Below are 107,165 nucleotides of genomic sequence, written 5' to 3'. Positions count from 1 at the left end.
TCAGAGGCAGCGGCGGGGCCGGCGGCCCGGGCGGTGCGCCCGGCGCTGGCGGCACCGCGTCTGCGACCGGCAACGGCAGCGTGGAGCACGACGGTACGGCCGGTGAGGCCGGGCCGGACGGCCAGCCGGGGGCGGCCGGACCGACCAGCACCACTCCCTGACCCGCCTCGGAGTAAAAGTGCCCGCACGCTTCGGCGTGCGGGCACTTTACGTTGTGGTGTTCGTCCGGCGCTGAACAGTGCGGGGCTAGAAGCGGCCACCGCCGCCGAAGAAGCCGCCGCCACCGGAGGAACCGCCGAACGAGGTCGGACTCCAGCCGCCCCCGCCACCGCCGAAGCCACCACCGAAGCCGCCGCCCATCCGGCCGCCGCTGAGGATGTTGCCGATGATGATGCCGCCGAGCATGGCGCCGGTGTCGTTGCCACCGCCGGGTCCGCCGTAGCGGCCGTAATACTCCCGTTGCGCAGCTTGCACGTCCGCCTTGGCCAACGACTGCGCCGCGGCGGCCAGCGTGGCCGCGCCGTTGGCCTGGCTGATGGCGCCGGCGACGTCGGTGCCGCGCATGTCCTGCGCGGCGTCGAGCCGTCGTCGGGCCTCGGCGAGCCGGGTACGCGCCTCCGGGCCGACGCTGCCGCGGCGGGTGTCGATGTAATCCGAGACCGCGCGGATCCGCGACGACGCGGTGAACAGCGCCTGTTCCAGGGTTCGGGCCATTCGCTCGGCGGCCGCGCGTTCCTCGGCCACGGTGTCCAGCAGGGCGTCCAGGTCTGAGTCGGCCTTGGTCAACGCGGTGAACGCCCCCAGCGGGTCACCGGTGGCCCGAGCGGCGGCGACGGCCTTGACCGCGGTGTCGCGGGCTGCGGTCAGCTGGGCGCGGTGTGCGCCCGCCCCGCGCCGCAGTTGCGTGTTGGCCTGCTCGATACCGGTCTCGGCGTCGGCGATGGCTGCCGGCAGCGTGGCCACCGCGTGGCGGATGTCGCGCGCGGCGTTGTCCACCGCGTCGAGCAGGGCCCGGCCCTGACCCAGCCCCGACTCGGCGGCCCGTACCACGTCGACCAGTTCGCTCTGCCCGCCGGTCACCGGGTGCTCGGCCAGCCCGCGCGCCCGGGTCATGTTGCGTTCGGCGAAGGCCACCCGGTCCTGCGCGGTCTTGACGTTGCCGGCCACCGAACTGAGTGCCGTGGCGTCGAATTCGCGGTGCAACTCCACCAGATGCTGCTCGGAGGCCGGGATGCGCCCGGTCAGCTCGACGAGCTGCCGGGTCAGATCGTCGAGGCGCGCCGGTGCGTTGAGGACCAGGTCGCGCAACTGCTCGAACGACGCGCGCTGGGTCTCCAATTCCCGGTCGGCCTTCGAGGCGGTGACGATGACCCCGGTCAGCAGGTCGCGCTGCTGGGCCGGTGTCTCGGGAATGTCGTCGTCGAGTTGCTGTCGCACCGTGAAGGCGTGCTCCATGGCGGACTTGGCACTCGCGACCGCCTGCGCGAACGGCCGGGTGCGGTCCTCGCCGAACTCCTCGACCGCCAGCTGCAACTCGTTGCTGCTGGTGCGGACCGCGTTGTCGACCTGGACCACCTTCTCTCGCGACAGCGCATCCAGGGCGAACACCGGCACATCGGCCAGCGCATTCGGATCGGTCGCATCGACCCGCCGGGCCGCGGCGAGCGCCGCGTTGTGCCGGCGGCGCCGCAGGTGACGTGCTACCAGCAGCACCGCCACGCCGGCGGCGGCTACCGCGCCCAGCGCGATCAGGATCGGCAGCCAACTCACCTCCGCCGGCGCTGCCGCGGCGTCCAGCCCGCTGGCGGCGAGGGTGGCCGCCCCCGCCCAATCGCCCCGGTGCAGGGCCGGCTCGATCTGGTTGCGCCGCAGTGCATCAACCTTGCCGCTACTGATTTCCGAGATGCCGCTGGACACCAAGAACGCGTAGCTGCGGTCGGCGGTGGCGACCGCCAGCATGGCGTCATTGCTGCCCAGGTCGCTGAGCCGGGCCGTGCTGCGGCCCCAGTCGTCGGCGGTCTGCCCGGAGAAAACGTCGACGTAGACCACCCACAGCCGGATGTGCCGGTCGGCGTAAAGCTTGTCGAGCGCGGCCTGCACTCCGGCGCGATCGGAGGGCGCGAGCACCCCGGCGCTGTCGGTGATCGAGCTGGGCAGCCGCAGCGGGGGTTGCGCCGCGGCGCCCGGCGCCACCAGCAGCACCGCGGCCAGAATCGCCAGGGCGGCGCTGATCAGGCGAGTGATTCGCATGCTCGCCAATGTATATGCGTTCGGCGGCTGACCGCCGGAATCCTGCGGCCGGTACCGCCGGTGCGCACCGGGTCAAAATAGACTGGCGGCGGTGGCCATCAACGAGTACGACAACTACGGCGCGCACGACCGCGACCGCCTGGTGGGGGAGTCGTCGAAGACGGCCGGCCTGCCCGGGACCGGCGGTCAGCACCGCACCGACTTCGCCCGCGACCGGGCCCGGGTGCTGCACAGTGCCGCCCTGCGCCGGCTGGCCGACAAGACCCAGGTCGTCGGCCCCCGCGACGGCGACACCCCGCGCACCCGGCTGACCCACTCGCTGGAGGTGGCGCAGATCGGGCGGGGGATGGCGATCGGGCTGGGCTGCGATCCCGACCTGGTCGACCTGGCCGGGCTGGCCCACGACATCGGACACCCGCCGTACGGGCACAACGGCGAGCAGGCGCTCAACGAAATCGCTTCGCCGTGCGGCGGATTCGAAGGCAACGCGCAGAATTTCCGCCTCCTGACCAGTCTGGAACCCAAGGTTGTGGGGCCGCGCGGGGCAAGCGCAGGACTGAATCTGACCAGGGCGGCGCTGGACGCGGTCACCAAATATCCGTGGCCCCGGCTATCGGGAACCGGCCCGGCCCGGACCAAGTTCGGGTTCTACGACGAGGACCGAGCCGCCGCCGAATGGATGCGTCGGGGAGCGCCGGAGGGCCGGGTCTGCCTGGAAGCGCAGATCATGGACTGGGCCGACGACGTCGCCTACTCGGTGCACGATGTCGAAGACGGTGTCGTCGCGGGCCGTATCGACCTGCGGGTGCTCGCCGATGCCTCGACGGTGGCCGAACTGGCGCGCCTCGGCGATCCCGACGGGGTCCACGATCTGGCGGCGGCCGCTCAGCGACTCACCGAACTGCCGGTGGTGGCCGCCGTCGCGGCCTACGACGCGACCCTGTCGGCATCGGTGGCGCTGAAGCGCCTGACCAGCGAACTGGTCGGCCGGTTCGCGTCCGCGGCGATCACCGCCACCCATGCCGTTGCCGGCCGTCGGCCGCTGAGTCGCTACGAGGCCGACCTGGAAGTGCCGGAACTGGTGCGGGCCGAGGTCGCCGTGCTGAAAACCCTTGCGGTCCAGTTCATTATGTCCGAAGATCAGCACCGCAAGATTCAGGCCGCTCAACGTGAGCGGGTGCACGCGGTGGCCGAGCGGCTGCTCGTCGGGGCACCGGAGACCCTGGATCCGATCTTCGTCCCGGCGTTCGCCGCCGCAGCAGATGACGGCGCGCGGCTGCGAATTGTCATCGACCAGATCGCGTCGTTCACCGAGGGCCGGCTGGAGCGCCTCGCCGAGTGACTCAGCCGAGCTTGGTGACCTTGTCCATCATCGCCTGCACGGCCTGGATGCTGCTGGTCTGAGGATCGCCGGAGCCGGTGGCGTTCTCGGTGCCGGTGAACGCGATCAGCACCCCGACGATGCAGTTGCCGCGTACGCCGATGGCGCGGGTGTCCGGGGCCTTGGGGCTCTTGTCGAGCACGATGGAGGCCGCCAGCACGTCATCGGTGACCCGGACGTCGGTGATGTGCATTTCAGTGCCCTGCAGGTGCGGTTGCCCGCCCGAATTCGAGTCGGCGTTGACCGGACGTCCATCGCAGCGTTTCCACTGCTCGGTGAACTCGGCGAACAGCGCTTGGGCGTCCGCCGCGGTGGGCAGCGCGACCACGGCCTCCTTGACGAACATCACCTGGGTGGTGAGCGGCTTATAGCCGTCCCGGTTGGGTTCGGAGTCGATCCAGGTCTCGCGTGCGTAGCTCTGTACGTCGGCCGAGGCGTAGACGCTCTTGGGTGCGACGTCCACGACGCCGACGCATTCGTCCGGCGCCGACGAGTCCTCCATCGCTTCCAGGCCGCCGTAGGCCGGCGGGCCGGTGACGGTGGTGAAGGGCTGATCGAGCATCTTCGACAGCTCGGCGCCGTCGAGCAGAACCTGCTTGACGGTTTCGCCGGTGATGCCGGCGGCGCCGCGCGACCGGTCGGGCAGGCCCATCCAGGTCACCACACCCAGCAGAGTCAGGGCGACGGCTGCGAGCACGAGCAGGAGCCGAGGTCGTCTGGATTTCGCCCCCGGTGACTGCTCGGACTGACTCATGCGCACTCCCTGACGTCGACGTTGACGAACCGAGCTTAAAACATGGCGGCTTGAGACTCCCTGTGCGCTCTAGACTGGCCCGGTGCCCGGCCGTATCTCCGATCGCGACATCGCCGCCATCCGCGAACGTGTCCGCATCGAGGACGTCGTCGGCGATTATGTGCAGCTCAGACGCGCCGGGGCCGACTCGCTCAAGGGGCTGTGCCCGTTTCACAACGAGAAGTCGCCGTCGTTTCACGTCCGGCCCAACCACGGCCTGTTCCACTGCTTCGGTTGCGGGGAAGGCGGCGACGTCTACGCCTTCGTGCAGAAGATCGAGCACGCCAGTTTCGTCGAGGCGGTCGAGTTGCTGGCCGACCGGGTCGGGCACACCATCACCTACACCGGGGCATCGGCCACCAATATCCAGCGCGAGCGCGGCGGCCGCAGCCGGCTGATCGCGGCCAACGCGGCGGCAGCCGAGTTCTACGCCGCGGCGCTGGGCTCCGCCGAAGCCGCACCGGCGCGCAAATACCTGACCGAACGCAACTTCGACGCCGCCGCCGCGCAGCGGTTCGGCTGCGGGTTCGCCCCGTCCGGCTGGGACAGCTTGACGAAACACCTGCTGCGCAAGGGCTTCGAGTTCAAGGAGTTGGAAGCCGCGGGCCTGTCCCGGGAGGGGCGGCGCGGTCCGATGGACCGCTTCCACCGCCGGCTGCTGTGGCCGATCCGGTCCTCGGCGGGGGAGGTGATCGGGTTCGGGGCCCGCCGGTTGTTCGACGACGACCCGATGGAGGCCAAGTACGTCAACACCCCCGAAACCACGCTCTACAAGAAGTCCAACGTGCTGTTCGGTCTGGACCTGGCCAAGCGCGACATCGCCCGCGGGCACCAGGCGATTGTGGTCGAGGGCTACACCGACGTGATGGCGATGCACCTGGCCGGGGTGACCACCGCGGTCGCGTCGTGCGGAACCGCCTTCGGCGACGAGCACCTGGCGATGCTGCGCCGACTGATGATGGACGACAAGTTCTTTCGGGGTGAGTTGATCTACGTCTTCGACGGCGACGCGGCCGGACGAAAGGCCGCGCTCAAAGCTCTAGACGGCGAGCAGCAGCTGGCCGGACAGTCGTTCGTCGCGGTGGCCGCCGACGGCATGGACCCGTGCGACCTGCGTCTGGCACACGGCGACGAGGCGCTGCGCGATCTGGTGGCACGACGAACTCCGTTGTTCGAGTTCGCAGTTCGCACCGCGCTGGCCGAAATGGACCTGGACAACGCCGAAGGCCGGGTCGCGGCGTTGCGCCGCTGTGTGCCGATGGTCGCCCAGATCAAGGACGGCACGCTGCGCGACGAATACGCGCGCCAGCTGGCCGGCTGGGTGGGTTGGGATGACGTCGGGCAGGTGATCGGCCGGGTGCGCGCCGCGGCCAAGAAGGAGGCCAAGAATCCGCGGGGCGGCGCCACCCGGGTGTCCGCCGCCACCGCGGCCCCGCAAGCGCCGGTGGCGCGGCCCAATCCGACCGATCCGACGCTGTGGCCGCAGCGCGAGGCTCTCAAGGCAGCACTGCAGTTTCCGGCGCTGGCCGGGCCGGTGTTCGACAGTCTGACGGTGGAGAGTTTCACCCATCCCGGCTACGCGGCGGTGCGCTCGGCGATCGACTCGGCCGGGGGGACCGGCGGCACCGCCGCCGCGGCCGCCGGTGCGCAGTGGATCGAAACGGTGCGGGAGCAGACCACCTCGCCGCTGACCGTCGGGCTCATCCACGAGTTGAGCGTGGAGGCCATCCGCGTCGACGAGGACAAGGTGCCGCGCTATGTCGGCGGGGTGCTGGCCCGGCTGCAGGAGGTATGGGTGGGCCGGCAGATCGCCGAGGTCAAATCCAAACTGCAGCGCATGTCACCGGTGGACAACAGCGACGAATACCACGCGCTCTTCGGCGACCTGGTCGCGATGGAGGCCTATCGGCGCAGCCTGCTGGAGCAGGCCAGCGGCGATGAGGTGACCGCCTGATCGCAAGCTAGAGATCGGGCGCAGCGGGTCAGGCGTGGTTGGCACCGCCTGATCGCAAGCTAGAGGTCGGGTTCGTCCGGGTCTTGCGGCCGTACCACCGTGGTGCCGTCCTCGAGTTCGGTCAGCGTCACCATCGTCGGCTCGGGATGGATCCGGTTGGCGATGCTGCGCCGTCCCTTGTCGATCACCGCTTTGGCCATCGGGCTGCTGGTGAGCGCGTGGTAGGTGCCGACGATCTGCTCGTAGCGTCGGCGGCCGGCCTTGGTGCCCATGACGTAGCCGACGCCCATCACGACGACGTACCCGATCAATGCTGCTCCCTACATCGTGCGGTGCTTCCATCCTGCCCCATCTGCCGGTGGGGCAATTCGCTGCGACCCCCGTGAGACGGTGGTGCTGTCGGGATGCGCTAGAGTCGTGCACGTCCACGCGACAGCAGTCCCCTGTAGCTCAATTGGCAGAGCATTCGGCTGTTAACCGGAGGGTTGGTGGTTCGAGTCCACCCGGGGGAGCCACGTTTGACCGGCGTCAGTCCAGCCTGGGAATCACCGAAGGACCGGACTGCTGAGGCTGCGCCGGCGGCGCGAACATCTGCTGCTGTTGCTGCTGCTGAGTTCCCTGCTGCTGCTTGGCGGCGCGGGCCTGAGCGATCGCGTTGACCAGCGGGCTGGCGGCCATCAATTCGCGGCGCTCTTCCTCGCTCAGCTCGTAGATCGCCCACGCGCCCCATGCGGCCGGGCGCACATACAGGGTGACCTGTTGGCGGCCGTTGTTGAAGACGGCGGGCACCGCCACCGCCCGATCGGCGGCGGCGTAGGTTGCCATCTCTTCGGTGATCCGCTCGATGTCAGCGGATTCCTGCAGCTCATAGGTCGGCGACTGGCCACCCTTGGTCGGGGTGGCGTTCAGCGCGAGGAACCACGCCATGAGTGATACTCCTTCGTTCGAGCGTCGATGCCGACAGCCTATAGACGACGGCCCGCCGGATGCACCGGCGGCTAGTCCAAGTGTTCCGGGTGCAGCATCTCGGCGTAGCGCAGCTGTTCGGGGATGCCGAATCCGTCGACCAGGGTTTGGGCGTGCGGCCGCAACTTCCGGCACCGGTCATTGATGGCGCGGGTGACAGCCTTGGCCCGATCGGTGGACAGATACCGGTGCTCGATGTACCACGCCTTGTCGTCCTCGATGACGCTCAGTGCGTACAGGTCGCACACCAGCTCCAGCAGCTCCTTGGCTTCGGGGTCCGGGCACGAGTCGATGCCGGCGACGAACGCCTCCAGCACCACCCGGTCGATGTGGGCGGCGGCCGCGTGCAGCACGTGGTCCTGAACGGCGTTGAAGGCGTCGAAGTCGCTCATCTCCTCGGACTTCGCTCGCAACCGGCGTGCCACCGACGTCAGCAGGTATTCCTCGCGGTCCTCGAACATGTGCACCTGGGTGCCCCGGTTGAACAGGCTGCCCTCTTCTTCGCTGTCCTGGCGGGCGTCGATGATCCGCTGGATGATCGTCTCTGCCGCAGTGCGTTTGAGCACCCGCTCGCCGACGGTCTCGGCGGCGAACCGCACCCAGTCGACCGGGCTCATGCCGGCGATGTCGTCGGCGTAGGCGGTCAGCAGTTGCTTGGCCACCAGCTGGGTCAGCACGTGGTTGTCGCCCTCGAAGGTGGTGAACACGTCGGTGTCGGCGCGCAACGCGATGAGCCGGTTCTCGGCCATGTAGCCGGCGCCCCCGCAGGCTTCCCGCGCCTCCTGGATCGCCCGGGACGCGTGCCAGGTGTTGGCGGCTTTCAGCCCGGCTGCCCGCGCCTCGAGCTCACGCTGCTCTTCGGCGTCGGGGTCGTCGGCGGTCTGCAGGTCATGGCAGGCGCTGACCAGCTCGTTCTGGGCGAACTGCAGCGCATAGGACCGGGCGATCAGCGGGAACAGCCGGCGCTGATGCGCCAGGTAGTCCATGATCAGCACCTCGTGTTCGGTCCCGTCCTCGCTGGGCGCCGCGAACTGCCTGCGCTGCAACGCATATCGGGTGGCGATGTCCAGGGCGACGCGAGCGGCCGCCCCCGCGCTGCCGCCCACCGAGACCCGTCCCCGGATCAGGGTGCCGATCATGGTGAAGAACCGCCGGCCGTCGCTCTCGATCGACGACCGGTAGCTGCCGTCGGGCTCGACGTCGGCGTACCTGTTCAACAGGTTCTCCCGCGGCACCCGGACGTGATCGAAGACGATGCGGCCGTTGTCCACTCCGGGCAGACCGCCCTTGTAGTGGCAGTCCGAGGTGGTGACGCCGGGCAGGTCGTTGCCGTCGGCGTCCCGGATCGGCACCAGGAAACAGTGCACGCCATGGCTTTTACCGTCCGTGATCAGTTGGGCGAAAACCGCTGCGATAGTGGCGGTTTCGGCAGCACCACCGATGTAGTCCTTGCGTGCGGGACCGGTCGCGGAGTCGATGACGAACTCGCCCGTCTCCGGCTCGTAGGTGGCGGTGGTCTCCAGCGCCTGCACGTCACTGCCGTGGCCGGTCTCGGTCATCGCGAAGCAGCCGAGCAGCTCGAGGTCGATGATCTTCTGGACGTAGGCCTGGTGGTGGCGCTCGGTGCCCAGGTTTTCCACGGCGCCGCCGAACAGTCCCCACTGCACTCCGGCTTTGACCATCAGGGACAGATCCGACATCGCCAGCATCTCGATCATGCTGACCGCCGCTCCCACGTCACCGGTTCCGCCGTGCTCCTTGCGGAAGCTGTCGGCGGCCACGCCGGTGCTGGCCATGATCTTGAGCTGTTCGGCGACCTTGGCACGGGCGATCACCGTGTTGGGGGTGTAGTGCGGACGGAACTTCTCATCGGAGAGGGTGGCCCGAACCCGGTTCTTCGCCGCACGCCAGCGGCCGTCCAAGGTGTCGCGCAGAGCTTCGGAAGTGGTCACTCCTGCACCGTATCCGCGCGGGACGACCGGCAAACCGGGTTTACATTACGGGTGTGCGCTCGAAGCTGGCCCGGCTGCCGTTGCTGGCGTTGCTACTGGTCGCCGGCTGCGCACCGTGCCAGGCTCCGGCGGTTCCGGCACTGGAGTACCTGGGGCAGCTGCAACTGCCGCCGAACAGCACCTTCGCGGGCACCACGGTCGGCGGCCTGTCCGGAATCAGTTATGACCCCGGCCGGGACTGCTATTACGTGATCAGCGATGACCGGTCGGCCAGCGGGCCGGCCCGGTTCTACACGGTGCGGCTGTCGGTGTCGGAGCGAGGCGTCGACGAGGCGACGGTCACCGCCGTCCACCCACTGCTGGACGAGAGCGGGCGGGCTTTCGGCCCGCTGGACCTCGACCATTCGCCGCCGGTGGTGCCGCCCGACCCGGAAGGTATCGCGTTCGACAGCGGCCGGCAGCGGCTCTACTGGTCGTCGGAGGGTGAGCGGCTCACCGGGGCCCCGCCCGGCCCGACGCCGCTGGCCGACCCCTGGGTCAGAATCGCCGGGCTCGACGGCGGCTACCTCGGGCGGTTCGCCATACCGCCGCAGCTGGCCATGTCCGCGCAGCGCACCGGGCCGCGCCGCAACACGACACTCGAGGGCCTCACCGTCACCGCCGATGGCCGCCTACTGTTCGCCGCGATGGAGGGACCCGGCTACGCCGACGGCGCCCTGCCGGATCAGGCTGGCGGCGCGCTGACCCGCATCACCGCCTATCGCCTGGATGCAGACGGAAAGCCACGAGTTCCGGTGGCCCAGTACGCCTACCCGCTGGAGCCGGCGACCGCGCCCGCCGAAACCAACGGCCTCACCGACCTGGTGGCGCTGTCGGACACCGCCTTCCTGGTGATCGAGCGGGCGTTCAGCACCCGCCCGACGGTGCGGCTGTATCGCGCCGAGATCGCCGGCGCCACCGACGTGCTGCGGGTGCCGGCACTGGCCGGACACCCCGTGACCCCGATGACCAAGACTTTGCTGGCCGACCTGTCCGCGACGCCGGGCCTGGACCCGCTGGACAACATCGAGGGGATCACGCTGGGGCCCCGACTGCCCGACGGCCGGCAAGCGGTGGTGCTGGTCAGCGACGACAACTTCTCGCCGCGGCAGGTGACACAGTTCGTGGTGTTTGCGATGGCCGCGCGATGACTTCACACCACAGGGCCTGCGCAGACCGAATACACCCGGCCGCAGCGTATTTGATATTTTTCGAATGCCGCACGGTGCAAATGATGAATCGGAGTATCGAAAACAGTCACTTTCAACAATGCTTTGATAGCGTTAGCACAATGCGGTACGAGTGCCGGCCAGTGACGAGGCTGAGATCGCGCGTTGGCTGAACCCACAGACCGGCGCGCCGATGCTACGCGCCAGCAGATCATCCGCGCCGCTGCGCACCAGTTCGCCCAGCGGCCCTATCACGACGTCGGCCTCGACGACATCCTCGCGGACGCGGAATTGACCAAGGGCGCGATGTATTTTCATTTCCGCTCCAAGCATGCGCTGGCCCTGGCCGTCATCGACGAACAACTGGCCCGGGCCGGGGCGGCCATACAGGCGCTGGTCGACCGGAAGCTCTCCGGCCTGGAGACCCTGATCGACGTCGGCTACCTGATGGCGATCGAAGATATCTGCCGGGACACCGCGCGCGCGGTGCTGCATCTGTTGCCGGTGGTCGGCCGCGCCGAGGGCCTGCAGACCACGGTGCTCAACAACGCGGTCCAAGCACTGAGCGTGGTGGCCGAACGGGCGATCGCCGAAGGCGACGTCGTCGACAGCGATCCGCAAGACGTCGCCCGAGTGTTGTTGACGCTGTACCTCGGCCTGCGCCAAGCCGGTAACCTCGACGAGCCCGAGCAGTTCCTGCGCCAGATCGAGCAGGCCATGACCGTCGTGCTTCCCGGTATGGTGCCCGCCGACCGGCTCGACTACTTCCTCCAGTTCCTCCGGCGGCGCACGGCGCTGGCGATCAGAACCACGTCGGCCAATTCCCCCCTGGCCGGCGACCGGGTGGGCTGATGGCGCGTCAGGTTCGATCCGAGGCGACTCGGCGGAAACTGCTCGATGCCGCGATCGATGTGTTCAGCGAGGTCGGCTACGTCGCGGCCGGACGCACCGCGATCATCGACCGGGCCGGAGTGACCAAAGGTGCTCTCTACCATCACTTCGACTCGATGGAAGCGCTGGTGGTCGCCATCATCGAGGGCGGATTCGCCACCATGCTCAACACCTTCCGGAGCATGTGCCAGCCGTCGGCGCCGGCGCTGGAGGGCATGATCCACGGCATGTTCGCCGTCACCGCGATGTTGGCCACCGACAAGGAGGCGCGCGCAGCGGGCCATCTGATCTTCGCACTGTCCGAATCCAACGACCTCGGTGATGAGGTCGCCGGAGAATGGGCGGCCGCGGTGGCCGCGCAGACCGCCCGCGCAATCGCCGAGGGCGATCTGCGCGAGGGCATCGACCCCGCACGGGCCGCCAAGTCGATCACCGGGGCCATGCTCGGCACCTGGCTGCTGTCGCGCCCCGGCGACAGTGTCGCGCGGCTGACCGGGATGTGGGAGATGCTGCTTCCGGCGATCGTGGCCGCGGACTCGCTGTCGTACTTCGAGCAATTTTTGGCCCGCGAGGCGCTGCGGTACCAGGACAGTCCCGGCCTGGACGGTGGCGGCGACTCAGCCGTCGACCGCTGAGGCGCTACCGCTCATCGAGCCACAGCTGCTCGGTCAGGTCTTGGAACGTCGCGAGCGCAACCCGGTCGTCGGCACGTTCGAGGGCTGACTTGCTCATCAACGCCCGCACCGTCGAACCATCTCGATGTTCAAGGGAGACAACGAGGTTGGCCAACGAGTGCATCACAGCCAAGGCTGATTCCTCAGCGGGCGGGACTTCACCGAAGATCTGCCTGAACTCCAGGGCCAGCACCTCCTCCTGGGTGTAGCCCAGCATGTCGGCGAAACCGGTGTTGGCGAACAAGATGGTGCCGTCGTCGACAATCGCGAGCACCGGCACCGGGATCCGTTCGAGTACGACCAGGGCCGGCAACTGTCGCAAAGTCTCCATCGGGGCCTGAGGGGTTTGCGGGTTCCGCCGTCGCTCCATGCCTCTGATTATGACGGGCGGGGCCCGCCAGGCGGGCGTCCTTCCCGCTGCCGGAGAGTCGGCCGGTGCGGACGACGGCGTCGGCGTCCGATAATTGCCAACTTGCAGTCTCATTTGAGTTGGACATCATCCAAAAGGTATGTACTATCTCCAGTTATGCGAGGAACTGGTTTGCACGGCACGGGCGCGCGGCAGCGTGCGCTGGAGCCGGCATCGGTGCGTTCCTCCCACAGCTTCGCCCGGGGCACCTCGAGGGGTCCGCACCGCCGATTGCCGCCGCACGCCGAGCCGCGTTGGTGCACCGCACCGACTGCTGCGCTCGCCGGCAGGCAGCCGGGGGTGCGGTTGTGTGCCACGTTCTACCGGGCGTTGTTCTTGTCAGATCACCAGGGCCTGGCTGTCGGCTAGGAAGGGCATCGCCATCCAGCGCGACGCCAGCATCGCTTCGGCGGCGGGGCCCGGCACCGGGCGGGAGAACAGGAATCCCTGCGCCCGGTGACACCCGTGCCGCATCAAGGTGAGTGCGGCCGCGGAGGTTTCCACGCCCTCGGCGACCACCTGTAGGCCGAATGCCTCGGCAAGCGCGATGATCGCCCGGACGATCGCGAGATCGCCGGGGTTGACGCCCAGTTCACGCACGAACACGGTGTCGATCTTGAGCGTGTCGACCGGCAGATCCTTCAGATGCGACAGCACGGCATAGCCGGTTCCGAAGTCGTCGATGGCGATCTGCACCCCGGCTTCGCGCAGCTCTGCCAGGGTGCGCCGGGTGCTCTCGATGTTCTGTACCACCGCGCGCTCGGTGATCTCCAGGCACAGCGACCCCGGCCGTAGGCCGAACTCGTCGACGGTCTCCACCACGTTCTGCACGAAGCCCCGCGCGGCCAACTGCACCGGGGACACGTTGACCCGCAGGGTGGCGTTGGTCCGGACGCCGTTGGCCTGCCATGAGCTGAATTCCGCGCACGCACTGCGCATGACCCACCGGCCCAGATCGTCAGCCAGGTTCGCGGATTCGGCGATGCTGATGAACGAGCCGGGCAGCAGCAGCCCACGGGTCGGATGCCGCCAGCGCACCAGCGCTTCCACCGCCACGATCGCGCCACTCCACAGGTCGACCTCGGGCTGGTAGTACAGCAGCAGTGACTCATCGTCGATCTTGCCCTGCAGGTGCAGTTCGATGTCCTTGCGGAACAAACTCTTCAGCGACATGTCGTCGGTGGAGCTGACGGTCTGGTTGCCGCCGCCGCGTTTGGCCGCCAGCACCGCCTCGTCGGCGCGGTGCAGCAATCCCGCGGCGGTGTCCTCGCCGGGCAGCCCCACCGTCACACCCACGCTGACCGTGCTGGTGACGGTGTGGCCCTGGATCTCCACCTTGTCGCGCAAGGCGCCCTGCAGCCGATCGGCGAAGGTCTCCGCACTGGCCATCGACATCGGCCAGTCCGGGATGACGACGAACTCGTCGCCACCGATGCGGGCCGTCATGGTCCGGTTGCCGGCATAGACCCGGAGCCGGCGGGCGAAGTCCTGGATGAACCAGTCGCCGGCGGAGTGCCCGAGGTAGTCGTTGATCGGCTTGAGCCGGTCGAGGTCGATGTAGAAGACGCCGACCGGGCCCGGGTTGCCCTCGACGAGCCGATCGGAGAGGTGCGCGACCAGCGCGCGGCGGTTGTGCAGACCGGTCAGGTCGTCGTGGTCGGCCAGGTAGCGCAGCCGCTCCTCGGCGACGACTCGGGCCTGCAACTGCGCGAACAGCGACGCGATCGCCTCGATGGTGTTGAGCTCCTCCGGGCGCCACTTGGGCCGGCGGAACTTGACCAGGTAGAGCATGCCGGTGGTCACCGGCCCGGAGATCAGCGGCGCGGTGGCCACCGACAGTGACTCGATGGCGTGCTCCATCGCCATCTGGCGTACATAGCCGGACTCGGCCGGCTCCGGTCGGATCACGGCGACCCGCTTGCCGTGCGCGCAGGTGGTGAAGACCGGGTCGGCGGTGGTGAACGAGACGACGGCCAGGGGATCGGGGTCCGGCCGGGCGGTGCGCGGTGGCCATTCGGCGACCAGCTTGGACGCCCTGATCTCGTGGTCGTTGTGGCGCAGGAACCCGGCGTCGACGTTGAGCTGCTCGACCAGCGTCTGCAACACCCGCTCGCTGACCGCCGGCGCCGTGGATGGTGTGGTGGCCATCAGCTGGGCGGCGATCGAGGTGACCAACGCCAATCTATCCGCCACGATGTCCTTCCCCCGAAGACCGCCAGCCCAGTGCGGGAGCCGCCGGAGGCCTGGAATCGCTTCGGGCCGATGCCGCACTGAGCATATTCGACAAACCGCTCAGGCTGGAAACTTCCGAGCCGAATTCCCGCTGGTCCGCCTGCTAGCGGTCCGGCCGTGCCGCAGCGGTCTCGGCCAGGAAGCGGTGCAGCACCTCAACCGCGTCGGCAAGCGTGCGGCGGTCATCGGCCGGCAGGCGGTCCAGCTCCGGGTCGATCGCCGCGGCCCTGTCCCGTCGAACCTGGTCCAGGGTCTGCACCCCTTTGTCGGTGATCCGGATCAGTACCGCGCGGGCGTCCTGCGGGTCGGGCGTGCGGGTGGTCAGGCCGGCGTCCTCGAGCCGGCGCACCTGGGTGGTCATGGTCGGCTGCGAGCAGTGGTCGACCATGGCCAACTCGGAGATACGGGCCTCGTCGAGATCCTCGATGGTCGACAGCAGGCGGGCCTGCGCTCCGGGTATCGGCAGGGCGACCCGTTGGGTGGCCAGCCGGTTGAGTCGGGCGACGACGCTGAGCAGGTCGGCGCCCAGGCTGGCGTGGGCGGGGGCGGCGGCGGCCATCGCGCGAGTATTGCACAGCAGTGGAAGAAAGTTGAGGAACTCGGTCGTCGTCGCCTTTCCGGACCTGTCCGGCCCGGCTGGCAGAATCGACGGGTGACGAAGACCGGCCAGGGCCCCATCCGCTTCCGGGGCCGGTCTATGCAACCCGTCGAGATCGCCCACGCCGCGGTGATGGCGGCGCTGTGCGCGGCGACGGCGATCATCGCGGTCGTGGTGCCCTTCGCCGCCGGATTGGCGCTGCTCGGCACGGTGCCGATGGGCTTGCTGGCCTACCGCTACCGGATCCGGGTGCTGATCGCGGCCACGGTGGCTGCCGCGACCATCGCGTTTCTGATCGCCGGCATGGGCGGGTTCATGACGGTGGTCAACTGCGCCTACATCGGCGGGCTGACCGGAACCATCAAACGCCACCGCCGCGGTCTGCCGACCGTGATCGCGGCCTCGGCAGTGGCCGGGGCCATCTTCGGCGCCGGCGTGGTGGCGGCGTTGACCGTCCTGTCGCGGCTGCGGCACCTGATCTTCGATGCGATCACCGCCAACGTGAACGGCGTCGCGGCCGCCATGGCCAAGGTGCCGCTGCCGGAATTCCAGCAAGCTGCCGCCGACCTCACCGGATTCCTCGGGGTGCTGCTGCGCTACTGGCACTGGCTGCTGCTGGCGCAGACGACCGTCAGCATCATGATCGTCTCGCTGCTGGGCTGGTGGGCATTGTCGCGGGTGCTCGACCGGCTGCGCGGGGTGCCCGACGTGCACAAACTGGACCTGCCCGCCGAGAGTGGCCCGGTCGCGCCGGTGCCGGTGCGGCTGGACCAGGTGCGGTTCCGCTACCCCCAGACCGACCACGACGCCCTGGGACCGGTCAGCCTGGAGGTACGCCCGGGCGAGCACGTCGCGGTCACCGGCGCCAACGGGTCGGGCAAGACCACCCTGATGCTGCTGCTGGCCGGGCGTGCTCCCACCGCGGGCAGCGTCGAGCGCCCCGGCGCGGTGGGCCTGGGCGCCCCCGGCGGCACCGCCGTCGTCATGCAGCACCCGGAGAGCCAGGTGCTGGGCACCCGCGTCGCCGACGACGTGGTGTGGGGCCTGCCGTCGGGCACCACCACCGGCATCGAGCGACTGCTGGAGGAGGTCGGCCTGTCCGGTTTCGCCGAGCGGGACACCGGCGGTCTGTCCGGCGGTGAGTTGCAGCGCCTGGCTGTAGCCGCGGCCCTGGCCCGCGAACCCGCCCTGCTGATCGCCGACGAGGTCACCAGCATGGTCGACCCGCAGGGGCGCGAGGTACTGCTCGGAGTGCTCTCGGGGCTTTCTGAGCGACACAGCACCGCACTGGTGCACATCACCCACTACAACGATGAGGTCGGCAGCGCCGACCGGACCATCGATCTGTCCGGCTCGGCGGACAACACCGCCATGGTGGAGACGGCCGACGTGCCCACTCCGCCGTCCGCCGGCCGATCCGGCCCGCCGGTGCTGGAACTGGCCGGCGTCGGACATGAATATGGCAGCGGCACCCCGTGGGCCAAGACCGCACTGCGCGACATCAGCTTCACCGTCGACGAGGGCGACGGGTTGCTGATCCACGGTGGCAACGGCTCCGGCAAGTCGACGCTGGCCTGGATCATGGCCGGCCTGACGACGCCGACCGCGGGCAGTTGCCTGCTGGGCGGGCGGCCCGCCGACGAACAGGTGGGGGCGGTCGCCTTGTCGTTCCAGGCGGCTCGGCTGCAGCTGATGCGCAGCCACGTCGGGCTGGAGGTGGCTTCGGCGGCCGGCTTCTCCCCGCACGACCGCGCCCGGATCGACGGCGCGCTGGCGGCGGTCGGCCTGGATGCGGCGCTGGCGGGCCGGCGCATCGACCAACTCAGCGGTGGTCAGATGCGCCGGCTGGTGCTGGCGGGCTTGCTGGCCCGCTCGCCGCGGGCCCTGATCCTCGACGAACCGCTCGCCGGTCTGGACGCGTCCAGCCGGGACGGGCTGCTGCGGCTGTTGGAGGATCTGCGGCGCGAGACCGGCCTGACCGTGGTGGTCATCTCCCATGACTTCGCCGGCCTGGAGAAGTTGTGCCCCAGGACCCTGCACCTGCAGGACGGCGTGCTGGTGCCGGCGCAGGCGGGTGCGGCATGACGCGCCGCAACGCGCGCCCGGTGGTGCTGCTGCGCCCGGTGCCCGGCGACTCCGCCGTGCACCGCTTGTGGGCCGGGACCAAACTGCTTGTTGTCTTCGGCATCTCGGTGCTGCTGACCTTCTACCCCGGCTGGGGGCCGATCGGCGCGGTGGCGCTGCTGGTGTTCACCGCGGCCCGGGTCGCCCACATTCCGCGGGGCGCGCTGCCGTCGGTGCCACGCTGGCTGTGGGTGCTGCTGGTGGTCGGCGGTGCCACCGCGGCCATGGCCGGCGGCGAACCGGCCGGGTTGGGCGGCCTGCTGTACTTCCTGCGGATCACCGCCCTGTCGATCGTGCTGCTGGGGCTGGGCGCGATGGTGTCATGGACCACCAATGTCGCCGAAATCGCGCCTGCAGTAACCACTCTCGGCCGGCCTCTGCGGCTGCTGCGAATCCCGGTGGACGAGTGGGCCGTTGCCCTGGCCCTGGCGTTGCGCGCGTTTCCGATGCTGATCGATGAATTCCGGGTGCTCTACGCCGCCCGCGGGTTGCGGCCCAAGATCCGGCCGAGTACCCGCCGGGAGCGCCGCCGCCGCTGGGCGCGGGAGGCGATCGACCTGATCACCGCGGCCATCACGGTCACGCTGCGCCGTGCCGACGAGATGGGGGATGCGATCACCGCCCGCGGTGGCGTGGGCCAGATTTCGGCGTCGCCGGCGCGGCCGCGGCTCGGTGATGCGTGGGCGTTGGTATTGGTCGTCGTGATTTGCGGGGCGGGGTTGGCGCTCGAGCTGACGGTGCTGTCGAGCAGGGGATAGGTGTGCGCGGCCCTGCTCGTGCCTTCCGTCCCGCTTCTCAACCTCGGCGTGGTTGGGGTGGTTGCTACCGGCGCGCTGCCGCGTTGGCGGCGTCTTGCGCTTTGCGCAAGGTGGTGGCGACGTCGGTGCGGCCCAGGAACATCTCGTCGAAATAGGGTTTGATCGCCTGGTTGCCGGCCGGAAACCCCGCGAATCCACCGGGAGCCGTAATACGTGGCCCGGCCAGCACCGCGAAGAACGGGGTGACGTCGACGCCGCGGTGCGCCCAGTAGTCGAAGTAGACCTGCTGCGCGCTCGGCACGGCGGGGATCGCGGCCCCATGGCGGCCCAGGTATTGGTTGCCTTCGCGACTGCCGAGCCAGGCCAACACTTTTCGCACCGCCTCGGGGTGCGCTGAAGCGGCGTTTCCGGCGGCGGCGATACCGTTGGTGACACTGACCCGACCGGCCGGGCCGACCGGCAGCATCGCCACCCCCCACCGGAACGCGGCCTGCTCGGCCACGGCCGCCAGGTTGTAGGTGCCGGACTGGAACAGCGCCATCTTCCCGGCCAGGAACTGGTTGCGGGAGAAGTCGCCGTTGGTGTTGGTGTCCGAGGCCGGCGGTGCCACGTGGTCGTCGTTGATCAGTCGCACCAAGTAGTCGAATGCGGCCACCGCCGCGGGGTTATCGAAAGCGAACTCGTCGTCGCGCTGGAACACCCCGCCGGCCGAGCCGAGGTAGTTCAGGTAGATGCCCTGCGGATCGTTGGCGGCGTTGTAGCCCCACTGCCGGATCCGGCGCTCGTCGAACCCCGCAGTGCCCGCACTGCGCCCGGCGGCATCGCGGGTGAGTTCGGCCAGAAGCGGTCGCAGCGTGTCGTTGCCGCCGTGCGGATCCCAGCGCAGGTGCGCCAACCGGGCGGGATCGACTCCGGCGGCGGCCAGCAGATCCGCGTTGTAGTACACCGCGATACCGGCGTCGGTGAGCTGGGGTACTCCCCACAGCGTTCCGTGGCGGGTGAACTGGCGGACCACCGACGGCTCCCAATCCGAGCCGGCGGCATCGATGTGCATCAGCCGGCCGCTGTCGGCGTACCCGGCCAGGTAGGCGTCGGAGAGCCAGAAGATGTCGTCTGCGCCGCCGCCGGCCACGTCGGTGCGCAGCGTGTCGAAGTAGCTGGCGTAGGACACGACGTTGGCGCGCACCTCGATGTCGGAGTGGGCGCGGTTGAACGCGGCGAACGACTGTCGGTAGGCGGTCGCGACCTGTTCGTCCCACAGTCGCACCGTCACCACCGTCTTGGCGCCGGCCGAGCGAGTCGCGGCGTGATCGAGCAGAACCTCCGACGCGCCGAACAGTGCGGCCACGGCGATGACCGCGGCCGCGAAGAGGGTGGAGAACCGCGGGCGGTTCATTTGATCCCCGTGACGACGATCGAGGCCACGATCCGGCGCTGGAACACCACGAACAACACGATCAGCGGGACCATCGCCACCGTCGTCGCCGCCATCACCAGCGTCCACTGCGCGTTGTAGCGGGACTGCAGGGCGGCCGTCGCGACCGTGAGCACCCGCCACTTGTCGCCGCTGGTGATCACCAACGGCCACATGAAGTTGTTCCACTGCGAGACCACGGTGATCAACCCCAGCGTGACCAGAATCGGCCGGCTGGCCGGCATCATCACGTGCACGATGACGTCGAGAGTGTTCGCGCCGTCGAGACGCGCAGCGTTGACCAAATCGTCGGGAACAGCGCGAAAGTACTGGCGCAGCAGAAAGATCGCGTACGGGGACCCGAATACGAACGGCAACACCAACGCCCAGAAGGTGTTGCGTAGACCCAGTTGCGCCATCATCAGATACAGCGGCACCACCGTCACGGTGGCCGGCACCATCAGGGTGGCCACATACACCCAGAACAGCTTGTCGCGGCCCGGGAAGTCCAGCCGCGCGAATGCGTAGGCGGCCAGCACCGAGAAACTCAGTTGGCCCAGCACGATCACCGCGGTCATCAGCGTGGTGACCGCGGCCGCCCGGCCGAATCCGGCACCGCCGAGGTCACGAAAGTTGTCCAGAGTCGGCGGGTCGGGCCAGGACAGCGGGGTGCCGGTGGCGAACTGACGTGCCGGGGTGAACGACGTCAACAGCGTCAGTGCAAACGGCGCCAAGGTGATCAACGCGCCGAGCGTCAGCAGCGCGTAGACGCCGGCGTTACGTGAGGTCATAGCTGACCCGCCGCCCGAACGACAGTTGCTGCACCACCGTGACACCGACCAGCACGGCGAACAGCACCAGTGCCATCACCGCCGCGCGCCCGATCGCTGCCGCCCCGAATGCCTCGTCGTAGATGCGGTGTGCGATCAGATCGGTGCGGCCGGACGGTCCGCCCCCGGTCAGCGCGTAGACGGTGTCAAACACCTGGGCCGCGCTGACCACGCCGGTGACCAGCACGAAAAACATGGTGGGCCGCAGCATCGGCAACGTGACCCTCCAGAACCGCTGCCAGCCGTTGGCCCCGTCGATGCGGGCCGCCGCCAGCACCTGGGCGGGAATGGCCAGGATCCCGGCCAAAAAGAACAGCGCGACGTAGCCGACGTTGGTCCACACCACCACCGCCGAGGTCACCGGCAGCGCCAATCCGGGATCGGTCAGCCATTCGATGCGATGCCCCAGCACGGTGCTCACCGCGCCGTCGGTGGGGCTCAGAATCCAGCGCCATAGCACCGCGATCGCCAAAGGTGCGCAGATCCACGGCAGCACGTAGACGGTACGGAAAATTCCGCTGCCGGGTAGCTCGCGGGCCAACAACACCGCCACCCCCAGGCCCAGCAGGGTCTGCGCGGGAACGACGATCGCGACGAAAAGCACCGTCACCACAAGCGAATTTCCGAACACCGGATCGGTCAGCACCGTTCGCCAGTTCTCGGCGCCCACATAGCTGATCGGCCCCAACAGATCCCAGCGGTGCAGGCTCAGCCACACCACCACCAAAATCGGCAGCAGCAGGAACGCCACCACGCCGAACAGGCTGGGGGCCAGCAGCGCGTAGCCCAGGGCGGTGGAGCGGCGCGGCGAGTCTGCCATGCAGGTATTAAAACCGCTCGTTACCGTGGACCGGTGACATCGAACCGGGAGATCGACGCCGATTTTCTGGCCCTGCCCCGCCACGAGCTGGCCGATGCCGCCCTGTCGGCGGCTCGAAGGGCCGGTGCCGAGCACGCCGACCTGCGGATTCACCGTATCGCCACCGAGATCGTCCGGCTGCGCGACGGCGAGCTGGAGACCGCCGTCGTCAACCGCGAGCTCGGGTTGGCGGTCCGGGTGATCGTCGACGGCACCTGGGGCTTCGCCTCGCATGCCGAGCTGGCCCCCGGCGTCGCCGCTGACACCGCATGCCGTGCCGTGCAGGTGGCCAGGACGCTGGCCGCCCTCAACGGCGAGCGTGTCGAGCTGGCCGCCGAGCCGGTGTACCGCGACGCCAGCTGGGTGTCGGACTATGCGATCGACCCGTTCGAGGTGCCGACCGCGGACAAGATCGACGTGCTGGAGGACTACTCGGGCCGACTGCTGGCTTCCGATGGGGTGAACCACGTGACGGCCGCGCTGACCGCGGTCAAGGAGCAGAGTTTCTACGCCGACACGTTCGGGTCGACGATCACCCAGCAGCGGGTGCGGGTGATGCCGGTCTGTGAGGCGGTCACCGTCGGGCCGGACGGTTTCGATTCCATGCGCACGCTGGCGCCGCCGACCGCGCGGGGCTGGGAGGCGGTGGCCGGCGACGAGGTGTGGGACTGGTCGGATGAGCTGGCGCAGCTGCCGGTGCTGCTGGCCGAGAAGATGAAAGCGTCCAGCGTGACGGCCGGGCCGACCGACCTGGTGATCGACCCGACCAACTTGTGGCTGACCATTCACGAATCGATCGGGCACGCAACCGAGTACGACCGGGCGATCGGGTATGAGGCGGCCTACGCCGGCACCTCGTTCGCCACCCCGGACAAGCTCGGCACGTTGCGCTACGGGTCGCCGGTGATGAACGTGACCGCCGACCGCACCGTGCCCTATGGTCTGGCCAGCATCGGCTACGACGACGAGGGTGTGGCCGCCCAGAGCTGGGATCTGGTGCGCGACGGGCGATTCGTGGGTTATCAGCTGGACCGGGTGTTCGCGCCGCGGCTTGGTCAGGCCAGATCCAACGGATGCTCCTATGCCGACTCTCCGCACCACGTCCCGATTCAGCGGATGGCCAACGTGTCGCTGCAGCCGGGAGACGAGGACCTGTCGACTGCTGATCTGATCGCCCGGGTCAACGACGGGGTCTACATCGTCGGAGATCGATCGTGGTCGATTGATATGCAGCGCTATAACTTTCAGTTCACCGGGCAACGGTTCTTCCGGATCCGCAATGGCCGGCTCGACGGGCAGCTGCGCGACGTCGCCTATCAGGCCACCACCACCGATTTCTGGAACGCGATGGAGGCTGTCGGCGGCGCCTCGACGTGGCGGCTGGGCGGGGCGTTCAACTGCGGCAAAGCCCAGCCCGGTCAGGTGGCCGCAGTCAGCCACGGCTGCCCGTCGGCACTGTTCCGGGGGATCAACGTGCTCAACACACGGGCCGAGGGGGGCAGGGGATGATTCCGGCGCAGCAGGTGATCGACCTTGCCCTGAAGGCCGCCGGCAGCGGTCGGCACGCCGGCACCGAAACCGAGACCATCGTGCTGGTCACCGACCGCGCCGAGGCTTCGCTGCGCTGGGCGGGCAACTCGATGACCACCAACGGGGTGTCCAACAGCCGGACCACCACGGTGGTCACGATCGCCCGCGACGACGAGGGGCCCCGGGCCGGATCGCTGTGCTCGGCGGAGGTGGATCCCGCGCTGATCCCCGAGCTGGTGGCGGCATCCGCGGAGGCCGCCGCGGGCGCGCCGGAAGCCCGCGACGCCGCAGAGCTGGTGGGTGGCACCGGCGTGCCGGACGATTGGGATGCCGAGGTGCCGGGAACCGGCGCCGAGGTCTTCGCCGGGCTGGCGGCGTCGTTGAGCCGGGGTTTTCGCGGTACCGACCAGTTGTACGGCTTCGCCCGGCATGAGATGGCGACGACGTTTTTGGCGTCCTCGACCGGGCTGCGGCGCCGCTTCACCCAACCCACCGGGACGGTGGAGATCAATGCCAAACGCGCTCGCGCCAGCGCCTGGGCCGGAGTGAGCACGCCGTATTTCGTTGATGTGCCGACCGATTCGCTGCTCGAGCAGCTGTCGACGAGGCTGGGGTGGGCGGCGCGCACCGTCGAACTGCCGGCCGGGCGGTACGAGACGTTGATGCCGCCGTCCACGGTGGCCGACATGATGATCTATCTGGGCTGGACGATGAGTGGCCGCGGCGCCCAGGAGGGCCGCACCGCGCTGTCGGCGCCGGGGGGCGGCACCCGAGTGGGGGAGCGACTCACCGATCTGCCGCTGACGCTGTACTCCGACCCGCACGCGTTCGAACTCGAGTGCGCGCCGTTCGTGGCGACCGGCACCTCGTCGGAGACGGCGTCGGTGTTCGACAACGGGCTGGACATCGGCTGCGTGGACTGGATCCGCGGCGGGGTGATCAACGCGCTGGCCTACCCGCGAGCGGCCGCCGCGGAATTCGGTGCCCCGGTCGCTCTACCCGCCGACAACCTGCTGATGACGGGCGGGTCGGCCAGCATGGACGAGATGATCGCCTCCACCGAGCGCGGTCTGCTGCTGACCACGCTGTGGTACATCCGCGAGGTCGACCCGACCACGCTGTTGCTGACCGGGCTGACCCGTGATGGCGTCTACCTGGTCGAGGACGGCCAGGTGAGCGCCGCGGTGAACAACTTCCGGTTCAACGAGAGCCCACTGGACCTGCTGCGCCGGGCCAGCCAGGCCGGAATCGCCGAGCCGACGCTGCCGCGGGAGTGGGGCGACTGGGCGACCCGGGCGGTGATGCCCTCGCTCCGCATCCCCGATTTCAACATGTCGTCGGTCAGTCAGGCGCAGTGAGTTCGTCGAACCGCGCGAGCGCGGCGTCGAGGCCTGACGCGTCGAACAGTTCAGAACGATTGACCAGGATGCCGTCGACGGTCAGTACGTTGATATCTCGCCACTCGGCATCGAATCCTCCTTGCGAAATGCCCTGCGCCACATGGGTGACAACCGCACCGGCATCGCTGAGCCGATGCACCGCTGCGATGTAGATCCTGGTGTCAGGCGAGTCATCCCAGGCGGCCTCGATGTACGGGATCATGTCACCGGAGGCGAAAGCAGCCCCGCGACGGTGGTCAATGCTCACCCAGTCCGGCGTTGTCGCGGCGAGATCGCGCCGATTGAACCCGTCATACCCGCCGGTGATCAGCGACCACGTCTGCGCGTGCGCGGCCGCTTCGCCGGCGAGGTAACGGGCATCGAGTTCGGCGAGGGCGGCTTCGATGTCGTCGGGGTCGAAGCTCACGGTGTGCTGCATAAGGCCGGCGGTGTCGACTTCCATGAGATGAAGCAGCTCGACGGCGATCGTTCCATTGGGATCACCCACGTCGCGATAACTGTCGCGGGTCAGCGAGAGCCGAGAGCCGCGGACGGCGATGGGCTCGATCTCCAACCGCCAGGTGCTCGGGACCGTCTTCAACGTGGCGTCGATGACCTTCCTCCGCTCAGGGCCGTCGAGGATGGATTGCAGGCCTTTGCGGCGGTCCTCGTAATGCCCATCGTCGTTGGCAAGCGCGAAGATCGCGTCCCCGTCGCGGCGGTTGAACGCTTCGGCAATGAGGACGCAGTTGCGGGTGGCTGCGTTCTCCAGCGCCGGCCTCGATCGACTGAGCTCATCGAACCGAGCGAGCGCGGCATCGACGTCCGTCTCGTCGAAGATCTCTACGCGGCAGAGCAACTCGCCGTCGACCGTGCCCAGGATGATTTCTCGCCATTGGGCCTCGAAGCCCTGTTGCGAGGTGCCATGCGCGGCTGCAGTGAGGACGATTCCGAGGCTGCTCAGCCGATGCACGACGGCGATGCAGACATTGAAGTCCCGGGTGTCCTCCCACAAGTCGTTCATGTAGGCGGCCATGTCGCCGGTCGCGAATGCTGCTCCGCGTCGGTGGTCGATGTTGACCCAGTCTGGTGTCAGCTCGGGTAGTTCATGTCTGTTGATCGCGGCGAAGGCTTCGGTGACGACCGACCAGGTGTGCGCGTAGGCCGCCGCTTCGCCGGCGACGTAACGGCTGTCGAGTTCCTCGAAGGCGGAGTCCATGTCATCGACATCGAACGCCAGTTGCGCTGTGATCCGATCGTTGGCGTCGACCTCGGCGAGGATGAGCATGTCGCTGCTGAACTGTCCGTATTGCAGATTTCGGTTCGGCGAGCAGACGTGAGTGAGGGCGAGACGCTCACCGCGGGTCGCGACGACGCTCAGCGGCATGGGCGCCGCGTCGGCCAGGGCGCGCAGGTTTTCGGTCACGGCATCGCGACCGCTCCAGAACCCGGAACTCGTCACGCGACGGCGATCGTCGACGACGGAATCTTCGGTCAGGGTTTCGGCCAGATCCGTCCAGGCGCCGGCTCGGAAATGCGCAAGGTTTCTGTCATGTACCCGGCTTGCGGTGTTCTCCAGCTGTTTTGGCTGCGGATGCAGCTCCGTGAATCGCGCGAGGGCGTCGTCGAGGTCGGCCTCGTCGAACAGTTCGCAGCGGGTGATCCGGTCGCCCTCGACAATAAGAACTTGAATCATGCGCCACTCGACCTCGGCGCCTTCGAGCGAGGTCCCGTGCGAGTAATGGGTGATGACCGCCCCCAAGTCGCTGAGTCGATGCACCGTTTCGATCTGAATCCTGAACTGCGGAGTGAGATCCCAGAAGGAGCGGAGGGCTGCGGCCAGGTCGCTGGACGCGAACGGCGAACCGCGACGGTGGTCGACGTTGACCCAGTCCACCGCGGGCAATTCATACCGATTGAATGAAGCACAGATGTCTGTGATCACCGACCAGGTGTGTGCGTGGGCGGCAGCTTCGCCGGCGAGGTAGCGGGCATCGAGTTCGGCGAACGCCACGTCGATCTCGTCGAGATCGAGCATGAGCGCCGACTCGATCCGCTGGTTGGCGTCGAGCTCTACGAGACCGAGCACGTCGGTGCGGAATGCCTCGGGCCGCTGGTCATGGCCCGAGAAACGGTAACGACTCAGCACGAGGCGTCCTCCGCGGGTGGCTATGGGCGTGGAGGTTACGTTCTGAACGCCGACATCCGCGGTCGCCCGCCAGTCGGCGATGACGACGTCTCTACCGCACCGGACGCCGACGCCCACCAGTCGACGACGATCGTCGGTGGACGAGTCGTCGGCCAATAACTCCGCCATTGCATCCCAGTCCCGGACCGCGAAACTCGCGCCGAAGCGCTCGGCCACGTGACTTGCCGTGTTGCCCAGCCGTTTCGGCGCTTGCAGCTCGTCGAAGCGGGCCAGGGCCGAGGCGAGGTCGGCCTCGTCGAAGAATTCACCGCGGCTGATCAGGTCGGCCTTGAAGGTCAGAAGGTGGATGTAGCGCCACTCCGCGGCGAATCCCTCTTGCGAGGTCCCGTGACCCTTGGCTGTGATGACCGTTCCGGACGCACTCAGCCGGTGGACCGACTCGATGTAAACCTTGACGTCCGGTGTGACGTTCCATGACGCTTGGATGTACGGAATCATCTCGCCGGCCGGAAATCCGAGCCCGCGACGGTGGTCGATGTTCACCCAATCTGGCGCCAACGGCGATATCTGGTGCTGGTTGAATGCCGTATAGGCCTGGGTGGTGAGGGACCATGTGCGCAAATAGGCGGCCGCCTCGCCGGCGAGGTAGCGCGCGTCAAGCTCTTCGATGGCGGCGGTGATGTCATCGGCATCGAAACTGACGCGGGCCACTCCCCGGCCGTCGGCGCCTACCTCGACCACATCGAGAAAATCGGTGTTGAATGCCTCGTAGCCCTCAGTCCGAGCACGACTCAGGACGAGGCGATCGCCGCGGGTCGCAATGGCTTCTGATGTGAAGGTCTTGACGAAATCGACGAGCCCCGAGTATTCGGCTATCACGGCATCCGGGCCCTGTCGGAGGCCGGCATTGACTGTCCGGCGGCGGTCCTCGGTCGAAACGTTGTCGGCCAACATGTCGGCTATGGCGCGCCAGTCGCGGGCCGCGAAGCACACCTTGAATCGCTCGTACAGTTGGCTGGCAGAATTTTCCGGTCGGCGTGCTGGCTGGCTGAGCTCATCGAACCTGGCGAGCGCGGCGTCGAGGTCTGCTTCGTCAAAGACTTCGACGCGGTTGAGCCGATCGCCGTCGACCGTTGACAGGTTGATCACGCGCCATTCCGCATCGAAGCCCTGTGGCGAGGTGATATGCGCTACCTGCGTTACGACTGCCCCGAGATTGGTGAGCCGATGCACGACCTCGCTGTAGATCCTGACAGCAGACGCGTCGTCCAGCGTGTTGTGAAGGTACTCGGTCATGTCGCCGGGCGCGATCCTGATCGCTTGCCGATGATCTATGTTCACCCAATCCGGCGCGAAATCGGGCATTTCCCGCCTGTTGGCTGCGGCGAATCCCGCTGCGATGACCGACCACGTGTGCACGTAAGCGGCGGCTTCGCCGGCGAGGTAGCGGGCGTCGAGTTCGGCCATGGCAGCGTCGAAGTCGTCGAGGTCGAACGCAACCCGCGCCACCAGTAGCCCGTCGGTGTCAATCTCGACTACCTCCAGGCCATCGATGTAGTAAGCCGCTTGTTCGTCGCTGGCCGTGTATCGGCTACGCGTAAGGATGAGGCGCCCGCCACGGGTGGCAAATATTTCTGACGCGAGCTTGTGATGCTGAGCGCCCGAAGTGGCGAGTGCCGACAGTTCGGCGATCGCCGCGGCGCGGCCGCGGCGGATGTCGGAGCCCACCAGACGGCGACGGTCATCGGTCGATACGCCGTCGGCCAGGATCGCTGCGACGGCCGCCCAGTTGCGGGCCGCGAAGTAGGCCCGGAATCGCTCATAGACTCGGCTTGCCGCGTTGTCGAGACGACGAGTCTGCGAGTCCAGTTCTTGGAACCGTGCGAGCGCGGCCTCGAGGTCGTTCTCGTCGAACATTTCGCACCGGTCGACCCTGTCGCCGTCGACCGTCGTCAAGGCGATCTCACGCCACTCGGCAGCACAGCCCTCGCGCGAAACGCCATGCGCTGTATAGGTGCAGACCGCTCCCAGTGCGCTCAGCCGGTGCACTACCTCGATGTAGATCCGCAGGTTCTGGTCGAGGTCCCACCCGGCGTGGGTGTATTCGGGCAACTCGCTGAGCGCGACACCTGCGATCGCCGACCACGAACGCGCATAGGCCGCCGCTTCCCCAGCGATGTAACGGGCGTCGAGTTCAGCCATGGCTGCATCGAAGTCGTCGATGTCGAACACTATGCGGGCCACGCCTAGGCCGTCGGCGCCTACCTCGACCACGTCGAGAAAATCGGTGATGAATGCCTCGTAGCCCTCAGTCCGAGCACGACTCAGGACGAGGCGATCGCCGCGGGTCGCAATGGCTTCTGATGTGAAGGTCTTGACGACCTCGACGATCGCCGAGACTTCGGCGAGCATGGCATCTGGGCCCTGTCTGAGTCCGGAATTGACTACCCGGCGACGGTCCTCGGTTGTGACATCGTCGGCCAGCATGTCGGCAATGGCGGGCCAGTCATGGGCGGAGAAGCTCACCTTGAATCGGTCATACAGTCGGCTGGCAGCGTTCTCGAGACGACGCGTCTGCGAGTCCAGTTCTTCGAACCTTGCGAGCGCTGTGTCGAGGTCTGCCTCGTCGAACATCTCGCAGCGGCTAACCATGTCCCCGTCAACCATCGTAATGGCGATCTCACGCCACTCTGCATCGAATCCTTCGCGCGAAACACCCTGCGCCGTATAGCTGCAGACCGCTCCGAGATCGCTCAGCCGGTGTACAACCTCGACGTAGATCCCGATAGTCTGATCGAGGTCCCACCCGGCACGGATGTACTCAGGCAACTCGCCGGGCGCGAACGCCGTCACCCGACGATGGTCAATCGTCACGCAATCGGGCGTCAACGCCGGAAACTCGTGCCGGCTGACTGATGCGTAGACTCCGGTGATCGCCAACCATGTGCGCGCGTGCGCCGCCGCTTCGCCGGCGACGTAGCGCGCGTCGAGCTCTGCGATGGCGGCGTCGAAGTCGTCGACGTCGAACACGACGGCCGCCGTAACCCGCCCTTCCGAGTCGATCTCGATGACATTGAGGGCATCGTTTTGAACCCCTCCAGGGTCGGGGCCGGACGCCCGGACGCGGGTGAGGACGAGGCGTTCGCCGCGGGTTGCCACGATGCCCAACAGGATCATCCCGAAGCCGACATCAGCAGTAGCCTGCAACTCCTTCATCTCGGCGTCGCGACCGCGCCGGATCCCGATATTCACCATCCGTCGGCGATCGTCGAGGACATAGTTGTCGGCTGCTGCTTGAGCGATGGCATCCCAGTCACGGGCCGCGAACTGCGGGTAAAAGCGTTCGATCATCAGCGCTGCCCTGTTCCAAGCGCGTGGCCCGGATGCGCGGTCGGCCTCGAATCGGGCATGCAGCGCATCGAGTTCGGCGATCGCGGCGTCCATGTCGTCGACGTCGAACCAGATCTGATGCGTGATCCGCCCCTGATCGTCGACGTCGTACAGCTGGAGGAGTTCGTCCCGCGGTGCCCCGGGACCCGTATCGGCAGTGCCTACGGTCACGCGAGCCAGAGCGAGGCGCTCGCCTCGCACGGCGACAACGATGGTGCTGGCCCGCATGGCCCCCGCCTCGAGGTCCTGCCGCGTCTGATGGATCACCTCGGCCGCTGAGAATTCCGTCGGTTTGAAGCCGACGACCTTCCGGCGGCTCTCGATGGAGCCCTGGGGTGCATACAGCTGCTCGAAGGCGTCCCAGTCCCCGCGATCGACAGCGGCCATGACGCGTTGACTCGCTCGGACAGCTGCGTTTTCCAGCTGCGCTTGCGCGCGTTCTCCCTCGAACCCGGCATGCAGCGCTTCGAGTTCGGTGATCGCCGGGTCCATGTCCTCGAGGTCGAACCACACCTGCAACGTGACCCGGCCGGCCTTGTCGATGCCATAAAGGATGAGGAACTCATCCTGTGGTGACCCAGGGCCCACGTCGGCAGTTCCTATCGTCAATCGGGCGAGCGCCGCACGCTCACCTCGAATGGCAAGAACCACTTGGCTGACCCGCATGGGGACGGATTCGAGAATTCGCCGGATCACATGCGGCGACTCACCCGCCGGAACGTCGATCGGTCCAAAGCCGACGATCTTCCGGCGGCTCTCAAAGGTGCCGTCTGGCGCGAACAGCTGCTCCACTTCGTCCCAGGCCTCACGATTAATAACGGCGATAACGTGTTCTCCTGCTCGCACGCATGCGTTGTCCAGCCCGGCGGCCGGCGCATCCGCTGGGGGCGGTTCGGCAGGAGTGACCTGCTCGCCAAGAACCAGCCGCGCCATGTCGGCAAGTGCGCCAGCGCCTTTCCGCTCATACAGGCCCAAAGACTGCTCGGCGGCGGCGCGCGCCCCGGCGGCGTCGCCGGCGGCACTCAACACCGTTGCCAGCGCCAGACACGCGTCGCCGTGATCGACCAAGAGGTCGGTGCGCTCGGCCAGGCCGACCGCGGCCTGAGCCATCCGCCGGGCCTCGTCGTGCTCGCCGCGACGAGCCAACAGCAGTGCCCGAAGCGTGCGCCAGGAGATCGACGCCTTCAGCGCGTGGCCGGCGAGTCGCTCACTTTCCGAGCACAACTCCGCAGCCTCGGCGTCCCGGTCGAGCGCAAGACACGCCCGGCCCAGCATCGCGGCGGTCTCGGCGGTGTCGGCGTCCAGGCCCATCCGGCGAAAACCGTGGTAGGCCTTACGTAAATGCGGCTCCGCAGCGCCCGGATCGTCGGCCACCAGCTCGACCATCCCGGCGAACTGCTCAACCTCGAGCAGCGCGTGGCGCAGGCCGAGTTCGGTGATGGTGCGACGGGCCGAGTCGATCATCCGTCGGGCCGCCTCGGTACGGCCGCGAAATGCCTCCAGTAGGGCCTGGCACCGTGTCGATGTCGCCTCGACCGCAGGCGAATCCGTCGTGATGCGTAGCAGCCGCACCACGTCCAGGCAGCGTCCGCCCGCTCGCGGAACCGGGTTGGGGCCCCACAACGCGGCCAGTGGCGCGTTGGCCAGCACGGCGTTGACCCGTCGGTGCTCACCTGCGCGTCGAGCGGCTGTGAGAGCGTCGTCCAAGGCATCTTCGCAGTCGCCTATCCGCCCGAGGCGGGCAAGACACCCGGCACGCACGGTGTGCGCCTTGGCCTCTCCCGACGCATCGGCGATTTCGGCAAGTCTGCGGGCGGCCTGCCCAACGGCGACCTCGACGTCGTCCAACCGTTCGGGGTGAATCAGCATCGACAGCTGGCCGTCGAAGCAGGTGGCCCATGCCGCCAGTCGGTCCGAATCGATTGTTGCCGCTTGTAATTGCGCGACCGCTCCGGCAGCCGAAGTCACATCGCCGGCGGCCAACAGTGCCTCGCAACGGGCGATCAGTAGCTCAGCAACCTGCTCGTCGCGGTCGGGCAACTCCTCGTCGAGCTCGTCCAAGGCGTGCAGCGCGTGGTCGTACAGATCGGCGGCACCCTCGTAGGCGAGGCGGGCCATCGCCTGGTCCGCGGCACGCCGGCAGTATTCAACAGCCTTGGCAGCGTTGCCCGCCCAAGCGCACTCGAAGTAGTGATACGCCAGATCGGCGAGCAATTCGTCGTCTGCGCCGAGCTCGCCCTCCAGTGTTGTGGCGATACGCTGGTGCAAGCGCATGCGACGCACCGACGGCAGTTCGGCCAGCAGCGACTGACGGACGATCGCGTGGTTGAAGCGGTAGCGCCCCCCGGACTCTTCGATGAGGATGCCGGCTTTTCCTGCCTGGTCGAACGCGTCGACGAGGTCTTGATCCACCACCCGCTCGACGAGTTCCAGAGCGAAGCGGCTGCCCACCACCGCGGCCGCGGCGAGGGCCTTGTTCGTCTCCGCCGGAAGCCGAGAAAGCCGGCGGCTCACGGCTTCGCGAACACCCTGCGGCAGGGTGCTCGGATCCCACACGCCGCCGCTTTCGGCGACATGGCGCAGTGCCTCGATCAGGAAGAACGGATTGCCGCCGGTGACCGACGCCAACGCGTGGGCGAGCTCTTCGTCATCGTGCCCGGCCTCGGTGACATAGGCGGTCACGTCATCCTCGTCGAGGCCACTCAACTGAAGGCGGTCGGCGGTGCCGTCCCGGTGGAGGTCGGCGAGCATCGCGGCCAGTGGGTGGGAGCGGTCGAGGTCGGTGCTGCGGTATGTCGCGACCACCTGTAGGCGGGTGTGGTCACCGAAGCGCAGCAGATGCCGCAGCAGCAACAATGTGGGTTTGGCCGCCCAGTGCAGGTCATCGAGAATCAGGACGACCGGTGCACTCGCAGAGGCCAGTTCCAACAGTCCGACGGCGGCGTCGAACAGTGCGTAGCGTTCGGTGTCGGGGTCTGCCCGCGGTGGCGTCACCAGATCGGGTAGCAAATCTGCCAGCCCGGGGACCAGGGAAAGCAGTGCTTCGAGACCCCGCAGCCCCCGCAGTCGCTTGGGTTCGATGCATGGCACAAGCGAGCGCAGGGCTTCGGCGAACGGCTGATAGGGCGCACCGAGGTCCTCGTCGGATCGGCCGTACAACACGACGGCGCCGTACTCGTAGGCCTGTCGAGACCATTCACCTGCCAGACGCGTCTTTCCGATACCCGGTTCACCGGCGATCAGCACTGCGTGAATGCCATCGGTGAGCGTGGTCTGCCACGCCGATGCGAGTCGCTCCAGCTCGCGGCTGCGTCCCACGAACGGCCCGGGGCCGGTCAATATCGGGGGAAGGTCGGGCCGCTGCAGCGCAGCAACGCTCGTGTCCTCGGGGCGCACGGCGGCCTCCAGCCGGAGCTCGAAGACGTGTTCCGGGCGCGGCAGGTTACGGAGCTGACGCATCCCGAGGTCGGCGAGCATGACGTCGTCAGGGAGTGCGTCGATGACCAGTTCGGCGGTCGCGCCGGAGCACAGGATCTGGCCGCCGATGGCCAGCGACCGCAGCCGAGCGGCGCGGTTGACCGCGCGACCGAAGTAGTCGCCGTCGCGCAGCTCGACTTCACCGGTGTGCAGGGCAACCCGGATACGGATGGGTTCTCGCAGGGCCCAGGGCTCGTGGTGGATCGCCTCTTGCAGCTCCAAGGCGGCAGCCGCCGCCGCAGACGGCCGATCGAACACCGAGAACGTGGCATCCCCCTCGCCGCGGGTCTTGATCAGCCGTCCGCCGCGGGACGTGACGACCTGTTCGGCGAGCTCGTCGTGGCGGGCCAACGCAACCGCCATGGCGTCGGCATCGGCCTCCCACGCCGCGGTCGAACCCTCGATGTCGGTGAGCAGGAAGGTCACGGCACGTGTCACCGATGGGGGGCGTTGCGTCGCAAGGTAATCCAGCGCGCTGTCCTGTGCGACGATCGCCGTCTCAAGCCGGCGCAGTTCCGGGCCGGGGTCGACCCCGAGCTCATCGGCGAGCAGCGAGCGTGCCCGCTGATAGGCACCCAGCGCCTCTCCCTGCCGGCCGGCGCGATAGAGGGCGAGGATCAGCTGGGCCCATCGCCTCTCTCGCAGCGGTGCGTCGCCCACCGCGGCCTCGAGCTCGCCGATGAGTTCGGCGGCCCGGCCTGTCGCGAGCAGCGCATCGGCACGGTCCTCGACCATCGCGGCGTGCCCTTCGAGCCAGCGGGTCTTCTCGGAGAGTCCTCGGCGCGAATCGGGCAGCTCAGGAGTTCCGCGCCAGAGCGCCAACGCCTCGTCGAAGCTGGCCATCGCCTGGGAGGTGTCGCCGCGGGCCACGGCATCCCGGCCCGCCTTGGTGGCGAGTTTGTAACGCGATGCATCGACCGTGGTCGTGCTGAGGATCCAGCCCATTCCCTCCGTGATGACGAAACCGTCACCCAGCGCCCGGCGCAGTGCGGAAATGTGGGTCTGCAGGGCCTTGACGGCGGTGCGCGGCGCATCGTCGCCCCACAGGAGATCGATCAGACTCTCGGACGACACGACGGAGCCGCCGTGCAGGCCGAGCATCGTGAGGATCGCACGCGGTTTGGCGCCCGGGATTGTCACCGGGGCGCCGTCCCGCCGGGCCTGGAGAGGTCCCAAAACCCCCAGCTCCACGGCTTGAATGGTAGTCACGTGACCAATGGTCGGTGGGGCGATTCAACAGGCGGTCAAGGTCGGGTAAAGACGGTTCTCGGGTTCACCCCCGAGTATCAGAACGATGCCGACAGCACATTCGACCCCCCGGTCGGCGAACGTGTGGAGCAGCGGGCGTTTCAGGCGCCGTGACGGCGCGGGTTCAGACCAGCGCGGTGGCGTCGAAGATCCAGGACATGTCCTCGGTTGCGAGGTTCTCGAGGTAGTTGGGTGGTGCGAAAGCCAGCACACTGGAGTAGTCCCAATAGTCCTTCCACACCGTGATTTTCCCGTCGACAACTCGGTGCACGGTGGCGAACCTCAGGGTGCCCTGCTCGCCGGTGGGAAACACCCACGTCTCGGAGTGTTCGTACATGACGTCCGGGCCGTTGGACACCAGTTGGCCGCCGTGGTGCCGGTATTCGGCCAACCGGTCGAACAACAGCCGGAGCCGTTTGACGATGTCCTCGGGCCCGCGGGCCGCGGCTGCCGGCATCGGCATGTCCACGTAAAGGCAATCCGGTGCCAGGAAGGTCTTGAGCGCATCCCAGTCAAATCGGGCCAACGCGTGCCACATGCCCAAGACAACGTCGCCGGTTGCAGTGGTTGAATCCGTCGTGGAGGCGTCCATCATGATGGTCACTGAACCGGGTTGCGAAGCCGGTGTCAATCATCGAGGAGGGAGAGCGCAAATGAGCTCGCGCGTGGAGCAACTGGAATTTCAGGCTGAGGCCCGTCAGCTGCTGGAGTTGATGGTCCACTCGGTCTACTCCAACAAGGACGCATTCCTGCGGGAGCTGATCTCCAACGCCTCCGATGCGCTGGACAAGCTGCGGCTCGAGGCGTTCCGTAACAAGGACCTCGAGGTCGACACTTCCGATCTGCACATCGAGATCGAGGTCGACCCGGCGGCGCGCACCCTGACCGTGCGTGACAACGGGATCGGCATGTCGCGCGACGAGGTGGTGGACCTGATCGGCACGCTGGCCAAGTCCGGCACCGCCGAGCTGCGCCAGCAGCTCAGGGAAGCGCAGGACGCCAAAAACACAGCGACCTCCGAGGAGCTGATCGGCCAGTTCGGCATCGGGTTCTACTCGGTGTTCATGGTGGCCGACCGAGTCGAGATGCTCACCCACAAGGCCGGCCAGAGCGAAGCCATCCGGTGGGAATCCAGCGGCGACGGCACCTACACCATCGAGCCGGTGGAGGGCGCGCGGCAGGGGACCTCGATCACCTTGCACCTCAAGCCCGAAGACGCCGAAGACGAGCTGCACGACTACACCGCCGAGTGGACCATCCGGGGTTTGGTCAAGAAGTACTCCGACTTCATCGCCTGGCCGATCCGCATGCAGGTCGAGCGCCGGACCCCGCCCGCCGAGGAGGGCGGCGAAGAGACGGTCACGGTGGAGACCGAGACGCTGAACTCGATGCAGGCGCTCTGGGCGCGCCCCAAAGACGAGGTCTCGCAAGAGGAATACAACGAGTTCTACAAACACATCGCGCACGCCTGGGATGAGCCGCTCGAAGTCATCGCGATGAAGGCGGAGGGGACCTTCGAATACCAGGCGCTGCTGTTCATCCCGTCACACGCCCCGTTCGACCTGTTCAACCGGGATGCGCAGGTCGGGGTGCAGCTGTACGTCAAGCGGGTGTTCATCATGGGTGACTGCGACCAGTTGATGCCGGAGTACCTGCGCTTCATCAAGGGTGTCGTCGACGCGGCGGACATGTCGCTCAACGTCTCCCGCGAGATCTTGCAGCAAGACCGGCAGATCAACGCGATTCGCCGGCGGCTGACCAAGAAGGTGCTCTCGACCATCAAGGAGTTGCAGTCGCAGCGGCCGGAGGACTACCGCACGTTCTGGACCGAGTTCGGTCGCGTGGTCAAAGAAGGACTGCTTTCCGACTTCGACAATCAGGAGACGCTGCTTGCGATCAGCTCCTTCGCCTCGACGCACAGCGACTCCGAGCCGACCACGTTGGCCGAGTATGTCGAACGCATGAAGGACGGCCAGGAGCAGATCTTCTACGCCACCGGCGAGTCCCGTCAGCAACTGCTGAAATCACCGCACCTGGAGGCGTTCAAGGCCAAGGGCTACGAGGTGTTGCTGCTCACCGACCCGGTCGATGAGGTTTGGGTGAACACGGTTGCGGACTTCGCCGGGAAGCCCCTGCAGTCAACGGCCAAGGGCGAGGTGGATCTGGACTCTGAGGAGGACAAGACCGCCCATGAGGCCGAGCGCAAGGAGCAGGAGAAGGATTTCGCCGAGCTGATCGCCTGGCTTCAGCAGACTCTGTCCGACCACGTCAAAGAGGTGCGGCTGTCGACCCGGCTGACCGAATCTCCGGCCTGTCTGATCACCGACACCTTCGAGATGACGCCGGCGTTGGCGCGTATCTACCGCGCCAACGGTCAGGAGGTTCCGGTCGGCAAGCGCATCCTGGAACTGAACCCCGGCCACCCGCTGGTCACCGGCCTGCGCGAGGCGCACAACGAGCGGGGCGACGACTCCGAGTTGGGCGAGACCGCGGAATTGCTTTATGGCACAGCGTTACTGGCCGAGGGCGGCTCGCTGGAGGATCCGGCGCGGTTCGCCGAGCTGCTGGCGCAGCGGCTGGCCCGCACGGTCTGAGCCCGCTGCCGCCTCAAGGCACCAGCACCACCTTGCCGATGTTTTCGCGCGCAGCCAGGATGCGGTGTGCTTCCGGGGCGTCGGCGAACGGCACCGCCGCATGAACGAGCGGTGCCGCGGTTCCGTTGGCCAGCGACTCGGACAGCGGAGTGATCCAGGGTTCGAGCGTGCCGCGATCGTCCCACAGCCGCAACATGTTCAGGCCGATGACGGTCTTGGACTGTTCCATCTGTGTGAGCAGATTGAAGCCGCGCAGCATCGGCAGCGCCTGCGGAGCCGCGCGGCGCAGTGAGCGCTTCTCGCCCTGTTGCAGCGACGAAAGACCGTAGGCCACCAGCCGTCCGCCGGGACGCAGCAGCGCGAAGGATCGCCGCACGGATGTGCCGCCGAGCGCGTCGAGCACGAGGTCGTAGGGCTGCAGCCCGCTCCACCAGCCCTTGCGGCGGTAGTCGATAGCCTGGTCGATGCCCAGCGCGGCGAGCCGGTCGTGCTTGCCCGGTGACGCGGTGCCGTGCACGATCGCCCCGGCGGCCTTGGCCAGTTGGATCGCCGCGATGCCGACACCGCCGGCCGCGGCGTGCACCAGCACCCGCTCGCCGGCTTGCAGCGACCCGTAGCCGTGCAGCGCCGCCCACGCGGTCGCATAGTTGACCGGGATCGCGGCGCCCTGCTCGAAGCTCATCGCTTCGGGAAGCGCCACCGTGTCGGCGGCGTTGGTGTTGACGATCTCGGCGTAGCCGCCGAACCGGGTGCCGGCCAGCACCCGCTCGCCGACGCGGGCAGCATCGACACCCTCACCGACGGCCGTAATGGTCCCGGCAACCTCGTAGCCGACCACGGCGGGCAGCTTGGGTGCTTCGGGATACAGCCCGACGCGGGCGAGGTGGTCGGCGAAGTTGACCCCCGCCGCGTGTACCGCAATCTGCACCTGGCCGCTGCCAGGCGGTGGCGGGTCGGGGCGATCCTGCACCTGAAGCACCGAGGGCGGCCCGTGTTTGGTGATGACGACGACGCGCATGGCTTTCACCCTATTGCTGTTCAGTCCATAATCCTTGACATGGACGTCCTGGATGAACTGAACCGATTGGTGGCCGTGTCGGGCGGGGTGGCGGCCGACGCAGATCCCGCGGTGGACGAGTTCGCCGAACAATTCCGTGTCGACGTCTCGATGATCACCGACGAGCAGCGCGCCCGGCTGCGGGAGGTGCTGGGCGACGGCACCTTTGATGCCGTGGTGCGGATATTTGTCGCCGACTTCGCGCCGCGGGTGCGCGCCGGACTGGAGGCGCTGGGTGTGCCGGTGTCCTGGCCGGAGCCGGTTGCCTCGGATCGCTCGGTCCAGCCGGCCGATGCGCTGTTCAACGGGTTCATGCCCGCGGTCGCACGGCTGCGATCCCTGGACGCGGTGACGTCTGAGGTGGTGCGGTTGCGCGGTGCGGCCCAGCACAATTGCCGGCTGTGCAAGTCGCTGCGGGAGACCACCGCCCTGGACGCCGGCGGCTCGGAGTCGCTCTATGAGGAGATCGAGCGGTTCGAGGATTCCCGGGTGCTGAGCGAGCCGCAGAAGGCGGCGCTGCGCTACGTCGACGCACTGATCTGGACGCCGGCGCACATCGACGCCGAGGTGGCCGCCGGGGTACGCCGGCACTTCACCGACGAGCAGGCCGTCGAGCTGACCTTGGACGTGATGCGCAACGCCGGCAACAAGATCGCGGTCTCGCTGGGGGCCGACGCACCGCGGGTCGCCGAGGGCACCGAGCGCTACCTGCTCGACGCCGACGGGCAGACGGTGTTCAGCTGACGTCAGTCGCCGTGGCGGCTCAGAAAACCCAAAATGGCGTCGGCGAAGATGTCGTTGCGGTCACCGGCGACCATGTGACCGGCGCCGGCGACGTCAATGAACTGCACCTGCGGGAATCGGGCCACGAACGCCTCGGCGCTGCCCTCGCTGACCAGGTCGCTGAGTTGGCCGCGCACCAGCAGCATCGGTACGCCGCCGTTGAGGATGGTCTGCACCGCGGTATTGAGCCGGTCGACGTCGTGGATCTCCAGGGGTCCCTGGTGCTCGGGGCCGCTGATGAATTGCGGATCCCAATGCCAGTACCAGCGATCGCCGCGGCGACGCAGGTTGGCGGTGAGGCCGGTGAGGTCGGTGGGGCGGGGCCGGTGCGGGTTGTAGGCGGCGATCGCGTCGGCGACCTCATCGAGGGAGTCGAAGCCGGACTCCATGTTCTCGGCCATGAACGCCTGCACCCGTTCCGCGCCGGATGAGTCCATGTTGGGCACGATGTCGACCAGCACCACCGCGCTGGCCGCACCGGGAGCCAGCTCGCCGCAGAGCAGCATCGCGGCGCACCCACCCAGTGAGGCGCCCACCAACACCGGATCCGGCGGCAGGGTCCGCAGCACCTCATGGACGTCGGTGGCGAAGCTGACCAACCGATAGTCGCCCTCGGCCGCCCAGTCCGATTCGCCATGCCCGCGCAGGTCGACGGTGACGGCCTGCCAGCCGCGCTCGGCCACCGCCGCGGCGGCCCTGCCCCAGGAACGACGGGTCTGCCCGCCGCCGTGCAGGAACACCACGGCGCGGGCGTCGGGGTCACCGTGGCGGTCGGCGATGATGCGCACATCGCCCGGCGCGTGGGTGACGAACGTTTCCGCGGTCATCCTGGGATCGTAAGCGGGTGCCGCCAGGCGGCGATCAGCTGCCCAAAAAAACCCTAGTGACCTGCGGCTCGACGGGGCTACCATGGGGTATTCCTCAGCTCGGGAGGGCGCCATGGCCCGCTTCCTCGCACTCGCCTACGGGGTGCTCAACTATCTGGCTTTCCTGGTCGTCTTCCTCTACGCCATCGGCTTCGTCGGCGACCTCATCGTGCCGCGCAGCGTCGACCGCGGCCCGCAGGCGCCGGTGGGCGAAGCGATCGTGATCGACGTGGTGTTGCTGGGCGTGTTCGCCGCGCAGCACAGCGTGATGGCGCGCCCGGCGTTCAAGCGGTGGTGGACCCGCGTGGTGCCGCAGGTTATCGAGCGCAGCACCTACGTTCTGGCATCGAATCTGGTTCTGGCCCTGTTGTTTTGGCAGTGGCGCCCGATCCCGGCAGTCATCTGGGACGTGACGACGCCGGCAGCGCGCATCGGGATTCACGTCCTGTTCTGGCTCGGCTGGGCCATCGCGCTGACGTCGACGTTCCTGATCAGCCACTTCGATCTGCTCGGATTGCGCCAGGTGTACGCAGCCTGGCGGGAGAAGCCGTACAAACTGGTCGGGTTCCGTGCTCCGGCGTTGTACCGGGTGGTGCGGCACCCGCTGATGTTCGGTTTCGTGATCGCGTTCTGGGCGACGCCCACCATGACCGCCGGCCACCTGCTGTTCGCCGCGGCGAGCACCGGCTACATCCTCATCGCGTTGCAGCTCGAGGAGCGCGACCTGATCGGGATGCTCGGCGACGAATATCAGCAGTACCGCACCGAGGTGCCGATGCTCGTGCCCGTGCGGTGGCGCGGCGAGTTCAGGCGAACGGTTGCAGGGCGAACCGGCCCCAGGCCAGGAACGCGAACAGGGCGATGAAGACGACGTCGCCGGCCAGGTAGCCCCACTCGCTGCGGCGCAACCTGGTTGTGGCGGCCCCGGCCATGAACAGCATCAGGCCGCACGCGGCGATCGGCACCAGCCGTGGTGCCACACCGACGGCCGCGGGAAGCACCAGGCCGATCGCCCCGACCAGCTTGATGGTCCCGATGGCCTTGAGCTGGCCGCCGCCGAAGTCGTCGACCCAGTGCTGGTTGCTGCCCAACGCCCGGTACTTCTCCTTCGGCAGCAGTAGCAGGGTGGCGCCGCCGGCGACAAACCCGGCGGCGACGACGCCGGCGATGATCCACAGCGCGGTGTTCATGGTGTACTCCTTCGTGGTTACCTCGGTCGGGTGGGGCTCGTCATCACCTATGACGGACCAGGACCACGAGAGGTAACCCATGACCACCGAATCGCAGCTGGCGGAAGCTTTCGAACAGCAGCGTCAGCGCCTGCTGGCGTTGGCGCATCGCGTGCTGGGCTCGCGATCGGACGCCGAAGATGCCGTCCAGGAGGCGTGGTTGCGGCTGTCCCGCCACGGCGCCGACGCGATCGACAATCTGCCCGGGTGGTTGACGACCGTGATCAGCCGCATCTGCATCGACACCCTGCGCTCGCGCGCCGCGCGGCCCGAGGTCCCGATCGATCAAAATCTCCCCGAACTCATCGTGACCGATGACCGTGACATTCCCGAAGATGCTGCGGTGCTGTCGGATTCGGTGGGACTGGCACTGCTGGTGGTGCTGGGGTCGTTGCGTCCCGATGAACGGCTTGCGTTCGTGCTCCACGACATGTTCGCGGTCCCGTTCGCCGAGATCGGGCCGATCGTCGGCAAATCGGCCGACGCCGCCAAAATGCTGGCCAGCCGGGCGCGCCGCAAAGTTCAGGACGTGCCCAGGCCGGCGGGAAATCGCCATGAGCAGCGCGAGGTCGTCGATGCCTTCCTATCGGCCGCCCAGCTGGGCGACTTCGACGCGCTGCTGCGGGTGCTCGATCCCGACGTCACCTGGCGCCAGCACACGGCCCGCGGCGTCACCGTCACGACCGGATCCGGCAAGGTGGTGGAGGCGGTCCGCCGCGGGCAGGGGGCGCGGGTGCGCGCTCAGCGAGTCCTGGTCAACGGCGAACCCGGCATCCTCGGCTGGGGCCCATCCGGGCGGCCACTGAGCCTGATGGCGTGCACGGTGCGGAATGGTCGGCTAGTGGGCATCGTGTCGATCGCCGACCCGGTCCGTTTGGCCGGCCTCGCTCTGCCTAAGCCTTCCGAGCCGTAACCGCCGGGGCGCATCGAACACACCACCATGTCGTCGGGGAGCCGCGCGGGCGCTAGTGTCATGGTCGCCGGTAGGCGCCGGGGGCGGTAGCTCAGTCGGTTAGAGCCGCGGACTCATAATCCGTTGGTCGCGGGTTCGAGCCCCGCCCGCCCCACAAGTTCCTTTATGACGTCGGGTGATGCTTGACAGTTACTTCGGCTGATCCTTGACACTGCGCGGCGCCGCTCGATTCAATGCGGCCCGATGCCTCACCCGGCGCTGAGCGCGTTGAGCAGCGCATCCCACAGTTCGGTGGAGGTGAGTGTGGGAATGTCGTTGATCGTGGTCATTCCGTCGACGACCGTTGTGGCCGAGTCGATTTCGGCCGGTGTCAACCCGAGGTAAGCCTCGTGGAGTTCCAGCCCGAGCATGAGGTCCTGCCAACTCATGCCCAAGACGCCGGGTTCCGCGTAGGCGTCGCCGTGAATGTTGTACACGTCGGTCGGGTACAGGTCGTTGGGAACGACGCTGGTGTTGGCGCCGAGCATCACGAAACGCAGAGCGTCGCTGGGGACGCCGGCGTCGGCGAGTTGCTGTTCGGCGAGGGAAGCGACCAGGCTGCTTTGCGAGTAAGTGAAAATGGTCAGCGGGTCGCTACACCCACCGGAGGCGTCGCAGTCCATGTCGCCGGCGGCGTAGTCGGCAAGGACCGCGTCGACCAGGATGGTTTCACCCTGCGCAACGCTCTGGCCGAAATCGTTGGTTTCGGGAGTGGTCAGTGCCAGCGTCGAGGCGGTGGTGCCCTCATACCCATTCGGCTCGAGATACAGGTTGAGCGCATCGCTGATGTACGCGGCATTCGGCGTCGGGATGCCGGTCGGGCCCAGGATCAACGCGTAGGTTGATCCATAGAGAAAGTCATAGCTGTCGTCGGCGGCGTTGGCAGCAGCGGCCAACCCCAGCGCGGCGCCGCACAGCGCAGCGCCAACGATCACTTGCTTCATAGGTCCCCCTGGTTGCAAGTTCACAGATGAGGGCGCCGAGCTGCGCTGATCGGCAGATGATTTGCGTCGGCCGACCCCCGCGGGTAGATGACGAGCGCTGAGGCAGCGGTTGTCGACCGCGCAATTATTTCAGGTGGCGCCAATCTTGGTCGGCGGAATCGAAATATCGCCGTGCGACATTGATCACGTCAGGCCACTCGATGCCCACGGCCGATCGGCTGGTGCTCTTGGCTGAGCCCAGTGCCCGGCCGCTGCCGTCGAAGTCAACGGCAGCGGCCGAACAGCGGTCACACGTGCGCGAGTCCTGCTCTGCGGGCGCTCAACTCACGCCCCCGCATCACACGATCACACGTGGAAGAACGCACTGAACAGCGCTTGGAACAGCTCGGGGAAGCTGAGCTCTGGAATCTCGTTGAACGTGGTCAGCCCGACGCTGTCCGAGGTGGCCGAGGCAATCTGGTCCGCCGTCAAACCCATGTAGGCATTGTGGACCGCCAACCCGTACAGCACGTCCTGCCAGTTCGTGTTCCCGAGCAGCAAGTCGAGCCAACTCTTGGTCAACGAGTGCGTCGTGTAGATGTCGCCCTCGATGTTGAAGACTTCGGTCTCGTACATGCTGGTGGGCACGGCGCCGGGGGTGGCGCCGAGCATCACGAAACGCAACGCGTCGGTCGGGATGCCGGCTTTCACCAAGTCGTCTTGGGCGTAAGCGGCGATCAGGCTGCTCTGGGAGTAGGTGAAAATGGTCAGCGGATCGCTGCACACACCTGCGTCGTCGCAGCCCATCGTGCCGGCGTTGTACTCGGCCAGGATCGCGTCGATGAGGATCTTCTCGCCCTGCGGGACGCTGTCAAGGAACTCATAGGAGTTGGGGAGCGTCAGCGCGTGTGACGACGCAACGGTGCCCTCGTACCCCAGCGGCGCCAGGTACAGGTCGATCCCGTTGCTGATGTAGTTGGCGCTCGGTGTCGCGATTCCAGTCGGGCCCAGGACCAACGCGTCGGTTGAGCCGTACAGGAAGTCGTAGCTGGCCTGGGTGGTGGCGTCGGCGGCGGTGTCGGCGTTGGCGTGAGCTGCGCCGGCCAGTGCCAGCGCGGCTCCACACAGTGCGGCGCCGAAGATCACTTTCTTCATGATGTCCCCCTTGTTCGGAGAGGTCAGATGAGGTCGCCCCGCTGTTCTGCAGGGCGCGTGATTGCGTTGGCCGACACCTGTCGGGGTAGGTGTCGGTCGCGCTGGTTGGGCACCGGTTGCCTAAGTTGAATTATTACCGCTGGCGTCAATTCCGTCCAAGGATTCGAAATATTTCCTGAGCGACGTTGAGGGCGTCATCAGGTCTCTCGCGCTCGCTCCCGGCGGCCGTTGGGATCGCGTCATCACAGACCGCGCCATTGACAAATGGCGCAATCAATGATGTCCTCGCAGGCGTGATGGAGCCCGACGGACCGGACCTGCCGGCCGTACCGACCCGCGCTTCGTTGCGTGCGGTGCTGTCAGCCACCACCGCCCGCTGGACCCTGGGATGTCTCACCAGCGCGATTCCGATGAATCGGCCGGGTGTGAGGTTCGGACGCGGGTTGATCGCCACCATCATGGCCACGTTCGGGTCGATGCCCGGCGGCACCCGGATCGAACCGGTGACCGGCCCGGGTGTGCGGGGTGAGTGGGTGCTCGGGCCGGGCGTCGAGTTCGGCAAGCGGGCCGGCTACTACGTGCACGGCAGCGCCTACGTGATCTGCTCGGCGCGCACCCACCGCAAGCTGGTCGCGAGGCTCTCGCAGGCCACCGGTCTGCCGATGTTCGTGGTGGACTACCGGCTGGCGCCCGAGCATCGGTTCCCGGCCGCCGCTGACGACGTCGAAGCCGGCTACCGGTGGTTGTTGGGCCAGGGCTATGCGGCATCGGACATCGTGATCGGTGCGGACTCCGCGGGCGGGCACCTGACCTGTGACCTGTTGCTCGCCCACGCCGACGACCCGGATCTCCGGCCGGCCGGTGTGGTGTTGTTCTCGCCGCTGATCGATCTCAGCCTGGATCTAGCCCTGCAGCAGGAAGCGGTGCGCCGTGACCCGGCGATGTCCGCGCGCGCGGCGCGCCGAATGGTGGGGCTTTACCTGCACGGACAGGACCCGGCCGACCCGCGCCTTCGCCTCGACTTCGGCAAAGCGGATCGGTTGCCGCCGATGCTCATTCAGGCCGGTGGGTTCGAGATGCTCAGCGCCGACGCGCGCTACCTGGATGCGGAACTGCGCCGGGCCGGCGCCACCAGCACCCTGGAGATCTGGCCGGGGATGGTGCACGTCTTCCAAGCCCTGCCGCGGCTGGCGCCGGAGGCGTCGTCAGCGCTGCGCCGGGCGGCGGCCTTCATCGCCGAGGTGTTCGGTGACACCCGATCTGACGAACTCGAAGAGGTGAGCTGATGTTTGGAATCGACACGGTGCTCAATGTCTTTCGCCGTGAGCAGCGCACGGTCAACGCCAAGGCGGTGGTCACCGGCGCCGGCAGCGGCATCGGACGTTCCTTCGCCCTGGAACTGGTGCGCCGCGGCGGCGACGTCATCTGCGCGGATATCGACGAAGCACGCGCGGCCGAGACGGTGGCGCTGATCGAGCAGCTGCCCACCGGCACCGGACACGCGGTGCAGTGCGACGTTTCGGACCGTGCCGCCGTCGAGCGGCTGGCCGAGCAGGCTCAGGAGATATTCGGCGGTGCGCCGACCCTGGTCATCAACAATGCCGGCGTCGGTATCGGGGGAAAGCCCGTGGGCGACATCGGCTTCGAGGACTGGGACTGGGCCCTTGGCATCAACCTGTGGGGCGTGGTCTACGGCTGCGAGGTCTTCACCCCGCTCCTGCGCGAGGCGGGGCGCGGCGGAATCATCAACGTGGCCTCGGCGGCCGGATTCGCCGCCGTCCCCTCGATGGCGGCATACAACGTGTCGAAAGCCGGGGTGATGTCGCTGTCGGAGACACTGGCCGCCGAACTCGACGGCACCGACATCGCCGTCACCGTGCTTTGCCCGACCTTTGTCAAGACCAACGTCTTCACCGACGGCCGGATCACTCCCGGTTCGATGAGCCTGAGTCAGCAGCTGGCCCGCTGGACCGGATTGTCCGCCGACAGTGTCGCGGCACGCACGCTGGACGCGCACGACGGCGGCCGGCTGTATGTGGTGCCGCAGATCGACGCCACCGTCATCTGGCACCTGAAGCGACATTTCCCCGCGCTGTACGCCCGTGGCGCCGGCCTGCTCGGCCGCGTGCTACCCAAAAACTGACCCGTCTCACGAAAGGAAGCCGATCATGGCGATGGACCTCGACGACATGCTGCAGAAGATCAAGGACAAACAGTGGGCCTTGGTCGATATCGACTGGGATGCCCCGGGAGCCGAGCTGATCGAGCCGGAACTGTGGGCCAAGCTCAAGCCGTTCATGACCGACCTGATGTGGATCGAGAACGTCGGCGCCCGCGGCTTCGCGGCGCTGGCGAAGAAGGCCCCGACCCCGACGCTGAAGAGCATCTATGAGCACTTCCACGCCGAGGAGCAGAAGCACGCCAACGCCGAGCTCGCGTTGATGCGCCGGTGGGGCATGCTGGAGGACGACGAGATCCCGCCGCCGAGCGTCAACGTGCAGCTGGTGATCACCTGGCTCGACAAGTTCTCCGATGGCATGTCGCTGTCGATTCTGGGCACCGTCATCCCCATGCTGGAGGTGGCCCTGGACGGCGCGCTGATCAAGTTCATCACCGACGAGGTCAAAGACCCGGTGGCCCAGGAAGTATTCAAGCGGATCAACTCCGACGAGTCGCGCCACCTCGCGGTCGACTTCGAGGTGATGGACATTCTCGGCCACGCCAACATGCGGAAGCTGGCTGTCGAGTTCGTCGGCAGCTGGATGAACCCGGCGCTGCTGATCGGTACGTTGAGCTACTTCCCGCTGCTGAACAAGATGCGCGACAACATCGTGGCGATGGGCGTCAACGAAGAACGCCTCTACCAGGCCATGCGTCGTTTCCGGAACGTCGGTGAGCGAAGCGCTTTCGTCCGTCGGGTGCCGATGTACCAGTTCATCTCCTGGCACAGCAAGAAGGTGATCGACCGCACCTCCAAGTACCACTGGCTGGCCGACTCCCTGGTTGCGGTCACCAGCGTCATCCCCAAGTCACTGGTGGAGTACACCCCGTCGTGGTCGGAAGAACTGACCTACGAGCCGGTCGCGTGATGGGGCAGCACATGACGATCTCCGTAGCGATCATCGGCGCCGGGTTCGCCGGTGTCGGTGCGGCCATTCGTCTCAAAGATCAGGGTGTCACCGATTTCGTCATCCTCGAACGCGATTCACGCGTCGGGGGCACGTGGCGGGACAACACCTATCCCGGTGCCGAATGTGACATTCCCTCGCGGCTGTACTCCTACAGCTTCGCCCGAAACCCCGAGTGGTCGCAGACCTATTCGGGCAGTGCGGAGATCCTTGGCTACATCGACAGCATGGTCGAATCCGCCGGAATCGCACCGCATATCCGGTTCGGCCACAACGTGACCGGTGTCGCCTACGACGCTGAGGCAGGGGAGTGGACCGTCGGTCTTTCTGACCGCGAGCCGCTTCGGGCCCAGGCCGTGATCGTGGCTTCCGGGCCGCTGGCCAATCACAGCTTCCCGAGCATCCCGGGTATCGAGTCCTACGAGGGCCACAAGATCCACAGTGCCCGTTGGGATCACGACTACGACTTCGCCGGCAAGAAGGTGGCCGTCATCGGCACCGGCTCCAGCGGGGTGCAGATCATCCCGGAGCTGGTCAAGGTCGCCAAGTCGGTCAAGGTGTTCCAGCGGACGCCGGGATGGGTGCTGCCGAAGCTCAACACGTCGACCGGTGATCGGCTCAAGCAGATCTACAAGCACGTGCCGCTGGCCGAGAAGCTGATGCGGTCCGCCTGGTACTGGGGGCACGAGTCGGTGGCCCTCGGGGTGGTGTGGGACACCCCGCTGACGAGGCTGGTGGAGGCCCTCAGTGCCGCCAACCTGCGTCTGCAGGTGAAGGACCCCTGGATGCGTCGCCAGCTGACACCGGACTTCTCGGCCGGCTGCAAGCGGTTGCTGATGACCAGCGACTACTACCCGGCACTGCAGGCGGATAACTGCACCTTGGTGACCTGGCCGATCGCCCGGTTGTCGCCCAAGGGCATTCGCACCGTTGAGGGGATCGAGCACCAGTTCGACGCCATCGTGTTCGCCACCGGCTTCGATGTCTCCAAGGCCGGGACCCCGTTCCCGGTCACCGGCCTGGACGGCCGCGATCTGGCCTCGGAGTGGAGCCGCGGCGCTTACGCCTACCGCAGTGTCGCGGTGTCGGGTTATCCGAACCTGTATTTCACCTTCGGTCCGAACTCGGGGCCCGGCCACAACTCGGCACTGGTCTACATGGAGGCCCAGATCGACTACATCGTCGAGGCGATCGCCAAACTGCTGCAGTTCGACTGGAAGTCGCTGGACGTGCGGCCCGAGGTTCAGGCCCGCTACAACCAGAACATCCAGCGGCGGCTGAAGTCCACGACCTGGAACTCCGGGTGCCAGAGCTGGTATCTGACCGAGGACGGCTTCAACGCCACCATGTTCCCGGGGTTTGCCACCCAATACGTCAACCAGCTCAAGACGGTTGACCTGAAAGACTTCAAGATCACCGTGGCCGAGACCAGCCGCGACCCGGTCCTGACCACCTAGGCTGCGCTGGTGACCGAGTACCGGATCGACGACCTGGCACGGGAGGCGGGTACGACCACCCGTAACGTCCGGGTCTACCAGGAGAACGGCCTGCTGCCCCGGCCCCAGCGCCGGGGCCGGGTCGCGATCTACACCGACCGGCACCTCAGCCAGCTGCAGGCGATCATCCGGTTGCTCAGCGAGGGCTTCACGGTCAAGCACATCCTGAAGTTTCTGACCGGGCTGCAGCGCGGTGAGGGCCTGGTCGAGGCGCTCGATCTCGCCGATCTGGCCGAACTGGTGACCACTCCGTGGTCGAACCCGGTGTCGCAGAACATGAGCCGAGACGAACTGGAGACCCGGCTGGGCGGGTTGGATGAGCCGATGCTGCGTCGATTGGCCGATAGCGGGGTGATCGAGCCGACCGACGTCGAGAACAACTACGTGGTGACCGATCTGCGTCTGGTCGAGGACTTCGCCGCCTTGGTCTCCCGCGGTATGCCACTGGCAGCGCTGCTGGACGCGGTGGGCATCGTCGACGAGAAGCTAGACGAGGCCGCCGGAGTCATGGCCCGCAGCGGATATTCGGAGGTGGTGCGCCAGCGAGGCACCGGGTGGCTACCCGGCAACGACGCCGAACTCGCCTGGGCCGCCGATCTGGTCGATGCCATGCGCCGGGTGGCAAGGCGGGTGGCACACGCGAGTCTGGACCGCGCGTTCGACGCCGCGGTACGAGCCGAATTGTGGCAGTACCAGCAGGAAAGCAAAGAGTACGGCGCTGGCCGCGACGAGAGCTCCTGACCCAAGCGGTGGGGCAACCGCACGGAAGAATCGCCGTGGCGTTACCGGCCAGGCGAAACTACACTCTTGAGTTCATGGCCATCCGGCGCGCGGTGCTCGTCATCGCCGACATCGGCGGTTACACCGCCTACATGAACTGGAACCGGACCCACCTGGTGCACGCCCAGATGGCGGTGGCCGCGCTGCTGGAATCGGTCATCGACGCCGCCAAAGGCATGAAGCTGGCGAAGCTGGAGGGCGACGCCGCCTTCTTCTGGGCGCCCAACGGCGACGCCCACGCCTTGGTCAGCGACCGACTGGCGCGGATGCACCAGGCGTTTCTCAACCGGCGGTCCCGTATTGAGAACGGCCGCAAGTGCAACTGCGACTGCTGCAAGCAACTGATGAACCTGTCGTTGAAGTTCGTCGCCCACGAGGGCGAGGTGGCCGAGCAGAAGGTCAAGCGCCACACCGAACTCGCCGGCCTCGACGTCATCCTGGTGCACCGGATGCTGAAGAATCAGGTGCCGGTGCCGGAGTACGTGTTGATGACTGATCCCGTCGCACAGTGCCTCGACGAGCCGGTCCGGCAAACCTGCCTGCCGCTGATGCACGACTTCGAGGGCCTCGGCGAAACCTCGACGTACTACCTGGATCTGGCGAACTCGGCGGAGCAACCGCCCGCCGAGGCCATGGGATGGGGCGGCCGGATGAAATTCCGGTTCAAGGCGCTGCCGTTCGTGGTCGGCGCCAAGGAACCGTGCGCAGGATTTCGCGGTCTGGGCCGCGGCACTCCCGAACTCCCGCAGGCCTGAGGGAGCACTGACCTCAGCTGATCCGGGACCCTTCGAGATAGGCCGCCAGCGCATTGGTCAGACCGCGCCGGGCCTCCTCGAGGTCGGCATAGGAGCCCAGCTGACGCTCGGAGACCAGCCCGCGCATCGCACCCGGGATGAGGGCGGCCACCTCGCGCACCCGTACCGGGTCGACCCCGAGGTCGGCGAATGCGCTGTGGCAGGTCTGTAGCCAGCTCTTGCCCCAGGAGAACAATTCCGCGGCCGTGCGCGGATACAACCGCTCCAGCTCGTGGTGGTCGCGAGGGAGTGCGGCCCGCAGGTTCTCGATCGCCCGGGAGTCCTGCGACGCCAACCCGTGATAGAGCGTGTCGATGATCGCGGCTACCCGATCTCGCAGCGGCGCAACACGTTCCAGCCCGGCGAACGCCGACATCGCCGCATCCCGGCGCTCAGCGGTCCGGCGCAGCACCGCCGCCCAGAAGCCGTCGACGTCGCCGAACTGATACTGCACCGCACCCCAGGTGGCGCCGCTCTCCTTGGCGATCCGGCTCGCCGACACCGCCCCCGGGTCCCCGGTGGCCAGCGAGCGCACCGCGGCATCCAGCATCGCCTCGCGGGTCGCCTGCCCGCGCTTGTTGCTGCGCCGCGGCGCCGGAGGACTCATCCTCCGAATCCTAGCAACATTTACATAGTGGGCACTATGATTCCTGGGGACGGCGAACTATGCTGCGACACAGCCGCCCGGGAAAGACCGCCGAGAGGACACCAGCCCATGGCCAAACCGCCGCTGTCGATGAAGCCGACCGGCTGGTTCCAGGTCGCGTGGTCCGACGAGATCGGCATCGGCGACGTCCGCACCATGAAGTATTTCGGCCAGGAGATGGTCGCCTGGCGCGCCGAATCCGGTCAGCTCACCGTGATGAACGCCTACTGCGAGCACCTCGGTGCGCACCTGGGTTACGGCGGCACCGTCTGTGGCGAGGTGCTGCAATGCCCGTTTCACGGCTGGCAGTGGAACTCCCAGGGGCGCAACGTCTGTATCCCCTACCAGGACAAGCCCAACCGCGGCCGGCGGATCGGCACGTACCCGGTCATCGAGCGCAACGAGTCGGTCTACATCTGGCACGACGTGCACCGCCGCGAGCCGTTCTTCGACGCACCGGATGTGTTCGCCGCCTTCGATGATCGCCGCGCCGCCGACTACTACCCCCAGCAGCGGCTGTACCGGCAGGCCCTGGAGATGCACCCGCAGTACGTCCTGGAGAACGGGGTGGATTTCGCGCACTTCAAGTACGTGCACCGGACCCCGATCGTGCCGGTGTTCACCCGCCACGATTTCGCCGAACCGGTGTCCTACGTCGACTTCACCATCACCTTCGAAGGCGACGACGGCCAGCGCATCGAAGACGTCAACAGCGGCGTGGAGGCCATCAACGGCGGCTTGGGCATCGCGGTGACCAAGAGTTGGGGGATGATCGACAACCGCACCATCTCGGCGATCACCCCCGTCGACGACTCCACCTCCGATGTGCGATTCATGGTCTACATCGGCCGCACACCGGGCGGTGATCCGGCGCGCGCGGAGACCAGGGCGGCCGAGTTCGGGCGGGAAGTGATCCGTCAGTTCGAACAAGACATCCACATCTGGTCGCATCAGCGCTACTCGGACCCACCGGCACTGGCCAACGCTGAATACCAAGGCTTCACCGCAATCCGCCAGTGGGCCAAACAGTTCTATCCCGACGGTATCGGCGGCAGTGCTGCCGAAGTCTATGCCCAGAAAGGCTCACCCGCATGACCGTTTCTGCTGCACCGATCCGCGTGTTCCAGGTCGCCACCGGCAACGTCGGCTCCGAAATGATCAAGCGGATCGCCAATCGCCCCGACCTCGAACTCATCGGTGTGCACTGCTATTCGCCGGACAAGATCGGCAAGGACGCCGGGGAGCTGGCCGGCATCGCGGCCAACGGGGTCAAGGCGACCGGCAGCATCGAGGAGATCATCGCCGCCAAGCCCGACGTGCTGACCTTTCACGGGGTGTTCCCCGATGAGGATCTCTACGTTCGGGTGCTGGAGGCGGGCATCAACATCGTCACCACCGCCGACTGGATCACCGGCTGGCACCGCGACCACAACCACCCGCACCCGTCGGGAAAACCGGTGACACAGCTACTTTCCGAAGCGTGTGAAAAGGGTGGCGCGACGTTCTACGGCACCGGGATGAACCCGGGACTCAACCAGATCCTGGGCGTGGTGGCGGCCGCCGACGTCGCCGACATCGAGAACGTCACCACCATCGAATCGGTCGACGTGTCGTGTCACCACTCCAAGGAGACCTGGATCGAGGTCGGCTACGGGCAACCGGCCGACGACCCGGAGATCCCGGCCAAACTGGAGAAGTTCACCCGCGTCTTCGCCGACAGCGTGCTGATGATGGCCGACTGCTTCGACCTGACCCTCGATGAGGTCACCTTCAGCTACGAGCTGGGCGTGTGCACCAAAGACGTCGACCTGGGCTGGTACACCCTGCCCCAGGGATCGCTGGGCGGCAGCTACATCAAATACCAGGGCATGGTGGACGGCGTCGCGCGCATCGAAACCCACCTGGAGTGGCAGATGACCCCGCACACCGAACCGAACTGGAAGATCAAGGGCTGCTACATCACTCGGGTGACGGGCGACCCGTGCGTCTACAACAAGCACATGATCTTGCCCAAACCCGGTGTGGATCTGTCCAACCCGGACAACTTCGCCTCGATCGGCATGACCGTGACCGGTCTGCCCGCCCTTAACGCGATCCGATCCGTGGTGGCCGCGCCGCCGGGCTTGTTGACCAGCGCCGACTTGCCGCTGCGCGGGTTCGCCGGGCGATTCAAGCTCTGACCGGCCGAGGGCCGGCGCAGCGCTAAGGAGCCTCGGCGGGAAGCGGTGTGCCGGCGCTGCCTTCAGGCAGCGGGGTGCCGGAGCTGACGGCGGGCGGCGCGGCCGGGCGCGACGACGGGCCTTGCGCCGGCGCGGGCGCCCGATTGCTGTTGCCGCCGTTCGTCGGAGCCTGCGGCTGCGGTGCGGCCGGACGGGCCTGCGGCTGCGGTGGCGGTGCCACCCATCGGATCAAATCGGCGCCGCCGGCCTGATAGACCATGCTGTCGGGGGCGTCGCCGGTGACATCGAAATAAACCTTGCCGCTGGTCTTCTGGCCCTGGGACAGGGCCGTCGGCACGATGCCCTGCGGAGTGGCCACGGTGAACAGCGACTGATAGTTCTGGCCGCTGGCCGAGCGGGCGCTGAGGTTGGCGACGATCGGGACAACCGTGCCCTGGATCGCCTCGTCGGTGGCGGTGGCCTCCCACAGGGTGCCGCGCGGCTGGTAGGGGATGGTGTCGGTGCTGGGCCGCAAATCGTTGACCGTCCAGCCGTGCACGCCGGGCCCCTCGGGCAGCGTCCCCTGGGCTCCGAGCGGATGGGTGACCGGGGCCGGGTCAGGGCCGTCGGCGGCGGCGGTCCCGGTGCTGAACGCGCCGGCGGCAGCCAGTGCTCCCACTGCCAGGGCGGTCGAGATCGACTTCATGGGTCTGCTCCTCAGGTCGGTGACATCCCGCTTAGTGGTACTCAAGTACTGAATCGTAACGGCCACCGGTCGGGCTGCCGTGAAACGAGCCCGGCCCGGCCCCGCGTGAGCGGAGGCCGGGCCGGACGTACGACGTGCTCGGTGCTATCCGGTCGCGTTGTTCGCGCCGCCGGCCGCCGGCGTGCCCTGGCTTCCCGCCGGAACCGGCGAGGTGCCGGCCTCGGTGCCCTGCGAGCTGGCCGGAGCCGTGCCTTCCGATCCCGCGGCCGGCGCACCGGCGCTCTCCGCCGGAAGCGGCGTGCCGGAGCTGCCTGCCGCCGCCGGCGTGTTTCCGGTAGCCGCGGGTGCCGAAGCCTCCGGGGTGCCCGCCGAAGCCGAAGCCGGCGTCTCCGAGCCGTTTGCCGCTGCCGAGGTGCCCTCGGTGTTGGCCGCGGCCGCCGGGGCGCCGTCGGCCTCGGCCGGCAGCGGAGTGCCCTGGCTACCGGCCGCAGCCGGGGTGCTGCCGGTCTGGTTACCGGCCGGGTTGGTCTGGGTGCCCGACTGGGCCGGCTTCGGGCTGGTGGCCGCCGGGCTGTGTCCCGCGGCGCCGGTCGGGGCCGACGAGCCGCCGGACGGGGCGGTCGAAGCGGCCGGGGTCCAGATCAGCTGGTCCTTGCCGGCGAACTGGTAGACCGCGCTGTTGGGCGCGTCGCCGGTGACGTCGAAGTACACCTTGCCGCTGGTCTTCTCGCCCTGTGCCAGGGTGGAGGGGTTCACCCCCTGCGGGGTGGCAACGGTGAACAGCGCGGGGTAGGTCTGGCCGCTGGCCGAACGCGCGCCGAGGTTGGCGATCACCGGGGTGACGTTGCCCTGGATGGCCACGTCGGTGGCGGTGGCTTCCCACAAGGTGCCGTGCGGCTGGTAGGGGACGGCATCGGTGCTGGGGCGCAGGTCGCTGACCGTCCAGCCCTGGATGACGCCGTTGTTGTCAACGGTGCCCTGCGTTCCGAGCGGATGCGTCGTCGGGGCGGCGTCACCGGCGTCCGCGCCGGCGGTCGGGATGCTGAGGGCTCCGGCTACAGTCAACGCTCCGGCGGCGGCTACGGCGGTAGTGATCAACTTCATTGTCGCTTGACTCCTCGGTTCGGCTGGAATTTCGGGGTCGTGCACTCCAGACCGCAAATCCTAACGGATTTGACCATGACGTTTGTTTACGTCACAGGGTTGAATCGCAAACAGCGCGCCGGCGCCGTCGGTGAACGGCGGTCAAGAATGCGAACTCCACCAGGTGTAGAGCTGCTCCAGCGACGGCGTGCTGTGCTCAGTGTGCAGACGGGCCAGCACCAGGTTGGCGTCGTTGGTCCACGCCAGAGTGGGTGAACCCTGGCGCATACCGCACAGCAGCATCCCGCTGGGCTTGTCCGGGGTAGCGGTCCGGTGCCAGGCGCCCGGCGACTGAATCCGGCCGGGGCAAATGACGACGGTGGCGGCCTGCACGGTGTTGTCGAAACTCAGGTGCAGCGCCCCGGCGTCCGGAAACAAAGCGTAGGTCGCTGAGGGCGGGCCGCCCGGGTCGATGTTGCGGCCGCAGCTCACCTCCGCGACGGCGCCACCCATCGAGGCGGCCGGCGTGCAGGTGTCCTGCGGATAACCGGGGGGCAGCAGCTTGAGCAACCGGGCCTGGGCTTCGGCGGACGCCATGGACGCAGCGGGCCCGTTCGCCGCCGCGACGGTCCCCGCGTCGCCGGCATCGGCGGCGAGCTCTTCGGAACCCGACCGGTTCGTCATCCAGGCGATCAGCCCGACGGCCACGGCCAGTGCCGCGGCAAGGCCCAGCAGCTGATTGCGTCTACCGGGGTTGCGGTAGCCGGGCAGCGGCCGCGGCGAGCTGAACCAGTCGTCGTCGGGGGTAGAGATGCGCGGAACGCTGGATTGCGCGACCGGGCGGACGGTGCCGGCCGAGGGTTCTAGCGGGGGAGCGGACTCGGGTTCTGCAGCGGTGACCGGTGGAGCCGGCGGGGCCTCTGGCGGCACGCTCGGCTTCGACTGCTCGATCAGCGGCGGGGTGGACTGCTGGCTGACCTCGTACATGTGCAACGTCCGGTGTTGATCAGGTGCACTCAACGCCTGATAGGCCGCGGTGGCCAGCTCGGCGGCGTTGGCGAAGCGCTCCCTGGGATCCTTGGCCATGCCCATGGCGATCACCGCGTCAAAGGCCGGTGGGATCGTCGAGCCGGCCTGGCTGGGCCGCGGAATCGGCTTGCTCAGATGAGCATTGGCCAGCATCGTGACGCTGTCGGCGCGGTACGGCGGCGAACCCGTCAGGCACTGGTAGAGCACGCACGCCAACGAGTAGACGTCGACGGCCGGACCGAAGTCACCGCCGGAGAACAGCTCCGGCGCGGAGTACTTCCAGCGGGCACCGGCCTGTTCGGCGTCGGTCGCGTTCGCCCCGGGCGCACCGGCGATCCCGAAATCCACCAGGTAGACGAAGTCATCACTGGTCAGCAGGATGTTGCGCGGCTTGACGCCCCGGTGAATCACCCCGGCGGCATGCGCGGCATCCAGCGCCGACGCGGCCTGCCAGACGATGTTCACCGCGCGGGACGGGGGCAGCACACCGGTACGTTTCAACAGGGCGGACAGGTCGGCGCCGGGCACCAGCGGCATGTCGATGAACACTTCGCCGTCCAGCTCGCCGTAATCGCGGACCGGGACGACGTGCGGCTCCTGGACCCGCCCGACGGTGAGCGCCTCCCGCTGCAACCATTCCCGAAACGCCGGATCCCGGCCCAACGCCGGTGCGAGCAGTTTGAGCGCGGCGGTGCGGTCCTTGTGGGTGTCGACGGCCTCATAGACCTCGCCGGTGGGACCGCGGCCCAGCAGGCGTTTGAGGAGATAGCGCCCAACCCGTGACCCAGCCCGCGAACCAGGCGCGGTCTCGCTCATCATCAACTCCTCAAGTCACACCCGTGAACGCCGATCACCGCACCGGCGGCCCGACGACATTGCCGTCGATAATTTCATCATCGAACCGGTCGGCTATCAGCCGATAGCGGCAACGTCGCCCGAATCGGGCGCGGCCTTCGGAGGTCAGCGGCCGGTCAGGTTGCTGATCGTCATGATTTCCAGGTTGCGGTAGGCGCGGCCGTTGGGCTGCACCAGATCGTGGAACCAGACCTGTGGGGCTGAGGCGTAGGGGCTGTCCCAGGAGTCCCACGGCAGGTAAGTCTGTGTCCTACCGGCGACGAAACCCCAGTTGTATGCGCCCACATTGTGACGCTTCATGATCGGCAGGATCCCGTCGATGGTGTTGCCCTTGGTGCGCGCCAGGTACTCGGTGCACATCATCGGCCGCCCCAGTGGCGCGAGCTCAGCGATCCGCTCACTGAACATCGCCGGCTTGTCATAGGAATGGAAGGTGATGATGTCGGAGCTGTTGAGCTGGGTGTTGACGATGGCGCTGCCCTGCCGCGAGCCCTCCCAGATCCCACTGGTCAGCGGCTGACGGGCATCGACCGACCGGGCCCAGTTGAACACCTGGGGAAGCAAGTCACTGATGAGGTCGAGCTTGTCGGACCGCTCGACGCTGCTGTACTCGCGGGCCATGTTGTCCGGCTCGTTCCACAGATCCCAGGCCAGAATCCGCTCGTCGTACCGGAATTGGGTCATCACGCCGGTGACGTAGTCATACAGGGTGCGGTAGTAGTCGCGGTCACCGAGCCGCTCGGCGCCCGGGCTCTGCACCCAGCGGGAGTTGTGGATGCCGGGCTGCGGTGCGGGCTGCGGTCCCGCCTTGGGGTGCGGGTCCCAACAGGAGTCGAACAGCACGAACATCGGTTTGATGCGGCGCCGGGCGGCGACGGAGACGAACTGGGCCAGCCGGTACTGGAAGCCCTTCCGGTCGGCCGCCCACAGCTGGTCGTGCAAAAAGACCCGCACCGTGTTGAAGCCGGCCGAGCGGGCCCAGCCCAGCTCGGCGTCGATGCGCCGCAGGTCGAAGGTTCCGGGTTGAAACATCTCGAGCTGGTTGACGGCGGTCGAGGTGATGTAGTTGGAGCCGACGGGCCAGCCCTGCGCCTGATACCAGCGATTGGCCCGGTCGATCGACCACCGGCCGGGGTCTGCGCCGGCCCGCGGGATCCGGCTCAGGGTGGGACCCGCCGCCAACAGGAGCGGCAGCCCCAGTGCTGTACGACGTCTCACGCTGTGACCATAACGTCCGGACTCCTCGAGCGGGGTTTGGCCGTCCGGCCTGTCGCCGGGCAAATCGGGCGCCCGCCACCGTGGCAACAGCGGCCACCTACACTGCACCGAATACCTTCCCTCCGTTTCGCGTTGTCGAGAGGCCGACTGTGTCACAGCACCTGCAGGACAAGGTCGTCGTCGTCACCGGCGCCGGCGGCGGATTCGGCAAACTCATCGCCGAGAAGTGCGCCGCCGCAGGTGCCCACGCCGTCGGGGTGGACATCGGCGAGGCGAACCTCGCGGCCGTCTTCGACGGGATCCGCGCGGCCGGGTACTCCGGCACCCATTACGTCGCCGACGTGACCGACTTGGCGCAGATGCAGGGCGCCGTTCAGCACGCGGTGCAGACCTTCGGCGCGGTCGACGTGATCGTCAACAACGCCGGCGTGATGCCGCTCGCCTACTTCGCCGACCACGCGCGGGCCTGGCAGCAGTGGCACCGCGCCATCGACATCAACATCAAAGGCGTGGTGAACGGGATCTCGGCCGTCTACGACCAGATGATCGAGCAGGGCCGGGGCCACGTGGTCAACATCTCGTCGATCTACGGCAACGCCGGGGTGGCGGGCGCGGGCGTCTATAGCGCGACCAAGGCAGCGGTCACCGTGCTGTCGGACTCGTTGCGCAGCGAGGCCAAGGGAAAGATCAAGGTGAGCACCGTCAAACCGACCGGCGTGCTGGGCACCAACCTGGCCAGCGGCGTGGTCAACGGCGCAGCGATCATGGGCATCGTCGGATCCCGCGCTGAAAGCTATATGCAGTCGCTCACCGCGTTCGCCGACGGCACCCTGACGGCCGAGCAGACCGACATCGACTCGGTGAAGTACTGGCTGATCACTCCCGAGGACCTCGCCGACGCCGTGGTTCACGTCATCGACCAACCGTGGGGCATCAGCATCAGTGACATCACGGTGCGGGCAAGCGGCGAAGACTACCTCTACTGACCCCGATGTCTGGCCAAACCGCCTGGAATTCGCCCGCTTTCACCGCCGCTGACGTAGCCCGCTATCACGACGCCGGCTGGTGGTCGACGATCACGCTGTCGGATGCGGTTCGCCGCAACGCGCAACGATTCCCGCAGCGCGCCGCCTATGTCGACTACCTCGGTGCGGGACTGAGCTGGCGGGAATTCGACGCGGCGGCAGACACCCTGGCGGCGCAGCTGGCCGGTATCGGCGTGCGCCCGCAGAACCGGATCGCGGTGTGGCACCGCGACTCCGCGGCGATCCATGTGCTGTTCGTGGCGATCGAACGGTGCGGCGCGGTGGTGGTGGGCATCGGTGCGCGCGCCGGCACCCGAGAGGTCAACGCGATCCTGGCCGGCGCGCAAGCGAAGCTGCTGATCACCGACGAGCAACGGTACCTGGCAGCTGCAGGCCTGCCGATAGAAACGCTGAACATCGATGAACTGGGAGCGGCTGCCGAAAATGCTGTGCCGGGGCGCCAACTCGGCGCCGACGATGTCTTCTTGATCAACTCCACCTCCGGCACCACCGGGCTGCCCAAGTGTGTGGTGCACACCCAGAACCGTTGGCACTACTTTCACCAATGCGCGGTCGCCAACGGAGCGCTGCGGGCCGACGACGTCTTCGCGCCGATCATCCCCACGCCGTTCGGCTTCGGGCTGTGGACCAGCCACACCACCCCGATCCACCTCGGCGCTACCGCGGTGCTGTTGGACCGCTTCAGCGCGGCGGCGACCTGTGCTGCCATCGCGCAGCATCGGGTCACCGTGTTGTGCTGTGTGAGCACGCAATTGACGATGATGATGGCCGACGCGGCCAGCCGCGACTTCGACCTGAGTTCGCTGCGGGTCGTCTTCACCGGCGGGGAGGCGCTGCCCTACCGGCCGGCCGCGGAGTTCGAGGAGCTCACCGGCGCGAAGATTTTGCAGTTCTACGGCTCCAACGAAACCGGGCTGCTCAGCGGAACCACCCTCGACGACCCGTTGGAGAAGCGGCTGCGCACCGGCGGGCGGATCGTTCCGGAGATGCGGGTCCGGCTCTTCGGCGGCGAGGACGGCAACACCGACGTGACCGGCACCGGCCGCGGCCAGCCGGCCTGCCGCGGCCCGGCGACCAGCCTCGGTTATTTGAACGGGACTGATCACGACAAGCTGTTCACCCCCGACGGGTGGATGCGCATGGGTGACATCTGCGAGATCGACGCCGAAGGCTACCTGAGCGTCACCGGCCGGACGTCGGACTTCATCCTGCGCGGCGGAAAGAACATCAGCGCCGCCCAGGTCGAGGATGCCGTCATGACCCACCCGGCGATCGCGGTGGCCGCCGCAGTCGCGATGCCCGATCAGGTGTTCGGCGAAAAGGTCTGCGTCTACGTGGAATTGGCCAAGGCGGGCGGCCTCGAATTGCCCGAGCTGGTCGAGTACCTGCTGTCGCTCGGGGTGTCTAAAGAACTGCTGCCCGAACGCCTGGTCGTCCTGGACGAACTGCCGCGCTCATCCGGCGGAAAGATCGCCAAAGGGCACCTGCGGGACTACTCGTAGCCCTCGTAGACCTGCGATGGCCCGTCCGGGGTGATTCGATACCCCACCGTCGCAATATGCACCTCGCCGACCGGGTCGAGTTCGCGGTAGCCACCGAACAGGTCGATGTCGTTGTCCGCCAACCCCACCCGAAAACCGCCCCACAGATAGGGCACCGGGAACCACAGCTGCTTTCCCGGCAGCTCGTGCAGCACCTCGACCGGGGGATAGCGGAACATCTGGCGCAGGTCGACACCGCGGAACAGCTGCTGGATCAGGTCGTCGATGATGCCGGTCAGCTGGGCGTTGAGCGCGGCGATCCGGTCGGGTTCCAGCGGCGCCGCCGGGGGCCGCAGCACCGCCAACAGCTCCGCGGGCCGGCCGTGCTCGACGGCGATGTCATAGGCGGTGCGCCCGGCGGCATCGGGCTGACTGCGTAGCGCACCCTGCTCGATGAGCCACGACGCCACATCCGCCGGCGCCCCATGCCAACCGGCCTGATGCAGCACGGTCAGCCAGGTCTTGCCGCCCGGCCGCCAGGCCTTGACGTCGACGACGTGGTCGCCCCGGTTCAGTTCGCGAACGACGTGGCGCCACTTGCCCCGCTTGGCCGCGTCGGCCAGATACAGCGCGGCCTGGGCCTGCCGGTTGCCCAACAGCGAGCGGTCCATCACGCCCGGCCACAGCGGTGCGTTGTTGCGGATCTCGTTGTAGGTCGTCACGCTGCCATCATGCCTTGAAACCCCGCCGCCACGTCGGTCCCGGTTCTCGTCGGAGCGGTTCGGTAGGGTCCCTGCGCGTGACCCAGAACGTAACGCTTAAACCGGTGAACGCCCGTCTGGCAGCGGAACTGGCCGTTGCTGAACGCCAGGTCGCGGCGGCCGTCGCCCTGCTCGACGAGGGCGCGACGGTGCCGTTCATCGCCCGCTACCGCAAGGAGGCCACCGGCAGCCTGGACGACGGCCAGCTGCGCACCCTCGAAGAGCGACTGCGCTACCTGCGTGAGCTCGACGACCGCCGAGCCGCCGTGCTGACCTCGATCGAAGAACAGGGCAAGCTCACCGATCAGCTGCGGACTGCGCTAATCCAGGCCGACACCAAGGCCCGCGTCGAAGACATCTACCTGCCCTACAAGCCCAAGCGCCGCACCAAGGCGCAGATCGCCCGGGAAGCCGGTCTGGAGCCGCTGGCCGACCGGCTGCTGGCCGACCCGACGCTGGACCCGCAGAAGATCGCTGCGGAGTTCATCGGCGACGCGGTGGCGGATGCCGCGGCGGCGCTGGAAGGGGCGCGCGCCATCCTCGTCGAACGCGCCGCCGAGGACGCCGAGCTGGTGGGCGCCGTCCGGGAAAGATACTGGTCGGCCGGTTGTTTGAAGACCGCGTCGCGGTCGCCGGAAGCCGCGAAAGACGCTGCGGCACAGAAGTTCCGCGACTACTTCGAGTTCAGTGAAGCGCTGGAGGGGATGCCGTCGCACCGGGTGCTGGCCGTACTGCGCGGCGAGAAGGAGGAGGCCCTGGCGCTGGCCTTCGACGGCGGCGACGGCGCGCCGTATCAGGCGATGGTGGCGAAATCGCTCGGCGTGGATCTGACCGCACCCGGTGCGGCCACGCCCTGGCTGGCCGAGACGGTGCGGTGGGCGTGGGAGACCCGCCTAGCGTTCTCCGCGGCGGTCGATGCCCGGATGCGGCTGCGGCAACGCGCCGAATCCGATGCGGTCGCGGTGTTCGCCCGCAACCTCAAGGACCTGCTGTTGGCCGCGCCGGCCGGCAACCGCACCACCCTCGGGCTCGACCCCGGCTTCCGCAGCGGGGTGAAGGTGGCCGTGGTGGACGGCACCGGCAAGGTGCTCGACACCTGCGCGATCTTTCCGCACCAGCCGCAGCGCCAGTGGGAGGCGGCCAAGGCGACGCTGGCCGCACTGGTCGCCCGGCACGGCGTGGACCTGATCGCGGTCGGCAACGGCACCGCGTCGCGCGAAACCGACGCCCTGGCCGCCGAGCTGATCGCCGACCTGCAGTCCGCGGGTGCGGCCGCACCGGTCAAGGCGATGGTCAGCGAGGCCGGCGCCTCGGTATATTCGGCGTCGGCCTACGCCGCCCGCGAACTGCCCGATCTCGACGTAACCCTGCGCGGGGCGGTGTCGATCGCCCGGCGGCTGCAGGATCCGCTGGCCGAGCTGGTCAAGATCGAGCCGAAGTCGATCGGGGTCGGCCAGTACCAGCACGACGTCACGCCGGGAAACCTGGCGCGCAGCCTCGATGCGGTCGTCGAGGACGCCGTGAACGCCGTCGGCGTCGACCTCAACACCGCCTCGGCGCCGTTGCTGGCCAAGGTCTCAGGGGTGTCGGAGTCGTTGGCCGAAGCCATCGTGTCCCACCGCGACCAGACCGGGCCGTTCCGTAATCGGGCCGCGCTGCTCGATGTACCGCGGTTGGGGCCCAAGGCATTCGAGCAGTGCGCGGGATTCCTGCGCATCCGCGACGGCGACGACCCACTGGATTCCTCCGGGGTGCATCCGGAGGCCTACCCGGTGGTGCGGCGCATCCTGGACCGCTCCGGGATTTCCCTGGCCGAGATAATCGGCGACGAACGACTGCTGCGGTCGCTGCAACCCGGTGACTTCGCCGACGACCGGTTCGGGATCCCTACCGTGACCGACATCCTGGCCGAGTTGGAGAAGCCCGGCCGTGACCCGCGGCCGGCGTTCTCCACGGCGACGTTCGCCGCGGGCGTGGAGAAGGTGGCCGACCTCAAGGCGGGCATGGTCCTGGAGGGGGTGGTGACCAACGTCGCGGCGTTCGGCGCCTTCGTTGATGTCGGGGTGCACCAGGACGGCTTGGTGCACGTCTCGGCGATGGCGGACCGCTTCGTCTCCGATCCGCACGAGGTGGTCCGCTCCGGCCAGGTGGTGAAGGTGAAGGTGCTCGACGTCGACGTCGACCGCCAGCGGATCGGGCTGAGCCTGCGGCTGGGGGACAAACCGTCTCGCGGCCCGGCCGCCAAACCGGCTGCGGGCCGGGACACCGGGAAGCAGAATCGGGGGGAGCGGCGGGGTAACGGCGGCGGTCGCCGGGACGCGGCCCCGGCCGGCGGGTCGATGGCCCAGGCGCTGCGGGACGCCGGATTCGGAAGGTGAGGACTCCATGGGGACGGTAGATACCGACGTCGCAGCACAATTCGCCGGCATCGTCGGTGCCGGCGGCCTGCTGATCGGTGAACAGATCGGCCCCGACTACTCCCACGACGAGGCACTGGTGGGCGCACCGGTGACGCCGGGCTATGTGGCTCGCCCGCAGACCGCCGAGCAGGTGGCGGCGCTGCTGGCCGCCGCCACAGAGGCCAAGACTCCGGTCACCGCGCGCGGGTCGGGCACCGGTCTGTCGGCGGGTGCGCGGCCCTGCCCGGACGGACTGCTGATCTCCTTCGAGCGGATGAACGCGGTCCTGGAGATCGACACCGACAACCAGGTCGCCGTGGTGCAGCCCGGGGTCACCCTGGCCGACCTCGACACCGCCACCGCCGAGGCGGGGTTGATGTACACCGTCTTTCCCGGGGAGCTGTCGGCCAGTGTCGGCGGCAACGTCGGCACCAACGCCGGTGGCATGCGCGCGGTCAAGTACGGGGTGACCCGCCACAACGTGCTCGGGGTGCAGGCCGCGCTGCCGACCGGCGAACTGATCCGCACCGGCGGGAAGATCACCAAGCTGTCCACCGGATACGACCTCACCCAGCTGATCATCGGCTCCGAGGGCACCTGCGCGCTGGCCACCGAGGTCACCGTGCGGCTCTACCCGCGGCTGGCGCACTCGGCCACCCTGCTGGCCCCGTTCGCCGACCTGCCCGCGGTGATGCGCGCGGTGCCGACGGTGGTGCGCAGCGGGGTGGACCCGGTGATCCTCGAATACGTCGACAAACTCACCCTGGCCGCGATCAGCTACGCGCAGAACCTCAACCTGGGGATACCCGACGCCATCCGGGAGACTGCCGAGGCGCACCTGGTGATCGGGGTGGAGAACCGTGCCCGCGACCGCCTCGACGACGACGTGGCCATGCTGGGGGAATTGCTGGGCGCGCTCGGAGCGGTCGATGTCTATGTGCTGGAGGGCAATTCGGCGCATGCCTTGATCGAGGCTCGGGAGGAGGCGTTCTGGACGGCCAAGGCCGCCGGTGCTCACGACGTCATCGACGCGGTGGTCCCGCGTGCGGCCATGCACGAGTTCTTCACCCGCGCACAGGCTTTCGCGCAGCAGGTGGGCGCCGGTGTGGTCGGCTGCGGGCACGCCGGCGACGGCAACGTCCACCTGGCGGTGTTCTGCGCCGACGACGATGTCCGGCACCGGTTGCTGCACGACATCTTCTCCGCGGCGATGGCGTTGGGCGGCGCGATCTCCGGTGAGCACGGCCTGGGGCGGGTCAAGACCCAACATTTCCTGGAACTGGAAGATCCGGTCAAGATCGCCCTGATGCGCCGGATCAAGGACGCCTTCGACCCCGCCGGCATCCTCAACCCCGGCGTGCTTCTATAGGCAGCAGATCGCGAGCGCTACGCATTCTTCGGCGCCCGGCAAGAAAGGCAGCCAGATGACCAACGGAGCACAGGCCCTGATCACCACCCTGGTCGACAGCGGCGTGCAGGTCTGCTTCGCCAACCCCGGCACCTCCGAGATGCACTTCGTCGCCGCCCTGGACTCGGTGCCGCAGATGCGCGGGGTGCTGTGCCTATTCGAAGGCGTGGTGACCGGCGCGGCCGACGGCTACGCCCGCATCGCCGGAAAACCGGCCGCCACCCTGCTGCACCTGGGCCCCGGGCTGAGCAACGGCCTGGCCAACCTGCACAACGCCCGCCGTGCGCACGTGCCGGTGATCAACGTCATCGGGGATCACGCCACCTACCACAAGAAATACGACGCACCGCTGGAGTCCGACATCGAGCCGCTGACCGACTGGACCCACGGCTGGGTGCGTCGCACCGGCGCCGGGACCGAGGTCGGCCGCGACGCGGCCGAAGCGGTGGCCGCGTCCATGGCCAGCCCGGCGCAGGTGGCCAACCTGATCCTGCCCGCCGACATCTCCTGGGACGACGGCGCTCAGCCGGCCGGGCCGGTCGACCCGGTTCCCGCGGCCGCCCCCGACGAACACGCCGTCGCCGAGATCGCCGAGGTGCTGCGCAGTGGCGAGCCGGTGGCGCTGTTGATCGGTGGACCCGCCGTTGCCGACGTCGGCGCGCTGCAGGCCACCGACCGGATCGCTGCCGCGACCGGGGCCCGCGCGCTGGTCGAGACCTTCCCGGCCCGGCTGGCCCGCGGCGCCGGCGTGCCGGCGATCGACCGGCTCGGCTACCTGGCCGAGCAGGCCGCCTTCCAGCTCGACGGGATCAAGCACCTGGTGGTCGCGGGCACCCGGGCCCCGGTGTCGTTCTTCGCCTATCCGGGCAAGCCCAGCGACCTGGTCCCCGAAGGTTGTGCGGTGCACAATCTGGCCGGCCTCGAAACGGATGTGGCCGCCGCGCTGACGCAATTGGCCGACGCGGTCGCGCCCGGGGTGCCGCCGCGGCCGGCGCCCGCCGCCGCACCGGAACTCCCGGCGGGACCGCTGACCCCGCAGAACTGGGTGCAGGTGATCGGCGCGCTGCTGCCCGAGGGCGCGATCATCTCCGATGAGTCCAACACCTCTGGCCTGATGCTGCCCGCGGCCACCACCGGGGCGCCGCGCCACGACGTGCTGGCGCTCACTGGCGGGGCGATCGGGCAGGGGCTGCCGGTCGCCCTGGGTGCTGCCGTCGCCGCGCCGGATCGGCCGGTGATCGCGCTGCAGGCCGACGGCAGTGCCGCCTACACCATCTCCGCGCTGTGGTCGATGGCGCGGGAGCACGCCGACGTGACCACGGTGCTGATCAACAACAGTTCCTATGCGATTCTGCGGATGGAGCTGGCCCGGGTGGGCGCCGCGGGCGAAGGGGGCCGGTACGGCGCCAAAGCTGAAGCTTTGCTCGACCTGTCGCGGCCGAACATGGACTTCGCCAAGATCGCCGAGGGGTTCGGGGTGCCGGCGAGCGTGGCGACCACCTGCGAGGAACTCGCCGAACAGTTCCAGCGCGCCCTCGCCGAACCGGGGCCGCACCTGATCGACGCGCGGATCCCCAGTGTGTTCTGAGGGGACGCGGTCTAACTGATCGTCAGGCGATTCGCGGCGAACGCGGCGCCCTCGTGGGCCTTGCCGTCCTGCACGTACATCAGGTGCGGGATGACGCTGCCGCTCTCTTCGCAGTAGATGTCACCGGCGAGGCAGAAGTCGATGGCCTTGGGTTGGTACGACGCGGCGAGCACCGGCAGCGGTCCACCCCACAGCGAGGTGGAGTACGGACTCGACGGCGGACCGAACAGCGCCACCGCGACGACATGGTGGGCGATCGCGGGAGGCAGCGAATTGCTCGACATCTCGATCACGCTGGCGCCCTGCGAATAACCGCCGAGTACGAGTTTGGTGTTCGGGCAGTTGGCAACCGTGGCCTGGATGTGCGCGGTGGCGTCGCTCTCGCCGAGCAGTGCGCTGTTGCGGTAGTCGGTGCTCGCCGGGTACTCGACCGGGTAGACCCGCACGTCGCCGTTGGGCAGCTGGTCCTTGAGGGAAGCGACGAAAGCCTCTCCGACGTCGCCGAGACCGGGGGGTTGCCCGGAGCCGCGGGCGAACACCACCTCGGTGTCCGGGCAGGGCTCGGCGGCGGCGGCCGGCATGCACGCCGGCGCGCCCAGCAGGGCCCCGGCCAGCGTCGCCGTGGCGACGACGGCGCCCACAGTGTCACGCAAAGTCATCCTTGAATGCTGACATGTCGCCGCCTCGCGAGGGGCCCGCGGGTCGAAATTCGGTGCGACCCGCAGGCCCGACAGCAAACCACCGCGGCGGTGCTGCATGGCAAACACAGTGGTTACAGCCGGTTTGCCGCGTAGGCGGCGCCTTCTTCGACGATCCCGTCGTAGGCGCCCGGGTAGTGCGCCGAAAAATTCATTCCCTCGGAGCAGACCGGGTCTTCCGGCACGCACAGCTGGATGGTCTTCGCGGCGTACGCGGGACCGATGACCAGAGGCGGCTGGCCCAGGAAGTTCATCGCCCGCTCATTGGGCGTGCCGAAGAGCACCACCGCCGCGACGTGGTCGGCCACCTCGGGGGCCATCGGCCGTGGTACATCCACGCCGACGACGCCGTCGGGGATGGCATTGGCGGTGGAGAATCCCATCACCGCGGCGCCCTGCGAGAAGCCGCTGAGCACCATCTTGGTCTTGGGGCAATTCGCCGCGGTGGCCTCGATGTGGGCGGTGGCGTCGCGGATGCCCTGAATACCGGTCGGCCAGTCATTGGTGGCCGGGTAGTCGACCGCGTAGACGTCCATGGAACGCTCGCCGATCCGGGGCCGCAGCGCGTCGACGAATGCTTGCCCGGTCTCACCGACCCCGATGGCCTCATCGGTGCCTCTAGCAAACAAGACTTGGACGTCGGGACAGGGTTCGGCGAAGGCTGAGGGAGGGGTGACGGCGGTGCTCTGCAGCAGCCAGGTCAGCGCTAGCACCACACCGAGGGAGCGAAGAATCCGACGTGTGTTCACCCGTACATGGTGGCATAAGTCGTGGCGCGACGTAAGCAGATAATGGTGGGAATTCACGCATTCGATGAATCGCGAGCGATCGCGCGAGGCGCCGCTGTGCAGGTCATATCGAAGATATGAATTTGGACTGAGTTCCGCTGCGGTGAGCGTGCGGTTACCGTGAGGTGTCTGCCGGGTGTCGTCGGGGCGAGCACCCGGTGGCGGCACCGGAGCAAACTCACACTCGGACGGCCCGGCCGGCGTCGCTGCCCTGGTCCGGGCGCGGGGCCACCGGGTACCGGCGCGCGTCGGCTCTCAGGAGTTTGACGCCCCTCGCGGGCCGTTCGGCGCACCAATGCCGCTGCAATGCCGGGTAAACAGGGCACTCCTCGATAAAATTGCCTACGATCCGGTGCGTTCGATCGCCGGTAAACATCGTGGACGGGACAGCATGGCGCATGACACGGGCCCCGCGATGGGCATGTCCGTCGGAGCGACCACCCTGGCGGCGGTCACCGCCGATCGTGCGATCACCCGGCGGCCGGTGCTGACGCTGTTCCGCGACCGCCCCTCCCAGATCGGCATGCCCTCGGAGAATTCGGCGGTCAATGCCGCTCTCGACGACCGCGGACTGGTGGTGACCGATTTCGTGGACCGGGTCGGCGGCGGCGGGCCGGTGGTGGCCGGCGACGGGTCCACCCACCGCGCCGAGCAACTGCTCGGCGACGGTCTGCACGCGCTGGCCTATGCCGCGACCGAGGGGCGCCCGATACCGCCCGCGGTGGCGGTCAGCCACCCCGCCCACTGGTCGCGGGAGGCCGTCGGCGCGCTGCGCACCGCGCTGGGCCGGGTCTCGGAGTGGGCGCAGCATCCGGTGACGCTGATCTCCGACACCACCGCGGTGCTGACCGCCCTGCGGTCCAATCCGGGCCTGCCCGACCACGGCACCATCGCGGTGTGCGACTTCGGCGGCAGCGGAACCACCATCAGCCTGGTCGACGCCGGGCGTGGTTTCGAACCGGTCGGCGCCCCCCGCCGCGTCACCGCGTTCTCCGGTGATGTGATCGATCAGGCGCTGCTGGACCATGTGGTGGCCGATCTGGGCGGCAACGGCGACGGACCCCCGACCGTGGGGTCGCTGACCAGGTTGCGCAGCCAGTGCCGCGACGCCAAGGAGCAACTGTCAACCGAGACGGTCGCCGAGCTGGCGGGATTCCACGGCGGCGTCTGGCTGACCCGCGCCGAACTCGACGAGGCGCTGCGCCAGCCGCTCGACGGCTTCTTCACGGTGTTGCAGAACACCCTGGACGACAACGATATTGTGCCCGACGACCTGTCGGCGATCGTGTCGGTCGGTGGCGGGTCCAACATGCCGACCGTCACGACCGGCCTGTCGCAACGCTTCGGGGCCCCTGTCATCAGCTCGCCGCGGCCACAGTTGACGGCCGCCATCGGCGCCGCGCTGAGCGTCGCGGGCAACGTGGTGGCCACCCCGAAGAAAGCACCGCCGCCGGCCGAGCCACCACCGTTCCCCGAGCCCCCCGCGCCGCCGGTGGAGCCACCGCCGCCGGCAGACACTCCGCCGAACGCTGCGTTGAAACCACTGATCACGCCGCCGCCGGTCCGCCCGGCGCCGGTATCGCCGCGCGAACCGGCCGCGCCGGAGCCCGACGAGATGGACGGCCGTGGTGACGTCCGGTGGTACCGGCGGCCGGTTCCGGTGGTCATCGTGGCCGCATTGGTCGCCATGCTGTTGGGCACGGTGGCCGTGCTGGTGCTGCGGCACGCCGCCGATGGCGAACCGGATTCCGGTGTGCCGGTGTCGGCCACCACGACCACCGTGTCGCCGACCGTCGAGCTGCCACCGGCGTTCGCGCCCCACCCCGCGCCTATTCCACCAGCTGCGCCGGCGGTTCCGGAGGCTCCGGCGGGCCCGGCCCACCCGGCTCCCGAGCACCCCGAGACCCCGGCAACTCCGTAGCGTTACGCCACTCGTTTGGCCAGCACCACCAGCGCCAGCGGAATCTGCACTTGTTGCGGGCTGCTCGCCAGCCGAGCGGCGACCCCGGCCTCCAGGCGCTGCACGAACTCGGCCGCCCGCGGGTCGCCGGCGGCCCCACCGGCCAAAGCGGCCGCCAGGGCCGGAAAGACCGCGGCGCTGGTGAAGGCGGACCACTGGGCGCCGAGAGCGCCCGCGTCGCCGTCGAGCAGATAGCGGTCCCAGAACCGGTCCTCGGCGTCGAACACGTCCAACCGCTCGATCGTCAGCGCTTCGAACCGCCCGGCGGGGGCGAACGGTGCACGCAGTTCCTTCTCGCTGCGCGCGAGCACCGGGATCGTCATGCGGGTGACCTCGTCGCGGCTGACGAAGCCCTCGCCGACCAGTTCGTCGAGTACCGCCACGATCGCGTCGAGCACGGGCCGGTAGCCCGACCGGCCCTGCGCGTCGACCGCAGCGGTCAACACCAGCAGCTTGCCGCCCGGGGCCAGTTCCCTTCCGCGGAAGGCCAGGAAGTCCTGCCAGTCCTGGGCGGCCCGACGGGCGTACTCCTGCCGGGCGGCCGCGTCGTCGCTGTGCTCGACATGGACGTGATCGTCGAATTCGGGCAGTTCCGCTGCCGGCCGGCGCAGCCACATCGTCGCCCAGGACGTCCAGGCCAGGTTGACGCTTTGCGACGGCAGGATCTGGGCGTAGAACGAGCGGCCGATCGCCGACGGGAAGCTGGCCGCGTCCTTGCGGGTGTAGCTGTCCGGATCATCGGCCAGCGTGCGGAACAGCGCGGTGAAGTCGTTGTCGGGCAGGTCGGTGTGGGTCACCAGGACGGCGTGGTCGGGCCGGGTGCGCCGGCGGAAGGCCGCGATAGCGGCGCCGATCGGCAGCAGCGAGTTGTAGCCGGTGGCGGCGCCGTAGTCGGCGACGACGATCGGACGCGGCGCGGGAGGCAGCGGAACCGTCGCCGCCAGCTGCTCGAACACCGCGGTGGCATGGCCCAACCCGGCCGCTTGCAATCGCCGCGAGGGGGTTCCGGCGGGCTCCGGGCGGACGACGATGCTCGACTCTGGCATGGACACCTCCGACCGGTTTCGGCGATACCTCCGACGGTAGCGAATGCGGCGGCAGCCGGTCCGGCGCCGGCGGGATCGGTTCCGGGGCCAGGCGTGGCACACTGCCCGAATGAGCGCTGCACGGCCGGTCCGACGGCTTGCGGTCCCGGTCTCGGTGGCCCTGATGGTGGTCGGGGTCGTCGGTTTCGTGGGCGCGCTGGCCCTCAACGTGTTCGTGCTGGACCGCTACAACGCCTACGGCGAGGTGCCGATCCCGGGGACCGGCATTATCAGGCTGCCGGCCGGGGAGGTGACGGTGAGCCTGCATACCCGGGTGATCTCCAGTCCCAGCGGCGGTGGCCTGCCGGTCCCGCCGCTGAGCCTGCGTCTCGAGCCGCCGGCCGGGGTGGCCGACCCGGAGTTCACCGAGAGCATCGGCAGCACCACGACGGTCAACAACGACTCCCGGCGGCGGCTGTGGCGGATGCGGGTGGCGACAGCGGGCGACTATCAGATCAGCACCGACGGGCAGGTCGGCGGGTTCATCGCTCCGCGACTGGCTTTCGGGGCGCCCAGTGCCTACGGGTCGCTGGTGTGGGTGTTCCCGGTGGTGTTCGGGGTCGGCATCGTGGGCCTGATCGCCGCGCGCTACTGGCCTTCCCGCGGCCGCAGCCCTGCGCCGGCCGGCGCGGAATTCGTCCCCGACGGCGAGGGTGTTCGTCTTGAGCAGCTCAAAACCATTACCGCGCTGCGGGACTGCGGGGCATTGACGTCCGCGGAGTTCGAGGCCGAGAAGCGGCGAATCCTCGACGAACGCTGAGCGTCAGGCCTGACTGAATGGGCCGCCTCCTCTGCACCGCTCGTTCCTCGCGGTGCATCGTCAGTGGCCGCGCGCCACCCACTCGTCGTAGTTCACCAGCTCATCCCCGATACGGGTGCTGTCGCCGTGACCGGTGTAGACGACGGTGTCGGCCGGCAGTTTTCCGAGCTGCTCGGAGATCGACACCAGGATTGTCGGGAAATCCGAGAACGAGCGTCCGGTCGCTCCCGGGCCGCCGGAGAAGAGTGTGTCGCCGCTGAACACCGCGCCCAAATCCGGTGCGTACCAGCACACCGAGCCCGGTGAGTGGCCCGGGGTGTGCAGTGCCCGGATCTCGGTGCCGGCCACCTGCAACGTCTGGCTCTCCGAAATCGGCTCAAAGTTCTTGTCCGGGTGCGTCATCCGCCACAGCATCTCGTCGGCCGGGTGCAGCAGCACCGGCGCATCAAGAGCTTCACCGAGCTGCGGTGCCACCGTGATGTGGTCGTTGTGGCCGTGCGTGCACACCACCGCCGTCACCTTGCGGCCGCCGACGGCGTCGAGGATCGGGGCCGCATCGTGGGCGGCGTCGAAGACCACCACCTCGGAGTCGTCACCGACGATCCAGATGTTGTTGTCGACTTCCCAACTGCCGCCGTCGAGTTCGAATGTGCCGCTGGTGACGACTCGCTGGATCGGGCTGCTCACAGCACCACCACCGAGCGCAGCACCTTGCCGTCGTGCATCTTGTGGAATGCCTCCTCGACGTCGTCGAGGCCGATGCGTTCGGAGACGAATCTCTCCAGCGGCAGCCGGCCCTGCAGGTACAGGCTGATCAGGGTGGGGAAGTCGCGTTCGGGCAGGCAGTCGCCGTACCAGGACGACTTCAGCGACCCGCCGTGGGAGAAGAAGTCGATCAGCGGCATCTCCAGGCGCATCTCCGGTGTCGGCACGCCGACCAGCACCACGGTCCCGGCCAGGTCGCGGGCGTAGAACGCCTGCTTCCAGGTCTCGGGGCGCCCGACCGCATCGATCACCACGTTCGCGCCGAAACCGTCGGTGAGCTCCTGGATGGCCTCGACCGGGTCCTGGGTGCGGGCGTTGATGGTGTCGGTTGCGCCGAAGTCACGGGCCCAGGCCAGCTTGGTGTCGTCGGTGTCGACGGCGATGATCTTCTTCGCACCGACCAGGGCCGCGCCGGCGATCGCGGCATCACCGACACCTCCGCAGCCGATCACCGCCACGGTGTCATCGCGGGTCACCGCGCCGGTGTTGACCGCCGCACCCAGACCGGCCATCACCCCGCAGCCCAGCAACCCGGCCACCGCCGGATCGGCGGCCGGATCGACTTTCGTGCACTGGCCTTCATGCACCAGGGTCTTGTCGGCGAACGCGCCGATGCCCAGCGCCGGGGTGAGCTCGGTGCCGTCGGTCAGCGTCATCGGCACCGAGGCGTTGAAGGTGTCGAAGCACAGGTGCGGCCGGCCGCGTTTGCAGGCCCGGCACTGCCCGCACACCGCGCGCCAGTTCAGGACCACGAAGTCGCCGGGAGCGACCGCGCTCACCGCCGAGCCGACCGCCTCCACGGTCCCGGCCGCCTCATGGCCCAGCAGGAACGGGTAACTGTCGTTGATGCCGCCGTCGCGGTAGGTCAGATCGGTGTGGCACACCCCGCAGGCGCTGATAGCGACGACGACGTCGTTCGGCCCGGGATCGGGGATCACGATGTCGGTCACCTCGACCGGCTTGCCCTTTTGCCGCGAGATCACCGCGCGCACCGTCTGACTCATGAGCTCAACCATAGGTGGCCGGGGCGGCGCCCGGCGCGGTGGCTTGCGCGGCGACCGCCGGGGTGCGGGTATCGGCGCGCAAGAAGCTTCCGGTGCGTTGCGTGCCGAGCACATCAGTGGGCCGGCCGTCCAAGACCACCGCGCGACCCGAGACGAACACGGCCGCCACGGTGTCGTCATTGCGGTTCACCATGCGTGACATTCCGCCGTAGGCCGCGAAGGGCTCCTCGGCGTAGGCGTCCAACGTGGCGTCGAGGCGGGCGGGGTCGAGCACCACGATGTCAGCGCGGTCACCGACCCGCAGATGGCCGGCGTCGATCCGATACCAGTCGGCCAGTTCGCCGGTCAGCCGGTGCACCGCCTGCTCGACGGTCAGAAACGCCTGCCCCGCTCGTTGGGCGTCGACGACGTGGCGCAGCAGCCGCAGGCCCATGTTGTAGAACGCCATGTTGCGCAGGTGCGCGCCCGCGTCCGAGAAGCCCATCTGGATGCCGGGTTCTGCGGCAAGTTGCTTGAGCACCTCGGGCCGGTCGTTGGAGATCGTGGTGTGCCAGCGCAGCGCGGTCCCGTGTTCGAGCACCAGGTCGAGGAACGCGTCGACGGGATGCACCCCGCCGCGCTCGACCCCGACCTGCCCGAACGACTTTCCGATCACCGAGGCGTCGGGGCACTCGACGATCTCAGCGTCGAAGAAGTCGCGGTGCCAGACCCGGGGCCCGTACTTGTTGGCGTAGTCCTTGCGGAAGCGCCGCCGGTAGGACTCGTCGCGCATCAGCTCGTCACGCTCGACCGACTCCCGCAGATGCAGCGCCTCAGCGCCCGCGCCGAACTCCTCGAAGATCACCAGGTCGATGCCGTCGGCGTACACCTCGAACGGCACCGGCAAGTGCTGCCAGCGGAAATCGGCGCCCAGCTTGGTCAGCATGCGCGAGGCCTTGACCATGGCCGGAATCGCCAGCCGGTTGCTCTTGACGTCGGCGGCGGCCAGCAGCGTGGTCTTGAGCGGCCGGCGGAAGATCCCCAGGGCCTGCGCCAGCTGCGAGACCACGTCGAACGGGTTCTTGACGTCGGGGCCGGCCTGCAGAATCCGTCCGCTGCGGCGCAGCTTCGACTTGAGCCGGCGCAGTTCTTTCGCCTTGGCATAGGTCGACGGCAATGTCCGTGACCGGCATACGTCGCCGTCCATCTTGTCGAAAAGCAGCTGCTGCGAAGACATTCCGACGAATCCCGCCTGCAATGCCTCGTCGAGCATCTGTTCCATCCGGGCCTGTTCGGCCGCGGTGGGCCGGACATCGGAGCGGGTGGCGCGGTCCAGCCCCATGGTCGCCGAGCGCATGTCCGAATGTCCGATGAACGCAGTCACGTTCGGGCCGAGCGGCAGATTCTCGAGGCTGGCGATGTAGTCCGCACAACTCGACCAGGTCTTGAAGCGGTCGATCGTGTCGACCACGTACTGCCGCGGGATGGCCTCCACCCGCCCGAACAGGTCGCCGGCATCCGGGCCGTCGACGTGGATGGTGGACAGCGAGCAGGAGCCCACCAGCACGGTGGTCACGCCGTGGCGCACCGATTCGGACAGCGATGGCGCGGTGAGGATCTCGACGTCGTAATGGGTGTGGATATCGATCAGGCCGGGCAGCACCCATTTGCCCGCCGCATCGATCACCTGGGGGCAGCCGGCCTCGTCGAGCGGTTCGGCGCTGATGGCGGCGACGTGCCCGTCACGGATGCCGATGTTGCGGATCGACGAGGGGGCGCCGGTGCCGTCAAACCACCGGCCGTCGCGGATCACGGTGTCAAAGCTCACGGGGAGGTCCTTTCAAGCGGGATGCTGTTCCCAGCATGGCCCTCGCCCGGCCCGAAGTCTTGACATCAGCGGACATTTCTTTGACAGTTGCAGACATGTCGGTGGTGCGCGGGACGGCGCTGTCCGGTTACCCGGAACTGGTCAGCGAACTCGGCGGTGATCCGGCCGAGTTGCTCGCCGCTGCCGGGGTGCCACCCGCGGCGGTCGGGACACACGAGGTATTCGTGCCGTACCGCGCGGTGATCCTGGCCGTTGAAGGGGCGGCAAGTGTGACCGCCACACCGGATTTCGGGCGGCGGCTGGCACTGCGCCAAGACATCGGCAACTTCGGGCCGCTGGGGGTGGCGGCGCGCACGGCCGCCACCGTCGGTGCCGGCTTCGCGATCGTGGAACGCTTCCTGTCGGCCTACAGCCCGGCGATCTCGGCGCGGATCCAGCCGGGTGCGAGGCGCACCGAGTCGTTCTACGCCTTCGAGGTGCTCATCGAGCGGTCGCCGCCGCACCCGCAGACCACCGAGCTGTCATTGGGGGTGTCGCTGGGCATCATGCGGATGATGTTCGACGCCCCCTATGCGCCGCTGTCGGTGCACCTTCCGCACGAGCCGCTGACCCCGGTGCGCGAGTACCTGGCCTATTTCGGCTGTCGGCCGTACTTCGCCCAACCGGTCGCGGGTTTCACGTTCCGCACCGCCGACCTGGACCGCCCGCTGCACCGCGACGACCACGCCCATCAGGCCATGGTGCATTACCTGCGCGGCATCACCGCCGAGTCGTCGGGCCTGGCCGCATCGGTACGCGCCATCACCCGGCAGCTGCTGCCCACCGGCACGGTGACCCTGGAGCTGATCGCGGGCGAACTGGGCTTGCACCCCAAGGCATTACACCGGCGGCTGGCCGCCGAGCAGACCACGTTCGCCGCCCTGGTCGACGGCGTTCGCCGGGATGCCGCCGACCGCTATCTGCGTGACACCGACATCAGCCTGTCGCACCTGACCCGGGAACTCGGCTACGCCGAACAAAGCGTGCTCAGCCGGTCCTGCCGGCGCTGGTTCGGGTGCAGCGCGACCAGTCACCGCAAGGCGGTTCGCGCCGCGATCCGCGCGGAGGCCGGGCTCGGCAGGCTCTAGGCTGGCTTGCGATGTCCGCCCTCGACGCTCCCGGAGCCCTCGCTGCCCTCGACGACTGGCCGGTCGGTCACGCGGCCGCCGCAGTGATCGGCCCGCAAGGCGTGTTGGCCACCCACGGCGACACCGAGCGGCCGTTCTATCTGGCCTCGGTGACCAAACCACTGGTGGCCCGCGCGGTGCAGGTCGCGGTCGAGGAGGGGGCCGTCGAGCTCGACACGGCGGCCGGGCCGCCCGGGGCGACGGTGCGGCATCTGCTCGCGCACGCCTCCGGGCTCTCGGCGGACTCCGACCGGGTACTGGCCAAGCCGGGCACTCGGCGGGTCTACTCTAACCACGGCTTCGCCGTACTGGCGGCGGCGGTGCAGGACGCGTCGGGCATCGAATTCGGCCGCTACCTGGCCGAAGCGGTGTTCGAGACGCTGGGGATGGCGTCCAGCCGGCTGGACGGCGGTGCCGCGGCGGCCGGTTTCGGGGTCACCTCGACCGTCGCTGACCTGGCCGCTTTCGCCGGTGACCTGCTGGTACCGGCCACGGTGTCACCGCAGCTGCACGCCGAAGCCACCAGCGTGCAGTTCCCGGGACTGAACGGCGTGCTGCCCGGTTATGGGCCGCAGCGGCCGAACGACTGGGGGCTGGGGTTCGAGATCCGGGACGGCAAGTCGCCGCATTGGACCGGCGCGGCCAACTCGCCTCGGACCTACGGTCATTTCGGCCAGTCAGGCACCCTGATCTGGGCAGATCCGGCGATCGAGCGGGTGCTGGTGGTGCTCACCGACCGCGACTTCGGCGACTGGGTGACGGGCCGGTGGCCCGAGCTGGCTGACGCCGTCGTATCGGAGTACGCCCGGGACTAGCCAACAGGCGTCACACAAGGCACAATAGACCCATACGACACTAGAATATGCAGCAGTATCACTGCTCAGCTCGGTTCCGCCAGGCCGTTGGGGAAGACGTCCCTCGTGGATCCGAAGGAGCAACTGATGCGCGCGACGAATCAATTCGCCGACGTGACCAGCGGCGTGGTGTACATCCACGCGTCGCCTGCGGCGGTGTGCCCGCATGTCGAGTGGGCGCTGACCTCGACGCTGAATGCCCAGGCCAAGCTCAACTGGACGCCGCAGCCGGCCATGCCCGGACAGCTGCGCTCGGTGGTCAACTGGGTCGGGCCGGTGGGCACCGGTGCCCGGCTGGCCAGCGCGCTGCGCTCGTGGTCGGTGCTGCGCTTCGAGGTCACCGAGGACCCCAGCGCCGGGGTCGACGGCCAGCGGTTCAGCCACACCCCGCAACTGGGGTTGTGGAGCGGGGCGATGAGCGCCAACGGTGATGTGATGGTGGGCGAGAATCGCCTGCGCACGATGATGGCGGCCGGCGCCGACGCGTTGGCCGCCGACCTGGAGACCGTGCTGGGCACCGCCTGGGACGAGGCCCTGGAGGCCTTCCGCGACGGCGGCGACGGCGCCGAGGTGTCCTGGCTCAGCCGCGGCGTGGGCTGATTTCCTGCCGCTTGCGGGGGACTGCTCGCGCGTTAGGGGCGACGCAGGATCTGCAGCGCGCCCGGCACCGCCGACACCGTCACCGGCAGTGGGGCGACGAAGTCGCCGTCGGCGTAGGCGTTGATGCCCGGGCACTCCACCCGTATTGAGGCGGCCCGCCGGGTGCTCACCTCGTCCAGGCTCACATGGGTGCCCTTGAATACGGTGGGGAAGAGCCGGATCAGCTTCGTGCGCGAATCCGAGTGCACCATGGTGACGTCCAGCAAGCCGTCGGAATGATCGGCGCCCGGGCAGATCTGCATGCCGCCGCCATAGCTTCGGGTGTTGCCGAAGGCCGCCAGCGTCAGATCGATGTCCAGCGGCTCGTCGTCGTCGAAGGTTAGCCGGAACGGCAGCAGCCGCAGCTTGGAGATCTCCGCCACCATGGCCACGTTGTAACGCATCCGGCCATGCGGCCACCGCATCCGGTTGACGCGGTCGCTGACCAGCGAATCGAAGCCGGCCGCCATCACGGTGCCGAACCACGACGGCCCGGCACCGTCCGGGACGATCCGGCCCAAATCGACCGTCTCGGTCCAGCCGTCGGCGACGACGTCGGCGGCGGCTTCGGGATCACCGGTGGGCAAACCGTATTCGCGGGCGTGATCGTTGCCGGTGCCGGCTGGGATGATGCCCAGCGGTACGTCGCCGAGGGCCAGCGCCTGCAGCGCCAGTGAGATGACGCCATCGCCGCCGGCCACCACCACCGCGTCGGTGCCCGCGGCCAGCGCCTCGTCGAGCAACTGGCGGGCGTGCCGGGCATCGGCGCCGACGATGTGGTTGACGTCGACGCCGCGCTGCTGGAAACGGGCGAGTGCCCGCTCGGCGGCGTGCCGGGCGTTGCCGTGCCCGGCCGCCGGGTTGGTCAGCAGCGTGATCCGCTTGTTCACGGGATGAGTTTGCCGGGGTTGAGGATCCCGGCCGGGTCCAGGGTGGCTTTGACCGCCCGCAGCACCTGCACACCGAGTTCGCCCACCTCGTCGCGCATCCAGGGCCGGTGGTCGGCGCCGACGGCGTGGTGGTGGGTGATGGTCCCGCCGGTGCGCATGATCGCTTCGCTGGCAGCGGTTTTGGCGGCCCGCCACTGCTCGATCGGGTTGCCGCGCTGGCCGGCGACGACGGTGAAGTACAGCGATGCGCCGGTGGGGTAGACGTGCGAGATGTGGCACATCACCAACGCCGGGGTGCCGCTGTCGGCGAGCGCGGTGGTCAATGCCTCGGTGACGGCGGCCTTGAGGGTGGGCAGGTTGGACCAACTCGTGGCGGTCTCCAGCGTTTCGCACAGCGCCCCGGCGGCCAGCAGTGAATCCCGCAGGTATGGCGCCGAGAAGCGGCCGTGTTCCCAGGCGCGTGCCGGTTGCTCGCCCAGCGAGGTGCCGCCCTGGGCGGCAAGCAACGCCCGGGTTTCGGCGTGCCGGCTCTCGGTGTGCTCGGCGGTTCCTTCGAACAGCGTGATGGCCAGGCAGCCGCCGGTGATCTGCTGTTCGCCGATCTGCTCGGTGCTAGCCAGGTTGACACCGGTCTCGGCTTCGTCGGAGAGGCGGACGACGGTGGGGCCGGTGCCGGTCTGGGTGATCGCCCGCAGGGCCGCGGCGCCGGTGGCGAAGTCGGGGAACGACCACGCCTCATAGCGGGTGGTCGCCGGCACCGGATGCACCCGCACCCGGACGCGGGTGATGACGCCGAACACGCCCTCCGAGCCGATCAGCAATTGGCGTAGGTCAGGGCCGGCGGCGGAGGCCGGGGCGCGGCCCAGATCCAGCACGCCGGCCGGGGTGATCATCCGCAGGCCGCGGACCATGTCGTCGAATCGGCCGTAACCGGCCGAATCCTGGCCGGATGACCGGGTGGCGGCAAATCCGCCGAGGGTGGCGAACTGGAAGCTCTGCGGGAAATGACCCAGTGAGAAGCCGTGCTCGCCGAGCAGGCGTTCGGCGTCGGGTCCGGTGACGCCGGCGCCGAATTCCGCTTCGCCGGAGATCTTGTCGAGGCTGATCAGTTCATCGAAGCGCCGCAAGTCCAGTGAGATCACCGCGGCGAAGTCGCCACGGATCGGGTCGAGGCCACCGACGACGCTGGTGCCGCCCCCGAACGGGACCACCGCGATCCCCTGTTGGGTGCAGTAGCTCAAGATCGCGGCGACTTCGTCGTCGGTGGCGGGTAACAGCACGGCATCGGGCGCATCCTGGGACCCGGAGGCGTTGCGCCGCAACAGGTCCAGGGTGGATTTGCCTCCGGCGCGCAACAGCCGGCCGGCCTGATCGATCCGGCAGAACTCCTCGCCGACGATCGCGGCCAGTGCCTGGTGGTGCGTATCGGCCAGCGCCGACGGGCGCAGCGGCACCTGATCGGGGGCGACTTCGGCGACCGGGGTTCCCTCGATGCCGAGCGCCGCCTTCAGCAGCTGGCGGATGCCGTCGGACAGTGGTTTGGCCGCTGCGGGGTCGCCCCAGGCGTTCCACTTCATCGGGGGAAGGAGGGCATCCTGGGCATCACGCGCGGTCATGCGTTACAGTATTACATATGCTGTCAACTAGTAATGATGAGCAGCTCGATGTGGGGGAGCGGATCCTCAACTCCGCGGCGAGTTGTCTGCTCGCGCTCGGCGTTGAGCGGGTGACTTTGGCCGCGATCGCGCGCCGCGCCGGGGTCAGCCGTCCGACCGTCTACCGGCGCTGGCCCGACAGTCGATCGGTGATCGCCGCACTGCTTACCGCGCGGGTCGCCGAGGCCTGGACGGAGCTGGCCGGCCCTGGGACCGGACGTGAGGTGCTGGTGATGCGGATCGTCGCGGTGGCCGCGCGGCTGCGACGGGACGAGGTGGTGATGCAGGTCCTGCATCACGCACCGGACCTGGCGATGGTCTACATCACCGAGCGCATGGGAGCCAGCCAACGGCGGCTGATCGACCTGGTCGCCGCCGAGTTGGCCGATGCCCAGAAGACCGGCAGCGTACGGGCAGGTGACCCGCGTCAGCTCGCCGCGATGTGCCTGCTGATCACCCAGTCGGCGATCCAGTCCGCGCAGATCGTCGCACCCCTCCTTGATGAGGACGCCCTGGCCGCCGAACTGGCCTACACGCTGAACAGGTACCTGTCGTGACAGCCGATGCGGCACTCAACGCCGCGCGCCGCACCGCCGAGCTGACGGCGTTGGCCGAGGATCCGGCTGTAGATGTCGTCGTGATCGGCGGCGGGATCACCGGCGCGGGCATCGCCCTGGACGCCGCCACCCGGGGCCTGCGGGTGGTGCTGGCCGAAAAGCACGACCTGGCGTTCGGCACCAGCCGGTGGAGTTCCAAGCTGGTGCACGGCGGGCTGCGGTATCTGGCGACCGGCAACGTGGGTATCGCGCGGCGCAGCGCGATCGAGCGCGGAATTCTGATGAGCCGCAACGCTCCTCACCTGGTACGGGCGATGCCGCAGCTGGTGCCCTTACTGGGCTCGATGCGTGGACGCGACCGGGCACTGGTGCGCGCCGGATTTCTCGCTGGTGATGCTCTCCGCCGGCTGGCGGGCACACCGGCGACGACACTGCCCCGCTCGCGACGGATCTCGCGCGAACAGGTCATCGCCTTGGCGCCGACCGTACGACGCGATGGACTGGACGGTGGGCTGCTGGCCTACGACGGACAGCTGATCGACGACGCCCGGCTGGTCGCCGCGGTGGCCCGCACCGCAGCCCAGCACGGTGCGACGGTCCTGAGCTATGTGGCCGCATCGCAGGCCACCGGCGAGTCGGTTCGCCTGACCGACCGGCGTTCCGGTGAGTCGCTCGACGTCACCGCGCGGGCAGTCATCAGCGCGGCCGGGGTGTGGGCCGCCGACCTCGACCCGGCGCTGCGGCTGCGGCCGAGTCGCGGCACCCACCTGGTGTTCGACGCGTCGGCCTTCGGCAACCCGGCGGCCGCGTTGACCGTGCCGATTCCGGGGGAGCTCAACCGGTTCGTGTTCGCCATGCCCGAACAACTCGGCCGGGTCTATCTGGGTCTCACCGACGAAGATGCTCCGGGGCCGATTCCCGATGTCCCACAGCCTACTTCGGCGGAAGTTTCCTTCCTGCTGGACACCGTCAACACCGCGTTGGGAACCGCGCTCGGGACCGGTGACGTCATCGGTTCCTATGCGGGTCTGCGGCCGCTCATCGACGCCGGCGCGGGCCGCACCGCCGATGTCTCGCGCAACCACGCCGTCGTCGAATCGGAGTCCGGGGTGTTCAGCGTGATCGGGGGCAAGCTGACCGAGTACCGCCACATGGGCGAAGACGTGCTGGATCGCGCGGTGCGATCGCGGGGGCTCGGCGCCGGGCCGTGTCGCACCCGGGATATGCCGCTGATCGGTGCACCCGAGAACCCGGGATCGCCGACTCCGTTGACGGCTGACCTGCCTGAATCGCTGGTGCTGCGCTACGGCGCGGAGGCGGCCAACGTGTTGGCCGCCGCCACCTGCGAGCGGCCCGCAGAGGCGGTGGCCGAGGGCATCGACGTGATCCGCGCCGAATTCGAGTACGCGGTCAGCCACGAAGGGGCGCTGACCGTCGAGGACATTTTGGATCGCCGAACCCGGATCGGACTGGTGGCCGAGGACCGCGACCGCGTCGTGGAGGTGGCACGCGAGTTTCTCGCGACGGCCGATTGAGGGAAAGGCCCAGGGATACCTGCGGCCTCGGCTGCAGCCTCACGGCCGTAGCTTGCGCCGGCTGCTTCCTCGCGCAGTACCTGGCGGTTGAACCACCCCACGCCGGCGAGCAGGTAGACCAATCAACGGGTGCCGGTCGTGATTACTGCTTAGCCGAAGCGCCCGTACCCCGGACGGATCGGCTGGGTTTCATAAATTAAGTCTGTATTCAGGGCAGGGTCCTGTACAAGTCGTCAGCCGGGTCGCTATGTCATGATGCGCGCAAGAAGCGCGAAAATGCCTGCGATGCAACAGATAATGACGGATATCGTAGGCGTGGCAGAAGGACCGTAGCGGGAGGTTTCGCAGAACGCTTGCATGCCCTGAAGGAATGTTGTTTAATTTCGATTCAACACGTGAACCACTTCACTCTGTGGCAGCGGCAAGACTGACCGACGGCTGGGGGGACTGGCTTGTACTCTCCGAATACTGCGACATGCCCGCCCTCGAGGTCGGCGGGGAATGGTAGGGCTGTATGCCTTGGTCACCGGACGGTCCTGCTCACGGTTCCGCTCCGGTCAAGCCCAGCCGATGCGCGGTGTTGTGATGCGTAGCGCCGTGGCCGTGGACAAGCCGGTGCGTGCACTCGGTGAATTCTTCGCGATGGCGCTCGACACGGTGATCCAGATGTTCCGGCCGCCGTTCGCATGGCGTGAGTTCTTGCTGCAGGCTTGGTTCGTTGCGCGAGTCTCGCTGGTTCCCACCATGGTGTTGTCCATCCCGTTCACCGTCCTGGCGGTGTTCATGTTCAACATCTTGTTGAGCGAGATCGGGGCGGCAGACTTCTCCGGTACCGGTGCCGCATTGAGCGCGGTACTCCAGATCGGTCCTGTGGTTACGGTTTTGGTGGTCGCTGGCGCGGGGGCCACCGCGATGTGCGCGGACCTGGGGGCGCGCACCATCCGGGAGGAACTTGACGCGCTACGGGTCATGGGCATCGACCCGATTCAGGCGCTGGTGGTTCCGCGGGTGTTGGCCGCCACCCTGGTCGCTCTGTTGTTGTCGCCACTCGTGGTGTTGGTGGGGCTGTCCGGCGGCTTCGTCTTCTCGGTCTACTTTCAGCACGTCACGCCGGGTGCTTTTGTAGCAGGCCTGACGTTGATCACCGGGCTCAGCGATGTCGTCGTCTGCTTGGTCAAGGCCACGTTGTTCGGCCTCACGGCCGGTCTGATCGCGTGTTTCAAGGGCATTTCGGTAGGAGGTGGTCCTGCCGGTGTGGGCAACGCGGTGAATGAGACGGTGGTGTTCTCGTTCATGGCGCTGTTTGTCATCAATACCGTGGTGACCGCCATTGGTTTCAGGGTGACGCCATGAACCGCCCGGCAAGCCTCGGGTCCATCGAATTCGGCCGAACCCTGAGTCGATGGGCGTCGGGCTGGGACCGGCTCGGCGCTCAGATCCAATTCCACGTCATGACACTGACTTCGATCCGAGAGGTCTTCCTGCACTACCGGGTCGAGCTGGTGCGGCAGGTGGCACAGATGAGCCTGGGGGTGGGCGCCCTGGCGATGATCGGCGGCACTGTGGCGGTGGTCGGCATCCTGACGCTGTCCACCGGCGCACTCATCGCCGCGCAGGGCTTCAGCCAGCTGGGACAGATCGGGGTGGAAGCCCTGACCGGATTCGCGTCGGCCTACTTCAACGTGCGGATCCTCGCACCGTTGACCGCTGAATTCGCCTTGGCGGCAACGATCGGCGCCGGTGCAACAGCCCAACTCGGGGCGATGCGAATCAATGAGGAGATCGACGCCCTCGAGGTCATCGGGGTCCGCGCCATCTCCTACCTGGCTTCTACCCGAGTGCTGGCCGGACTGATCGTGGTCATCCCCTTCTACTGCGTGGCCGTGCTGATGACCTTCTTCTCCGCACGTTTCGGCACCACGGTGATCTATGGTCAGTCCTCGGGCGTCTACGACCACTACTTTCACACGTTCTTGAATCGAACGGACTTGATCTGGTCGTTCATTCAGGTCGCGATCGCAAGCATCACGATCATGATCATCCATACCTATTACGGATTCACCGCGTCGGGTGGTCCGGCCGGAGTCGGTGAGGCCGTGGGCCGGGCTACTCGCGCTTCGGTGCTGGCGGCGGTCCTGGTCACGGTGGCGATCACGTTGGCCGTCTACGGTCAATCGGGCAACTTCCACCTGGCGGGTTAGCGATGAGAGCCAGGAGAACCGAATCGTGGATCCACCCCCGTTGGTGGGCAGCGATCTTCGTCGTCTTCGTGATGCTGGCGGCGTGGCTGGTGGGGCAGTGCTTCAACCGGTCATTCCAACGCTCTGTCCCAGTGACGATGGTGTCCGACCGTGCCGGTCTGGTCATGGAGACCGGCGCTCAGGTGAAGATGCGTGGAGTTCAAGTCGGCCGTGTCGGCCAGATCGTCGGTGGCTCACAGCCGGTCAGCCTGAGGCTCGAATTCGACCCGCGGCTAATCCGTCACATTCCGAGCAACGTCGGGGTTCGGATCTCGGCTACCACCGCCTTCGGCGCTAAGTTCGTCGAACTGGTCGATCCGGACCGCCCCAGCCCGGTGCCCCTGGCGGCCGGCTCGGTCCTCAAATCGGAGAACGTCACGACCGAGGTCAACACCGTTTTCCAGAATCTGGTCGGCGTGATCAAGCAGGTCGACCCGGTCGAATTGAACGCGGTGCTCTCCGCCGTTGCCGACGGTGTGGGCGGACAGGGGGAGCGGATCGGCCAAGCCACCACCGGGGCATACCACACATTGGTCGCACTGAATGCCCGAAGCCGGACCGTTCATGGGGATTGGCGCGCATTGAAGAGTTTCTCCGATACGTACAACGCTGCGGCAGAAGACATCTTGAGAACGCTGTCAGCGGCCAGCATAACCAGCGCGACGATCGCCGACAACGCGGCAGACCTGGATGACCTGTTGCTCAACCTGGTGGGTTTCGCGCACAGCGGTATCGACCTGGTCGGGCCGAACCGCGACAACCTGGTCCGGTCGGTCAACGCCCTCGAGCCCACCACCGGCCTGCTGCTCAAGTACGATCCGCAACTCACCTGCACACTGCTCGGGGCCAAGACGGCGCTCGATGACTACGGGCTGGCCGACTATATGGGCGGCGCGAACGGTTCGTCGCTGATCGTGGACGTCGCTTTGCTGCTCGGTGACGAGATCTACCGGTACCCCGACAACCTGCCGATCACTGCGGCCAAGGGCGGCCCGGGAGGCAAGCCGGGATGCGGCTCGCTGCCCGACGTCGCCAAGAACTTCCCGGTTCGCCATCTGGTCACCAATACCGGCTGGGGAACCGGCCTCGACCTGCGCCCCAACCCGGGCATCGGGCAGCACTGCTTCGCGGACTGGTTCCGCGTCACCCGCGCGGTGCCACTGCCTCCGGCAGTCCGGCAGTGCCTGCCGGGGCCGGCGGTGGGGCCTCAGCCCGAGTTGGGGTTCGGCACGCCTCCCTACGGGGCGGCGCAGTACGGGCCCGGTGGGGTGCCGCTGTTCCCCGGCGTGCCTCCGGCGCCGACACCGGTGGCACCGCCCCCGGAACCCTGATCCGCGAACCCGTCGTCATGAACCCACAAGACAGCTGGAGGGGGCACGGTCACCGTGAAAGCTAATTTGAGGCACACCGTGTGGCGCCTCGGCGCCTTCGTGGTCGTCACCATGCTCGGAATGTTCGCACTGCTGACCATATTCGGTCAGTTCCGGTTCGATTCCGCGCGCCACTACACGGCGGAGTTCGTTGATGTGACCGGATTGGCCAACGGGAACTTCGTACGGATCGCTGGGGTCGAGGTCGGCAAGGTCAAACGTATTGCGCTGAAAGACAACGGGAACGTCGAGGTGGCGTTCAGCGCGGACGACTCGGTGGTCTTGACCGAGGGCAGCAGGGCGGTGATCCGGTGGGGGGACGTGATCGGCGGCCGCTATCTGTCCATCGAGCAGGGGGTGGGCGGAACGCGGACCCTGGCTCCGGGCGGCAACATCCCGGCCGACCGGACCGAGCCGGCGCTGGACCTGGACGTGCTGATCGGCGGCTTTCGTCCGCTGTTCCGCGCGCTGGACCCTGAGCAGGTCAACGCGTTGGCCGGCCAGTTGATTGCGGCCTTCCAGGGCCAGGGCGTCACCATCGGATCCTTTCTGAGCCAGACCGCGGCGCTGACGAACACCCTGGCCGACCGCGACCTGCTGATCGGCCAGGTCATCGGCAACCTGAACACCGTGCTCGGATCGCTGGGCGATCGCAGCGATAAGTTCGCGACGGCGGTCGAGTCCCTGTCCGGTCTGATGAAGGGACTGGCCGACCGCAAGCAAGACATCAGCGACGGTGTCGCCTACGTCAATGCGGCGACGGCGTCGCTCGCCGACCTGCTTGCGCAGGCCCGGCCGCCCCTGCAGAAAGCGGTGCAGGAGACCGATCGCACCGCATCGACCGTGCTCGCCGACCAGGGCTACGTCGACCATGTGCTCGAGAATCTGCCCACCGCGCTGCGCATCCTGAATCGCCAAGCGCTCTACGGTGATTACTTCACCTTTTACTTCTGCGAAGTGGCGCTCAAGCTCAACGGCAAGGGCGGTCAGCCGATGTATGTCAAGGTCGCCGAGCAGACCTCGGGAAGGTGCACGCCGAAGTGAGAACCTTCCGGGAACGCAACCTCGCCGCGATCGGGATCATCGGATCGGTACTCACCGCCGCGGTCGCCCTCGGCGCCTGGTACTACGACGAGCTTCCGGTCATCTCTTCGGGGAAGTCCTACTCGGCGTTTTTCGCCGAGGCCGGTGGCCTGACCCCCGGCGCCGAAGTCCAGGTCGCGGGTATGCGGGTCGGCAGCGTCAACAGCGTCACCCTCGACGGCGATCGAGTACTGGTGAAGTTCAAAGTCGCCGACAAGGTGCGGCTCGGTGACCGGACCGAGGCGGCGGTCAAGACGAAGAGCCTGCTGGGCACCAAGATGCTGGGCGTCACCCCGCGTGGCGACGGTCGGTTGTCCCAGACCATCCCGCTGGAACGCACCACTTCGGCCTATCAGCTGCCCGATGCGCTCGGAGATCTGACCGCGACCATCAGCGGGCTCGACACCGAGCAGCTGTCGGATTCACTGCGGGTGCTGGCCCAGACGTTCCACGACACCCCACCGGACCTCAAGATCGCCACCGCGGGGGTGGCGCGGCTGTCCAGCGTCCTGAACAAACGCGACGCCCAGCTACGGAACCTTCTGTCCAACGCGCGCAATGTGACCGGCGTGTTGTCTGAGCGCAGTGATCAGATCGTCCGCCTGGTCCATGACACCAACGATCTGCTGGGCCAGCTCAACAGCGAAAGCGCCGCGCTGGACCACATCTCCGGCAACATCTCCCGAGTCAGCAAACAGCTCAGCGGGTTTGTGGAGGACAACAGGCAGACCCTCAAACCGGCACTGGAGAAGCTGAACGGGGTGCTGGCCACCGTCGAGAATAGGAAGGCGGAGGTGCAGGAGTACCTGAAGCGGCTCAGCTGGTACGTCATCGGATTGGGGGAGTCGCTGTCGTCGGGGCCGTTCTTCAAGGCCTACGTCGCCAATCTGGTTCCCGGACAGTTCATCCAGCCCTACATCGACTCGGCGTTCTCCGATCTGGGCCTTGATCCGAACGTGCTGCTGCCATCCGAGCTGACCGACCCGCCGACCGGCCAGCAGGGCACGCCGCCGTTGCCGGTGCCCTATCCGCGCACCGGCCAGGGCGGGCCGCCCCGGGTGTACCTCCCGGATGCCATCACCGGAAACCCCGGCGATCAACCTTGCGCGCTGCCGGGCACGGGCTGCTACCCCTATCGGGAGCCGCCCCCGGCGCCAGCGCCGGGAGGACCACCGCCCGGACCGCCGGCACCGTCGCCGCCCGGTCAACAGTCCACGGCCGAACCCACCCCGAAACCGGTGTTCGTTCCGGCCCCGGGTGAAGTACCCGCTGCCGCACCGGGAGAGGGCCGATGATCACATCCCGAAAACTTCGCATGGGATTGGCCGCTCTCCTGGTGGCCGTGCTGGCAGCCGGGGTGTACACGCTGGGCTCGTTGAGCAGTCGACTCGGGCGGACACACGTGACCGCCTACTTCGAGAACAGCAACGGAATCTTCGTCGGCGACGAGGTCCGCATCCTCGGTGTCCGGGTCGGTCGCATCCAGAGCATCGAAGCGCAACCCGAGCGGGTGAAGATTCGCTTCTGGTTCGACGACAAGTACCAGGTGCCGGCCGACGCCAAGGCGGCGGTCCTGTCACCGTCACTGGTCACCGCGCGTGCGATTCAGCTGACGCCGGTCTATGCCGGCGGTCCGGTTCTGCCGGACAACGCGGTGATCCCCCGCGAGCGCACCGCCGTCCCGGTCGAGTGGGACGACTTCCGCGACCAGTTGCAGAACCTCACCGAGATGCTGCAGCCGACCGAGGCCGGGGGAGTGAGCACCTTGGGGCAGGTCGTCCAGACCGCAGCCGACAACCTCCGCGGTGAGGGTGCCAACATCCGCACCACCATCATCGAGCTCTCCCAAGCGATTTCCGCGCTGGGCGATCACAGCGGCGACATCTTCAGCGTCGTAAGGAATCTGTCGATCCTGGTTACGGCGCTTCGGGACAGCGACACGGTACTGCGGAAGCTGAACCAGAATCTGGCATCCGCCACCGCGGCGTTGGCCAACAACCCGAACGAGGTGGCCAACGCGATCAGCGACCTCAACAGCGCGGTGAAGCAAGTCAAGACGTTTGTCGCGGACAACCGCGAAACACTGGGCACCACCTCGGGCAAGTTGGCATCGGTGTCGCAGACGCTGGTGGACAGCCTCGACGATCTCAAACAGACCCTGCACGTTCTGCCGACCGCCGCACAGAACTTCGTCAACATCTACCAACCTGCCCAGGGAACGCTGACCGGAGCGCTGTCGACCAACAATCTCAGCGATCCGCTCTCCTTCGTATGCGGCGCGATACAGGCCGCATCGCGCCAGAACGCGGAGCAATCGGCAAAACTGTGTGTGCAGTACCTGGCCCCGATCGTCAAGAATCGCCAGTACAACTTCTTCCCGTTGGGCGAGAACCTGTTCGTCGGCGCCAGCGCACGCCCCAACGAGGTCACCTACAGCGAGGACTGGCTGCGGCCGGATCACGTGCCCGAACAAGATCCGGCGCCGCAGGCCGAGGCCGTGTCGCAGGATGCCGCCGTGCTGCCACCGGGGCTGACCGAAGTGACCGTTGCGCAGCAGACGGATCCGCAGGCTGGTCTGCCCGGCCTGATGATGCCGAGCGGAGCGGGATCATGAGCCGGTGGTGGCGGGGGGTGGCTTCGACGGTCGTCGTCCTCATCGCCGTTGTCGCACTGTCGGGGTGCGGATGGCGAGGGCTCAACTCACTGCCGATGCCCGGGACTGAGGGAAGATCCCCCGGTGCCTTCACGGTTCGGGCGCAACTGCCCGAGGTCAACAGGCTCGAACCCAACTCGCGGGTGCGTGTCGGTGACGTCACCGTGGGCAGCGTGACCAAGATCGAGCGGCAAGGCTGGCATGCATTGTTGACCATGCGGCTCAACCCCGATGTCGACCTGCCGGCCAACGCCACGGTCGCACTGGGCCAGACCAGCCTGCTGGGTTCGCTTCATATCGAGTTGGCGGCTCCCCCCGATGTCACACCGGAGGGAAAGCTGCGCGAGGGTTCGCTGATTCCCCTTTCCGCCGCGGTCAGTTACCCGACCACGGACCAAACACTGGCCGCTGTCTCGATGTTGCTCAATGGGGGCGGCGTCGGGCGGATCCAGGAGATCACCCGGGCGTTCAGCACCGCCTTCGCCGGGCGCGAGAAAGAGCTGCGCGGTCTGATCGATCAGCTGGACGAGTTCATTGCCCATGCCAACGAGCAAAGCGATGACATCATCGCGGCGACGGACAGCTTGAACAATCTGGCCGGCAAGTTCGCCGAGCAGAAGCCGGTGGTCGATGAGGCGCTGGAGACCTTTCCCAAGGCGCTGTCCGTGCTCAGAGACGAACGCCGACAACTGGCCGATGCCGCCGACCGGCTCGGCAAGTTCGGCGGGCTGGCCGCGGACGTGACGAACCAGACCAAGCGGGCGTTGGTGCAAGAACTCAAAGACATCGGTCCGGTACTGGAATCACTGGCCAACGCCGGTCCGGCGCTGACCCGGGCGCTGGGTTTGTACCCGACATATCCGTTTGCCACCGAAACCATCCCTAACTGGTTCCGCGGTGACGCCGCCAACCTCACCGCCGTGATCGATTTGACCCTGAGCCGGTTGGACGCGTCGTTCTTCACCGGGACCAAATGGGAGTGCAACCTCACCGACCTGGAAATGCAGTGGGGCCGCACCATCGGACAGTTTCCGAGCCCCTGCACCGCCGGTGGCCCGTTCAATCCGGGAAATCCGCTGGTGATTCCCTACCACTTCGATCAGGGGCCCTGACATGTTGAACAAACGCATCATGGCCCAGTTGGCCGTCTTCATCGCGATCAGTCTGGTCGGTGGCTCGATCATGGCCTTCCGGTACATGGAACTGCCCGACCTGCTGCTGGGGGTCGGGCGCTACGAGGTGACCGTGCAGCTGCCCAAGACCGGTGGGCTGTACAAGAACAGCAATGTCACCTATCGCGGTGTCGAAGTCGGACGCGTCGAGAACGTCGCCATGACCGACACCGGAGTCTCCGCGGTGCTGGCCCTGAAATCCGGTGTCCGGATTCCGGCCGACCTCGACGCAGAGGTGCACAGCCAAAGCGCGATCGGCGAACAGTACGTGACGCTGGTGCCCCGCAGTGGCGCGGGCCCGCTGCTCAAGGACGGCGACGTCATCCCGGTCGAGCGCACGGTGCTTCCCCCGGATATCAACGAGCTGTTGGACGCCACGAACCGGGGATTGCGGGCGATCCCCGGCGACGATCTGCGCACCGCCGTCGGTGAGGCCAAGACCGCGGTCGGAGGGCTGGGCCCGGAGCTCTCCCGGTTTGTGAAGGGGTCGACCAGACTGGCCATCGACGCCCACGAGAATCTCGAACCGCTGACCACCCTGATCGATCAGTCCACACCGCTGCTCAACACACAGATCGACACCGCCGACTCCATCCAGCGATGGGCTGCGAACCTGGCCGGTGTCACCGAGCAACTGCGTGCCCAGGACGACGCGGCCGCCGACCTGATCAAGAACGGCGCGTCGGGGGTCGACCAGGCACGCCAACTGTTCGACAGCCTGCAACCGACCCTGCCGATCGTGCTGGCCAACCTTGTCAGCGTCGGCGACGTCGCGGTGGCCTACCAGCCGAATCTTGAACAGGTTCTGGTGTTGATCCCGCCGTTGACGGAGATCCTGCAGGGGGCTGGGCTGGCCAACCGCAACACCAAGCAGGGCTACCGCGGTGCGTATCTGAGCTTCAACTTGAACGTCAACCTGCCGCCCCCGTGTCTGACCGGCTATCTGCCGGCCCGGCAGGCGCGCGCGGCCAGCCTGGAGGATTTCCCGGATCGGCCGGAGGGTGAACTGTACTGCCGGATTCCGCAGGATGCCATGTTCAATGTCCGCGGAGCGCGGAACGTGCCGTGCGCGACGCGGCCGGGCAAGCGGGCGCCGACGGTCAAAATGTGTGAGAGCGACGAAGAATACGTGCCGCTCAACGACGGCTGGAACTGGAAGGGCGATCCCAACGCCACCATCACCGGCCAAGACATTCCGCAATTGCCGCCCGGGACGCTCAGCAGCCCGAGCCCGTCGTCCGCCCCGCCGCCGGCGATCGCGGTCGCTGAATACAACCCCGCCACCGGAAGCTACATCGGCCCGGACGGGCAGGTGTACACCCAGACCGATCTGTCCCGAACCGCGAACAAGGAGCAGACATGGCAGTCGATGATGATGCCCCCGAACGCCGAGTAAGCGAGCCGCAGACGTCGCCGGACGACCCAACCGGTCCGCCCGCCGGTGCGCCGCCACGCCTGCTGGATGCGGCCGTGTTCGCATCGGTGGCGGTGCTGGCGTTCGGGGGGCTGGCCGGCTGGCTGGGTTTCCGGACGTACGAGTCGCACCGCGCCGAGGTGCAGCGCGAGCAGTTCCTCCGTGCGGCGCAGCAGGGTGCGCTGAACCTCACCACCATCGACCACGAGCATGCCGAGGCCGATGTGCAGCGCGTGCTGGATTCCGCGACCGGAACGTTCTACGAGGATTTCAGCAACCGTTCGCAGCCCTTCATCGAGATCGTCAAGACAGCTCAGGCGAAATCGGTCGGCACCGTCACCGAGGCAGGCATCGAGCAGCAGACCGCCGACGAGGCGCAAGTGCTGGTCGCGGTCAGCGTCAACACCACCAACGCCGGTGCGGCAGAGCAACTCCCGCGGGCGTGGCGGATGCGGATCTCGGTGACCCGAGTCGACGGCCAGGAAAAGGTCTCCAATGTCGCATTCGTCCCGTAACCGAACCCCGGCGAAGCAAATCGACCACAGAGCAGGGAAGTGATCACAGGTGACAGTTCTGGCCAATCTTCGACCCGCAGAAGACGAGGTGGGATCCGTCGACGTGGTGCCCGCACCGGATGACGATGACCTCGCCGAACCCGGCGATGCGGCGGATTCCGGTGGCGGCGCTGATGGGGGTGCCGGCGCCCGACGGCGATTGTTGCGGCGTCCGGTGTTCGTCTACGGGATGGCGGCGCTACTGGTACTGGCCCCGGCCCTGGGCGCGTCGGTGTTGAAGTACTGGGATTCGTCCGCTCGCAACTCCCAGATCGCGCGCACCGAATCGGTCGAAGCCGCAAGAGAGTCCGTCGTGGCGATGCTGTCCTATCAGCCCGAGAACGTAGAGGGCCAGTTGGCGGCGGCGCAAGATCGGCTGACCGGCGAATTCCGTGACTCCTACGCAGGCCTGACGCGTGATGTCGTCATTCCCGGAGCGAAACAGAAACGCATCTCGACGGTGGCCAACGTCCCCGCGGCAGCATCGGTGTCGGCCACGCCCGATCACGCCGTGGTGCTGGTCTTCGTCAATCAGTCCGCGATCGTCGGCAGCGACGCCCCAACCGACACCGCCTCCAGCATCCGCGTGACGCTCGACAAGATCGACGGCCGCTGGCTCATCTCCGGTTTCGATCCCATCTGAGCCGGTGGCGACCATGGACTTCTTCGCGAAACTCGACAGATCGGTGAAATCGCTGGCGGTGATCGCGTCGGTGCTGTCCGGGATCGCCCTGACGTCCGTCGCCCCGTGCTCGCATGCAGATGTGGAGCCCGACAAGAAATTGGCCTATCTGATCGGAGTGACGATGCGGCCGGGCTATGGCTTCGCCAACGCCGAAGAGGCCCTCGACTACGGGTACGGCATCTGCGCAAAGGTGTCCCGCGACGTCGGTTACGGGCGGCTCATCACCGAAGTGCAGGCCGACTTCCGCACGTCCGATGACTACCACGCGTCATATCTGATCTCGCAGGCGGTAAACGAGCTCTGTCCCGACCTGATCTGGCAGTTACGCAACTCGGCAGCGCACTACCGGCCGCCGGGCCCGGGGTTCCCCTAGCCGGAGACGGGCCCTGACGAGGAGAAAGGAGCGGTATGAAGTTTCAGTTGCTCACGCTGCCGGCCCTGGGAGCCGTGCTCACCGGGGTGCTGACAGCACCGGCCGCGTACGCCGATAACGACAACAACACCCTGATCCCGAACAACAAGCGGCTCAATGACGGCGTGGTGGCCAACGTCTACACCATGCAGCATCAGGCCGGCTGCACCAACGACATCAGAATCGACCCGCAATTGCAGCGGGCCGCCCAGTGGCACACCGACGACCTGCTCAATCACCGTGAGCTGACCGGGGACATCGGGTCAGACGGCTCCACCCCACAGGCGCGCGCCAGCGCGGCCGGGTTCCGCGGTGCGGTGGCCCAGACCGTGGCGATCCACCCCGCGCTGGCGATCAGTGGCATCGAACTGATCAACAAGTGGTACTACGATCCCGTCTCCTTCGACATCATGTCGAACTGCGCCAACACCCAGATCGGTGTCTGGTCGGCGAACAGCGCCGACCGCACCGTGGTGGTGGCCGTCTACGGGCAGCCGCAGGACCCGATCGATATGAGTCAGCGGGGAACTCACCCGGTGCCGATCGGGCCGAGCCCGGACTACGACGCCAGTGACGAGATCGAGTTCGGCAACAACTGGTGGGCCAGGATTCTGCGGGGGATCTTCCCACCGCCCGCCTACCCGGCGACTTAGGGAAGCGGCGGACCTAGTCGACTGCGTCGAATCAGGCTGTCCAACAGCGTAATCGACACCGGGCAGGAACCAGATCAAGTCAGCTATTGAATTCAGATTAAAAAATTAGTACCGTCGAACCGGGTGGCACGCAGCTGCCAAGGACAGGGAAAGACATGACGTACCAGACCTTCTCCGCCACCGGCCCGAGTTCCAAGCGATTCTCGACAGGAAGACCCATGAACCTTCTTCGGGGCATCATCATGGTGATGCTCGGCCTCTGCGTGGGGAACGCGGCACCGGCGCGTGCGGATTCGGTCGAGTATCTGATGGTTCCCTCCGCGGCGATGGGCCGTGATATCCCGGTCGCCTTCGCGCCCGGCGGGCCGCATGCCACCGTGCTCCTCGATGCCTTCAACGCAGCGCCCGAGACCAGCAACTGGGTGACGCTCGGTGATGCCATGAACGCCTTCGCGGGCAAAGGCATAGCGGTGGTGGCGCCGGCCGGCGGAGCCTGGAGCCTCTACACGGACTGGGAGCAGGACGGCAGCCGTCGGTGGGAAAGTTTCCTGTCCCAAGAGCTCCCGGACTGGCTGGCCGCGAACAAGGGGTTGGCGCCGGGCGGGCACGGGATCGTCGGGGCCGCGCAGGGCGGAACCGGCGCCCTGACCCTGGCCACCTTCCATCCCGACCGCTACCGCTACGCGGGGTCACTGTCCGGGTTCTTGACGCCGTCGAAGACGAACGTCGTCGGCGCCCTCGGCGACGGTCTCGCGCGCTACGGCGGGGTGGACACCCAGAACATGTGGGGGCCGGCGCAATTCGGACGGTGGAAGTGGCATGACCCGGACGTCCACGTGGCGACCCTGGTGGCCAACAAGACCCGGGTGTGGGTGTACAGCCCGTCGAACCCGGTGTGTGCCGACCCCGCCGCGATGATCGGCTACTGCGATCAGGCGCACGGCAGCAACCTCGCCTTCTATCGCCACTTCCGGGCCGTCGGCGGGGACAACGGGCATTTCGACTTTCAGGAAGGCGGCAACCACGATTGGCCGACCTGGGCCCGGCAACTGAAGGCCATGTCAGGTGATCTGGCCGCCGCCATCCGATAGCCCCGTGCGATGCCCGAACGCAAGCCACCCAAACAGATGAGGAGCCGCAGATGAGACCGTCCGCATTGGTCGCAGGGGTCGGGATGATCCCGTTCACCACCCCGCGAAACACCGACACCTACGACGTGATGGGGGAGCAGGCGACCCGCGCGGCGCTGGCCGACGCCGGACTGTCCTACGAGACGGTGCAGCAAGCCTATGTCGGTTACGTATACGGGGACTCGACCTCCGGCCAAGCCGCGCTCTACCGAATCGGGGCCAGCGGTATACCGGTGGTCAACGTCAACAACAATTGCGCCACCGGTTCCTCGGCACTGTTCCTGGCACGCCAGGCGATCGAACACGGCATTGCCGACGTGGTACTGGCCCTGGGGTTCGAACAGATGCAACGGGGCGCGCTGGGGATGTCCTATACCGACCGGCCGACACCGTTCGACAGCTTCGGAACCGTGGTCCATGCAATCCAGGGCGACAGCGACGCCCCTTTCGCCGCACAGTATTTCGGCGGCGCCGGCCGCGAATACTGCGAGCGATACGGGATGGATCCAGCGGTATTCGCCCAGATCGCGGTCAAGGCCCGGGCACACGCGGCGAACAATCCCTACGCGGTGTTCCGGGATCCGGTCACGGCCGAAGAGGTGCTCGCCTCACCGGTGATCTACGGACCCCTGACGCGGCTGCAGTGCTGCCCGCCCACTTGCGGTGCGGCCGCAGCCGTTCTGGTCAGCGAAAGCTATGCGCGTAAACACGGGCTGAATCCCGTTGTCGCCGTGCGGGCCCAGGCCATGACCACCGATTCGGCGTCCACGTTCGAAGATCGCTCGATGATGAAGATCGTCGGCGTCGACATGTCCAAGGCGGCCGCACAGCAGGTGTACGAGGCAGCCGGCGTCGGCCCCGAGGACATCGCGGTAGTGGAACTGCACGACTGCTTCACCACCAACGAGTTGCTCACCTACGAATCGCTGGGCCTGACCCCCGAGGGCACCGCGGAGAAGTTCATCGCCGACGGCGACAACACCTACGGCGGCCGTGTCGTCACCAACCCCTCCGGCGGACTGCTGTCCAAGGGACACCCACTGGGTGCCACCGGACTTGCGCAATGCGCCGAATTGGTCTGGCAACTGCGCGAGACCGCCGGCGCACGGCAGGTCGAGGGCGTGCGGTTGGCACTGCAGCACAACATCGGACTCGGCGGCGCGGCTGTCGTCACGCTCTACGAGAAGGTGGGCTGACCATGGCCATCGATCCCGCCGCGATCGGCACCGAACTGCCGCACACCCACCTGGTCATCGACGCCGGCCGGCTGAGGTTCTTCGCCAAGGCCATCGGCGAGACCGATCCCGTCTATACCGATGAGCGCGCGGCGAAAGACGCTGGTTACCCCGCGCTTCCGGCGCCGCCGACGTTCCTGTTCTCCATCGAGCTGGAGCGCCCCGATCCCTTCGACTGGGTCAGCGGACTCGGCATCGACCTGCGTCACGTACTGCACGGCGAGCAGCGATTCGCCTACCACGGCCAGTTGTACGCCGGCGACGAAGTGGTCGCCGCGCCGAAGATCGTCGACGCCTACACCAAGAAGGGCGGCGCACTGGGCTTCGTCGTCAAGGAGACTGCCGTGACACGCGGCGACGAACTCGTCGCCGAGCTCAGATCAGTTCTGGTGGTGCGGAAACCGGAGGCAGCGAAATGACGAACACTATTGCGGCACAGGTGGGAACCGAGCTCCCGCCGCTCCGTTTCGGAGCCGTCAGCCGCACCACACTGGCTTTGTTCGCCGGCGCCTCCGGAGACCATAATCCGATTCATATCGACATCGATGTGGCCAAGTCAGCCGGGCTGCCGGACGTTTTCGCCCACGGCATGCTGTCGATGGCCTACCTGGGGCGGCTGCTGACCGCTTGGGTTCGCCCCGAGGCGATTCGGTCCTACGGCGTGCGGTTCGCCGCCATAACACCGGTCAACGCCGAACCGACCGCTCGGGGCCGGATCGTGTCCGTCGAGACCGTGGACGGCGAGCAGCGGGCCACGCTCGAGCTCTCGGTCACCCTGGCCGACGGCACCGTCACGCTGGCCGGCGATGCCGTCGTGGCGCTCTGACTCAACCAACACGAGAGGACTCTCATGGGAAATCTGCACGGCAAAGTGGCCATCGTGACCGGCGCCGGTCGGGGAATCGGGAGCCACATCGCGCTGAAACTGGCGGCCGAGGGCGCCGCGGTAGTCGTCAACGACCTCGATGAGGTGCCGGCCAGGGAAACCGCGCAGGCCATCGTCAGTGCCGGTGGCCGGGCGGTACCGGCGGCAGGCAACGTCACCGAGGACGCTTTCGCCCAACGATTCGTCGACGCCGCGGTGGACACCTTCGGTGGGCTGGACATCATTGTCAACAACGCCGGCTACACCTGGGATTCGGTCATCCAGAAGATGAGCGACGAGCAGTGGGACGCCATCTTGGATGTGCATCTAAAGGCGCCCTTCCGCATCCTGCGGGCGGCGCAGCCGGTCATCTCGGGGCTGGCCAAAGCCGCGAAAGCCGCCGGCGAGGCGGTCCCGTGCCGCAAGGTCGTCAACATCTCCTCGGTCGCGGGGCTGGGCGGAAACCCCGGGCAGGCTAACTACGCGGCCGCCAAGGCCGGCGTGACGGGCCTGACCAAGACTCTGGCCAAGGAGTGGGGCCGCTACAACGTCACGGTCAACACGGTTGCGTTCGGCCTGATTCAGACCCGGCTCACCAGCACCGCCGGCGATGAGGACGGCAGCATCGAGATCGAGGGCCGCGAGATCAAGGTCGGCGTCAACCCGGACCTGTTGGCGCAGATGGAGATGTCGATCCCCCTGGGGCGCAGTGGCAGTCCCGACGATGCAGCCGGCGCGGTGTACCTGATGTGTACGCCGGAGTCCGACTACATCAGCGGGCAGATTGTGGTCTGTGCCGGTGGCTTCAACATCTGAGCATGTCGCCACCTCGATTCACCGGGGGATCGGCACCATCACACTGCGCCGTCCGGAACGGCTGAACGCGCTGACCTGGAGCGTCATGGACCAGACGCGCGCTGCAATCGAGGGTCTCTGTACCCGTGGCGACGTGCGGGCGCTGGTGATCACCGGCGCCGGCCGCGGATTCTGTGCCGGCTACGATCTGGTCGAACTGGACGCCGGTGGCGGGAATCTTCAGGTGTCGGTACCCGCCGGCATCGCCGCCAGCCTGAATCCGTTGTGTGAAGCGATAGCCCACGCGTCCGTCCCGGTGGTAGCCGCGGTCAACGGTCCCTGTGCCGGTGGCGGACTGGGGCTGGCGCTGCTCGCCGATATCGCGATCGCGGCCGAGTCGGCGTACTTCGTTGTGCCGCAAGTGAGTGCGCTCGGGGTGGTGCCGGACGCCGGTGCCACCTGGGCGCTGCCGCGCACCCTGGGTCGGGCCAGGGCACTCGGTATGTCAATCACGGGCGCCCGGATCAGCGCGGATCGAGCCGAACAGTGGGGCCTGATCTGGCAATCGGTCCCCGACGAGGAGTTGACGCCCAGGGCCCACACGCTCGCCGAAGAACTGGCCCGGCGGGCCCGGCTGGTGGTGGCGACCCGGAAGCTGATCGATGGGGCCGCTCGGTGCGGTCTCCGGGAACAACTGGCGGCCGAGAACCGCGAACAGGAGATCGCGCTGCGCACCGGGACCGCAGCCGAGAATATCCGGGGATTCGCCTCGAAGCGCAACCGCGAGTCCCGTCCGACCGCATCGCCCGGCGGGGGCTGAGCGGGGGGTTTGTGCGGTGGGACAAAGTATCGGCCTGCTGTCCACGGCTGGCACAGACATCGAAAAACATTCGGCCAGAAGGCTATTCCATGACATATCTTTCGGGCAAAGACCTTCATCGCAATGGTGACCAGGTGCAGGGCCGGCCGGGAGGACGGAAAATGTATGTGACGCAGGGACTGCACCGTGGGCTGCAGCAGACGCCCGATGCGACCATGATCGTCGGTGACGGCAGGGAACTGACATTTCAGGCTGTGGCCCGGCGGGTCGGGCGGCTGGCCGGAGGCCTGCGTGGCCTGGGGGTGCGTGCGGGTGACCGGGTCGCGATGCTGTCGCTGAACTCGCAGCGCTATCACGAGTACCTACTGGCCGTCCCGTGGGCAGACGGAGTGCTCAACCCGCTGAACATTCGTTGGAGCCCGGACGAGATCAGCTACGCGCTGACGGATTCCGCCACCAACGTGCTGCTCATCGACCGGGCCCACCGGGAGATGCTCGCCGAGATCTGGGCGGCCTGCCCGCACCTGACGACGGTGATCTACTGCGGCGATGATGCGGCCCCCGAGGGAACGGTGCCCTATGAGCAGCTGATCAACGACGCTGCGGGGGTGCCGGATGCGCGTCGGGGTGGTGATCAGCTGGCCGGCGTCTTCTACACCGGTGGTACCACCGGAGAGCCCAAAGGAGTGATGCTGTCCCATGCGGCGATCATGACGTCGTGGCTCGGTGCCGCCGCGTCCGGCTACATGTTCCGATCACGACAGCTGAGCCGGAGCCTGCATGCGGCCCCCATGTTCCACCTGGCGGGATTGACCGCATGGGGGGTCACCACACTGCTCGGCGGCACGCATGTGATCGTGCCCCGGTTCGAGGTGACGGCCGTATTGGCGGCCGTCGAATCCCACCGGGTGACCGACGCCGGGTTGGTGCCGACCATGATCCAGGCGATCGTCGATGACCCCGACCTGTCCTCCTACGACCTGTCCAGCTTGCGGGGAATCTTCTATGGGGGGTCATCGATTCCGAAGGCGTTGCTGGAGCGGGCCTCGGCCGCACTGCCGCAGGTGGCGTTCACGCAGGCGTACGGAATGACCGAACTCGCGCCGATAGCGACCCTACTCGGGCCGGAGGGCCACGCCTCGGAGAGGCTGCTGGCCTCAGCCGGCCGGGCCGCGCTCAACTGTGAGGTCCGCATCGTCGATGAGGCGGGTGCGGAAGTGCCGCGGGGAAGTGTTGGCGAGATCGTCGTTCGCGGAGGCAACGTCATGCTCGGCTATTGGAACAAGCCCGCGGCGACCGCGGCCGCGATTCGGGACGGGTGGTTGCACACCGGTGATGGCGGTCGGATGGATGAAGACGGCTACGTTTTCGTCGTCGATCGGATAAAGGACATGATCGTCACCGGCGGCGAGAACGTGTACTCGGTAGAAGTGGAGAACGCGGTCGCCCGCAATCCCGCGGTGGCCCAGTGCGCCGTGATCGGTGTTCCGGATATGCAATGGGGTGAACGCGTACACGCCGTCGTCGTCCTGCAACCCGGTGCCTCGGCCACCGGTGCGGAGATCCGGGCGGACTCCAAGCGCTACATCGCCGGCTACAAGGCCCCGCGGAGTGTGGATTTCGTCGAGGCACTGCCGACGTCTGCAGCAGGCAAGGTGCTCAAGCGAGAACTGCGCAGGCGATACCGAGACAAAGCCGGTTGCCGGGTCGGGTGAGACCTAGGACGGCTTGGTCGGCGATTCACCTTCTGCCGAAGCGGGTTTGGCCGGCAGCCGGTGTTCGAAGGGTAAGACCTCGTCGCCGAACGTGTCGACGAACAACAACGCCACCTCCACGTCCAGCCGTCGTTTGTCGAGAGGATGGCCGATCAGCTCCTCGATACGCCGCAGCCGGTAGAGCACCGTGTTTCGATGCATGAACAACCGTTCGCCCGCTCTGCGGGTGTTGCCCCCCTCCTGGAGGAAGACCCTCAGGGTTTCCCGCAACTGTGCGGAGGCCGCCGTCCGGCTGGCGAGCTCGCCCAGGGTCCGGATGACGAACCGTCGGGCCTCCTGGTAATCACCGGCGAGCAGTGCGACGGTGGCGACATCGGCATGCAGGGTGATGCGCGGTGGGGACGGCATGTGGGAGGCGACGTGGCGGGCCCGCAGCGCCTGTTCGTGACTGATCCGGAACGCGTCCTCACCCTGCACGGTCTGGCCCGCCGCGACCAGTACGTCGTTGTCCCGTGGCACGCCGGAGCACTCGGCGAGGCGGTCGGTGTCGAGGTTGCCGGCGATCCACGCCCACACCGTGCAGGTACCGGCCGGCAGCATCAGCATGCGCGTCACGCCCGCCGCCGACCCGATAGCCGTCAGGGATGTCTCGAGGGTCGCGAGCTGTTGGTCCACCTCGCCCTGCGTCGGCATCCATGCCACCAGCGCGGTCTGGGGTGCGCGCAGATCATGGCCCAGCTGGCGGCTGGCATGGTCGATCGGTATCCGATCGCCTCGCAGCAGCCGGCCGACGAGTGCGGCGCGGCGCGCTGCCTCTCCGCGTAGCCACCGCTCCCGCTCTCGCTCATAGTCGGCGACCAGCTGAGCCACCACGCGGTCGAGGTAGACGTTGAGTTCGTCGAAGCTGCGGTGCAGCGCACCGACGAAAACCTCTTGCTCGTTGATCTGTTCCGCCAGCGCATCCATCCAGAGGCGGGAGAACAGGGTCTGCCCCACCCGGTAGGCCTGAATCAGGGATTCCAGCGGCAGCTGCCGACGGACGACGGCGGCGGCGAACGCGGTGACCTCAGGCCGGATCGGCACGTCCTCGGCGGCCGTCTCCCCGCGAAACACCGACAGCATCGCGGCGACGTTGCCCTGGGCGCTGGCTTCGACCTCCCGCACCAGATCGTCGTCCTCGAAGAACTCAGGGACCGATCCGGCGAGCTGTTTGGACAGCTTCACCGTCACGTCGTCGATGCTGGCGAGCAGACCGGAAGCGCACGCGATGATCGCCTCGTTCGCAGTGAGCCGGTTGGCCATCGGAGTCACCTTACCGGCCAATGGTGGCCCGATGGTCAGGTTGAACGGCCGATCGCGGGTGCAGCCTGCGGGGCCGGTCGGGTGCTGCGAGCCGATCCTAGTTGGCGGGCTCTCCGGCGCCCCACGCGGATCTCGCGCCGCAACGCCTTGAGGTAGTGATTGTGATCGACTTGGACGGTGTGGCGGGTCGAGGCGATGAACCGCTTACGCAGCGCACGTTGGTCGGCCTCGATCGCCCGCCGCATCTGATCGGTGTCGGGCAGCGCGCAGCTCCCCGACAACAGTTCACCTATCCATTTGCCCTGCAACTCGGCCAGCGGCTGGATGGCGCCGAGCGGTTGGCACAGGCCGACGAAGAACAATCCGGGCCGATCCGGGTGCACCACCCGGTGGTAGAGCGCGATCTGATTGTCGGGCGCTGAAACGTACGATTCGTCGAAGAACGGGAAAGTGATGTTGTAGCCGGTGGCACAGACGATCAGATCGACTCGCTCGACGGATCCGTCGACGAAGCGAACCTGGTCGCCGAGCAGTTCGGCGATCTGTGGTTTGGGTGAAATCCTGCCCAGCCGTAGCTCATCCATGATGCCCGCCGACATAGTGGGATGCGCGTCGCCGAATGCGTGATCCGGGACGGGCAGGCCGTAGTCCTGGGCGCGGCCGTTCACCAGCCGCATGAGCGCGCCCAGCACGACTCGTCCGGGCTTGTGCGACGCGGAATTGAGCAACCAGTTCGGCGGTGCCATCCCGAACGCGTACTTGGGCATGATGTGAGCTCCCCGGCGAACCGAGAGGTAGGTCGCCTCGGCGACGTGCGCCGCCTCGCAGGCGATGTCGACCGCGCTGTTTCCGATACCGACGACCACGACTCGTTTGCCCGCCATGAACGCCGGCTCGCGGTAGTCGCGAGAATGCATGATGGTTCCGTCGAACGTCCCGGGAAACATCGGGTCCGGCATCCGCCGGTCCCAGTGGTGACCGTTGGCGACCAGCACGAAGTCATACGTTTCGGTGGCGCCACCGGCCAGGCTCACCTCGAAGCCCCCGCCGGACACCGGCGACACCCGGGTGACCTCGGTCTTGAACCGGATGTGCTCGTGCAGACCGAAATGCCGTGCGTAGTCGTCGAAATAGCGGGCGAAGTCCCAGTGGCTGGGGTAGTCCGGAAGGTCATCGGGCATGGCGAAGTCGTGGTAACCCATGTAGGCCTTCGGTGCGTTGGAGCTCAGGGTGCGGTACGCGGCGGCGGTACCGCTGGGGTTGTCGAAAACCCAGAGACCGCCGACGCGGTCACTCTTCTCATAACAGTCGAAGGCGACCCCGGCACGTTTCAGGCCCGCGCACGCGGCCAGGCCTGCCGAGCCGGCGCCGATCACGCAGGCGCGTTGGCGATCATTGGCTGGGAAGAGCATCATCTGGTCCTTTCCGAGAGAGACGCTAGGAACGAGATCTGGTCGGCGACTACCGCTTCGAAGGCGGAACCTCGGTCGTAGACGTCGAAGTGTCCGGAACCGGGGTACTCGCGTACGACGGCGTTTGCGAGCTGGGCAGCCGCGCGGGCCAAGTCGGGTGGTGCGTTGCGGTCGGATCCGGCGATCTGGACCAGCATGTGGCAACCGACGCGGTCGGCGAACAGGCCCGGCCGATATCTCGGCACGGCGAGCAGCACCCTGGCAGCGAAGGCGTTACGCCACAGTGGCGCCTCGCTCGCTATTGCCAGGTAACCTGGCAGGGCGTCGGGCGTGGTGAGCATCGCAGCACTTCGTGGTGGCCCGACGGCGGGCATCATCACCGGTGGACGTCCGGCCCAGGCGCCGATGGCATCACGAATTGCGCTCGTCCCCAGCCGGATCGCGGCCCGCGGAGGAATCGACCGCTGCATCCTCAACATGGTGGTCAGCCCATCGACGATCGGTGTCACGGCGATCGCCCCGATGAGGTCCTGTCGCTCGGTGGCGACCGCGAACACATGCCCGCCGGACAGCGATATTCCCCAGATCGCAACGCCGTCGACATGGGGCAGTTCACGGGCGGCATCTATTGCCGCGTGATAATCCAGTTGCTGGGCGACGAAATCGACGATCTGTCGCTCACGGCCTCCTGAAGCTCCGAACCCGCGATAGTCGAAACACAGTGCGTCGATCCCGGCGTCGGCGAAGCGCTCGCCGAAACCCACCAGTCCGGCATCCCGGGTACCGCAGAACCCGTGGGCCATCACCACACACGGTCGTTGCTGCGTGCCGTCGGCGGCGTAGTGCCACGCCGCGATCGTGGTGCCACCGGCCGGAATCGCGATCTCGGAACGCTTCATCGTCGCGCCGTAGGGGTGTTGGCACCCGGCGCGGCGAGAAACCGGCGATATGCCTCGCCGAACTCAGGCGTCTCGATGCACCGCAATTGCGCGTCGAGTTCCGCGTCCAGCGTGTCATCCCACGTCGGTCGTGCGGCACGGTCGATGATGCGTTTGGCCAACCCGTTGGCGGTGACCGAACAGGCGAGCAGTTCGTCGGCCAGCGACGCGGTTGCGGCCGCCAATTTGCTGCTGGGTGCGACGCGGTTGGCGATGCCGAGCCGGCCTGCGTGCGTTCCGTCGATCATCGCCGAGGTGAGGATCAGCTCCTTGGCCCGGCCCGGACCGACGAGCGATGTCAGTCGACCCGTTCCCCCGACGTCGGGCACCACGCCCATCCGGGTCTCCGGCAGGCCCAGGGTCGCGTCGGCGGCGACCACCCGCAGGTCACATGCCAACGCCAGCTCGAAAGCTGCTCCGATGGCCCATCCGTGCACACTGGCGATCGTCGGAATCGGGAGGCCTTCGAGGCGATCATAGGCGGCCACGAAGGCGCCGCGAATGCGTCGCAGTTCGTCGGGTGTGGCGAGCTTGGCCAGCGTGGACGCATCGATCCCGGCGCTGAACCCCGGCCCGTCACCCCGGACCACCACACAACCGATCCCCTCGGCGGCCTCGAGTTCGGCGATCGCCGTGATGAGGTCCTCGACGAGCTCCTCGTCGATGGCGTTGCGCCGCTCCGGGCGGTCTAGCACCAGATGCGCGACACGATCGATCCGATCGATCCGGACATGAGCCATGAGGGAAGCTAAGCGTGGAATTCGGCCGCGAACCATGTCATGCGGCACAGAGAACCCGAGTCGCTTTGTGCAGTGACACCGAAGGCGTCGGATGCCCTTCCCATACCGGTGTGCGACGCCACAATAGGGCAGGTGCGCAACACGTTTGACACGACCACAGTGGACGCTTCGTCCGACGAGGGGTAACACCATGACATTGCGATTCGACGGCAAGGTGGCACTTGTAACCGGTGCCGCCCGGGGTCAGGGCCGAGCCCACGCGGTGCGATTCGCCGAGGAAGGCGCCGACATCATCGCCGTCGATCTGTGCCGGCAGTTGGACAGCGTCGCCTACCCGATGAGCACACCCGAAGACTTGGATGAGACGGCCAACCTGGTCGAGAAGACCGGCCGGCGAATCATCGCGGAGCAGGCCGACGTGCGCGACCTCGAACAACTGACTGCGGTGGTGAACAACGCGGTCGCGGAGTTGGGCAGGATCGATTATGTACTGGCCAACGCCGGTATCGGACCGGTATTCGGCGATCAGTCGAGCCAGCTCGCCGCCTTCGTGGATGCGATCGACGTGATGCTCAACGGTGTGTACTTCACTGTCGAGGCGGCCCTGCCGTCCCTGCTGGCGCACGGTGACGGGGGCGCCGTCGTCATCACCAGTTCGGCGGCCGGCCTCAAATCAGTCGGACGCGGATTCGCGACCAAGAGCCATGGCGGCGCCGGGTATACCGCCGCCAAGCATGGTGTTGTCGGCCTCATGCGTTACTACGCAACGACACTGGCCGAACACGGTATCCGGGTCAACTCGGTGCACCCGACCGGTGTCGCGACGCCGATGATTCAGAATCCCCAGGTGGAGCAGTACATCGGCGAGCACCCCGAATTCGGTGCGGCACTGGAGAATCTACTTCCTGTTCCGATGGTCGAGTGTCGCGACGTGACCGAGGCGCTGGTCTACCTGTGCTCGGATTCGGGCCGCTACATCACCGGCGTCACGTTACCGGTGGATGCGGGTTTGACCGTCAAATAGCTCTCGGGAATGCACGCGCTTTCGGGCCACGCAAATGGAGGAGAAATGACTGTTTTCGCACGTCCGGGGTCCGTGGGGGCGCTGATGAGTTACGAGTCCCGCTATGGGAATTTCATCGGTGGGCAGTGGGAGGCGCCGGTGACCGGTGAGTACTTCGAGAACGCCACCCCGGTCACCGGCGAGGTGTT

The 107,165-nt window shown here is 67.6% G+C and carries 90 protein-coding genes and 2 tRNA genes; 56 read left to right on the top strand and 36 right to left on the bottom strand.

Translation table 11 applies throughout. The annotated features are described in order from the left end of the window. Positions 1–246 precede the first annotated feature (246 nt). A complete protein-coding gene (locus tag A5771_RS10985) occupies positions 247–2,250 on the bottom strand; it encodes a TPM domain-containing protein (protein WP_064855239.1) in 2,004 nt (667 codons plus the stop codon). Between the two features lie 91 nt (positions 2,251–2,341). Between A5771_RS10985 and A5771_RS10980 the strand changes: the two genes are divergently transcribed. Then, positions 2,342–3,592, top strand: a complete 1,251-nt coding sequence (locus A5771_RS10980) for a deoxyguanosinetriphosphate triphosphohydrolase (protein ID WP_064855238.1) — start codon at positions 2,342–2,344, stop codon at positions 3,590–3,592. 1 nt (position 3,593) lies between these two features. Here A5771_RS10980 and A5771_RS10975 read toward each other — a convergent pair whose 3' ends face one another. Then, a complete protein-coding gene (locus tag A5771_RS10975) occupies positions 3,594–4,328 on the bottom strand; it encodes a sensor domain-containing protein (protein WP_234783023.1) in 735 nt (244 codons plus the stop codon). Between the two features lie 139 nt (positions 4,329–4,467). On the opposite strand from A5771_RS10975, the gene dnaG reads away from it, so the two are divergent. Continuing rightward, a complete protein-coding gene (gene dnaG / locus A5771_RS10970) occupies positions 4,468–6,378 on the top strand; it encodes a DNA primase (RefSeq protein ID WP_064855236.1) in 1,911 nt (636 codons plus the stop codon). A 59-nt stretch (positions 6,379–6,437) separates the two neighbouring features. On the opposite strand, the gene A5771_RS10965 is transcribed toward dnaG, so the two are convergent. Beyond that, positions 6,438–6,689: a hypothetical protein gene (locus A5771_RS10965; protein ID WP_064855235.1), complete on the bottom strand. Its 252-nt coding sequence runs from the start codon at positions 6,687–6,689 to the stop codon at positions 6,438–6,440. Positions 6,690–6,817: 128 nt separating this feature from the next. Between A5771_RS10965 and A5771_RS10960 the strand changes: the two genes are divergently transcribed. Next, a tRNA-Asn gene (locus A5771_RS10960) sits at positions 6,818–6,893 on the top strand. Between the two features lie 13 nt (positions 6,894–6,906). On the opposite strand, the gene A5771_RS10955 is transcribed toward A5771_RS10960, so the two are convergent. Continuing rightward, positions 6,907–7,305 (bottom strand): hypothetical protein, encoded by a 399-nt coding sequence (locus A5771_RS10955; protein WP_064855234.1) that lies wholly within the window; start codon positions 7,303–7,305, stop codon positions 6,907–6,909. Between the two features lie 71 nt (positions 7,306–7,376). Beyond that, complete coding sequence (locus A5771_RS10950; RefSeq protein WP_064855233.1) at positions 7,377–9,296, bottom strand: acyl-CoA dehydrogenase; 1,920 nt, start codon at positions 9,294–9,296, stop codon at positions 7,377–7,379. A gap of 53 nt (positions 9,297–9,349) precedes the next feature. Here A5771_RS10950 and A5771_RS10945 point away from each other — a divergent pair, with 53 nt between their 5' ends. The 3 genes from A5771_RS10945 to A5771_RS10935 all read left to right on the top strand — a co-directional run bounded on the left by A5771_RS10945 (position 9,350) and on the right by A5771_RS10935 (position 12,030). After that, positions 9,350–10,486, top strand: coding sequence for an esterase-like activity of phytase family protein (locus tag A5771_RS10945; RefSeq protein ID WP_064855232.1), 1,137 nt, complete (start codon positions 9,350–9,352; stop codon positions 10,484–10,486). A 183-nt stretch (positions 10,487–10,669) separates the two neighbouring features. Next, on the top strand, positions 10,670–11,356 hold the full coding sequence (locus A5771_RS10940) for a TetR/AcrR family transcriptional regulator (RefSeq protein WP_064855231.1): 687 nt from the start codon (positions 10,670–10,672) through the stop codon (positions 11,354–11,356). Beyond that, positions 11,356–12,030, top strand: coding sequence for a TetR/AcrR family transcriptional regulator (locus tag A5771_RS10935; protein ID WP_064855230.1), 675 nt, complete (start codon positions 11,356–11,358; stop codon positions 12,028–12,030). Before A5771_RS10940 ends, A5771_RS10935 begins: the two co-directional genes overlap by 1 nt. Positions 12,031–12,034: 4 nt before the next feature. Here A5771_RS10935 and A5771_RS10930 read toward each other — a convergent pair whose 3' ends face one another. The 3 genes from A5771_RS10930 to A5771_RS10920 form a co-directional block, all read right to left on the bottom strand. Then, positions 12,035–12,400 carry a PAS domain-containing protein gene (locus A5771_RS10930; protein WP_109401098.1) on the bottom strand — a complete coding sequence of 122 codons (366 nt, stop codon included), beginning with the start codon at positions 12,398–12,400 and terminating at the stop codon, positions 12,035–12,037. A gap of 417 nt (positions 12,401–12,817) precedes the next feature. After that, a complete protein-coding gene (locus tag A5771_RS10925; RefSeq protein WP_064855258.1) occupies positions 12,818–14,626 on the bottom strand; it encodes a putative bifunctional diguanylate cyclase/phosphodiesterase in 1,809 nt (602 codons plus the stop codon). Between the two features lie 187 nt (positions 14,627–14,813). Then, a complete protein-coding gene (locus A5771_RS10920) occupies positions 14,814–15,269 on the bottom strand; it encodes a MarR family winged helix-turn-helix transcriptional regulator (RefSeq protein ID WP_064855228.1) in 456 nt (151 codons plus the stop codon). Between the two features lie 138 nt (positions 15,270–15,407). Here A5771_RS10920 and A5771_RS10915 point away from each other — a divergent pair, with 138 nt between their 5' ends. Together A5771_RS10915 and A5771_RS10910 are read left to right on the top strand one after the other, a co-directional pair. Further along, complete coding sequence (locus A5771_RS10915) at positions 15,408–17,393, top strand: ABC transporter ATP-binding protein (RefSeq protein WP_064855227.1); 1,986 nt, start codon at positions 15,408–15,410, stop codon at positions 17,391–17,393. Further along, complete coding sequence (locus tag A5771_RS10910) at positions 17,390–18,190, top strand: energy-coupling factor transporter transmembrane component T family protein (RefSeq protein WP_064855226.1); 801 nt, start codon at positions 17,390–17,392, stop codon at positions 18,188–18,190. Before A5771_RS10915 ends, A5771_RS10910 begins: the two co-directional genes overlap by 4 nt. Positions 18,191–18,254: 64 nt before the next feature. On the opposite strand, the gene A5771_RS10905 is transcribed toward A5771_RS10910, so the two are convergent. Genes A5771_RS10905 through A5771_RS10895 form a run of 3 tightly spaced genes read right to left on the bottom strand, consistent with a single transcriptional unit; the run spans position 18,255 to position 21,254 of the window. Continuing rightward, positions 18,255–19,586: an extracellular solute-binding protein gene (locus A5771_RS10905; RefSeq protein ID WP_064855225.1), complete on the bottom strand. Its 1,332-nt coding sequence runs from the start codon at positions 19,584–19,586 to the stop codon at positions 18,255–18,257. After that, positions 19,583–20,395 carry a carbohydrate ABC transporter permease gene (locus A5771_RS10900; RefSeq protein ID WP_064855224.1) on the bottom strand — a complete coding sequence of 271 codons (813 nt, stop codon included), beginning with the start codon at positions 20,393–20,395 and terminating at the stop codon, positions 19,583–19,585. Before A5771_RS10900 ends, A5771_RS10905 begins: the two co-directional genes overlap by 4 nt. Further along, positions 20,382–21,254, bottom strand: a complete 873-nt coding sequence (locus A5771_RS10895) for a carbohydrate ABC transporter permease (protein WP_064855223.1) — start codon at positions 21,252–21,254, stop codon at positions 20,382–20,384. The genes A5771_RS10900 and A5771_RS10895 overlap by 14 nt, the downstream gene beginning before the upstream one ends. Positions 21,255–21,287: 33 nt before the next feature. Here A5771_RS10895 and A5771_RS10890 point away from each other — a divergent pair, with 33 nt between their 5' ends. Both A5771_RS10890 and A5771_RS10885 read left to right on the top strand, forming a co-directional pair. Then, entirely contained in the window at positions 21,288–22,802 is a 1,515-nt protein-coding gene (locus A5771_RS10890) for a TldD/PmbA family protein (RefSeq protein ID WP_064855222.1), read from the top strand. Beyond that, positions 22,799–24,181 carry a metallopeptidase TldD-related protein gene (locus A5771_RS10885; protein ID WP_064855221.1) on the top strand — a complete coding sequence of 461 codons (1,383 nt, stop codon included), beginning with the start codon at positions 22,799–22,801 and terminating at the stop codon, positions 24,179–24,181. The genes A5771_RS10890 and A5771_RS10885 overlap by 4 nt, the downstream gene beginning before the upstream one ends. Here the strand turns inward: A5771_RS10885 and A5771_RS10880 are convergent. Both A5771_RS10880 and A5771_RS10875 read right to left on the bottom strand, forming a co-directional pair. Next, on the bottom strand, positions 24,165–34,409 hold the full coding sequence (locus A5771_RS10880; protein ID WP_082947182.1) for a BTAD domain-containing putative transcriptional regulator: 10,245 nt from the start codon (positions 34,407–34,409) through the stop codon (positions 24,165–24,167). The two genes, A5771_RS10885 and A5771_RS10880, sit on opposite strands and share 17 nt — an antisense overlap. A gap of 181 nt (positions 34,410–34,590) precedes the next feature. Beyond that, a complete protein-coding gene (locus tag A5771_RS10875; protein ID WP_234783025.1) occupies positions 34,591–35,061 on the bottom strand; it encodes a nuclear transport factor 2 family protein in 471 nt (156 codons plus the stop codon). A 58-nt stretch (positions 35,062–35,119) separates the two neighbouring features. On the opposite strand from A5771_RS10875, the gene htpG reads away from it, so the two are divergent. After that, positions 35,120–37,060 (top strand): molecular chaperone HtpG, encoded by a 1,941-nt coding sequence (gene htpG / locus A5771_RS10870; RefSeq protein ID WP_064855220.1) that lies wholly within the window; start codon positions 35,120–35,122, stop codon positions 37,058–37,060. Between the two features lie 13 nt (positions 37,061–37,073). On the opposite strand, the gene A5771_RS10865 is transcribed toward htpG, so the two are convergent. Continuing rightward, positions 37,074–38,078 carry a zinc-binding dehydrogenase gene (locus A5771_RS10865; RefSeq protein ID WP_064855219.1) on the bottom strand — a complete coding sequence of 335 codons (1,005 nt, stop codon included), beginning with the start codon at positions 38,076–38,078 and terminating at the stop codon, positions 37,074–37,076. Between the two features lie 39 nt (positions 38,079–38,117). Between A5771_RS10865 and A5771_RS10860 the strand changes: the two genes are divergently transcribed. After that, entirely contained in the window at positions 38,118–38,861 is a 744-nt protein-coding gene (locus A5771_RS10860) for a carboxymuconolactone decarboxylase family protein (protein ID WP_082947181.1), read from the top strand. A 2-nt stretch (positions 38,862–38,863) separates the two neighbouring features. Here the strand turns inward: A5771_RS10860 and A5771_RS10855 are convergent, their stop codons facing one another. Continuing rightward, a complete protein-coding gene (locus A5771_RS10855; RefSeq protein ID WP_064855218.1) occupies positions 38,864–39,727 on the bottom strand; it encodes an alpha/beta fold hydrolase in 864 nt (287 codons plus the stop codon). Positions 39,728–39,839: 112 nt separating this feature from the next. Here A5771_RS10855 and mddA point away from each other — a divergent pair, with 112 nt between their 5' ends. Beyond that, positions 39,840–40,631 carry a methanethiol S-methyltransferase gene (gene mddA / locus A5771_RS10850; protein ID WP_064855217.1) on the top strand — a complete coding sequence of 264 codons (792 nt, stop codon included), beginning with the start codon at positions 39,840–39,842 and terminating at the stop codon, positions 40,629–40,631. Here the strand turns inward: mddA and A5771_RS10845 are convergent. Beyond that, positions 40,573–40,956 carry a DoxX family protein gene (locus tag A5771_RS10845; RefSeq protein ID WP_064855254.1) on the bottom strand — a complete coding sequence of 128 codons (384 nt, stop codon included), beginning with the start codon at positions 40,954–40,956 and terminating at the stop codon, positions 40,573–40,575. The genes mddA and A5771_RS10845 overlap by 59 nt on opposite strands. A gap of 79 nt (positions 40,957–41,035) precedes the next feature. Between A5771_RS10845 and A5771_RS10840 the strand changes: the two genes are divergently transcribed. Together A5771_RS10840 and A5771_RS10835 are read left to right on the top strand one after the other, a co-directional pair. Continuing rightward, positions 41,036–41,908 carry a sigma-70 family RNA polymerase sigma factor gene (locus A5771_RS10840; RefSeq protein ID WP_064855216.1) on the top strand — a complete coding sequence of 291 codons (873 nt, stop codon included), beginning with the start codon at positions 41,036–41,038 and terminating at the stop codon, positions 41,906–41,908. A gap of 80 nt (positions 41,909–41,988) precedes the next feature. Further along, positions 41,989–42,062, top strand: a tRNA-Ile gene (locus A5771_RS10835). 94 nt (positions 42,063–42,156) lie between these two features. Here the strand turns inward: A5771_RS10835 and A5771_RS10830 are convergent. Together A5771_RS10830 and A5771_RS10825 are read right to left on the bottom strand one after the other, a co-directional pair. Then, the gene (locus A5771_RS10830) at positions 42,157–42,891 is read right to left on the bottom strand and encodes a PE-PPE domain-containing protein (RefSeq protein WP_064855215.1); all 735 of its coding nucleotides are present in this window, start codon (positions 42,889–42,891) and stop codon (positions 42,157–42,159) included. Between the two features lie 345 nt (positions 42,892–43,236). Then, complete coding sequence (locus A5771_RS10825) at positions 43,237–44,025, bottom strand: PE-PPE domain-containing protein (protein WP_064855214.1); 789 nt, start codon at positions 44,023–44,025, stop codon at positions 43,237–43,239. 296 nt (positions 44,026–44,321) lie between these two features. Between A5771_RS10825 and A5771_RS10820 the strand changes: the two genes are divergently transcribed. The 6 genes from A5771_RS10820 (at position 44,322) to A5771_RS10795 (ending at position 50,184) form a co-directional block, all read left to right on the top strand. Next, a complete protein-coding gene (locus tag A5771_RS10820) occupies positions 44,322–45,311 on the top strand; it encodes an alpha/beta hydrolase (RefSeq protein WP_064855213.1) in 990 nt (329 codons plus the stop codon). Next, positions 45,311–46,168 carry an SDR family NAD(P)-dependent oxidoreductase gene (locus A5771_RS10815; protein WP_109401097.1) on the top strand — a complete coding sequence of 286 codons (858 nt, stop codon included), beginning with the start codon at positions 45,311–45,313 and terminating at the stop codon, positions 46,166–46,168. Before A5771_RS10820 ends, A5771_RS10815 begins: the two co-directional genes overlap by 1 nt. A gap of 25 nt (positions 46,169–46,193) precedes the next feature. Beyond that, on the top strand, positions 46,194–47,114 hold the full coding sequence (locus tag A5771_RS10810; protein ID WP_064855211.1) for a hypothetical protein: 921 nt from the start codon (positions 46,194–46,196) through the stop codon (positions 47,112–47,114). Positions 47,115–47,125: 11 nt separating this feature from the next. Continuing rightward, positions 47,126–48,610: a flavin-containing monooxygenase gene (locus tag A5771_RS10805; protein WP_064855253.1), complete on the top strand. Its 1,485-nt coding sequence runs from the start codon at positions 47,126–47,128 to the stop codon at positions 48,608–48,610. A 9-nt stretch (positions 48,611–48,619) separates the two neighbouring features. Next, positions 48,620–49,390, top strand: a complete 771-nt coding sequence (locus A5771_RS10800) for a MerR family transcriptional regulator (protein WP_064855210.1) — start codon at positions 48,620–48,622, stop codon at positions 49,388–49,390. A 74-nt stretch (positions 49,391–49,464) separates the two neighbouring features. Next, complete coding sequence (locus tag A5771_RS10795) at positions 49,465–50,184, top strand: DUF2652 domain-containing protein (protein ID WP_064855209.1); 720 nt, start codon at positions 49,465–49,467, stop codon at positions 50,182–50,184. A 13-nt stretch (positions 50,185–50,197) separates the two neighbouring features. On the opposite strand, the gene A5771_RS10790 is transcribed toward A5771_RS10795, so the two are convergent. Continuing rightward, complete coding sequence (locus tag A5771_RS10790; RefSeq protein WP_064855208.1) at positions 50,198–50,830, bottom strand: TetR/AcrR family transcriptional regulator; 633 nt, start codon at positions 50,828–50,830, stop codon at positions 50,198–50,200. A 108-nt stretch (positions 50,831–50,938) separates the two neighbouring features. On the opposite strand from A5771_RS10790, the gene A5771_RS10785 reads away from it, so the two are divergent. Together A5771_RS10785 and A5771_RS10780 are read left to right on the top strand one after the other, a co-directional pair. Next, complete coding sequence (locus A5771_RS10785) at positions 50,939–51,964, top strand: Rieske 2Fe-2S domain-containing protein (protein ID WP_064855207.1); 1,026 nt, start codon at positions 50,939–50,941, stop codon at positions 51,962–51,964. Then, complete coding sequence (locus A5771_RS10780) at positions 51,961–53,049, top strand: NAD(P)H-dependent amine dehydrogenase family protein (RefSeq protein ID WP_064855206.1); 1,089 nt, start codon at positions 51,961–51,963, stop codon at positions 53,047–53,049. The genes A5771_RS10785 and A5771_RS10780 overlap by 4 nt, the downstream gene beginning before the upstream one ends. Positions 53,050–53,071: 22 nt before the next feature. Here the strand turns inward: A5771_RS10780 and A5771_RS10775 are convergent, their stop codons facing one another. The 4 genes from A5771_RS10775 to A5771_RS10760 form a co-directional block, all read right to left on the bottom strand. Beyond that, entirely contained in the window at positions 53,072–53,734 is a 663-nt protein-coding gene (locus tag A5771_RS10775; RefSeq protein ID WP_064855205.1) for an MPT63 family protein, read from the bottom strand. 144 nt (positions 53,735–53,878) lie between these two features. Continuing rightward, positions 53,879–54,838 carry an MPT63 family protein gene (locus A5771_RS10770; protein WP_064855204.1) on the bottom strand — a complete coding sequence of 320 codons (960 nt, stop codon included), beginning with the start codon at positions 54,836–54,838 and terminating at the stop codon, positions 53,879–53,881. Positions 54,839–54,979: 141 nt separating this feature from the next. Beyond that, positions 54,980–56,662: a serine/threonine-protein kinase gene (locus A5771_RS10765; protein WP_064855252.1), complete on the bottom strand. Its 1,683-nt coding sequence runs from the start codon at positions 56,660–56,662 to the stop codon at positions 54,980–54,982. 144 nt (positions 56,663–56,806) lie between these two features. Continuing rightward, complete coding sequence (locus A5771_RS10760; protein ID WP_064855203.1) at positions 56,807–57,919, bottom strand: cellulase family glycosylhydrolase; 1,113 nt, start codon at positions 57,917–57,919, stop codon at positions 56,807–56,809. Positions 57,920–58,068: 149 nt separating this feature from the next. Here A5771_RS10760 and A5771_RS10755 point away from each other — a divergent pair, with 149 nt between their 5' ends. Continuing rightward, positions 58,069–58,905, top strand: coding sequence for an SDR family oxidoreductase (locus A5771_RS10755; protein WP_064855202.1), 837 nt, complete (start codon positions 58,069–58,071; stop codon positions 58,903–58,905). Between the two features lie 5 nt (positions 58,906–58,910). Continuing rightward, positions 58,911–60,467, top strand: coding sequence for a class I adenylate-forming enzyme family protein (locus A5771_RS10750; RefSeq protein ID WP_064855201.1), 1,557 nt, complete (start codon positions 58,911–58,913; stop codon positions 60,465–60,467). Here the strand turns inward: A5771_RS10750 and A5771_RS10745 are convergent. Beyond that, complete coding sequence (locus A5771_RS10745; protein ID WP_082947179.1) at positions 60,458–61,168, bottom strand: ankryin; 711 nt, start codon at positions 61,166–61,168, stop codon at positions 60,458–60,460. The two genes, A5771_RS10750 and A5771_RS10745, sit on opposite strands and share 10 nt — an antisense overlap. A gap of 77 nt (positions 61,169–61,245) precedes the next feature. Here A5771_RS10745 and A5771_RS10740 point away from each other — a divergent pair, with 77 nt between their 5' ends. The 3 genes from A5771_RS10740 to A5771_RS10730 are packed head-to-tail and all read left to right on the top strand — an operon-like array spanning position 61,246 to position 66,602. Then, entirely contained in the window at positions 61,246–63,585 is a 2,340-nt protein-coding gene (locus A5771_RS10740; protein WP_064855200.1) for a Tex family protein, read from the top strand. Positions 63,586–63,592: 7 nt separating this feature from the next. Then, positions 63,593–64,975 carry an FAD-binding oxidoreductase gene (locus tag A5771_RS10735; RefSeq protein WP_064855199.1) on the top strand — a complete coding sequence of 461 codons (1,383 nt, stop codon included), beginning with the start codon at positions 63,593–63,595 and terminating at the stop codon, positions 64,973–64,975. A 55-nt stretch (positions 64,976–65,030) separates the two neighbouring features. Next, positions 65,031–66,602 carry an acetolactate synthase large subunit gene (locus A5771_RS10730; protein ID WP_064855198.1) on the top strand — a complete coding sequence of 524 codons (1,572 nt, stop codon included), beginning with the start codon at positions 65,031–65,033 and terminating at the stop codon, positions 66,600–66,602. Positions 66,603–66,613: 11 nt separating this feature from the next. Here the strand turns inward: A5771_RS10730 and A5771_RS10725 are convergent, their stop codons facing one another. Both A5771_RS10725 and A5771_RS10720 read right to left on the bottom strand, forming a co-directional pair. Beyond that, the gene (locus A5771_RS10725) at positions 66,614–67,261 is read right to left on the bottom strand and encodes a cutinase family protein (protein WP_064855197.1); all 648 of its coding nucleotides are present in this window, start codon (positions 67,259–67,261) and stop codon (positions 66,614–66,616) included. Between the two features lie 113 nt (positions 67,262–67,374). Beyond that, positions 67,375–68,049, bottom strand: coding sequence for a cutinase family protein (locus tag A5771_RS10720; RefSeq protein ID WP_082947178.1), 675 nt, complete (start codon positions 68,047–68,049; stop codon positions 67,375–67,377). Between the two features lie 430 nt (positions 68,050–68,479). Here A5771_RS10720 and A5771_RS10715 point away from each other — a divergent pair, with 430 nt between their 5' ends. After that, positions 68,480–70,009, top strand: coding sequence for an Hsp70 family protein (locus tag A5771_RS10715; RefSeq protein ID WP_064855196.1), 1,530 nt, complete (start codon positions 68,480–68,482; stop codon positions 70,007–70,009). A 2-nt stretch (positions 70,010–70,011) separates the two neighbouring features. Here the strand turns inward: A5771_RS10715 and A5771_RS10710 are convergent, their stop codons facing one another. Further along, positions 70,012–71,094, bottom strand: a complete 1,083-nt coding sequence (locus A5771_RS10710; protein WP_082947176.1) for an SAM-dependent methyltransferase — start codon at positions 71,092–71,094, stop codon at positions 70,012–70,014. Between the two features lie 109 nt (positions 71,095–71,203). Between A5771_RS10710 and A5771_RS10705 the strand changes: the two genes are divergently transcribed. Further along, positions 71,204–71,893 (top strand): SHOCT domain-containing protein, encoded by a 690-nt coding sequence (locus A5771_RS10705; protein ID WP_064855195.1) that lies wholly within the window; start codon positions 71,204–71,206, stop codon positions 71,891–71,893. Between the two features lie 60 nt (positions 71,894–71,953). On the opposite strand, the gene A5771_RS10700 is transcribed toward A5771_RS10705, so the two are convergent. Genes A5771_RS10700 through A5771_RS10690 form a run of 3 tightly spaced genes read right to left on the bottom strand, consistent with a single transcriptional unit; the run spans position 71,954 to position 75,469 of the window. Further along, positions 71,954–72,580, bottom strand: a complete 627-nt coding sequence (locus A5771_RS10700; RefSeq protein ID WP_064855194.1) for an MBL fold metallo-hydrolase — start codon at positions 72,578–72,580, stop codon at positions 71,954–71,956. Beyond that, positions 72,577–73,662: an S-(hydroxymethyl)mycothiol dehydrogenase gene (locus A5771_RS10695; protein WP_064855193.1), complete on the bottom strand. Its 1,086-nt coding sequence runs from the start codon at positions 73,660–73,662 to the stop codon at positions 72,577–72,579. The genes A5771_RS10700 and A5771_RS10695 overlap by 4 nt, the downstream gene beginning before the upstream one ends. Positions 73,663–73,666: 4 nt before the next feature. Next, a complete protein-coding gene (locus tag A5771_RS10690; protein WP_064855192.1) occupies positions 73,667–75,469 on the bottom strand; it encodes an N-acyl-D-amino-acid deacylase family protein in 1,803 nt (600 codons plus the stop codon). A 95-nt stretch (positions 75,470–75,564) separates the two neighbouring features. On the opposite strand from A5771_RS10690, the gene A5771_RS10685 reads away from it, so the two are divergent. The 3 genes from A5771_RS10685 (at position 75,565) to A5771_RS10675 (ending at position 78,089) form a co-directional block, all read left to right on the top strand. Continuing rightward, positions 75,565–76,596: an AraC family transcriptional regulator gene (locus A5771_RS10685; protein ID WP_064855191.1), complete on the top strand. Its 1,032-nt coding sequence runs from the start codon at positions 75,565–75,567 to the stop codon at positions 76,594–76,596. Between the two features lie 11 nt (positions 76,597–76,607). Further along, positions 76,608–77,450: a serine hydrolase domain-containing protein gene (locus A5771_RS10680; RefSeq protein ID WP_064855190.1), complete on the top strand. Its 843-nt coding sequence runs from the start codon at positions 76,608–76,610 to the stop codon at positions 77,448–77,450. Positions 77,451–77,576: 126 nt separating this feature from the next. Further along, positions 77,577–78,089 carry a DUF3145 domain-containing protein gene (locus tag A5771_RS10675; RefSeq protein WP_064855248.1) on the top strand — a complete coding sequence of 171 codons (513 nt, stop codon included), beginning with the start codon at positions 77,577–77,579 and terminating at the stop codon, positions 78,087–78,089. Between the two features lie 32 nt (positions 78,090–78,121). Here the strand turns inward: A5771_RS10675 and A5771_RS10670 are convergent, their stop codons facing one another. Then, positions 78,122–79,018: a diacylglycerol kinase gene (locus tag A5771_RS10670; protein ID WP_064855189.1), complete on the bottom strand. Its 897-nt coding sequence runs from the start codon at positions 79,016–79,018 to the stop codon at positions 78,122–78,124. Further along, on the bottom strand, positions 79,015–80,595 hold the full coding sequence (locus A5771_RS10665) for an FAD-linked oxidase C-terminal domain-containing protein (RefSeq protein WP_207545428.1): 1,581 nt from the start codon (positions 80,593–80,595) through the stop codon (positions 79,015–79,017). The genes A5771_RS10670 and A5771_RS10665 overlap by 4 nt, the downstream gene beginning before the upstream one ends. 56 nt (positions 80,596–80,651) lie before the next feature. Here A5771_RS10665 and A5771_RS10660 point away from each other — a divergent pair, with 56 nt between their 5' ends. The 21 genes from A5771_RS10660 to A5771_RS10560 all read left to right on the top strand — a co-directional run bounded on the left by A5771_RS10660 (position 80,652) and on the right by A5771_RS10560 (position 101,561). Continuing rightward, complete coding sequence (locus tag A5771_RS10660) at positions 80,652–81,230, top strand: TetR/AcrR family transcriptional regulator (protein WP_064855187.1); 579 nt, start codon at positions 80,652–80,654, stop codon at positions 81,228–81,230. Next, entirely contained in the window at positions 81,227–82,765 is a 1,539-nt protein-coding gene (locus A5771_RS10655) for a glycerol-3-phosphate dehydrogenase/oxidase (protein WP_064855186.1), read from the top strand. Before A5771_RS10660 ends, A5771_RS10655 begins: the two co-directional genes overlap by 4 nt. A gap of 585 nt (positions 82,766–83,350) precedes the next feature. Then, entirely contained in the window at positions 83,351–84,118 is a 768-nt protein-coding gene (locus A5771_RS10650; RefSeq protein ID WP_064855247.1) for an MlaE family ABC transporter permease, read from the top strand. Then, a complete protein-coding gene (locus A5771_RS10645) occupies positions 84,115–84,966 on the top strand; it encodes an ABC transporter permease (RefSeq protein ID WP_064855185.1) in 852 nt (283 codons plus the stop codon). Before A5771_RS10650 ends, A5771_RS10645 begins: the two co-directional genes overlap by 4 nt. A 2-nt stretch (positions 84,967–84,968) precedes the next feature. Continuing rightward, positions 84,969–86,336 carry an MCE family protein gene (locus tag A5771_RS10640; protein WP_064855184.1) on the top strand — a complete coding sequence of 456 codons (1,368 nt, stop codon included), beginning with the start codon at positions 84,969–84,971 and terminating at the stop codon, positions 86,334–86,336. 54 nt (positions 86,337–86,390) lie between these two features. Continuing rightward, a complete protein-coding gene (locus A5771_RS10635) occupies positions 86,391–87,419 on the top strand; it encodes an MCE family protein (RefSeq protein WP_082947175.1) in 1,029 nt (342 codons plus the stop codon). Continuing rightward, positions 87,416–88,753 carry an MCE family protein gene (locus A5771_RS10630; protein ID WP_064855246.1) on the top strand — a complete coding sequence of 446 codons (1,338 nt, stop codon included), beginning with the start codon at positions 87,416–87,418 and terminating at the stop codon, positions 88,751–88,753. Before A5771_RS10635 ends, A5771_RS10630 begins: the two co-directional genes overlap by 4 nt. Beyond that, on the top strand, positions 88,750–90,072 hold the full coding sequence (locus A5771_RS10625; protein ID WP_064855183.1) for an MCE family protein: 1,323 nt from the start codon (positions 88,750–88,752) through the stop codon (positions 90,070–90,072). The genes A5771_RS10630 and A5771_RS10625 overlap by 4 nt, the downstream gene beginning before the upstream one ends. Further along, positions 90,069–91,223 (top strand): virulence factor Mce family protein, encoded by a 1,155-nt coding sequence (locus tag A5771_RS10620; protein WP_064855182.1) that lies wholly within the window; start codon positions 90,069–90,071, stop codon positions 91,221–91,223. Before A5771_RS10625 ends, A5771_RS10620 begins: the two co-directional genes overlap by 4 nt. A 1-nt stretch (position 91,224) precedes the next feature. Continuing rightward, on the top strand, positions 91,225–92,679 hold the full coding sequence (locus A5771_RS10615; RefSeq protein ID WP_064855181.1) for an MCE family protein: 1,455 nt from the start codon (positions 91,225–91,227) through the stop codon (positions 92,677–92,679). Continuing rightward, positions 92,643–93,212, top strand: coding sequence for a mammalian cell entry protein (locus A5771_RS10610; protein WP_109401096.1), 570 nt, complete (start codon positions 92,643–92,645; stop codon positions 93,210–93,212). Before A5771_RS10615 ends, A5771_RS10610 begins: the two co-directional genes overlap by 37 nt. Before the next feature lie 88 nt (positions 93,213–93,300). After that, complete coding sequence (locus A5771_RS10605) at positions 93,301–93,894, top strand: hypothetical protein (RefSeq protein WP_207545427.1); 594 nt, start codon at positions 93,301–93,303, stop codon at positions 93,892–93,894. A gap of 13 nt (positions 93,895–93,907) precedes the next feature. Next, positions 93,908–94,309 (top strand): DUF732 domain-containing protein, encoded by a 402-nt coding sequence (locus A5771_RS10600; RefSeq protein WP_064855180.1) that lies wholly within the window; start codon positions 93,908–93,910, stop codon positions 94,307–94,309. 35 nt (positions 94,310–94,344) lie between these two features. After that, on the top strand, positions 94,345–95,001 hold the full coding sequence (locus A5771_RS10595; protein WP_064855179.1) for a CAP domain-containing protein: 657 nt from the start codon (positions 94,345–94,347) through the stop codon (positions 94,999–95,001). A gap of 242 nt (positions 95,002–95,243) precedes the next feature. Next, positions 95,244–96,092: an alpha/beta hydrolase-fold protein gene (locus A5771_RS10590; protein WP_064855242.1), complete on the top strand. Its 849-nt coding sequence runs from the start codon at positions 95,244–95,246 to the stop codon at positions 96,090–96,092. Positions 96,093–96,142: 50 nt separating this feature from the next. After that, positions 96,143–97,327 carry a lipid-transfer protein gene (locus A5771_RS10585; protein ID WP_064855178.1) on the top strand — a complete coding sequence of 395 codons (1,185 nt, stop codon included), beginning with the start codon at positions 96,143–96,145 and terminating at the stop codon, positions 97,325–97,327. 2 nt (positions 97,328–97,329) lie between these two features. Further along, positions 97,330–97,785, top strand: coding sequence for a MaoC family dehydratase N-terminal domain-containing protein (locus A5771_RS10580; RefSeq protein ID WP_064855177.1), 456 nt, complete (start codon positions 97,330–97,332; stop codon positions 97,783–97,785). Continuing rightward, positions 97,782–98,192 carry a MaoC/PaaZ C-terminal domain-containing protein gene (locus tag A5771_RS10575; RefSeq protein ID WP_064855176.1) on the top strand — a complete coding sequence of 137 codons (411 nt, stop codon included), beginning with the start codon at positions 97,782–97,784 and terminating at the stop codon, positions 98,190–98,192. The genes A5771_RS10580 and A5771_RS10575 overlap by 4 nt, the downstream gene beginning before the upstream one ends. A gap of 24 nt (positions 98,193–98,216) precedes the next feature. Then, positions 98,217–99,047, top strand: coding sequence for an SDR family NAD(P)-dependent oxidoreductase (locus A5771_RS10570; protein ID WP_064855175.1), 831 nt, complete (start codon positions 98,217–98,219; stop codon positions 99,045–99,047). Beyond that, positions 99,031–99,846: an enoyl-CoA hydratase/isomerase family protein gene (locus A5771_RS10565; RefSeq protein WP_064855241.1), complete on the top strand. Its 816-nt coding sequence runs from the start codon at positions 99,031–99,033 to the stop codon at positions 99,844–99,846. The genes A5771_RS10570 and A5771_RS10565 overlap by 17 nt, the downstream gene beginning before the upstream one ends. Before the next feature lie 161 nt (positions 99,847–100,007). Beyond that, positions 100,008–101,561: an acyl-CoA synthetase gene (locus A5771_RS10560; RefSeq protein ID WP_064855174.1), complete on the top strand. Its 1,554-nt coding sequence runs from the start codon at positions 100,008–100,010 to the stop codon at positions 101,559–101,561. Positions 101,562–101,564: 3 nt separating this feature from the next. Here the strand turns inward: A5771_RS10560 and A5771_RS10555 are convergent, their stop codons facing one another. From A5771_RS10555 to A5771_RS10540, 4 genes are read right to left on the bottom strand one after another with little or no spacing between them, the layout of a single operon-like run. Next, on the bottom strand, positions 101,565–102,863 hold the full coding sequence (locus A5771_RS10555; RefSeq protein WP_131808909.1) for a PucR family transcriptional regulator: 1,299 nt from the start codon (positions 102,861–102,863) through the stop codon (positions 101,565–101,567). A 35-nt stretch (positions 102,864–102,898) separates the two neighbouring features. Beyond that, a complete protein-coding gene (locus tag A5771_RS10550) occupies positions 102,899–104,278 on the bottom strand; it encodes a flavin-containing monooxygenase (protein WP_207545426.1) in 1,380 nt (459 codons plus the stop codon). Then, positions 104,275–105,174 (bottom strand): alpha/beta hydrolase, encoded by a 900-nt coding sequence (locus A5771_RS10545; protein ID WP_064855172.1) that lies wholly within the window; start codon positions 105,172–105,174, stop codon positions 104,275–104,277. The genes A5771_RS10550 and A5771_RS10545 overlap by 4 nt, the downstream gene beginning before the upstream one ends. Beyond that, positions 105,171–105,953, bottom strand: a complete 783-nt coding sequence (locus A5771_RS10540; RefSeq protein WP_064855171.1) for an enoyl-CoA hydratase/isomerase family protein — start codon at positions 105,951–105,953, stop codon at positions 105,171–105,173. The genes A5771_RS10545 and A5771_RS10540 overlap by 4 nt, the downstream gene beginning before the upstream one ends. A gap of 190 nt (positions 105,954–106,143) precedes the next feature. Between A5771_RS10540 and A5771_RS10535 the strand changes: the two genes are divergently transcribed. Together A5771_RS10535 and A5771_RS23960 are read left to right on the top strand one after the other, a co-directional pair. Further along, a complete protein-coding gene (locus tag A5771_RS10535) occupies positions 106,144–106,977 on the top strand; it encodes a mycofactocin-coupled SDR family oxidoreductase (RefSeq protein ID WP_064855170.1) in 834 nt (277 codons plus the stop codon). Positions 106,978–107,022: 45 nt separating this feature from the next. Then, positions 107,023–107,165, top strand: a 143-nt coding sequence (locus A5771_RS23960; protein ID WP_165606158.1) for a hypothetical protein, incomplete at its 3' end; no start/stop codon positions are given.

The sequence above is a fragment of the Mycolicibacter sinensis genome (genome assembly GCF_001667375.1).
In the GTDB taxonomy this organism is placed as follows: Bacteria; Actinomycetota; Actinomycetes; order Mycobacteriales; family Mycobacteriaceae; genus Mycobacterium; species Mycobacterium sinense_A.
This window is presented reverse-complemented; position numbering and strand designations above follow the sequence as displayed.

Coding starts and splice junctions, on each gene's coding strand:
- A5771_RS10780 (WP_064855206.1), top strand. CDS start 51,961: ATGACCGTTTCTGCTGCACCGATCCGCGTGTTCCAGGTCGCCACCGGC.
- A5771_RS10860 (WP_082947181.1), top strand. CDS start 38,118: ATGGACGTCCTGGATGAACTGAACCGATTGGTGGCCGTGTCGGGCGGG.
- A5771_RS10935 (WP_064855230.1), top strand. CDS start 11,356: ATGGCGCGTCAGGTTCGATCCGAGGCGACTCGGCGGAAACTGCTCGAT.
- A5771_RS10825 (WP_064855214.1), bottom strand. CDS start 44,025: ATGAAGAAAGTGATCTTCGGCGCCGCACTGTGTGGAGCCGCGCTGGCA.
- A5771_RS10585 (WP_064855178.1), top strand. CDS start 96,143: ATGAGACCGTCCGCATTGGTCGCAGGGGTCGGGATGATCCCGTTCACC.
- A5771_RS10545 (WP_064855172.1), bottom strand. CDS start 105,174: ATGAAGCGTTCCGAGATCGCGATTCCGGCCGGTGGCACCACGATCGCG.
- A5771_RS10840 (WP_064855216.1), top strand. CDS start 41,036: ATGACCACCGAATCGCAGCTGGCGGAAGCTTTCGAACAGCAGCGTCAG.
- A5771_RS10785 (WP_064855207.1), top strand. CDS start 50,939: ATGGCCAAACCGCCGCTGTCGATGAAGCCGACCGGCTGGTTCCAGGTC.
- A5771_RS10790 (WP_064855208.1), bottom strand. CDS start 50,830: ATGAGTCCTCCGGCGCCGCGGCGCAGCAACAAGCGCGGGCAGGCGACC.
- A5771_RS10795 (WP_064855209.1), top strand. CDS start 49,465: ATGGCCATCCGGCGCGCGGTGCTCGTCATCGCCGACATCGGCGGTTAC.
- A5771_RS10810 (WP_064855211.1), top strand. CDS start 46,194: ATGGCGATGGACCTCGACGACATGCTGCAGAAGATCAAGGACAAACAG.
- A5771_RS10730 (WP_064855198.1), top strand. CDS start 65,031: ATGACCAACGGAGCACAGGCCCTGATCACCACCCTGGTCGACAGCGGC.
- A5771_RS10955 (WP_064855234.1), bottom strand. CDS start 7,305: ATGGCGTGGTTCCTCGCGCTGAACGCCACCCCGACCAAGGGTGGCCAG.
- A5771_RS10680 (WP_064855190.1), top strand. CDS start 76,608: ATGTCCGCCCTCGACGCTCCCGGAGCCCTCGCTGCCCTCGACGACTGG.
- A5771_RS10735 (WP_064855199.1), top strand. CDS start 63,593: ATGGGGACGGTAGATACCGACGTCGCAGCACAATTCGCCGGCATCGTC.
- A5771_RS10900 (WP_064855224.1), bottom strand. CDS start 20,395: ATGACCTCACGTAACGCCGGCGTCTACGCGCTGCTGACGCTCGGCGCG.
- A5771_RS10550 (WP_207545426.1), bottom strand. CDS start 104,278: ATGATGCTCTTCCCAGCCAATGATCGCCAACGCGCCTGCGTGATCGGC.
- A5771_RS10625 (WP_064855183.1), top strand. CDS start 88,750: ATGATCACATCCCGAAAACTTCGCATGGGATTGGCCGCTCTCCTGGTG.
- A5771_RS10570 (WP_064855175.1), top strand. CDS start 98,217: ATGGGAAATCTGCACGGCAAAGTGGCCATCGTGACCGGCGCCGGTCGG.
- A5771_RS10905 (WP_064855225.1), bottom strand. CDS start 19,586: ATGAACCGCCCGCGGTTCTCCACCCTCTTCGCGGCCGCGGTCATCGCC.
- A5771_RS10930 (WP_109401098.1), bottom strand. CDS start 12,400: ATGGAGACTTTGCGACAGTTGCCGGCCCTGGTCGTACTCGAACGGATC.
- A5771_RS10660 (WP_064855187.1), top strand. CDS start 80,652: ATGCTGTCAACTAGTAATGATGAGCAGCTCGATGTGGGGGAGCGGATC.
- A5771_RS10915 (WP_064855227.1), top strand. CDS start 15,408: ATGCAACCCGTCGAGATCGCCCACGCCGCGGTGATGGCGGCGCTGTGC.
- A5771_RS10600 (WP_064855180.1), top strand. CDS start 93,908: ATGGACTTCTTCGCGAAACTCGACAGATCGGTGAAATCGCTGGCGGTG.
- A5771_RS10620 (WP_064855182.1), top strand. CDS start 90,069: ATGAGCCGGTGGTGGCGGGGGGTGGCTTCGACGGTCGTCGTCCTCATC.
- A5771_RS10665 (WP_207545428.1), bottom strand. CDS start 80,595: ATGAAGTGGAACGCCTGGGGCGACCCCGCAGCGGCCAAACCACTGTCC.
- A5771_RS10675 (WP_064855248.1), top strand. CDS start 77,577: ATGCGCGCGACGAATCAATTCGCCGACGTGACCAGCGGCGTGGTGTAC.
- A5771_RS10920 (WP_064855228.1), bottom strand. CDS start 15,269: ATGGCCGCCGCCGCCCCCGCCCACGCCAGCCTGGGCGCCGACCTGCTC.
- A5771_RS10770 (WP_064855204.1), bottom strand. CDS start 54,838: ATGAAGTTGATCACTACCGCCGTAGCCGCCGCCGGAGCGTTGACTGTA.
- A5771_RS10815 (WP_109401097.1), top strand. CDS start 45,311: ATGTTTGGAATCGACACGGTGCTCAATGTCTTTCGCCGTGAGCAGCGC.
- A5771_RS10985 (WP_064855239.1), bottom strand. CDS start 2,250: ATGCGAATCACTCGCCTGATCAGCGCCGCCCTGGCGATTCTGGCCGCG.
- htpG (WP_064855220.1), top strand. CDS start 35,120: ATGAGCTCGCGCGTGGAGCAACTGGAATTTCAGGCTGAGGCCCGTCAG.
- A5771_RS10805 (WP_064855253.1), top strand. CDS start 47,126: ATGACGATCTCCGTAGCGATCATCGGCGCCGGGTTCGCCGGTGTCGGT.
- A5771_RS10750 (WP_064855201.1), top strand. CDS start 58,911: ATGTCTGGCCAAACCGCCTGGAATTCGCCCGCTTTCACCGCCGCTGAC.
- A5771_RS10695 (WP_064855193.1), bottom strand. CDS start 73,662: ATGAGTCAGACGGTGCGCGCGGTGATCTCGCGGCAAAAGGGCAAGCCG.
- A5771_RS10555 (WP_131808909.1), bottom strand. CDS start 102,863: ATGGCCAACCGGCTCACTGCGAACGAGGCGATCATCGCGTGCGCTTCC.
- A5771_RS10775 (WP_064855205.1), bottom strand. CDS start 53,734: ATGAAGTCGATCTCGACCGCCCTGGCAGTGGGAGCACTGGCTGCCGCC.
- A5771_RS10645 (WP_064855185.1), top strand. CDS start 84,115: ATGAACCGCCCGGCAAGCCTCGGGTCCATCGAATTCGGCCGAACCCTG.
- A5771_RS10560 (WP_064855174.1), top strand. CDS start 100,008: ATGTATGTGACGCAGGGACTGCACCGTGGGCTGCAGCAGACGCCCGAT.
- A5771_RS10925 (WP_064855258.1), bottom strand. CDS start 14,626: ATGGCCACCACACCATCCACGGCGCCGGCGGTCAGCGAGCGGGTGTTG.
- A5771_RS10705 (WP_064855195.1), top strand. CDS start 71,204: ATGAGCGCTGCACGGCCGGTCCGACGGCTTGCGGTCCCGGTCTCGGTG.
- A5771_RS10820 (WP_064855213.1), top strand. CDS start 44,322: ATGGAGCCCGACGGACCGGACCTGCCGGCCGTACCGACCCGCGCTTCG.
- A5771_RS10765 (WP_064855252.1), bottom strand. CDS start 56,662: ATGAGCGAGACCGCGCCTGGTTCGCGGGCTGGGTCACGGGTTGGGCGC.
- A5771_RS10610 (WP_109401096.1), top strand. CDS start 92,643: ATGGCAGTCGATGATGATGCCCCCGAACGCCGAGTAAGCGAGCCGCAG.
- A5771_RS10575 (WP_064855176.1), top strand. CDS start 97,782: ATGACGAACACTATTGCGGCACAGGTGGGAACCGAGCTCCCGCCGCTC.
- A5771_RS10855 (WP_064855218.1), bottom strand. CDS start 39,727: ATGACCGCGGAAACGTTCGTCACCCACGCGCCGGGCGATGTGCGCATC.
- A5771_RS10590 (WP_064855242.1), top strand. CDS start 95,244: ATGGTGATGCTCGGCCTCTGCGTGGGGAACGCGGCACCGGCGCGTGCG.
- A5771_RS10830 (WP_064855215.1), bottom strand. CDS start 42,891: ATGAAGCAAGTGATCGTTGGCGCTGCGCTGTGCGGCGCCGCGCTGGGG.
- A5771_RS10580 (WP_064855177.1), top strand. CDS start 97,330: ATGGCCATCGATCCCGCCGCGATCGGCACCGAACTGCCGCACACCCAC.
- A5771_RS10650 (WP_064855247.1), top strand. CDS start 83,351: ATGCGTAGCGCCGTGGCCGTGGACAAGCCGGTGCGTGCACTCGGTGAA.
- mddA (WP_064855217.1), top strand. CDS start 39,840: ATGGCCCGCTTCCTCGCACTCGCCTACGGGGTGCTCAACTATCTGGCT.
- A5771_RS10715 (WP_064855196.1), top strand. CDS start 68,480: ATGGCGCATGACACGGGCCCCGCGATGGGCATGTCCGTCGGAGCGACC.
- A5771_RS10535 (WP_064855170.1), top strand. CDS start 106,144: ATGACATTGCGATTCGACGGCAAGGTGGCACTTGTAACCGGTGCCGCC.
- A5771_RS10640 (WP_064855184.1), top strand. CDS start 84,969: ATGAGAGCCAGGAGAACCGAATCGTGGATCCACCCCCGTTGGTGGGCA.
- A5771_RS10910 (WP_064855226.1), top strand. CDS start 17,390: ATGACGCGCCGCAACGCGCGCCCGGTGGTGCTGCTGCGCCCGGTGCCC.
- A5771_RS10710 (WP_082947176.1), bottom strand. CDS start 71,094: ATGCCAGAGTCGAGCATCGTCGTCCGCCCGGAGCCCGCCGGAACCCCC.
- A5771_RS10615 (WP_064855181.1), top strand. CDS start 91,225: ATGTTGAACAAACGCATCATGGCCCAGTTGGCCGTCTTCATCGCGATC.
- A5771_RS10725 (WP_064855197.1), bottom strand. CDS start 67,261: ATGACTTTGCGTGACACTGTGGGCGCCGTCGTCGCCACGGCGACGCTG.
- A5771_RS10885 (WP_064855221.1), top strand. CDS start 22,799: ATGATTCCGGCGCAGCAGGTGATCGACCTTGCCCTGAAGGCCGCCGGC.
- A5771_RS10875 (WP_234783025.1), bottom strand. CDS start 35,061: ATGATGGACGCCTCCACGACGGATTCAACCACTGCAACCGGCGACGTT.
- A5771_RS10895 (WP_064855223.1), bottom strand. CDS start 21,254: ATGGCAGACTCGCCGCGCCGCTCCACCGCCCTGGGCTACGCGCTGCTG.
- A5771_RS10845 (WP_064855254.1), bottom strand. CDS start 40,956: ATGAACACCGCGCTGTGGATCATCGCCGGCGTCGTCGCCGCCGGGTTT.
- A5771_RS10595 (WP_064855179.1), top strand. CDS start 94,345: ATGAAGTTTCAGTTGCTCACGCTGCCGGCCCTGGGAGCCGTGCTCACC.
- A5771_RS10685 (WP_064855191.1), top strand. CDS start 75,565: ATGTCGGTGGTGCGCGGGACGGCGCTGTCCGGTTACCCGGAACTGGTC.
- A5771_RS10540 (WP_064855171.1), bottom strand. CDS start 105,953: ATGGCTCATGTCCGGATCGATCGGATCGATCGTGTCGCGCATCTGGTG.
- A5771_RS10865 (WP_064855219.1), bottom strand. CDS start 38,078: ATGCGCGTCGTCGTCATCACCAAACACGGGCCGCCCTCGGTGCTTCAG.